Annotated in this window: 107 protein-coding genes (1 of these 107 cut by a window edge); 67 read left to right on the forward strand and 40 right to left on the reverse strand. The window is 62.7% G+C overall.

Going from position 1 to position 114850, the window contains the following annotated elements:
• Positions 1-2: 2 nt before the first annotated feature.
• The 3 genes from P0D80_RS02010 to araD are packed head-to-tail and all read left to right on the forward strand — an operon-like array spanning position 3 to position 3610.
• Complete coding sequence (locus P0D80_RS02010; RefSeq protein ID WP_408280679.1) at positions 3-875, forward strand: ABC transporter permease; 873 nt, start codon at positions 3-5, stop codon at positions 873-875.
• A complete protein-coding gene (locus tag P0D80_RS02015; protein ID WP_408175222.1) occupies positions 875-1813 on the forward strand; it encodes an ABC transporter permease in 939 nt (312 codons plus the stop codon). The genes P0D80_RS02010 and P0D80_RS02015 overlap by 1 nt, the downstream gene beginning before the upstream one ends.
• 45 nt (positions 1814-1858) lie before the next feature.
• On the forward strand, positions 1859-3610 hold the full coding sequence (gene araD / locus P0D80_RS02020) for an L-arabinonate dehydratase (protein ID WP_408280684.1): 1752 nt from the start codon (positions 1859-1861) through the stop codon (positions 3608-3610).
• A 101-nt stretch (positions 3611-3711) separates the two neighbouring features.
• Here the strand turns inward: araD and P0D80_RS02025 are convergent, their stop codons facing one another.
• Together P0D80_RS02025 and P0D80_RS02030 are read right to left on the reverse strand one after the other, a co-directional pair.
• Positions 3712-4317 carry a short chain dehydrogenase gene (locus P0D80_RS02025; RefSeq protein ID WP_132378251.1) on the reverse strand — a complete coding sequence of 202 codons (606 nt, stop codon included), beginning with the start codon at positions 4315-4317 and terminating at the stop codon, positions 3712-3714.
• A gap of 215 nt (positions 4318-4532) precedes the next feature.
• Positions 4533-4985, reverse strand: a complete 453-nt coding sequence (locus tag P0D80_RS02030) for a DUF3005 domain-containing protein (protein ID WP_408175379.1) — start codon at positions 4983-4985, stop codon at positions 4533-4535.
• A 333-nt stretch (positions 4986-5318) separates the two neighbouring features.
• Between P0D80_RS02030 and P0D80_RS02035 the strand changes: the two genes are divergently transcribed.
• The 3 genes from P0D80_RS02035 to P0D80_RS02045 all read left to right on the forward strand — a co-directional run bounded on the left by P0D80_RS02035 (position 5319) and on the right by P0D80_RS02045 (position 7498).
• Complete coding sequence (locus P0D80_RS02035) at positions 5319-5552, forward strand: hypothetical protein (RefSeq protein WP_132378249.1); 234 nt, start codon at positions 5319-5321, stop codon at positions 5550-5552.
• Positions 5553-5678: 126 nt separating this feature from the next.
• Entirely contained in the window at positions 5679-6605 is a 927-nt protein-coding gene (gene epsC, locus P0D80_RS02040; RefSeq protein ID WP_132378247.1) for a serine O-acetyltransferase EpsC, read from the forward strand.
• Positions 6606-6676: 71 nt separating this feature from the next.
• The gene (locus P0D80_RS02045) at positions 6677-7498 is read left to right on the forward strand and encodes an AraC family transcriptional regulator (protein ID WP_408280688.1); all 822 of its coding nucleotides are present in this window, start codon (positions 6677-6679) and stop codon (positions 7496-7498) included.
• A gap of 3 nt (positions 7499-7501) precedes the next feature.
• On the opposite strand, the gene P0D80_RS02050 is transcribed toward P0D80_RS02045, so the two are convergent.
• From P0D80_RS02050 to P0D80_RS02060, 3 genes are all read right to left on the reverse strand, one after another.
• Positions 7502-8017 carry a metal-dependent hydrolase gene (locus tag P0D80_RS02050; protein WP_408280690.1) on the reverse strand — a complete coding sequence of 172 codons (516 nt, stop codon included), beginning with the start codon at positions 8015-8017 and terminating at the stop codon, positions 7502-7504.
• 139 nt (positions 8018-8156) lie between these two features.
• Positions 8157-8627, reverse strand: a complete 471-nt coding sequence (locus P0D80_RS02055) for a hypothetical protein (protein WP_408280693.1) — start codon at positions 8625-8627, stop codon at positions 8157-8159.
• A 191-nt stretch (positions 8628-8818) separates the two neighbouring features.
• Positions 8819-9970, reverse strand: a complete 1152-nt coding sequence (locus tag P0D80_RS02060; RefSeq protein ID WP_408280695.1) for a porin — start codon at positions 9968-9970, stop codon at positions 8819-8821.
• A 628-nt stretch (positions 9971-10598) separates the two neighbouring features.
• On the opposite strand from P0D80_RS02060, the gene P0D80_RS02065 reads away from it, so the two are divergent.
• Together P0D80_RS02065 and P0D80_RS02070 are read left to right on the forward strand one after the other, a co-directional pair.
• Positions 10599-11135: a hypothetical protein gene (locus P0D80_RS02065; protein ID WP_408280698.1), complete on the forward strand. Its 537-nt coding sequence runs from the start codon at positions 10599-10601 to the stop codon at positions 11133-11135.
• A gap of 221 nt (positions 11136-11356) precedes the next feature.
• Positions 11357-13309, forward strand: a complete 1953-nt coding sequence (locus P0D80_RS02070; RefSeq protein WP_408280701.1) for a PhoX family protein — start codon at positions 11357-11359, stop codon at positions 13307-13309.
• A 132-nt stretch (positions 13310-13441) separates the two neighbouring features.
• Here the strand turns inward: P0D80_RS02070 and P0D80_RS02075 are convergent, their stop codons facing one another.
• The gene (locus P0D80_RS02075; RefSeq protein ID WP_408175213.1) at positions 13442-13876 is read right to left on the reverse strand and encodes a hypothetical protein; all 435 of its coding nucleotides are present in this window, start codon (positions 13874-13876) and stop codon (positions 13442-13444) included.
• 241 nt (positions 13877-14117) lie between these two features.
• Between P0D80_RS02075 and P0D80_RS02080 the strand changes: the two genes are divergently transcribed.
• From P0D80_RS02080 to ggt, 6 genes are all read left to right on the forward strand, one after another.
• Positions 14118-14819, forward strand: a complete 702-nt coding sequence (locus P0D80_RS02080; protein WP_408175211.1) for a CDP-alcohol phosphatidyltransferase family protein — start codon at positions 14118-14120, stop codon at positions 14817-14819.
• Positions 14816-15628, forward strand: a complete 813-nt coding sequence (locus P0D80_RS02085; RefSeq protein ID WP_408280704.1) for a HalD/BesD family halogenase — start codon at positions 14816-14818, stop codon at positions 15626-15628. Before P0D80_RS02080 ends, P0D80_RS02085 begins: the two co-directional genes overlap by 4 nt.
• The gene (locus P0D80_RS02090) at positions 15625-16644 is read left to right on the forward strand and encodes a lysylphosphatidylglycerol synthase domain-containing protein (protein ID WP_132378230.1); all 1020 of its coding nucleotides are present in this window, start codon (positions 15625-15627) and stop codon (positions 16642-16644) included. Before P0D80_RS02085 ends, P0D80_RS02090 begins: the two co-directional genes overlap by 4 nt.
• Positions 16645-16671: 27 nt before the next feature.
• Positions 16672-17436: a phosphocholine cytidylyltransferase family protein gene (locus P0D80_RS02095; protein WP_408175208.1), complete on the forward strand. Its 765-nt coding sequence runs from the start codon at positions 16672-16674 to the stop codon at positions 17434-17436.
• Between the two features lie 220 nt (positions 17437-17656).
• A complete protein-coding gene (locus P0D80_RS02100; protein WP_408280706.1) occupies positions 17657-19060 on the forward strand; it encodes an MFS transporter in 1404 nt (467 codons plus the stop codon).
• A gap of 218 nt (positions 19061-19278) precedes the next feature.
• A complete protein-coding gene (gene ggt / locus P0D80_RS02105) occupies positions 19279-21012 on the forward strand; it encodes a gamma-glutamyltransferase (protein WP_408280709.1) in 1734 nt (577 codons plus the stop codon).
• A 127-nt stretch (positions 21013-21139) separates the two neighbouring features.
• Here ggt and P0D80_RS02110 read toward each other — a convergent pair whose 3' ends face one another.
• Positions 21140-22183: a S1C family serine protease gene (locus P0D80_RS02110; RefSeq protein WP_408280714.1), complete on the reverse strand. Its 1044-nt coding sequence runs from the start codon at positions 22181-22183 to the stop codon at positions 21140-21142.
• Between the two features lie 197 nt (positions 22184-22380).
• Between P0D80_RS02110 and P0D80_RS02115 the strand changes: the two genes are divergently transcribed.
• On the forward strand, positions 22381-22782 hold the full coding sequence (locus P0D80_RS02115) for a VOC family protein (RefSeq protein WP_408280718.1): 402 nt from the start codon (positions 22381-22383) through the stop codon (positions 22780-22782).
• Between the two features lie 163 nt (positions 22783-22945).
• Positions 22946-23872, forward strand: coding sequence for a polyphosphate kinase 2 (ppk2, locus tag P0D80_RS02120; protein WP_408175202.1), 927 nt, complete (start codon positions 22946-22948; stop codon positions 23870-23872).
• 109 nt (positions 23873-23981) lie between these two features.
• Here the strand turns inward: ppk2 and P0D80_RS02125 are convergent, their stop codons facing one another.
• A complete protein-coding gene (locus tag P0D80_RS02125; protein WP_408175201.1) occupies positions 23982-25568 on the reverse strand; it encodes an inorganic phosphate transporter in 1587 nt (528 codons plus the stop codon).
• 195 nt (positions 25569-25763) lie between these two features.
• A complete protein-coding gene (locus P0D80_RS02130) occupies positions 25764-26357 on the reverse strand; it encodes a short chain dehydrogenase (RefSeq protein WP_408280720.1) in 594 nt (197 codons plus the stop codon).
• Positions 26358-26628: 271 nt separating this feature from the next.
• On the opposite strand from P0D80_RS02130, the gene P0D80_RS02135 reads away from it, so the two are divergent.
• Entirely contained in the window at positions 26629-27510 is an 882-nt protein-coding gene (locus P0D80_RS02135; protein WP_408280723.1) for a CHAD domain-containing protein, read from the forward strand.
• Positions 27511-27635: 125 nt separating this feature from the next.
• On the forward strand, positions 27636-29210 hold the full coding sequence (locus P0D80_RS02140; RefSeq protein WP_408280726.1) for a sensor domain-containing diguanylate cyclase: 1575 nt from the start codon (positions 27636-27638) through the stop codon (positions 29208-29210).
• Positions 29211-29243: 33 nt separating this feature from the next.
• On the opposite strand, the gene P0D80_RS02145 is transcribed toward P0D80_RS02140, so the two are convergent.
• Positions 29244-30278: a VTT domain-containing protein gene (locus P0D80_RS02145; protein WP_408280728.1), complete on the reverse strand. Its 1035-nt coding sequence runs from the start codon at positions 30276-30278 to the stop codon at positions 29244-29246.
• Between the two features lie 282 nt (positions 30279-30560).
• On the opposite strand from P0D80_RS02145, the gene P0D80_RS02150 reads away from it, so the two are divergent.
• The gene (locus P0D80_RS02150) at positions 30561-31466 is read left to right on the forward strand and encodes a DMT family transporter (protein WP_408280731.1); all 906 of its coding nucleotides are present in this window, start codon (positions 30561-30563) and stop codon (positions 31464-31466) included.
• A 33-nt stretch (positions 31467-31499) separates the two neighbouring features.
• Here the strand turns inward: P0D80_RS02150 and folE are convergent, their stop codons facing one another.
• Both folE and P0D80_RS02160 read right to left on the reverse strand, forming a co-directional pair.
• Positions 31500-32138 (reverse strand): GTP cyclohydrolase I FolE, encoded by a 639-nt coding sequence (gene folE, locus P0D80_RS02155; protein WP_132378204.1) that lies wholly within the window; start codon positions 32136-32138, stop codon positions 31500-31502.
• Between the two features lie 136 nt (positions 32139-32274).
• The gene (locus tag P0D80_RS02160) at positions 32275-33204 is read right to left on the reverse strand and encodes a LysR family transcriptional regulator (protein WP_408175188.1); all 930 of its coding nucleotides are present in this window, start codon (positions 33202-33204) and stop codon (positions 32275-32277) included.
• 383 nt (positions 33205-33587) lie between these two features.
• On the opposite strand from P0D80_RS02160, the gene P0D80_RS02165 reads away from it, so the two are divergent.
• The 10 genes from P0D80_RS02165 to wecB all read left to right on the forward strand — a co-directional run bounded on the left by P0D80_RS02165 (position 33588) and on the right by wecB (position 45614).
• Positions 33588-34295 carry a 3-oxoacid CoA-transferase subunit A gene (locus P0D80_RS02165; protein WP_132378200.1) on the forward strand — a complete coding sequence of 236 codons (708 nt, stop codon included), beginning with the start codon at positions 33588-33590 and terminating at the stop codon, positions 34293-34295.
• A 13-nt stretch (positions 34296-34308) separates the two neighbouring features.
• On the forward strand, positions 34309-34968 hold the full coding sequence (locus P0D80_RS02170) for a 3-oxoacid CoA-transferase subunit B (RefSeq protein ID WP_408175187.1): 660 nt from the start codon (positions 34309-34311) through the stop codon (positions 34966-34968).
• A 111-nt stretch (positions 34969-35079) separates the two neighbouring features.
• Entirely contained in the window at positions 35080-36459 is a 1380-nt protein-coding gene (locus P0D80_RS02175) for a 3-carboxy-cis,cis-muconate cycloisomerase (RefSeq protein ID WP_408280736.1), read from the forward strand.
• A 5-nt stretch (positions 36460-36464) separates the two neighbouring features.
• Positions 36465-37256, forward strand: coding sequence for a 3-oxoadipate enol-lactonase (pcaD, locus tag P0D80_RS02180; protein WP_132378194.1), 792 nt, complete (start codon positions 36465-36467; stop codon positions 37254-37256).
• On the forward strand, positions 37253-37648 hold the full coding sequence (pcaC, locus tag P0D80_RS02185; protein ID WP_132378192.1) for a 4-carboxymuconolactone decarboxylase: 396 nt from the start codon (positions 37253-37255) through the stop codon (positions 37646-37648). Before pcaD ends, pcaC begins: the two co-directional genes overlap by 4 nt.
• A 553-nt stretch (positions 37649-38201) precedes the next feature.
• Positions 38202-39050 carry an ABC transporter permease gene (locus P0D80_RS02190; RefSeq protein ID WP_408280740.1) on the forward strand — a complete coding sequence of 283 codons (849 nt, stop codon included), beginning with the start codon at positions 38202-38204 and terminating at the stop codon, positions 39048-39050.
• Positions 39051-40421 carry an ABC transporter ATP-binding protein gene (locus P0D80_RS02195; protein ID WP_408280743.1) on the forward strand — a complete coding sequence of 457 codons (1371 nt, stop codon included), beginning with the start codon at positions 39051-39053 and terminating at the stop codon, positions 40419-40421.
• Positions 40422-40489: 68 nt separating this feature from the next.
• On the forward strand, positions 40490-43192 hold the full coding sequence (locus P0D80_RS02200) for a glycosyltransferase (RefSeq protein ID WP_408280746.1): 2703 nt from the start codon (positions 40490-40492) through the stop codon (positions 43190-43192).
• A gap of 66 nt (positions 43193-43258) precedes the next feature.
• Positions 43259-44455, forward strand: a complete 1197-nt coding sequence (locus P0D80_RS02205) for a methyltransferase domain-containing protein (RefSeq protein WP_408280749.1) — start codon at positions 43259-43261, stop codon at positions 44453-44455.
• Positions 44456-44510: 55 nt separating this feature from the next.
• Entirely contained in the window at positions 44511-45614 is a 1104-nt protein-coding gene (gene wecB, locus P0D80_RS02210; RefSeq protein ID WP_408280752.1) for a non-hydrolyzing UDP-N-acetylglucosamine 2-epimerase, read from the forward strand.
• A gap of 20 nt (positions 45615-45634) precedes the next feature.
• Here the strand turns inward: wecB and P0D80_RS02215 are convergent, their stop codons facing one another.
• Complete coding sequence (locus tag P0D80_RS02215) at positions 45635-46357, reverse strand: TetR/AcrR family transcriptional regulator (protein ID WP_408280754.1); 723 nt, start codon at positions 46355-46357, stop codon at positions 45635-45637.
• 374 nt (positions 46358-46731) lie between these two features.
• On the opposite strand from P0D80_RS02215, the gene P0D80_RS02220 reads away from it, so the two are divergent.
• The 11 genes from P0D80_RS02220 to P0D80_RS02270 all read left to right on the forward strand — a co-directional run bounded on the left by P0D80_RS02220 (position 46732) and on the right by P0D80_RS02270 (position 60881).
• Complete coding sequence (locus tag P0D80_RS02220) at positions 46732-48324, forward strand: 6-hydroxynicotinate reductase (protein ID WP_408280756.1); 1593 nt, start codon at positions 46732-46734, stop codon at positions 48322-48324.
• A gap of 47 nt (positions 48325-48371) precedes the next feature.
• A complete protein-coding gene (locus P0D80_RS02225; protein WP_408280759.1) occupies positions 48372-49310 on the forward strand; it encodes a UPF0280 family protein in 939 nt (312 codons plus the stop codon).
• Entirely contained in the window at positions 49286-49876 is a 591-nt protein-coding gene (locus P0D80_RS02230) for an amino acid synthesis family protein (RefSeq protein ID WP_012426218.1), read from the forward strand. The genes P0D80_RS02225 and P0D80_RS02230 overlap by 25 nt, the downstream gene beginning before the upstream one ends.
• Before the next feature lie 60 nt (positions 49877-49936).
• Entirely contained in the window at positions 49937-50521 is a 585-nt protein-coding gene (locus P0D80_RS02235; protein WP_408280762.1) for an amino acid synthesis family protein, read from the forward strand.
• Between the two features lie 181 nt (positions 50522-50702).
• Positions 50703-52643 (forward strand): ABC transporter permease, encoded by a 1941-nt coding sequence (locus P0D80_RS02240; protein WP_408281448.1) that lies wholly within the window; start codon positions 50703-50705, stop codon positions 52641-52643.
• Positions 52640-53449, forward strand: coding sequence for an ABC transporter ATP-binding protein (locus P0D80_RS02245; protein WP_408280765.1), 810 nt, complete (start codon positions 52640-52642; stop codon positions 53447-53449). The genes P0D80_RS02240 and P0D80_RS02245 overlap by 4 nt, the downstream gene beginning before the upstream one ends.
• On the forward strand, positions 53446-54159 hold the full coding sequence (locus P0D80_RS02250; protein WP_310817780.1) for an ABC transporter ATP-binding protein: 714 nt from the start codon (positions 53446-53448) through the stop codon (positions 54157-54159). The genes P0D80_RS02245 and P0D80_RS02250 overlap by 4 nt, the downstream gene beginning before the upstream one ends.
• Before the next feature lie 88 nt (positions 54160-54247).
• The gene (locus tag P0D80_RS02255; protein WP_408280768.1) at positions 54248-55447 is read left to right on the forward strand and encodes an amidohydrolase family protein; all 1200 of its coding nucleotides are present in this window, start codon (positions 54248-54250) and stop codon (positions 55445-55447) included.
• A gap of 31 nt (positions 55448-55478) precedes the next feature.
• A complete protein-coding gene (locus P0D80_RS02260) occupies positions 55479-55997 on the forward strand; it encodes a (2Fe-2S)-binding protein (protein WP_408175168.1) in 519 nt (172 codons plus the stop codon).
• Positions 55994-59602 (forward strand): molybdopterin cofactor-binding domain-containing protein, encoded by a 3609-nt coding sequence (locus P0D80_RS02265; RefSeq protein WP_408280772.1) that lies wholly within the window; start codon positions 55994-55996, stop codon positions 59600-59602. Before P0D80_RS02260 ends, P0D80_RS02265 begins: the two co-directional genes overlap by 4 nt.
• Positions 59603-59672: 70 nt before the next feature.
• Positions 59673-60881, forward strand: coding sequence for an ABC transporter substrate-binding protein (locus P0D80_RS02270; protein WP_408280775.1), 1209 nt, complete (start codon positions 59673-59675; stop codon positions 60879-60881).
• A gap of 91 nt (positions 60882-60972) precedes the next feature.
• Here P0D80_RS02270 and P0D80_RS02275 read toward each other — a convergent pair whose 3' ends face one another.
• Positions 60973-61224 carry a hypothetical protein gene (locus tag P0D80_RS02275; RefSeq protein ID WP_007178046.1) on the reverse strand — a complete coding sequence of 84 codons (252 nt, stop codon included), beginning with the start codon at positions 61222-61224 and terminating at the stop codon, positions 60973-60975.
• A 151-nt stretch (positions 61225-61375) separates the two neighbouring features.
• On the opposite strand from P0D80_RS02275, the gene P0D80_RS02280 reads away from it, so the two are divergent.
• The 5 genes from P0D80_RS02280 to P0D80_RS02300 all read left to right on the forward strand — a co-directional run bounded on the left by P0D80_RS02280 (position 61376) and on the right by P0D80_RS02300 (position 64160).
• Complete coding sequence (locus tag P0D80_RS02280) at positions 61376-61957, forward strand: RNA polymerase sigma factor (RefSeq protein WP_408280778.1); 582 nt, start codon at positions 61376-61378, stop codon at positions 61955-61957.
• Between the two features lie 12 nt (positions 61958-61969).
• Positions 61970-62278, forward strand: coding sequence for a hypothetical protein (locus P0D80_RS02285; RefSeq protein ID WP_132378165.1), 309 nt, complete (start codon positions 61970-61972; stop codon positions 62276-62278).
• A 2-nt stretch (positions 62279-62280) separates the two neighbouring features.
• The gene (locus tag P0D80_RS02290; protein WP_132378163.1) at positions 62281-62577 is read left to right on the forward strand and encodes a 4Fe-4S dicluster domain-containing protein; all 297 of its coding nucleotides are present in this window, start codon (positions 62281-62283) and stop codon (positions 62575-62577) included.
• 102 nt (positions 62578-62679) lie between these two features.
• Positions 62680-63396, forward strand: a complete 717-nt coding sequence (locus P0D80_RS02295) for an O-methyltransferase (protein ID WP_408280781.1) — start codon at positions 62680-62682, stop codon at positions 63394-63396.
• Between the two features lie 245 nt (positions 63397-63641).
• Entirely contained in the window at positions 63642-64160 is a 519-nt protein-coding gene (locus tag P0D80_RS02300) for a DUF6496 domain-containing protein (protein ID WP_408280784.1), read from the forward strand.
• 210 nt (positions 64161-64370) lie between these two features.
• Here P0D80_RS02300 and aptA read toward each other — a convergent pair whose 3' ends face one another.
• Entirely contained in the window at positions 64371-65699 is a 1329-nt protein-coding gene (gene aptA / locus P0D80_RS02305; protein ID WP_408175160.1) for an omega-aminotransferase AptA, read from the reverse strand.
• 235 nt (positions 65700-65934) lie between these two features.
• Here aptA and P0D80_RS02310 point away from each other — a divergent pair, with 235 nt between their 5' ends.
• Positions 65935-67350: an aminotransferase-like domain-containing protein gene (locus P0D80_RS02310; protein WP_408280787.1), complete on the forward strand. Its 1416-nt coding sequence runs from the start codon at positions 65935-65937 to the stop codon at positions 67348-67350.
• A gap of 9 nt (positions 67351-67359) precedes the next feature.
• Here the strand turns inward: P0D80_RS02310 and P0D80_RS02315 are convergent, their stop codons facing one another.
• The 7 genes from P0D80_RS02315 to P0D80_RS02345 all read right to left on the reverse strand — a co-directional run bounded on the left by P0D80_RS02315 (position 67360) and on the right by P0D80_RS02345 (position 74472).
• On the reverse strand, positions 67360-67983 hold the full coding sequence (locus tag P0D80_RS02315; protein ID WP_132378153.1) for a LysE family translocator: 624 nt from the start codon (positions 67981-67983) through the stop codon (positions 67360-67362).
• A gap of 267 nt (positions 67984-68250) precedes the next feature.
• Positions 68251-68934 carry a 4-carboxy-4-hydroxy-2-oxoadipate aldolase/oxaloacetate decarboxylase gene (ligK, locus tag P0D80_RS02320; RefSeq protein ID WP_408175157.1) on the reverse strand — a complete coding sequence of 228 codons (684 nt, stop codon included), beginning with the start codon at positions 68932-68934 and terminating at the stop codon, positions 68251-68253.
• A gap of 2 nt (positions 68935-68936) precedes the next feature.
• Positions 68937-69962 carry an amidohydrolase family protein gene (locus tag P0D80_RS02325; RefSeq protein WP_408280792.1) on the reverse strand — a complete coding sequence of 342 codons (1026 nt, stop codon included), beginning with the start codon at positions 69960-69962 and terminating at the stop codon, positions 68937-68939.
• Positions 69963-70026: 64 nt separating this feature from the next.
• On the reverse strand, positions 70027-71067 hold the full coding sequence (locus P0D80_RS02330; protein ID WP_408175153.1) for a porin: 1041 nt from the start codon (positions 71065-71067) through the stop codon (positions 70027-70029).
• A 167-nt stretch (positions 71068-71234) separates the two neighbouring features.
• On the reverse strand, positions 71235-72593 hold the full coding sequence (dctA, locus tag P0D80_RS02335; protein WP_408175152.1) for a C4-dicarboxylate transporter DctA: 1359 nt from the start codon (positions 72591-72593) through the stop codon (positions 71235-71237).
• 68 nt (positions 72594-72661) lie between these two features.
• Entirely contained in the window at positions 72662-73585 is a 924-nt protein-coding gene (locus tag P0D80_RS02340) for a substrate-binding domain-containing protein (RefSeq protein ID WP_408175150.1), read from the reverse strand.
• Between the two features lie 35 nt (positions 73586-73620).
• Positions 73621-74472 (reverse strand): amidohydrolase family protein, encoded by an 852-nt coding sequence (locus P0D80_RS02345; protein WP_408280797.1) that lies wholly within the window; start codon positions 74470-74472, stop codon positions 73621-73623.
• Between the two features lie 143 nt (positions 74473-74615).
• On the opposite strand from P0D80_RS02345, the gene P0D80_RS02350 reads away from it, so the two are divergent.
• The 7 genes from P0D80_RS02350 to P0D80_RS02380 all read left to right on the forward strand — a co-directional run bounded on the left by P0D80_RS02350 (position 74616) and on the right by P0D80_RS02380 (position 80441).
• Positions 74616-75854 carry a LysR family transcriptional regulator gene (locus P0D80_RS02350; RefSeq protein ID WP_408175147.1) on the forward strand — a complete coding sequence of 413 codons (1239 nt, stop codon included), beginning with the start codon at positions 74616-74618 and terminating at the stop codon, positions 75852-75854.
• A gap of 154 nt (positions 75855-76008) precedes the next feature.
• The gene (locus tag P0D80_RS02355; protein WP_408280801.1) at positions 76009-76806 is read left to right on the forward strand and encodes a transporter substrate-binding domain-containing protein; all 798 of its coding nucleotides are present in this window, start codon (positions 76009-76011) and stop codon (positions 76804-76806) included.
• A gap of 13 nt (positions 76807-76819) precedes the next feature.
• A complete protein-coding gene (locus tag P0D80_RS02360; protein WP_408280804.1) occupies positions 76820-77497 on the forward strand; it encodes an ABC transporter permease in 678 nt (225 codons plus the stop codon).
• A 3-nt stretch (positions 77498-77500) separates the two neighbouring features.
• The gene (locus P0D80_RS02365; protein WP_408280807.1) at positions 77501-78268 is read left to right on the forward strand and encodes an ABC transporter permease; all 768 of its coding nucleotides are present in this window, start codon (positions 77501-77503) and stop codon (positions 78266-78268) included.
• Positions 78269-78328: 60 nt separating this feature from the next.
• A complete protein-coding gene (locus tag P0D80_RS02370; protein ID WP_408280810.1) occupies positions 78329-78949 on the forward strand; it encodes a type 2 periplasmic-binding domain-containing protein in 621 nt (206 codons plus the stop codon).
• 29 nt (positions 78950-78978) lie between these two features.
• Positions 78979-79734: an amino acid ABC transporter ATP-binding protein gene (locus tag P0D80_RS02375; protein ID WP_408280813.1), complete on the forward strand. Its 756-nt coding sequence runs from the start codon at positions 78979-78981 to the stop codon at positions 79732-79734.
• A 101-nt stretch (positions 79735-79835) separates the two neighbouring features.
• Complete coding sequence (locus P0D80_RS02380) at positions 79836-80441, forward strand: hypothetical protein (RefSeq protein ID WP_408280816.1); 606 nt, start codon at positions 79836-79838, stop codon at positions 80439-80441.
• A gap of 48 nt (positions 80442-80489) precedes the next feature.
• Here the strand turns inward: P0D80_RS02380 and P0D80_RS02385 are convergent, their stop codons facing one another.
• Positions 80490-81170: a helix-turn-helix domain-containing protein gene (locus P0D80_RS02385; protein WP_408280819.1), complete on the reverse strand. Its 681-nt coding sequence runs from the start codon at positions 81168-81170 to the stop codon at positions 80490-80492.
• A gap of 102 nt (positions 81171-81272) precedes the next feature.
• Between P0D80_RS02385 and P0D80_RS02390 the strand changes: the two genes are divergently transcribed.
• Together P0D80_RS02390 and P0D80_RS02395 are read left to right on the forward strand one after the other, a co-directional pair.
• Positions 81273-81719: a GNAT family N-acetyltransferase gene (locus P0D80_RS02390; RefSeq protein WP_408281450.1), complete on the forward strand. Its 447-nt coding sequence runs from the start codon at positions 81273-81275 to the stop codon at positions 81717-81719.
• Positions 81720-82019: 300 nt separating this feature from the next.
• Positions 82020-83630, forward strand: coding sequence for a Na+/H+ antiporter (locus P0D80_RS02395; RefSeq protein WP_408280821.1), 1611 nt, complete (start codon positions 82020-82022; stop codon positions 83628-83630).
• Between the two features lie 45 nt (positions 83631-83675).
• Here the strand turns inward: P0D80_RS02395 and P0D80_RS02400 are convergent, their stop codons facing one another.
• Together P0D80_RS02400 and P0D80_RS02405 are read right to left on the reverse strand one after the other, a co-directional pair.
• The gene (locus P0D80_RS02400) at positions 83676-84089 is read right to left on the reverse strand and encodes a DoxX family protein (RefSeq protein ID WP_408280824.1); all 414 of its coding nucleotides are present in this window, start codon (positions 84087-84089) and stop codon (positions 83676-83678) included.
• Between the two features lie 169 nt (positions 84090-84258).
• On the reverse strand, positions 84259-85173 hold the full coding sequence (locus tag P0D80_RS02405) for a LysR family transcriptional regulator (RefSeq protein ID WP_408280827.1): 915 nt from the start codon (positions 85171-85173) through the stop codon (positions 84259-84261).
• A gap of 221 nt (positions 85174-85394) precedes the next feature.
• Between P0D80_RS02405 and P0D80_RS02410 the strand changes: the two genes are divergently transcribed.
• The 4 genes from P0D80_RS02410 to P0D80_RS02425 all read left to right on the forward strand — a co-directional run bounded on the left by P0D80_RS02410 (position 85395) and on the right by P0D80_RS02425 (position 89131).
• Entirely contained in the window at positions 85395-85736 is a 342-nt protein-coding gene (locus P0D80_RS02410) for a DUF4148 domain-containing protein (protein ID WP_408280830.1), read from the forward strand.
• Positions 85737-85786: 50 nt separating this feature from the next.
• Complete coding sequence (locus P0D80_RS02415) at positions 85787-87100, forward strand: serine hydrolase domain-containing protein (RefSeq protein WP_408280833.1); 1314 nt, start codon at positions 85787-85789, stop codon at positions 87098-87100.
• A 49-nt stretch (positions 87101-87149) separates the two neighbouring features.
• Positions 87150-88016 (forward strand): NmrA family NAD(P)-binding protein, encoded by an 867-nt coding sequence (locus P0D80_RS02420; protein WP_408280835.1) that lies wholly within the window; start codon positions 87150-87152, stop codon positions 88014-88016.
• Between the two features lie 92 nt (positions 88017-88108).
• Positions 88109-89131 (forward strand): aldo/keto reductase, encoded by a 1023-nt coding sequence (locus tag P0D80_RS02425; protein ID WP_408280838.1) that lies wholly within the window; start codon positions 88109-88111, stop codon positions 89129-89131.
• Positions 89132-89255: 124 nt separating this feature from the next.
• Here P0D80_RS02425 and P0D80_RS02430 read toward each other — a convergent pair whose 3' ends face one another.
• Positions 89256-89681 carry an organic hydroperoxide resistance protein gene (locus P0D80_RS02430; protein ID WP_132378002.1) on the reverse strand — a complete coding sequence of 142 codons (426 nt, stop codon included), beginning with the start codon at positions 89679-89681 and terminating at the stop codon, positions 89256-89258.
• Between the two features lie 454 nt (positions 89682-90135).
• Between P0D80_RS02430 and P0D80_RS02435 the strand changes: the two genes are divergently transcribed.
• Positions 90136-90540 (forward strand): VOC family protein, encoded by a 405-nt coding sequence (locus P0D80_RS02435; protein ID WP_408280843.1) that lies wholly within the window; start codon positions 90136-90138, stop codon positions 90538-90540.
• A 59-nt stretch (positions 90541-90599) separates the two neighbouring features.
• Here the strand turns inward: P0D80_RS02435 and P0D80_RS02440 are convergent, their stop codons facing one another.
• A complete protein-coding gene (locus P0D80_RS02440; protein WP_408280846.1) occupies positions 90600-91451 on the reverse strand; it encodes an alpha/beta fold hydrolase in 852 nt (283 codons plus the stop codon).
• A 126-nt stretch (positions 91452-91577) separates the two neighbouring features.
• On the opposite strand from P0D80_RS02440, the gene P0D80_RS02445 reads away from it, so the two are divergent.
• Positions 91578-92399, forward strand: a complete 822-nt coding sequence (locus P0D80_RS02445) for a LysR substrate-binding domain-containing protein (protein ID WP_408205121.1) — start codon at positions 91578-91580, stop codon at positions 92397-92399.
• A gap of 30 nt (positions 92400-92429) precedes the next feature.
• Here the strand turns inward: P0D80_RS02445 and P0D80_RS02450 are convergent, their stop codons facing one another.
• From P0D80_RS02450 to P0D80_RS02465, 4 genes are read right to left on the reverse strand one after another with little or no spacing between them, the layout of a single operon-like run.
• Positions 92430-93359, reverse strand: coding sequence for a CobW family GTP-binding protein (locus tag P0D80_RS02450; RefSeq protein WP_408280849.1), 930 nt, complete (start codon positions 93357-93359; stop codon positions 92430-92432).
• On the reverse strand, positions 93356-95014 hold the full coding sequence (locus P0D80_RS02455) for an amidohydrolase (RefSeq protein WP_408280854.1): 1659 nt from the start codon (positions 95012-95014) through the stop codon (positions 93356-93358). The genes P0D80_RS02450 and P0D80_RS02455 overlap by 4 nt, the downstream gene beginning before the upstream one ends.
• A gap of 32 nt (positions 95015-95046) precedes the next feature.
• Positions 95047-96432: a sodium:solute symporter family protein gene (locus P0D80_RS02460; protein WP_408249119.1), complete on the reverse strand. Its 1386-nt coding sequence runs from the start codon at positions 96430-96432 to the stop codon at positions 95047-95049.
• Positions 96433-96444: 12 nt separating this feature from the next.
• On the reverse strand, positions 96445-96654 hold the full coding sequence (locus tag P0D80_RS02465) for a DUF3311 domain-containing protein (RefSeq protein ID WP_408280858.1): 210 nt from the start codon (positions 96652-96654) through the stop codon (positions 96445-96447).
• A 343-nt stretch (positions 96655-96997) separates the two neighbouring features.
• Here P0D80_RS02465 and P0D80_RS02470 point away from each other — a divergent pair, with 343 nt between their 5' ends.
• From P0D80_RS02470 to P0D80_RS02490, 5 genes are all read left to right on the forward strand, one after another.
• Positions 96998-97408: a nuclear transport factor 2 family protein gene (locus P0D80_RS02470; RefSeq protein WP_408280861.1), complete on the forward strand. Its 411-nt coding sequence runs from the start codon at positions 96998-97000 to the stop codon at positions 97406-97408.
• A 13-nt stretch (positions 97409-97421) separates the two neighbouring features.
• Positions 97422-98837: an NAD(P)/FAD-dependent oxidoreductase gene (locus tag P0D80_RS02475; RefSeq protein WP_207915704.1), complete on the forward strand. Its 1416-nt coding sequence runs from the start codon at positions 97422-97424 to the stop codon at positions 98835-98837.
• Positions 98838-99066: 229 nt separating this feature from the next.
• Positions 99067-100497: an amino acid permease gene (locus tag P0D80_RS02480; RefSeq protein WP_408280864.1), complete on the forward strand. Its 1431-nt coding sequence runs from the start codon at positions 99067-99069 to the stop codon at positions 100495-100497.
• A 140-nt stretch (positions 100498-100637) separates the two neighbouring features.
• On the forward strand, positions 100638-101627 hold the full coding sequence (locus tag P0D80_RS02485) for an AAA family ATPase (protein WP_408249125.1): 990 nt from the start codon (positions 100638-100640) through the stop codon (positions 101625-101627).
• Positions 101624-103348, forward strand: a complete 1725-nt coding sequence (locus P0D80_RS02490; RefSeq protein WP_408280866.1) for a cobaltochelatase CobT-related protein — start codon at positions 101624-101626, stop codon at positions 103346-103348. Before P0D80_RS02485 ends, P0D80_RS02490 begins: the two co-directional genes overlap by 4 nt.
• Positions 103349-103373: 25 nt before the next feature.
• On the opposite strand, the gene P0D80_RS02495 is transcribed toward P0D80_RS02490, so the two are convergent.
• From P0D80_RS02495 to tauA, 7 genes are all read right to left on the reverse strand, one after another.
• On the reverse strand, positions 103374-104135 hold the full coding sequence (locus tag P0D80_RS02495; RefSeq protein WP_408175116.1) for a sulfite exporter TauE/SafE family protein: 762 nt from the start codon (positions 104133-104135) through the stop codon (positions 103374-103376).
• A complete protein-coding gene (gene pta / locus P0D80_RS02500; protein ID WP_408175114.1) occupies positions 104132-105169 on the reverse strand; it encodes a phosphate acetyltransferase in 1038 nt (345 codons plus the stop codon). Before pta ends, P0D80_RS02495 begins: the two co-directional genes overlap by 4 nt.
• 142 nt (positions 105170-105311) lie before the next feature.
• Positions 105312-107144 carry a sulfoacetaldehyde acetyltransferase gene (xsc, locus tag P0D80_RS02505; protein WP_207915703.1) on the reverse strand — a complete coding sequence of 611 codons (1833 nt, stop codon included), beginning with the start codon at positions 107142-107144 and terminating at the stop codon, positions 105312-105314.
• Between the two features lie 168 nt (positions 107145-107312).
• The gene (phnY, locus tag P0D80_RS02510; RefSeq protein ID WP_408281453.1) at positions 107313-108746 is read right to left on the reverse strand and encodes a phosphonoacetaldehyde dehydrogenase; all 1434 of its coding nucleotides are present in this window, start codon (positions 108744-108746) and stop codon (positions 107313-107315) included.
• A 216-nt stretch (positions 108747-108962) separates the two neighbouring features.
• On the reverse strand, positions 108963-109883 hold the full coding sequence (locus tag P0D80_RS02515; protein WP_408175113.1) for an ABC transporter permease subunit: 921 nt from the start codon (positions 109881-109883) through the stop codon (positions 108963-108965).
• Positions 109876-110691 (reverse strand): taurine ABC transporter ATP-binding protein, encoded by an 816-nt coding sequence (locus P0D80_RS02520; protein WP_408175111.1) that lies wholly within the window; start codon positions 110689-110691, stop codon positions 109876-109878. The genes P0D80_RS02515 and P0D80_RS02520 overlap by 8 nt, the downstream gene beginning before the upstream one ends.
• Before the next feature lie 32 nt (positions 110692-110723).
• Positions 110724-111782 carry a taurine ABC transporter substrate-binding protein gene (gene tauA, locus P0D80_RS02525; RefSeq protein WP_408175110.1) on the reverse strand — a complete coding sequence of 353 codons (1059 nt, stop codon included), beginning with the start codon at positions 111780-111782 and terminating at the stop codon, positions 110724-110726.
• Between the two features lie 275 nt (positions 111783-112057).
• Between tauA and pdxR the strand changes: the two genes are divergently transcribed.
• Entirely contained in the window at positions 112058-113590 is a 1533-nt protein-coding gene (gene pdxR / locus P0D80_RS02530) for a MocR-like pyridoxine biosynthesis transcription factor PdxR (RefSeq protein ID WP_408280875.1), read from the forward strand.
• A 26-nt stretch (positions 113591-113616) separates the two neighbouring features.
• On the opposite strand, the gene P0D80_RS02535 is transcribed toward pdxR, so the two are convergent.
• A complete protein-coding gene (locus P0D80_RS02535; RefSeq protein ID WP_408281456.1) occupies positions 113617-114369 on the reverse strand; it encodes an IclR family transcriptional regulator in 753 nt (250 codons plus the stop codon).
• A gap of 118 nt (positions 114370-114487) precedes the next feature.
• Positions 114488-114850: the 3' end of an IclR family transcriptional regulator gene (locus tag P0D80_RS02540; protein WP_132377972.1), read on the reverse strand. The gene runs 474 nt beyond the window's last position; 363 of the gene's 837 nt are visible here — the last part of the coding sequence; its start codon lies beyond the right edge, outside the window; the stop codon is at positions 114488-114490.

Genomic DNA, 114850 nt, shown 5'->3' on the forward strand with positions numbered 1-114850 from the left:
GCATGCCCACGCTGTCGCCGCCGCTCGTTCCGCGTGACGCCAAGGCGTGGCTCGTCGCGCCGGCTTTGCTCTTCATCGTCGCGTTGTTCATCTATCCGTTTGCGTACGGTCTGGTGCTGTCGTTCCGGCCGATGAACGGCGGCGGCCTCTGGGCCAACTATCTGACGTTCTTCACCGACACGTCGATGTGGCCGACGATTCTCGTCACGCTCAAGCTCGCGGTGCCCGCCACGCTGATCAACGTGGGCGTCTCGGTGCCGGTGGCGTTCGCATTGCGCCGGTACTCGCGCTATCAGAAGTTCGTCACGACGCTGCTGGTGATTCCCGTGACGCTCGGCACCGTGTTGATCGCCGACGGCATGCTCACGTACTTCGGCCCGAACGGCTGGTTTCCGCAAGCGCTGCACGGTCTGCATCTCTATGCGCGCGAAGTGCGTTTTACGCATAACTTCTGGGGCGTGCTGATCTCGCTGATAGTGTCGGGTTTTCCGTTTGCGTTTCTGTTGACGCTGTCGTATGTGACCGGCATCGACCCGACGCTCGCGGCCGCGGCGGCGACGCTCGGCGCGAGTCCGTGGCAGCAGTTTCGCCGCATCTATCTGCCGCTGCTGGTGCCGGGCTTGACGATGGCGGCGTGTCTGTCGTTCGTGCAGGCGTTTTCGGTGTTTCCGTCGGCAGTGTTGCTCGGCGCGCCCGCCGGGCCGACACGTGTGATGTCGATTGCCGCCGCCGAAGCCGCATTCGAGAGCTACGACTACTCGCTGGCGTCCGCAATCGCGATGGTGATGGGCTTCGTGCAGTTGCTAGTGGTCGCCGCGCTGCTCGGCGCGCGCCGCTTCTTCTACAGCGGTCCGGCAACCGGAGGCAAAGGCTGATGACGACCGATCATCGCGCGGCGCAGCCTTCGTGGTCGGCGTCGACATCAAAGGATCACGATGACGGCGCGCGCGAGCCGGATAAGCGCGCGGGCCAAACCCGGCAACGCACCAGCGTGCCGGGCCGCATCTGGCGCGTGCTGGTGTGGGGCGCCATGGTGTTCTTCCTCGTCAACGTGGTGCTGCTGATCGCGACCGTCGCAGTCAATTCGGTGGCGACGCGCTGGTTCGGCACCTTGTTGCCGCAAGGCTTCACGCTGCATTGGTATGCGCAGGCATGGAGCGACTTCCAGTTGGCGAGCGTGTTGTGGGTGACCGTCGAAGTGGTCGGCGCAGTCGTGCTGCTGTCGGTCCTGCTCGGCGTGCCGGCGGCGTATGCGCTCGCCCGAGTGCAATTTCCAGGCAAGCGCGTCGCCATGCTGATCTTCCTGTTGCCGCTGATGGTGCCGCCCGTCACCTACGGCATTCCCATGGCGACGGTCATGTACAAGGTCGGCCTCGCCGGCACGCTGAGCGGCGTGATCCTGGCCAATCTCGTGCCGGCACTGCCATTCGTGATTCTCGTGATGACGCCGTTCATCGAACAGATCGATCCGAATCTCGAAGCGGCGGCGCGCATTTTCGGCGCCAACACGTTCCGCTATTTCCGCTACGTGCTGCTGCCGCTGCTCGTGCCCGGCATGCTGGCGGCGGGCTTGCTGGTGCTCGTGCGCACCATCGGCATGTTCGAGCTGACTTTTTTTACCGCGGGCCCGGCGACGCAAACGCTCGTGGTCGCCCTGTACTACGCTGTATTTTCAACCGGCGTGCGCGCGCCGCAATCGATCGATGCGATGGCGATGATCTATATGGCGATCACGCTGATCTGGGTGTTGATTGCACTGCAATTCGTGAGCCCGACGCAGATCGTGTCGCGAGTGAAGGAGCAGAAGCGCTGAAGGAAGCCCTTGCGGGGTACGGCGAAAGACATCGTGGAGCAGACGTTGACGAAGAGAAAGAAACCCGAGGAATTGCGTAGCCACCGCTGGTACGGCGTGAACGATCTGCGTTCGTTCGGCCATCGCTCGCGCACCGCGCAAATGGGCTATGACCGCGAGGAATACGCCGGCAAGCCGGTCATCGCGATTCTCAACACATGGAGTGAGATCAACGCGTGTCACACGCACTTCAAGCAGCGCGTCGAGGAAGTGAAGCGCGGCATCTGGCAGGCCGGCGGCTTTCCGGTCGAACTGCCGGTGCAGACGCTCTCCGAGCCGTTCCAGAAGCCCACCACGATGCTTTACCGCAACTTCCTCGCCATGGAAGCCGAAGAAACGCTGCGCTCCTATCCGGCCGACGGTGTCGTGCTGATGGGCGGTTGCGATAAGACCACGCCGGCTTTGCTGATGGGCGCGATCTCGATGGATTTGCCGGCGATCTTTCTGCCCGCCGGCCCGATGCTGCGCGGAAACTGGAACGGCGTGACGCTCGGTTCCGGTTCCGACGCCTGGAAGTACTGGGCGGAGCTGCGCGCGGGCACGATCACGCAAGACGACTGGCAAGGCATCGAAGGCGGCATTGCGCGCTCGCCGGGGCACTGCATGACCATGGGCACCGCGTCGACCATGACGAGCGCGGCCGAAGCGCTCGGCTTCACGCTGCCCGGTTTCGCGTCGATTCCCGCAGCGGATTCGCGTCATGCGCAAATGGCGGCGAAAACCGGCATGCGTATCGTCGAGATGGTGTGGGAGGATCTCAAGCCCTCCGATCTGCTCACCGCCGGTTCCGTCGACAACGCCGTGACCACCTGCCTCGCGCTGTCCGGTTCGACCAACGCGATCGTGCACATGATCGCGCTCGCGCGCCGCGCCGGCATCGAACTGACGCTCGATCGCTACGACGACATCTCGCGCCACACGCCGGTGCTGGCGAACGTTCGCCCGACCGGCGCGTATCTGATGGAGGACTTTTTCTATGCGGGCGGTTTGCGCGCCTTGCTCGCTGAACTCGGCGAGTTGATCGACCGTTCGCAGAAAACCGTCAACGGCCGCACGCTTGGTGAGAATCTCGAAGGCGCGGAGATTTTCAATGACGACGTGATCCGCCGGCGTGACAGGCCGCTGTTGCCCAATAGCGGCCTCGCGGTGCTACGCGGCAATATCGCGCCGGACGGTGCCGTGATCAAACCCGGCGCCGCTGAGCCGCACCTGCTCGTGCATACGGGTCGCGCAGTGGTGTTCAAGGATTACAACGACATGGCCGCGCGCATCGACGACGAAGCGCTCGACATCGACGAAAACTGTGTGATCGTGCTTCAGCATGCCGGGCCGGTCGGCGCTCCGGGTATGCCTGAATGGGGCCAATTACCCATACCGCGGAAGTTGCTGCAAAAAGGGGTGCGCGACATGGTGCGCATATCGGATGCGCGGATGAGCGGGACGAGCTACGGCGCGTGCGTGTTGCATGTCGCGCCCGAGTCGTTCATCGGCGGACCGTTTGCGCTGGTCGAAAGCGGCGACATGATCGAGCTCGACGTGCCGCGACGCAAACTCAACCTGCTGGTGAGGGACGAGGAACTCGCGCGCCGCAAGGAAACGTGGGTCAAGCCGGCGCCGCGTTTCACGCGCGGCTACGGCGCGATGCATCAGGTGCACGTGATGCAAGCGAATCAAGGTTGCGATTTCGATTTCCTGCAACGCGGCGGCGCGCATGCGGCCCCGGATGCGGACGCCACGGGCGAGCCGGAGATTCACTGAGTCAACGAGGGACGTCGAGAGCGTGACGCAGCCGCCGCAGAGTGGCGAAACACTGGGAGAGGGCGCGATGCGGCTCGACCGCATCGCGTGAATCCTTCACTTCAATATCCTACGCGATACACGCGGCCGGTCTGCGCGCCTTCCACGCTGCGCAGATAGGCCATCGCCGCGCGCTGCCCCGTCACCGGCTCGAAGCCGCGGAAGTAGGGCGCATAAGCGTCCATTGCTTCGGTGAGCACGGTCGGGCTCACCACGTTGATGCGAATGCCGCGCGGCAACTCGATCGCCGCGCCGCGCACGAAACCTTCGAGTGCCAGATTGACGGTGGTCGCGCTCGCGCCTTGCAGGATCGGCTCGTCGCCGATGATGCCGCTCGTCAGCGTGAACGAGCCGCCGTCGTTCACGTATTGCTGAGCCGCGAGCACCACGTTGATCTGGCCCATCAGCTTGTCGCGCAGGCCGACCCAGAACTGCTCGATGCTCATGTCGGGCAGCGGACCGAAATGCACCTTGCCGGTCGTGGTGACGACGCCGTCCACTTTGCCGATCTCGCGAAAGAGCCGCTCGACGCTCGCCGGGTCGGTGCTGTCGACGTGGTACTGCCCACGCGTCGCGCCCACTTCGATCACTTCATGGCGCGCCTTCAGTTCCGCGCTCACCGCCTGGCCCAGCGTGCCGGTGGCGCCGATCACGACGATCTTTTTCATCTACTGCTCCGTTGAGGGTTGATGTGCAGTCGATTCTGCCCGTGTTCGTCAGAAGGAAACAGTCTGCGCGACGCGTAGGTCCTGCAACCCTGAGTTTCTAATCGAAGAAAAAGCGCGCACCGCGAATCAAACGGTGCGCGCTTCGCAATACACTGATTAATCGGGGCCTGCGTCTGAATTCAAACACGGACCAAATCAGGACGCAGCGCAAATGTTTATTTCACCCGATGTAATTCGATCAGCCGGGTCGGGCGTAAATGATTAAGGGCGTAATGGATACGGCCGCGCTCCTGACGGCTGCCAACCGGTCGCGGATCGTCGTATAGATGATCCGCCGAATATGCGCCCTGCGGCGCGACCATGCCTTTGTCGATCACCGTGCAGCCCGGCTCGAGCGCCAGCAGCAGATGATTGCCGCCAACCCGGCTGTCGAAGCCGGCCATGCCGTCGTGCGCCTCGGGCACGCTGTTCGTGAGGGTCGCATTGCTCGTGGTGATCTCGTCTGGCGAGATCGGGCTGTGGCCCGCTATGCGCGCGGCTTCGAGATTCTTGCCGTCGGTGTCGACGGTGCTGTCGTGGGTGCGGTCGTTGTGCAGTTCCGTCGAACTCGGGCCGTGAGTGGCCGCCGGCTGGTTCGCGTCTGCTGGCTTGTTGATATCGCTGTTCATCATGCGTTCTCCTTGAAGAGGACATGGTGTGACATGCAGCAAAACCCGTTCCGCCTCGCACAAACCCTGATTCACCTGTTTTCACTGCGCTTTGTCCGCAGTTGCATGCGTAGTTGTATGCGCAGTTGCAAGTGAGGTATTCGGCTGGCGATTGCGTCCGGGATTCTTTTCGTTTTTTTTAATGGACGCGTATTTTCTACAGAGTATGATCTTACTCCGACGAGCGAAGCGCGGTTAAATTGAAGACATTCGGTCCGGCTATTTCTTCATGGCCGGCAGCACCGTCTGCGCGCCACTCAAAACATTTTACGGGGCCGTCAGGGCGGGTGACACATGCACTTCGATGCTGCATTCACACATCGCGGCTATTTGTTAAATTGCGCGCCGGCACGCGCGGTCGATGGCACTTGGCAACCTTACGTAGTCATCTCCCGCTCGAGCGACGGCGAACTGGTCGCCAACCGTTTTTTCCCCACCGACTTGCGCTTTCGTGACGAAGCGGCCGCCATTGCTCATGCGCGCGATTGGGCCGTGCGCTGGATCGATGCGAGCAGCGTGACCATCTGAGCGCCTCCGGCGTGCCATGCCGCGTATGGCACGCCGTCGCGCGGTGCTGCGCGAGCCTCGGCAAAACGCGGTAATCTCTCGGCATAATCACTTCGAAGCCTGCTCATCGCACGGCGCTGTCCTTTTATGCCTAACGTGCCTTCCCATAACTGGGGCCTCGAACAGATCGTCGCCGACTTGCGCGCGTCGCGTGAAGAATTGCATCGCACGCGGCATCCGCTCGGCATTCGCGAACTGCCGTCGCGCGAAGCGGTGATCAACATCGTCGCCGGCCTGCGCGCGGCGCTGTTTCCCACGCACTACGGCGCGCCCGATCTGACTGACGAAACCGTCGACTATTACGTCGGCCATACGCTTGAAAGTACGTTGCGGCTGCTGGCGGAACAGATTCGCCGCGCCCTGCGTTTTTTGCCGGAGTTCGGTGAAACACCCGATGCGGATTTGCAAGCGCGCGCGTTCGACGTCGCGCGTGAATTCGGCACGCAATTGCCGGGCATTCGCGCGCTGCTGGTCAGCGACATTCAGGCGGCTTTCACCGGTGATCCGGCTGCGCAGCACATCACCGAAATTCTGCTTTGCTATCCGGGCGTATGGGCGATGACGCATCATCGGCTCGCGCACGCGCTGCATCGCCTGGGCGTGCCGTTGCTGGCGCGTTTCATCAACGAAATCGCGCACTCGGCAACCGGCATCGACATTCACCCCGGCGCGACGATTGGGCCGAGCTTCTTTATCGACCACGGCACGGGTGTCGTGATCGGCGAGACCGCGATCATCGGCGAGCGCGTGCGCGTGTATCAGGCCGTGACGCTCGGCGCGAAGAGTTTCGCCGCGGATCTCGACGGTACGCTCGTCAAAGGCAACGCACGCCATCCGATCGTCGAGGACGACGTCGTGATCTATGCCGGCGCGACGATTCTCGGGCGCGTGACGATCGGTCGCGGCTCGGTGATCGGCGGCAACGTGTGGCTCACGCACAGCGTGCCGCCGGGCAGCAGCGTGTCGCAAGGCAAGATCCGCGAAGGCGAGCGGTCCGACGAGGGGCGGCAGTGATGCGCGGCTTCGTTCGCGCGTGCTCGCGTGTTTCGATGCGCAAACCTCCTATCAGCTGCTGAGCGATAACCATGCCGCGCGGCCGCGTTCACATGCCTCGCTGCGCGATTGCCGGCGTCGAAGCGACGGTGGCCGAAACTGCGCATGCGTTTCCGCGCCATTCGCACGACCGCTTCGGCATCGGTGTGATCCTCAGCGGCGGGCACCGGTCGGCGAGCGGACGCGGACTCGTCGAAGCGCGCGCCAACGACGCGATCATGGTCAATCCCGGCGAAGTCCACGACGGCAGTCCGCTCGATGAGCGCGGGCGCACGTGGCGCATGTTGTATTTCGAACCGTCGATGTTCGTCACCGCCGCGAGTGAACTGACCGGCGCGGCGGCGCGCGAGCTCGAACTCACGCAGCCGGTGGCGCACGATCCTTTGCTGAAGCGTTTGTTCGAGCGGCTCTTCAGCGTCGCGGTGGAAGTGCCTTTCGTGCCGGACGATCTGGCGCGCGAGGAGGCGTTGCTCGAACTGCTCGGGCATCTTGTGCGCGTGCATGCGACGCGGCCGATACGCTCATCGTCGACTGATGCGTTGGGTCCGATTGCGCAAGCGAAAGCACGCATCGACGACGATCCTTCCTCTGCGCTCACACTGGCGGATCTCGCCGCCGATGCCGGCATGAGCCGTTTTCAGTTGCTGCGTGGCTTCGCGCATGAAATGGGTCTGCCGCCGCACGCGTACAGAATGCAGCGTCGCGTGGTGCTCGCGAGGCAATGGATCGCGCGGGGCGCGACGCTTGCCGATGCAGCCGCCGCAGCGGGCTTTGCCGATCAGAGTCACATGACGCGCGCGTTCGTGCGCTTACTCGGTGTGACGCCGGCGAACTACGCGGCCGCGCTGCGGTGATGTTTATCCGATTCGCAAATGCTGCAGCAAAGCTGTGCCATGCACGCCGTGCAACCAGACGTGTTGCCCGATAAACCACGCCGCCGCCCACGAAGCCGCCACGACGATCAGATCGCAGTGCCCGCTATTCCAGAGATTCAACGAATGCCGGCCGGCAATCCACGGTACGCCTAATGGATTCGGCCAGTCAGCGAACAGATGCATCAGACCGCCGCAGGCAAATCCGAACGCCGGCGCGGCATACACGGAATGCCCGAGCCAGTGGTACGACACCGCGAGCAACGCGAGCCATCCCACGCCCCAATGCGTGAGCGTGCGATGCGTGATCCACAGACGCCGCGCGCGCGACCACCACGCGACTTCGAGCCAGTCCGGCGCCGTGCTGCCAATCACACCCGTGATGAAACTCAACACCACGCCGAGATGAAACGAACCGCCGCCGCCGATGCGCGCGACGATCGCCGCCGCGATGACGCCGGCTGCAAAACCGGTAGCGTGATGTGCTTTGCTGGATGCCATCGAAACTCGCGGCAGAGCGCCGCATCAAGAACAAAGGGCGGCCATGTTCGCAGATGAGCGGATAAAAAAATAGCCGACACGCGAGTTAAAAAAATCGCGCGTCGGCGTAGCCTTCAAAACGCAAGCGTGCGACCGAAGCTCAGGTCGCGCAGCGTGCAATATCGAAGCGCATTTCCGGTTCCGGCGGATCGTCTGGCGCGTTCGCGGGATGCATCACCTTGATGACCGAGCCGGTGTTCGACGGCGTCAGCGTCACGAAATACGAGTTGTTCGAATCCGAGCCGACGGCGATCTCCGTCGCGCCGCCGACGCGCGACATACGCACGCGTGACAACCGGCTTTCGAGGCAATCGGCGATATAGGCAGGCGCGCGTTGCGACGACACGTACATCATCGGCAGGGACGCGTCGCGCGCTGGGCCGCTGGAAGAACCGCAACCGGCAAGCGCGGCGAGCGCGGCAGCAGCGGGGGCAAGCAGGAGAAGTCTTTTCATGGTCTGGTCGTCGGCGTCCCCGGTCGTACGCGGGAACTTGGGGCGCGGGCGAAGCGCAACGCGATAGAGCGCAACGTCATGCTTCGCGACGAAGCCGCCGTTCAACCGCAAGGACATCGCAACGTTGCGGCAAGGAAGGCAACTGCGTTCAGTATACCCACCGGGTGTGCGCGTCGTCACTATCCACAGCCGTCGGCATTGTGTCCAAACGTAAGGGCTATAAAAAACCCGCGGCGTGATCGTGTCACGCGCGGGTTGTCCGCGAAGCGAATCGATACATTCGCTGCGCACGTACCACCTGAAAATACTTAGAAGCGATGACGCAGGCCGACTGCCGCTGCGAGCTGATTGCCGTTCGACGACGGTGCGAGGGTGTTGATCGCCGCGACGTTCGAGCCGAAGTTGCCGAGCTCGCCCGACGCATGCTGATACACGCCTTCCACGTACACGTCGGTACGCTTGCTCAGCGAGTAGTCGCCTTGCAGCGACACCGTGTGCCACTTCGGATCGCCCGAACCGTTCGAGCCGGACATCTTGCCGTCCGTGAACGTGTACGACGCCGCGAGGCTCAGTGCCGGCGTCAGTGCATAGCGGCCGTTCACTTCGTAGTTGTCCAGGTGCAGGTTGGTGCCGGCGACACCGGGCAGCGTCGTGCCGCCGACGTCGACGCCGGTAATGCCGTCGAGTTGTGTGTGCGTATAGACGAAGCCGACCGTTGCCGGGCCATACGTGTAGTTGATGCCCGCGCCATACGTGCGCTGCAGATCGGCTGCGACCGCCGCGGTGCCGTCGCCTTGCGACACGGCGCCGCTCAGGTTCGAGCTGCCCGACTTGTTCAGTTGCAGGTAAGCGGCGGCAACGCTCAACGGACCGTTGTCATACGAAGCGCCGACGCTCCATGCACGGTTGTTGGAGAAATCACCGGCCGAATTGCTGAAGCCATACAGGCCGCCGAACTTCAGGCCCGCGTAGTTCGCGCTCGTGTACTTGACGGCGTTCTTGATCGAGAACGAGTTATCGAGGTTGTCGTTGTCGAACGGGTGAGCCGCGAGGTTGTTGCCGTAGCCCGCGCCGGCTTCGGACAGCGGCGCCAGGTAGTCGACCACGGAATCGTATTGACGGCCGAGCGTCAGCGCACCGTACTGATCGCTCTTCAGACCGACGAAAGCCTGACGGTTGAACATCGTGTTGCTTTCCGTGTCCTGACCGTTATTCAGGTTGAAGCCGTTCTCCAACGTGAAGATCGCATGCAGGCCGCCGCCGAGGTCTTCACTGCCGCGCAGGCCGAAGTAGGTGTTCGACACCGAGCCGCTGCCTTGTTGCCAGTTGCTATGGCCGCCCTGGTTGTTCGAGTAGACGAGACCGGCGTCCAGCGTGCCGTACAAGGTCACGCTGCTCTGTGCATGGGCGCTGATGGCAACCGCGCCCAGGAGGCCTGCTGCGATGAGGGTTTTTTTCATGGTTAGATAACTCCGAAACAGTGCATGGGGAATCGCATTCCAGTGCTCACCGCCGATTGCGCCGGCGGGCTGACGATCCGCTGCGAAGTGTATTCCTGCTATTCCTATCTTTAATCGCATATGACACAACAATGAATTCTCGAATCCGTAATGGTGAATACGGAATTGTCTAAGTGCGGGTAAATAAAGAAAAAATCTGTTCGGCTATGAATTCATGGATGCCGTGTCAATGGCGTGTTGTTGCCTGATCGCGACGAATCGCCACAAGCCATGAGCAGTAAGGATTAGCGTCTATTTCGAGATATTTCGTCGATTTATTCTATTTCCTGCAATGCACTCTTCCAATTCGCGGGATCTATTACGATGAATTACGGTTCTACAATTCGTCTTGCCCCTTGACCAAGGGTGTATTTTTCATCTTTATACGCGGCCTTCGGGCCGCTTTTTTTATGATTTTTTATAATCGGTTTATAAGTTCCCGCGAATAAGGAAATAGATTATTTCGATTGGCGATGCGCTCGCCGTGGCTTGTCCGTTCGTCAGAGGGCCCGTATCCGCCGAGTGCGAGGCGGGTAGAATTGCGCGCTTGAGATGTGTTTCCGCCCCCGCGAACGTGAGTGAACCTGTAATGACCGATACACCCCTTCCATCGTCCGACACCGCTGAAGATCTCACGACGGAAGGCTCGTCCGAACTGGGCGAGACCGTGCACGAAGCACGCCTGTGGCGCGACGACGGCTGGACCGCGCGCGTCATCAAGAATGAAGACGACGAAGGCTGGGCCGTCGAAATGATCAAGGACGGCGAAGCGGAACCCGCGCTCGTCGGTCCGTGGACGATGGGCCGCAACAAGAAGGATCCGAAGCCGCTGGACACCTCGGCGTTCAACACGCTGGTGAAGACCGCGTCTGAAGTGCTGCGGCGCCACGAGCAGCAACTGCGCGCGCAACTCCATAAGGAAGTGCGAGTGGCGAGCGCGGACGGCAACGACGAACTCGACATCACGCTCGACATCGTTCCCGACGAAGACGAACCGTATGCGTTGTTGACCGCGCTCGACACGTTCGGCGAGCAGCTCGCGCAAGTGCAGGTCGCGCCCAACTTCAAGCTCAGCAAGGCGAGCGCCGCGGCGTGGGTCGAGAACGAGTTTCGCCGTCCAGGTTAAAGATCGGTTCCGCTCGCGGCCTGCGACAGGCTCCGGGGCTGGCCAGGCTGTCTCCCCAACGGCCTGAACAAAATATTACTAAAACCTGTCAATATGCTTTCACATTCGCTTCATAGAATCCTCGCGTCATAGCGGCGCGAGCGTGAACCATGTGGTTTTGGGTCTGAGTGCGTGCCGGCTGTGCATCCGCCCACGCTACCCAAACACTGGATCACGACAACATGGCAGAGCCGCTCGACCTTTCCCGCCGCAAGGCCCTGAAACTCCTCGTGGGCGCGCCGATGCTGCCGCTCGGCGGGCTCGCCACGGCTTCGATGCTGACCGCTTGCGGGGGCAGCGACGAACTGGCGACGCCGGTCAAACCGGTCGCGAACTTCGTCTCCGCGGCATTCGCGAGCATGGCCGCGCCGACGCTGGCCGACCCCGCCGCCATGGCGAAGACCACGGTCGCCTCGACTTTGACCGTGCAACTGAGCGACGGCAGCAGCCGCGCGTTCAAGCTGGCGTATCAGCCGTTCTTCGTCACCGGCGACAGCGTGCCGAACGTGAAGGGCGGCACGATCCTCGCGGGCGGCTATTTCGACATCAACAATCAGCCGATCGTCGATAAATCGGTGGCGGGCAAAGAGCGCCAGTTCTACTCGGATTGCCCGGACGGCAGCTCGCTGATCCGCCTCGACAATCCGGCGGTGAAGGGCCTCAAGGGCAACGCCGTGTTCGCCGTCGTGCAGTTTGAATACGCGACCCGCGATCAGAGTCTGGTGTCGATGTACGGCCAACTGCCGTCGCCGATCGCCGTGCTCACGCTCGATCAGGATCCGGCCACCGGCAAGCTCACGCTGGCGGGGTATTCGAACGTCGATACATCGAAGGCGCACGGTTTGTGGATCACCTGCGGCGCGAGCCTGTCGCCGTGGAATACGCATCTGTCGAGCGAGGAGTATGAGCCGGACGCCACCACGATTGCCGGCAACAGCCAGTTCAAGGGCTTCAGCCGTAGCCTGTATGGCGATGAAACCACCGCGAACCCGTATCACTACGGGCATCTGCCGGAAGTCACCGTCAATCCGGATGGCACAGGCACGATCAAAAAGCACTACTGCCTCGGCCGCATTTCGCACGAGCTGATTCAGGTGATGCCGGACAAGCGCACCGTGCTGATGGGCGACGACGCGACCAACGGCGGCCTGTTCATGTTCATCGCGGATCGCGAAGCCGATCTGTCGGCGGGCACGCTGTACGTCGCGAAGTGGACGCAAGTGTCCGCGAGCGGCGCGGGCGCGGCGACGCTGTCGTGGATCAACCTGGGCCACGCGACCAGCGACGAAATCGAGGCGCTCGCCAACCAGTTGCGCGCGAGCGACATCATGGACGTCGCGACCAAAGACCCGCTCGATCCGGCCTACACGAAGATCAACTACAACGGCACCTTCAACTGGGTGCGCATCAAGCCCGGCATGATCCAGGCGGCGACGTTCCTCGAGACGCATCGCTACGCGGCGCTGGCCGGCGGCAGCATGGGCTTCACGAAACTCGAAGGCACGACGGTCAATATCAAGGACAAGGTGCTGTATTCGGCGATGTCGCGCATCGAGAAGTCGATGGTGCGCGGCAATGCGGCATCCACCGACGTGGCCGTCGACAAGACCATCAACGCCGGCGCGGTCTACGCGCTGAACATGAAGGGCGGCCAGCGCGACCGCAGCGGCACCGCGATCAACAGCGAATGGGTGCCGGTCGACATGGCCGCGCCGGCGGCGCTGGTCGGCGAGGATCTGTCAGCGGCCGATGCGCTCGGCAACACCGCTAACCCCGAGCGGATTGCGAACCCGGACAACCTGAAGTTCTCGGAGAAGCTGCGCACGCTCTTTATCGGCGAAGACAGCGGCATGCACGTGAACAACTTCCTGTGGGCGTACAACGTCGACACGAAGACGCTCGCGCGCGTGCTCTCGTGTCCGGCGGGCGCCGAGTCGACGGGCCTGCACGCCGTCGACGAAATCAATGGCTGGACTTACGTGATGAGCAACTTTCAGCACGTCGGCGATTGGGAAAGTCCGTTGCACGACAAGATCAAATCGACGCTCGATCCGCTCGTGCGGGCGAACTACAAGGACCGGTTCGGGGCGACGGTGGGATATCTGACGGCGGATCCGGCGGGGATCAAGTTGTAAAAAGGGTGTGAGTGGGATCGGCCTGCCGCGCGCGTGATGGCGTGTCGGTCAGGCCGCGCACAGGAACGCCGAAACCCGGCGTCCCTCTCTTCGGCCGGCCCGTTCCCGCAAGCATGGTGACCGCGCGCCGCCTCAACTCCGCTTACAAAAAATCGCCGTAATAAGCGGCGCTACGCGGTGCACGATCGCCGTGCTGCCGGTGCCGGCAATCGCGTTCCGAACCTTGGCTTCGCTGCCGAACACCACGACACCGTAGGCCGAACGTGCGACCGGCTCGCCGTCGCCGACGCGGAACATGGGATCGTCTTTTTCGTAGCCGACCACCGCGAACACGCGAAAGCCGTATGCGGTCAGATCCGCGCCGGAGGTCGGCGAGAAGGCATTGATCGAATTGCTCTCCACGCGCGTGGGCTTCGGGTCGATCATCTGTTGCTCCGCAAGGTCGGCAATGAACTGATGGCCGCTTTCATTGCAGGCGAGCGGCGCGTCGAGCGCGGTGGCGTAACTGGCGAGCGGCAGCGCGGCGGCCACCAGAGCAAGGAGTACAGACGAAAGAAAGCGTTTCATAAGCGTGGACGGCCACCCGATTCGATGTAGTGTGTTCGCAACGGGCGGTGGCGTGATCTCGAGACCCGAAAAGACGTTGCGCATCGACGTGATCCCCTTGAGGGCAGGCGCAACTGGTTTGCACTTTATCGCGATTCGGCAAATCTTGCTTTACAGTCAGCACAGATCGGCAACGCGCGGAGGGTAAAGAAACGTACAGTAAGAAAGCAATCTTTTGCGATCCCGTATATATTTCCGGGTTATGAATTCGCGACCCCAACCTCCAATTAACGTTCCGCCGCCCAGAACATGGGACGCGCGGCTCGCCCGCCGGCTCGTGACTCCGCTCGTGAACACGTGGGTCACGCCGAACCATCTGACCACGCTGCGCCTGCTGATCGGGCTGGCAGGCGCGCTCTGCCTTGCTCACGGCGAATTCGCGTGGGTCAACGCCGGCGCCTTCCTGATCGTGCTGTCGAATTTTGTCGACCATACGGACGGCGAACTCGCGCGAATCGGCGGGAAGTCGAGCCGGATCGGTCATTTTTACGACCTCGCTTGCGATGCCCTTGTCACCGTCATGTTGTTCGTCGGCATGGGCGTGGGAGCGGGCGCCACGCACATCGCCGGATTGAGGGTCGCGCCGGGTGTGCTCGGCGGCGTGGCCGGCGTGGCGATCGCGCTGATTTTCTTCCTGCGCATGCGCATCGAGGAAATGGCCGGCAAGGCGGGCACGAAGCAGGCATCCGTCGGCGGTTTCGAAACTGAGGACGTCTTGTATCTGCTGCCGATCGTCACGTTGACGAGCGTCGTGCTGCCCTTCGTCGTGGTGGCGTCGATCGGCGCGCCGCTTTTCGCTGTTTGGGTGGTGATTGACTACTGGCGCGTTGCGCGCCGTGCCGCTACCCCGGCGGCCGCTGCCGCCGGCAAGACCGAAACTAGTCAAATGTGGGCCAGCGAATGAGTACGCAGGCCGAAAACGACGTGATCGCGTCCGCTCCGGTCGGACGTACGCCGGCTGCCTCGCCCGCACCGAATGCCGACCGCGCGGTCGCGAGCCGCACGCGCGCGTTCGACAACCCGCGTCTGCGCAAGGATTTCGCGGAGCAGGGCGCGTTTCTTTATCTGGAAGACTTTCTCGCGCCCGAAGTCACGGCGCAGCTCGTCCACAGCGCGCGTTCGCTGCTCGACGAGGTGAACCGCAACTATCTGCCGGGTCACAAGCAGGGCGGCAGCGTCAGCCGTCATACGATCGACCGCCTCGCGCCGTTCGTCGCCGAGCTGTACCGCTCGAAGGAATTGATCGGCTGGCTGGAGCAACTGAGCGGCGACAAGCTGCAGCTCTCGCCCGCCGACGATCCGCATGCGTACGCGCTGTATTACTACACGCGGCCGGGCGACCATATCGGCTGGCACTACGATACTTCGTACTATGACGGCCGCCGTTACACGCTGCTGCTCGGCGTGATCGACGAATCGTCTTGCCGGCTCGACTACGAGCTCCACACGCGCAATCCGGATATCGCGGATCAGCCGGGCTCGGTGCAGATTCCGCCGGGCGGCCTCGTGTTTTTCGACGGCGACAAGCTGCGCCATCGCATCACGCCCGCTGGCGCGAACGAAATGCGCGTCTCGCTCACTTTCGAGTACGTGACGGATCCGAACATGCGGCCGTGGCGTCGTTTCATCTCGAACATGAAGGACGCGATTGCGTACTTCGGCTTCCGCCAGGTGTTTCGTCAGATTACCCAACGCGGGAAGGACCGCGCATGAGCCGCGCGGCCCTGATTCTGCTGTCGATCGGGACGGCGCTGTTTGTCGGCCTGCTCGCGTGGCAGGGTTTCGGCACGGTCGCCTCGACGCTGCTCGCGGCCGGCTGGGGACTCGCGCTCGTCGCGGCGTTTCACCTCGTGCCGCTGATTCTCGATGCCGGCGCGATCTCGGTGCTGTTTCATCCTCGTCGTGACGGCGTGCATCATGATCTGACCTTGCGCGACGCGCTGTTCGCGCGTTGGATCGGCGAGTCGGTGAATAGCCTGTTGCCGGCCGGCCAGATCGGCGGCCCGGTCGTGATGGTGCGGCAACTGTCCCAGCGTGGCATGCGCATGCGCGATGCGGCTGCCGCGATCACGGTCAGCACGACCGCGCAGGCGCTCGCGCAAATTCTCTTCGCATTGGGCGGGCTGTTGCTGTTCGGCGCTTATGCCGCGCACGGCGCGCTGCACGATTTGCAGACCGCGACGTTGATCGCCACCGGCGTGCTAGGCGCGATGATCGTCGGGTTCTACTATGCACAGCGGCGCGGTCTGTTCGGCCGCTTGCTCGGTGTGGTCTCGAAGCTTTTCGGCAAGCGCGACTGGTCTTCGTTGATGACGCGTGCCGAAGCCGTCGATGCCGCCGTGCAGGCCATGTACCGCGAGCGCGGCCGCGTGGCGGCGAGCTTCCTGATGAGCCTGCTGGGCTGGATCGTCGGCACGGTGGAGGTGTGGCTCGCGCTGCGCTTTCTCGGTCATCCGGTCGATTGGGTCGACGCCCTGTTGCTCGAAAGCCTGGGGCAAGCGATTCGCGGCGCGGCGTTCATGATTCCCGGTTCGCTCGGCGTGCAGGAAGGCGGCTATCTGCTGCTCGCGCCGCTGGTGGGTTTGCCGCCGGACGCGGCCTTGGCGTTGTCGCTCGCCAAGCGCGCCCGCGAAATCCTGCTAGGCTTGCCGGGTCTGCTGGTTTTGCACTTCAGCGAACGAAGCTGGCAACGGCGCCGCGCGACAGGGCGCGTGCCGGTTGTCGATTAAACTCCGTATTTTTTCAAAGGACCGCGCATGCGTGCCATCATCCTCGCAGCGGGCCTCGGCCTGCGTCTCCAGCAACCGCCGGAAGCTCAGTTCCCGAAGTGTCTGTTGCAATTCGACGGCATGAGCCTGCTCGAACGGCATCTGCAAATGCTCGAAACCGCCGGCGTGACGGAAGTCGTGCTGGCGCTCGGCTTTCAGCCGGAATCGGTGCAGGCGGAACTGGAGCGCATCAACTGGCCGCACAAGGTGGAAACGGTGCTGAACACGCGTTACGACCTGGGCAGCGTGCTGACGGTGCACACGGTGGCCGAGGCGCTGACGCGCGGCGGCGACGTGCTGTTGATGGACGCCGACGTGCTCTACGACGAGCGCATTCTGGCTGCTCTGGTGGCGGGTGAGACGGTCAACCGCCTGTTGATCGACCGTGATTTCGAAGCCGGCGACGAACCCGTCAAGCTGTGTCTGAAAGACGGCGTGCCGGTCGAGTTGCGCAAGCAGCTCGCCGTCAATCTCGAGTACGACACCATCGGCGAATCGGTCGGGTTCTTCCGCTTCCGTCAGGAAACCGCGCAGCGCTTTGCGCAGATCGTGGCCGGCTACGTGGACAGCGACCGGGCCAACATGCCGCACGAAGAAGCGGTACGCGATCTGCTGCTTGAGCGCAGCCAGGTGTTCGATACCGCCGACGTGACCGGCGCACCCTGGATCGAAATCGACTTCCCGAACGACGTGGCTCGCGCGAGCACCGAGATCCTGCCGCAGTTGCAGCCGCTGGTCAGCGCATCGCGCTAAGCAGTTCGTCTGCCTCTTCGCTGACGTATCGAAGGTTGAGCCGGCTGAATGCCGGCTCAACCTTTTTGTGCTTATCCCTCGAACATTTGCATCGCCCGGTGCTTCGTTGCACGCTCAACCATCGCGCGTGCGAAAAGACCTCGCGCAACAACATCTGTTGCCGATGCGATGCCATAATCGACGCTTTACACCGACGGCCTTGCAACCCGTCGCCTTGCCAATGCCTCTCGCTTTAGGCACTTTCATTGTTCCGCTGATCGTCGCGTGTGCGATGTTCATGGAAAACGTGGACGGCACGGTCATCGTGACGTCGCTGCCGGTTCTGGCGCGCGATCTCGGCCAGGATCCCATCACCCTCAAGCTCGCCGTGACGGCGTATGTCATCGGCCTCGGCGTCTTCATTCCTATCTGCGGTTGGGTCGCTGACCGCTTCGGCTCGCGCACGGTATTTCGCACGGCCATCGGCGTCTTCATGGCCGGCTCGCTGATGTGCGCGGCTTCCACGTCGCTCGGCACGTTCGTGGTTGCGCGCTTCGTGCAAGGCCTCGGCGGCGCGATGATGGTGCCGGTGGGCCGCATCATCATTTTCCGTTCGGTGCCGAAGTCCGACTTCATTCGCGCGGTCAACTATCTGACGGTGCCGGCTTTGCTTGGACCGGTGGTCGGGCCGCCGCTGGGCGGCTTCATCACGACCTATCTGCATTGGCGTCTGATCTTTTTCATCAACATTCCAATTGGCCTGCTCGGCATCTGGCTCGCGAACAAACACATTGCCAACGTGCGCGAAGCGCATCCGGGCCGGCTCGACTGGACTGGTTTCTTTTTGTCCGCGAGCGGAGCGTCGCTGTTCATGCTGGGGCTTTCGCTGGTGGGCGGCGAGTTGGTGTCGAACACGGTGTCGGTCGGCATGTGCGTGATCGGCGTGGTGTTGCTGACGTTGTACATGCTGTACGCGAGTCGCGTCGAACTGCCTGTGCTCGATCTGCGACTGCTGCGCATCCCGAGTTTTCACGCGAGCGTGGTGGGCGGCTCGCTGTTTCGTGTCGGTCTCGGCGCCGTGCCGTTTTTGTTGCCGCTCGCATTGCAGGAAGGGCTCGGCATGACGGCGTTCAAGTCGGGGTCGATCACGTGCGCGTCCGCGTTCGGCTCGATCTTCATGAAGGCGGCCGCGTCGCGCATTCTCGAGCGCTTCGGTTTCCGCACCGTGCTGATGTTCAACGCGGGCTGTGCGGGCCTCGCCATCGCGGTCTACGGTCTGTTCTTTCCCGGCACGCCGCATTGGCTGATCTGGTGTGTCGTGCTGTTCGGCGGCTTCTTTCCGTCGCTGCAGTTCACCTCGTTGAATACCTTGGCATACGCGGATATTCCGAGCCGCGACGTGGGCCGCGCGACGAGCGTCGCGAGCGTGATCCAGCAGATTTCGTTGGGGCTCGGTGTGACGATCGCGGGTATCGTGCTGCAGATTTCGCACAACGTGCAGGGTCATTCGACCATTGTGTTCTCCGATTTCTGGCCGGCTTTTCTCGTGGTCGGTCTGTTCTCGTTCATGTCGATTCCCATCACCGCGCGACTGCCGCACGGCGCCGGCGATGAGATTGCGCGCGGCAGTCGCGGGCGGGCGTAAGCGCAATACGTGGTGCGCCATGGTCTGCGGCATGTGGCTAAATGCCTCTGTCTCGGGCGTTTTTGACAAGCGTTTTTGCATGCCGTCGAACCGGTGTTTTTGTGTGCCGCAACATAGACCCTACGACATCTAGCGGCTTCGCAAGCGAGCAGTTCACATGTTATAAACCTCCAAGACATCTGTATTCATCGGATAAAAGTCGTCTTGGGGGATAGGCAATGAAGTTGTTCCGCAACGTTAAATCGTCGGCAAGCGGATTCGCGCTGGTCGCACTCGTCTCTGTCTCAACCGGGTTTCTCGAGGCCACGCCCGCACTCGCGAAACCGCCCGCGAAAGCTCAACCAGCCGTACTCACCGCGTCCGCGATCGCGGTCGCGGACAAGTTCAGCGCCGACGCCGCCGAGCAGATCTTCAAGGAAGGCGGCAACGCGGTCGACGCGGCCGTAGCGATCGCCTTCACGCTTGCCGTGACGTATCCGGAAGCGGGCAACATCGGCGGCGGCGGTTTCATGACGCTCTATGTCGACGGCAAGCCGTACTTTCTCGACTACCGCGAGCGCGCTCCGCTGGCCGCGACCAAGAACATGTATCTCGACGACAAGGGCGAGGTCATCAAAGGCATGAGCCTGTTCGGCTACCGTGCAGTGGGCGTGCCGGGCACCGTCGACGGCATGTGGCAGGCGCAGCGCCGCTTCGGCAAGCTCAAGTGGAAGCAGGTGCTCGCACCGGCCATCCACTATGCGCGCGATGGTTTCGAGGTCAGCCAGCAATTGCAGGAACGCCGTGACGATGCCGCGAAAGACTTCGCCGGCAAGACCAACTTTGATACCTACTTCGGCAATCTGAAGCAGGGCGTCAACTTCAAGCAGCCGGATCTGGCTGCTGTGTTGCAGCGCATTTCGGATCAAGGCGCCAAAGATTTCTATCAGGGCAAGACGGCTGACCTGATCGCGGCGTCCATGCGCGGTCACGGCCTGATCACCAAGGCCGATCTGCAACAGTACAAAGCAGTGTGGCGTCAGCCGATCCAGGCCGACTGGAACGGCTATCGCGTCTACACCGCGCCGCCTCCGAGCTCGGGCGGTATCGGTCTCGTGCAACTGCTGAAAATGAAGGCCGACATTGCGCCCGACTTCAAGGACGTCACGCTCAATTCCGCGCAATACGTGCATCTGATCGCGGAAATCGAAAAGCGCGTATTCGCCGACCGCGCGCAGTACCTCGGCGATCCTGACTTCTACAAGGTGCCGGTCGCTCAATTGACCGACGACGCGTATATCGCCAAGCGCGCCGCCGAAGTGAATCCGAACACGCCGTCGGACACGAAGAGCATTCAGGCCGGCCTCGGCACGTCGATGCCGGAGAAAGCGGAAACCACGCACTTCTCGGTGATCGACAAGTGGGGTAACGCCGTGTCGAACACGTACACCATCAACGGCTATTTCGGTTCGGGCGTGGTGGCGGATCGCACGGGCATCGTGCTGAACGACGAGATGGACGACTTCTCCGCGAAGCCGGGCGTCGCGAACATGTTCGGCGTGGTGGGCAGCGACGCGAACTCGATCGAACCGAAGAAGCGGCCGCTCTCCTCGATGAGCCCGACGATCCTCACGAAGGACGGCAAGGTGTCGCTCGTGATCGGCACGCCGGGCGGCTCGCGCATCTTCACGTCGATCTTCCAGGTGATCAACAACGTCTACGACTACAACATGCCGCTGCAGCAGGCTGTCGCCGAGATGCGCTTCCATCATCAGCTGTTGCCGCCGAACACGATCTTTTGGGAGCCGTACAAGCCGATCGAGGGTGAACTCGCCAAGCAGATCGAAGCCAAGGGCTACACGCTGAAGGGGCAGGATTTCAGCGGCGATATCCAGGCGATCAAGGTCAACGGCGATACACCGGAAGCCGCGGCCGATCCGCGCGGCCGTGGTGTGACGCGCGTGATCCAGTAAGCGTTTTTGCAGGGAATTGGGCGGCGCGTCTTGAAATGAGATGCGCCGCTGGTTAATAAAAAGCCTCGCGTTTGACTGAACGCGAGGCTTTTTATTTGTGGGCGAGGGCGTGCTGGCTAACGTTGCTTCAGCTAGCCTGCTCGACCGGCGTCAACGTCAATTCGAGCCGCTGCGCGCCGCGCAACACCGTCACGTTGACGGGTCTGTCGATCCGCGATGCGTCGAGCGTGCGCTGCAAACTGTCCACGTCCTGCACGGCCTGCGTATCGATCGCGATGATCGTATCGTCGGTGCGCAGACCGCCGAGCGCGGCCGGGCTGCCTTTGACGATCTCCATGACATGCACGCCGCTTTCCGAGTTCAAGCGGAAGTAGCGCTGCACACGGCGCGACAGCGGCCTGGTGGTGCCCGCCACGCCGATATACGCGCGCCGCACGCGGCCATGCGCGAAGATCTGCATGATGACCCACTTGGCGGTGTCGATGGCCGTGGCAAAGCAGATGGCCTGCGCGCCGGGAATGATCGCGGTATTCACGCCGATCACCTGGCCCGCCGAATTGATCAGCGGACCACCCGAATTGCCGGGATTGAGTGCGGCGTCGGTCTGGATCACGTCGTAGATCATGCGGCCCGAGTTCGAGCGCAGCGAGCGGCCGAGCGCCGACACCACGCCCGTCGTGACGGTTTGCGCGAGGCCGAGCGGATTGCCGACCGCGATCGCAATCTGCCCGACGCGCAGCTTCGACGACTCGCCGAGTTCGACATGCGGCAAGGGCTCCGGCGAGCCGATCCGCAAAACGGCCAGATCGCTGCCGGGATCGTCGCCGACCAGATCGGCGTCGAATTTCGCGCCGTCGGCGAGCGTCACGGTGATATGGGTGGCGCCGTGCACGACATGGCTATTGGTGAGCAGATAACCGTCGGGCGTGAACAGAAAGCCCGAGCCGGTGCCGCCGCGCGAGCCGCGTGCGCGGCCGGACGGCTCGCCGGGCAGGCGGCGTTCGACGGCAATGAAAGCGACGGCTTGCTGAACGCGTTCCAGCGCGCCGATCACGGTGCGGGAGTAGGCGTCGAGCAGGGCGTCGTCGGATAAAGGATTGAGTGTCTCGGGCCCGGGGGCGTCGGATGCGGCGCGCGACAGGTCATCGACGAAGCGTGGGCGGCTTCCCATGGCGATGCTCCGGATAAACGGAATGGCAGATGCGGGGCGTCGCGTAGGTTTTCAAGTGCCTGCGAGGCGCGCCGCGGCGGCGCGGCCTGTGAGACACTTTCCGGATTAAGCCAGCGCATGCGAGCACCGCGGCCAACGGCACGGCATGCACCGTGCTGGGCACGTGAGACTCGCGCCATGCCAAGGAGACAGCCGCCATGAACTCACCCGCCACGTCAGCCTCGCCGACCGGGGCCGCCGAACCGCAAATCGAATCGATCAGCGCCATCACACTGGCCACCCGCGATATGCCGCGCGCCGTGCTGTTTTATGAAGCTCTCGGCTTTCCGATGAAATTCGGCGGTCCGCAGGAGGCATTTACATCGTTTGCGTTCGGCGGTTCGTATCTGAACCTGATCGTCGATACGCGCGCGCCGGTCGCCTGGTGGGGCCGCGTGATCATCTATGTGTCCGACGTCGACGCGATCTACCGCAAAGCGCTGGCGGCGGGGCTGAAGCCGTCGCTCGAGCCGTCCGATGCGCCGTGGGGCGAGCGCTATTTCCACATCACCGATCCTGACGGCCACGAAATCAGCTTCGCGAAACCGCTGAACTCGTGACGTCAGCGCCGGGCGGCCCGACAAAACTCGCTATCATGGACATCGACCGGGCGCGCGCGCCGCACTGGTAACACGGCTGACACCTGCCGCTTCGATAATCGAACGCGTCCGCGTCGCGTTTGCCGCCGCGCGCCTAACCATTTCCGTTGCCAGGAGAGCCGCAATGAAAGAGCTGGATCCGAGACCCGAGGCCGAATTGATGGCCGAGCGGCAGCGCCGTTTCGAAGAGGACCTGATCGACGCGTACGACGAGGAACTCGAGATGGAGGTCGACGACCGCATCATCGACGGCGCGGACGGCTTCACGCCCGAGCATCGCGAGGCGCGCAAGATGTACTTCCGCGAGCTGTTCCGGTTGCAGGGCGAACTCGTCAAATTGCAGGACTGGATCGTGCAGACCGGCCATCGCCTCGTGGTGATTTTCGAAGGGCGCGATGCGGCCGGCAAGGGTGGCGCGATCAAACGCATCACGCAGCGGCTCAATCCGCGCGTGTGCCGCGTGGCGGCGCTGCCGGCGCCGAATAACCGCGAACGCACGCAATGGTATTTCCAGCGCTACGTGTCGCATCTGCCGGCCGGCGGCGAAATGGTGCTGTTCGATCGCAGCTGGTACAACCGCGCGGGCGTCGAGCGCGTGATGAATTTTTGCAGCGACGAAGAATACGAAGAGTTCTTCCGTTCGGTGCCGGAATTCGAAAAGATGCTGGCGCGCAGCGGCGTGCAGATTCTCAAGTACTGGTTTTCGATTACCGACGAAGAACAGGAAATCCGCTTTCAGAACCGCATTCACGACCCGCTTAAGCAGTGGAAGCTGAGTCCCATGGACCTCGAAAGCCGCCGCCGCTGGGAAGCCTATACGCAGGCCAAGGAAGTGATGCTGCAGCGCTCGCACATTCCTGAAGCGCCGTGGTGGGTCGTGCAGGCGGTCGACAAGAAGCGCGCGCGCCTGAACTGCATTCACCATTTGCTGAGCCAGGTGCCGTATCACGAGATCGAGCATTCGACTATCGAATTGCCCGCGCGTGTCTATCACGACGAATACAGCCGCCAGCCGGTGCCGGCGTCGATGATCGTGCCTGAGCTGTATTGATCGATCAGCGTACCGGTCGATGAAATAAAAAAAGCGCGGCCGCGAGCCGCGCTTTTTTATGCCGTTCCCGGAGGCGGCGACCGGTTGAGGAACTGGCCGCCGCGGAGGCTTAAAACACCGCCCGGAACACCCAGTACAAGCCAGCCGCCAGCGCGATGGAAACCGGTAGCGTCAGCACCCAGGCGAGAATCAGGCTGCGCACCGTGCCCCATTGCAGGCCGGAACCGTTAGCCGCCATCGTGCCCGCCACGCCCGAAGAGAGCACGTGCGTCGTGGAAACCGGCAGGCCGTACATGTCGGCTGCGCCGATCGTCAGCATCGCCACCAGTTCAGCCGACGCACCTTGTCCGTACGTCAAATGCTGTTTGCCGATCTTCTCGCCGACCGTCACGACGATGCGCTTCCATCCCACCATCGTGCCGAGACCGAGGGCGATCGCCACCGCGACCTTGACCCAAGTCGGAATGAACTTGGTGGCGTGATCGGTTTGCGCCTTGAAGTTGCCGATCGCCTTGGCGTCCTCCGGCGAGAAGGCCGGCTGCTTGTTTTTGGCCATCAGGCGGATCGCTTCCGAGACCACGTACATGTTGTTGCGCACGTTGTCGACGATATTTTGCGGCACCGCAGCCATCGAGCCCGACGAGCTGACCTGGCCGGCAATGATGTCGGTCAGTTGTTGCAGCGCCGGCAACGTGGCGGGCGTCAATTGATGCGTGCGCACGTAGGCTTCGACATCGGCGCGCGGATTGGCCGAAGGCGTGGCGCCCTGGGTGTATTTGGCGAGCGTCGCCGAGGTTTCATGCGCGACGGCGAGGAAGGTTTGCGTTTCTGCCGGCGTTACCGCCTTGTTCAGTGCGTACGCCGTCGGCACCGTGCCGATCAGGATCAGCATGATGAGGCCCATGCCTTTCTGGCCGTCGTTCGAGCCGTGCGCGAACGAGACGCCCGTGCAGGTCAGGATCAGCAGGCTGCGGATCCAGAACGGCGGCGGCTCCTTGCCCTTCGGTTCGGCATACAGCGCGGGAATGCGCACCACGGCTTTCAGGATCAGCAGCAGCAAACCTGCCGCGAGAAAGCCGACCAGCGGCGAGAACAGCAAGGACTTGCCGACGCCGAGCGCCTGATTCCAGTCCACGCCGCTCGTGCCGTCGGTGCCGTGCATCAGTTGGTTCATCAGGCCGACGCCGATGATCGAGCCGATCAGCGTATGCGAGCTCGACGACGGCAGTCCGAACCACCACGTGCCGAGATTCCAGATGATCGCGGCGATCAGCAAGGCGAAGACCATCGCGAAACCGGCGCTGCTGCCGACCTGCAAGATCAGTTCGACGGGCAGCAGTTGCAGAATGCCGAAGGCGACCGCGCCGCTCGACGTCAGCACGCCGAGAAAATTCCAGCCGCCTGACCACACCACAGCCAGGTTCGGCGCGAGCGAATGCGTGTAGATCACGGTTGCAACCGCGTTCGCCGTGTCGTGAAAGCCGTTGACAAACTCAAAACCCAGCGCGATCAGAAGCGCAATGCCGAGCAGCAGGTAAGGCATTACCGAGCTTTCGCGAACGGGTTGCAGATCGTCCATTAAGTGCACGGCGCAATAAACCGCACCGACCAGTATCACGGCAAGGAAAATGATGAGGCTGATGTTGCGCCCCTTTCCGCTAGCAGTGCCTGGCTGTGGATACGAAAGTTCCGGCATGACGTGAGCCCCAAAAGTTTGTCGCGGAGTTTCCGATCCTGCGGGGCGTGTGTGTCGTAATGATGACAGTTGCGTGACGCACATGCGGGATGCGGCGGCGCGCGGCCACTGGCTGCGCGCCGCTTCGATGTACGGTTTCCTGGTGTCGGATCCTGATGCTCAGATGTCCGAAAAGAACTCAGGCGAGCTGTCCAGCTAAGAAGCGGAGAACACTTCGCCGCTTGCGCTGCCGCCCAGACTGCGCTTGTAGGCTTGCGCGACCACGGCGGCCGGCACGCCTTGCGACGGATCGCGGCCCATCGACTGGAGCGTCTCGGCGACCCAGCCGGGGCTGACCACATTCACGCGGGCTTTGCCATGCAACTCGAGCGCCGCCGAGCGCACGAACGCTTCCACGCCGGCATTCACAATGCTGACGGCCGCGCTGCCTTCCATCGGCTGCTGCGCGAGGACGCCGCTCGTCAGCGTGAAGCACGCGCCTTGCGACACATGCGCCGCGCCACACCGCACCAGGTTGACCTGACCCATCAATTTGTTGGCAAGACTGAACGAGAAATCCTCGTCGGAGAGCGAGGCGAGTGGAGCGAACTTCGCTGCGCCGGCGGTGCAGATGACCGCGTCGAGTGTGCCGGCTTGCTGATACATCGACTCGATGCTGGGTTTGTTCGACAGGTCCACGTGCAGATCGGAACCCTTGCGACTCGCGGTGACGACGTCGTGTTCGGCACCGAGCAGCTTGACCACTTCGCCGCCGATCAGACCCGTTGCACCGACAATCAGTATTCGCATAGAACCTCCTAAGAGTAGGCCACGCGTGTCGACTGCATTCATATGGACCGCGGCGCCAGTTCGCCGCTGAGCGCCATCGCGTCTGTTAAAGATAGTCGCTCCAGGGCGCCCTGCCGTCGAAGGGAGAAAAAGGAACAAGCCTGCCGTGAGGTGCATGACTCGCGCATCGGATCGTGCGTGCGCGCTATGGATCGCGACGAAATAAACACGCAAATATCCGCCAGGACCTTTTTTTGCTAGTCTGTGGATAGGGTGTTCCCAAGGGGCTTCAATGACGCGCGACAGCCTGAAAGTCGATAAACGACCCGCTGACAGTGATCCAGCCGCCGGTGCGCACTCTGCGCAAGAGGCCTTCGCGTCGTACGCGGCGCCTCTCGTCGATCATGCGATCGAATACGCCAATGCGGTGCGCGAAGACGCGTCGCCGGAAGCGCTGCACAAATTGCGTGTCTCGCTGCGCCGTTTGCGCTCCTTATGGTGGGCCTTCGAGCCGTTGCTCGAAAAAGGCGAGAACACGCGGCAACGTGCGCTATATAAGTTTCTGGCCACGGCTGCCGGCAAAACGCGCGACTGGGACATTCTGATTGAATTGCTGATACACGACGACAACGGTGCACGCAGCGGCACGAGCGAAATCGCGCCCAAACTCCAGGACGCTCGTGGCGCCGCGTTGTCGACAAGCCGCGAAACGCTCTCGAACGCCGACGTCAAGCATCTGCTGCGCGAAGCCTTGTCCAGCGCGTCCAAAGAATTGAATACCGCGCATGAACGCATGCCGCTGCGGAAATTCGCCAGGCAACGTGTGGCCGCTTCAGAGCGTTCGTTAAACAAACGGATGAAACGCGCGCGTCGGGCGAAACGCTCCAACTACATCGCCTTTCACAATGTGAGGAAGGCGGGAAAGAAGCTGCGCTATCTGCTGGAGTTTTTCGAACCCGTCCTGAGCGGTGGCCGCAAACGTACCCTCAAACGTTTGAAGCAGATCCAGAAACGTTTCGGTACGCTGAACGATGTGGTCGCGAGCGAGATGTTGCTGCGCGATAATGCTGCTCTGCTCGCGGGCTCCGGCGATACGGATGCGGCGCTCCACTGGCTCGGCAAGGAGCGCAAACGCCGGATGCGTTCGGCGGCCGGACTGCTGCGCAAACTATGATGCTGTGCGCATCGTAGCGCGCGGCCGCGAACGAAACGGCACGAATCGCATCCGAATAACAACATTGGCTGCGCGTCCGCATGGGTTGCGCCATGCGGATCGTCTGCGAAGGAGGTGATGCGCACGTGGCACGTCAAACGCTTTCGCTGCGTCGGCGCTGGCGCAAGAGGTTTCGCGCCTATGGCACGGGCGTATCGCGATACGTGGGTAATCACCCGTTTTTTGCGGGGATGGCCGGTACGCTGGTGGCCGTGTCCATGGCGGGCTTGACGCTGCTGACGCTCAGCACCGGCCGCGCCGATGCGCTCGATCACGCGCGCGACACTTCACAAAATCTCGTCGCGATCATTTCCACCGACCTCGAACGCAACGTCGAAATCTATGATCTGTCATTGCAGGCGATGGTGGACGGGGCGCGCAACCAGGCCGCCTGGACGCTGCCCGCCGGCGTACAGCGCGCGGTGATGTTCGACCGGGCGACGACCGCGGCCTACCTGGGCGGCGCCTACGTGATCGGCCGGGACGGGCAGGTGATCGCCTCGCAAAGCGGCGAGGTCAACGCCGCGGTGCGCCTCGCCGACCGCGACTATTTTCTGGCCCATCAACGCAGCCCCGCCGTGGGCCTGTATTTCTCACACCCGTTCCGCTCCCGGCTGCGCGACGGCAAACTCTCCATCGGTCTCACGCGGCGCATCGACCGGACCGATGGCACGTTCGCCGGCGTCGCGCTGCTGGCCATTCGCATCGAATATTTTCAACACCTGCTGGACCGGATCGATACCGGCCGGCTGGGTTCGGTATTCGTCGTGATGGACGACGGCACCTTGCTCGCGCGCAAGCCGCTCTCGTCGCGCGATATCGGCTCGAGCATCGCGAAGTCGCCGACGTTCCAGGTGATGGCCGCGCATAACGCGGGCACGTATGCGGCGATTTCGGCCGTGGACGGCGTGCGGCGTATGTACACGTACGCGCGCGTGCCCGGCACGCCGCTGATCGCGGTGGTCGCGCCCGCCGTGGACGAAGTGCTGGCGCCGTGGTGGCGTCGCAGCCGGATCGTCGGTGGGCTGACGCTCACGTTCGGTGTGGTCTTCGTGATGGTCTCGTGGCTGCTGTCGTTCGCGTTGCGCGACAAGCTGCGCGCGCAGGCGGCGCTGGTTCGTCTTGCCGCAACCGATCCGCTCACCGGACTGAGCAACCGCCGCGTGCTCGATAACCGGCTCGACGAAGAATGGCGGCGCGCGCGGCGCACGGGCCAACCGCTCTCGGCGCTGTTCATCGACATCGATCACTTCAAGCAATTTAACGACACCTACGGCCATGCGAGCGGCGACGAGGCTTTGAGCGCGGTGGCCGAATGCATCGCGGCGACGGTGCGTCGCGCGGTCGACGTGGTGGCGCGGTACGGCGGCGAGGAGTTCGCCGTGATCTTGCCGGACACGCCGGCCGAGGGCGCGCTCAATGTGGCGGAGAAGATTCGTCGCAAGGTGCAGAGCCAGGATGTGATCCGCAGCGACGGTGCAATCGTCGCGGTCACGGTGAGCGTGGGTTGCGCGACCTGTGTGCCGGCCGAGGGCGCCCATGCACTCGATCTGCTGGCCGCCGCCGACCGGCAGCTTTATGCCGCCAAGGCGGCCGGCCGCAATCGCGTCAGTTCGGCCACGTGGGCTGAACGTCCAATGACCCAGCATTCCTCGATGTAAGCGGCGCCAAGGCTGAACCGCGACCGGCGCGGCTCAGGTGCCTTGCGTGCTGCGCGGGGCGAAGCCGCGCAACGTGATCGCCCCGCGCGCCTCGGGTGCTCGGTTGCCGGTGGTCAGCTCGCCGGCCGGTGCAAGCGGTTCGACAGGAAAGCCGCGCCGCTGCCAGGCATCGAGGCCGCCCCGCAGTGCGCGAATCCGCGTGTAGCCGTTGTGACGCATGCGTTGCGTGATCTCGAAGGCGGTCGCGCTGTCCGGGCAAATGCAGTAGATCACCATGTCGTACGTCCGCAGTGCGCCGTCGATCTGCTCCTGCGAATGCGGATCGAGCGCGAGCGCGCCGGGAATGCGGCACGGCGCTTCGAGCGAGGGCGCTTGCGGGCGGGCGTCGAGCACCTTGGGCGGCGCGATGCGGCGCCAGCCGCCGGCGGCTGCCCGTTCCGCCGTAGCCGAGGCGGCATCGGCGAAACGGCGGCGTGCGCGGCGTCGTTGCTGCAGCCGGAAGGCGAGAAACACGAGAGCCGTGGCCAGCAAAACGTCGATGACGGTGCCGCCGCGGGCTTTGACGAAGTCGAGCAGCATATGCAGCTGCCGTTCCGCGGCGGCGCCGCCGACCAGCCAGAAGGCGGCCCACGCGAGGGCGCCGGCGAAATCGTAGGCCGCATAGATGCGGGCGTCGACGGCGGTCGTGCCCATCAGCGGCGGGGTGATGAGCGCGAGTCCGGGGACGAACTTCGAGATCGAGACGAGCGGCACACCGAAGCGCTCGAACAGCGCGCGCGCCTGGTCCACCTTGGAATCGACGGCAGGCGAGATCCGGCCGAGCGCGGCAATCAGCTTGCGGCCATACAGGCGGCCCGCCGTGAACCATGCGCCGTCACCCATTAGCGCGCCGAGCACGGCCGCGCCGAGGACCGGCCAGAAGGACAGGGTGCCGGCGGCGATCGCGGAGCCCGCGAAGAGAAGCACGGGCACCGCGGGGATCGGCACGCCGAGGCGCGTCAACAGGACGTTGAGGAACACGACCGCGCCACCCCAGGTTGACACCGCCGAAGACGGAAATTCTACCAATTGAGGCGCTCCTGTTTTTTGCGGTTGAGCCGACGTCCTTCGGGGGCTTTTTCACGCGGTTGCAAAGCGTGTACCCGGGCGGCCTACTGGTCGGCTTTCATTCGAGCGGGGTTCCGTTCGCTCAGGATACTCGATGGATTTGGCGCCGGGTGAGCATTGACGGCGTCATCGCGATCCGGCTGACCTGGTTCATTGACTCGCTTTGTCTCTGCAATTTCGTTCAAGACCGCCGCTTGGCATGCCTCTACTCTGCGTGCTCGATCCAACGAAGAGGACAGCACCATGAACTCGCGGTATGCCGGATATCTGTTTTGCGCGCTGGCGATGCTCGGCGTCGGCAGCACGGTGGTGGTCAGCAAAGCGATCGCGGCCGGACTGCCGCCGTTCAGCGCGACCGCGCTGCGCTTCTCGATTGCCTTTCCGTTGTTCGTGCTGGTGATGCGTTGGCGAGGCGTGCGCTGGCCGCGTCTGGACCGGCGCGATACCTTGCTCGTCATCGCCCAGGCGGGCGCGGGCAGTGTCGGCTATACGGTGTTACTGATCAGCGGGATGAAGCTCGCGTCGGCTGCCGATGCCGGCGTGATTGCCGGCACCTTGCCCGCCGTATCGGCCGGCGTCGCCATGCTCGCGCTCGGCGAGCGCCCCGCGCCCGCGTTGATCGGCGCGATCCTGCTGGCGACGGCGGGCGTGCTGGTGTGCACCGTGCATCCCGGCGAGTTCACCGCGCCGCATGCGGCAAGTTCGCTGGCGGGCAACGCGCTCGTGTTCCTCGCGATCGTCTGCGAGGCGCTGTTCATTCTGCTCAATCGCAAGCTGCGCACCGCGGTGGCGCCGTTGCCGCTGTCGGCGTTGATGTGCGGCATCGGCTTCGCGGTGGCGATCGTGCCGGCCTGCTTCGAGAAACCATGGACCTTGCCGGTCGATGCGAGCGCACTTGGCGGCGTGCTGTATTACGCGCTGGTGCCGACCGTGGCGGGCTTCGTGCTCTGGTATGCGGGGGCCGCGCGAATCAGCGGTGCGGAGGCGGGATTGATGACCGCGCTCGTACCGGTGAGCGCGGTGGCGTTGGCCGCGCTGGCGTTGGGCGAACCCGTCAGCGCGGCGCAACTGGCCGGCGTCGCGTGCGTGCTGGGCGCGGTATTGCTGGCCACCTTTGGGCAGATGCGCACGAGGCGCAGCGCGGCATGAGGCGCTGATGTCGCGCTGCGACTGCGCCTAAGCCTAAGTATTGGCGACCGCCACCACGCCCGGATTGCCGACGATCGACAGAAACTCGCGGCGTGTCGACGGGTCAGTGCGGAACGTGCCGATCATGCGCGAGGTGACCATCGTCACGCCGGCCTTGTGCACGCCGCGTGTCGACATGCATTGATGCGCGGCTTCGAGAATCACGCCGACGCCCGCTGGTTGCAGCACGTCGTTCAAGGTGTCAGCGATCTGCACTGTCATCTTCTCCTGGATCTGCAGGCGTTTGGCGAACGCATCGACGAGACGCGCCAGCTTGGAGATGCCGACCACGCGATGCTGCGGCAGATACGCCACGTGCGCGCGGCCGATGATCGGCACCATGTGATGTTCGCAATAGCTTTCGAAGCGGATGTCCTTCAGCACGATCATTTCGTCGTAGCCGTCCACTTCGGAGAAGGTGCGGGCAAGGATCTCACGCGGGTCGACCTGGTAGCCCGCGTAAAACTCCTCGTATGAGCGCACCACGCGCGCCGGCGTGTCGATCAGGCCTTCACGCGCCGGATCGTCGCCGGCCCAGCGCAGCAGCACACGAACCGCTGCTTCAGCTTCCTCGCGGCTCGGGCGCTCAGTGGCGGCTATGGGTTTGGTTTTCTTCGCCTTGCTGCTGGTCATCCGTCGCTCCTCCGGGATCGCGCGTCGGCGCTGTACGGAGCGCGCGGGTTCAATGAGTGCGGCCATTGTTCCATGTTTTGTGCCGCGTCGTGCCGATGTCCCTTTTCGCTGTCAGGGCGCGCCGCTCGGCCGCCGCTCATTTCGGCCATTCGTCCATTGCGTCGTTGAACAGTTCGGCAACCACGCCGCGCAGCCAACTGCCACGCGGATCGTTATGAAACTTGCGATGCCAATGCTGCCGCAGATCGAAATGCGGCAACGGCAGCGGCGGCTCGACCAGCGTGATCGACGCATGCTCCGACACGTACGCGAAGCCGATCGCGTGCGGCACGGTCGCGAGCAGATCGGTGCGCGCGAGGATGAACGGCAGGCTCATGAAGTGGGGCGTTTCGAGCACGGCTCGGCGTTTGATGCGCTTCTTTTCCAGGTATTGCTCGAGGACTTCCTGGCTGCGTCCTTCGGCGCGCACGACGGCATGACCCGACGCCACAAACTGCGCCAGCGTGAGCGGCGCCTTCGCCAGTGGATGGTCGGTGCGCATCAGGCAGATGAAGCGATGCGTGAAGAGCCGTTGCTGGAAAAAGTTATTGCCCGCCAGATCGGGGAAATAGCCGATGGCCAGATCGACGTCGCCCGATTCGAGCCCGCGTTCCACCTGCGACGGCGAGACCGACACCGAGCGCAGATTCGCGAACGGCGCACGTTCAGCGAAGAGTTGCAGAAGCCGCGGCAGAAACACGATCTCGCCGACGTCGGAGAGCGCGATCGAGAAAGTGTGAGTGCTGGTGGCCGGGTCGAATTCCTGCACATCGAGCATGCCTTTCTCGATACGCAAGAGCGCGTCGCGCGCGGCGGGCAGGATGGCGAGCGCGCGCGGCGTGGGCTCCATGCCTTTGGACGTGCGCACGAAGAGCGGATCGTCGAAGTACTCCCGCAATTTTCCCAGCGCGGTGCTCACGCGTGGCTGGCTCACGCCGAGCTGCTCGGCGGCGCGGCTGACATTGCGCGTGTCTTCCATCGCAACCAGGTAGGGGATGAGGTTCAGATCCAGGTTTGTTTCGGACATGCTCGGTAACCTGCGGCGCGGGCCGCGTATTTGATATGTAGATAAAGGTTAGCCCAATAATCTCCCGTTAGGATAGTGCGATTCTCCGCTTTGGCCGGCCAACCCGAACAACTAACCGGCATGGCAAGCAGCGAGAACCTATGATTAGGGGGAATTCCCTGCCTTGACAACGCGCACGAAGGACAACCATAATCGCCTCAGCGTTCGCTAAACGAATCCATGTTCATGTAACGAACAAATTTGAAGCGAGCAAACTAACGGCGCCAGCTTCGCATCGCACTTGGCGAGCCGCCGCCGGCATTGGCCCGGAGACCGTCCCGCTCGAACCCTGCCCGCAAGGCAGCCAGCCTGGCGGCACGCAGCGCCCCAAAAGGAAATTCGACATGATCAACAAGATTTTCGAGTCACTTCAATCGGCGGTCGCCGATGTCAACGACGGCGCGACCGTCATGATCGGCGGCTTCGGCACGGCCGGCATGCCGTCGGAGTTGATCGACGCGCTCATCGAACAGGGCGCGCGCGAGCTCACCATCGTCAACAACAATGCCGGTAACGGCGACATTGGCCTCGCTGCGCTGCTCAAAGCCAAGCGCGTGCGCAAGATCATCTGCTCGTTCCCGCGCCAAACCGATTCGTATGTGTTCGACGCGTTGTATCGCGCCGGAGAGATCGAACTCGAACTGGTGCCGCAGGGCAATCTGGCGGAGCGCATTCGCGCGGCGGGCGCGGGTATCGGCGGCTTCTTCACGCCGACCGGCTACGGCACGAGGCTCGCCGAAGGCAAGGAAACCCGTTTGATCGACGGCCGGCATTACGTGCTGGAGGCGCCGCTGCACGCGGACTTCGCGCTGATCAAGGCGTACAAGGGCGATCGCTGGGGCAATCTCACCTATCGCAAGACGGCGCGCAATTTTGGACCGATCATGGCAAGTGCGGCGAAAACCGCGATCGTGCAGGTGTCGCAAGTCGTGCCGCTCGGCGCGCTCGATCCGGAAAACATCGTGACGCCCGGCATTTTCGTGCAGCGCGTGATCGAAGTGCCGCAAGCGGCCCACGCCCCAATGCCCAATCCTCACGACGCTGCCGCCTGATTCGGAGACCGACATGAAAAAACTGACCCGCGATGAAATGGCCAAGCGCGTTGCGCAGGACATCCCCGAAGGCGCCTACGTGAACCTCGGCATCGGCGTGCCGACACTGGTGGCGAACCACCTCGCCGCTGACAAGGAAATCTTCCTGCACAGCGAAAACGGCCTGCTCGGCATGGGCCCCGCGCCCGCCAAAGGCGAAGAAGACGACGAGCTGATCAACGCCGGCAAGCAGCACGTCACGCTGCTCACGGGCGGCGCGTACTTCCACCACGCGGATTCGTTCGCGATGATGCGCGGCGGCCATCTGGACTTCTGCGTGCTCGGCGCCTTCCAGGTGTCGGCCAAGGGCGATCTGGCAAACTGGCACACCGGCGCGCCCGATGCGATTCCGGCAGTGGGCGGTGCGATGGATCTGGCGATCGGCGCGAAGCAGGTCTATGTGATGATGGAACATCTGACCAAGCAGGGCGAAAGCAAGATCGCCGCCGAATGCACGTACCCGGTGACGGGCGTAGGTTGCGTCGACCGCATCTATACGGATCTGGCGATGATCGATGTGACCGGCCAGGGCCTCGTGGTGCGCGAGATTTTCTCGGACATCGATTTCGACGCATTGCACAAGCTGACCGGCGTGCCGCTGATCGACGGCACGCAAGCGGCGCGCGCGGCTTAACCAGGCTGAGCGAGACCGAGAGCCCGCGAGACGCGGCGAAGGCGCCGGCTAGCGTGCCGGCGCCGCGCGGCGCACACTTCACTTCCGATATCCTCGATCATCGACGTCATCATGCTCGAATCCAGCGCCCGTCTGACCGGCCTTCTTTGCGGCACGCAGCCGATGAACGACATCTGGGCGCCGCGTGCCACGCTGCAACGGATGCTCGATGTGGAAGCGGCGCTCGCGCGCGCTTCGGCCGCACATAGCGTGATTCCGCAGACGGCGGTGGCCGCGATCGAAGCCGCCTGTCAGGCCGACCAACTCGACGCCGACGCGCTCGCACGCGACGCCGCGCTCGGCGGCAACCTGGCGATTCCGCTCGTCAAGCAACTCACCGCGCGCGTCAAGGCAGCCGACGCCGAAGCGTCGAAATACGTGCATTGGGGCGCCACGAGCCAGGACATCATCGACACGGCGACGGTGCTGCAACTGCGCGACACCTTCGATCTGCTCGACAGCGGCCTCCAATCCACCTGCGACGCCGTGGCGAAACTCGCGGCCACGCATCGCGCCACGCCGATGATCGGCCGCACCTGGTTGCAGCAGGCGCTGCCCATCACGCTCGGCCTGAAATTCGCGCAATGGCTCGACGCGCTGCTGCGTCATCGCGAGCGGCTCGATGCGTTGCGCGCTCGCGTGCTGGTGCTGCAATTCGGCGGCGCGGCGGGCACGCTGGCGAGTCTGCGCGATGCCGCGCCGCACGTCACCCAGTCGCTCGCAAAAGAACTCGGCCTCGCCGTGCCGACGCTGCCGTGGCATACGCAGCGCGATCGCATTGCCGAAACGGCGTCGCTGTTCGGCATGCTGATCGGCACGCTCGGCAAGATCGCGCGCGACATCTCGCTGCAGATGCAAACCGAAATCGACGAACTCGCCGAACCGGCAGCGGCCGGCAAGGGCGGTTCGTCGACGATGCCGCACAAGCGCAATCCGGTGGGCTGCGCGGCTGTGCTGACGGCCGCCGTGCGTGCACCGGGGCTGGTCGCCACGGTGTTCGCCGGCATGGTGCAGGAACACGAACGCGCGCTCGGCGGCTGGCAAGCCGAGTGGGATGCGCTGCCGGACCTCGCGCGCCTCGCGGGCGGCGCGCTTGCCAACATCGAACAGATCGCCGCCGGCTTGAACGTGAACGTGCCGCGTCTCGCCGCCAATCTCGACGTCACGCATGGCCTGATTCTCGGCGAAGCGGTGATGCTCGCGCTCGGCGACAGCATCGGCCGGCTCGACGCGCATCATCTGGTGGAGCGCGCATCGAAAGCCGCGATCCGCGACGGCCAGACGCTGTTCGACGTGCTCGTCGCGGACCCGGCCGTCACCGCACATCTTCCGCTCGAGCGCCTGAAGCAACTGCTCGATCCCGCTCAATACGTCGGCCAGGCGCACGCTTATGTGGACGCCGCGCTGGCCCTTCACACCACGCGCTCGCAGCGCGACCATTCAAGGGAGTAACCGGTATGCCTTACGCCGCAGTCAACGGCACCGAGCTTCACTATCGAATCGACGGCGACCGTCACGGCAACGCGCCGTGGATCGTCTTGTCGAATTCGCTCGGCACTGATCTGTCCATGTGGGCGCCGCAAGTCGCGGCGCTGTCGAAACACTTTCGCGTGCTGCGCTACGACACGCGCGGCCACGGCCATTCGGAAGCGCCGAAAGGCCCGTACACGATCGAACAACTGACCGGCGACGTGATCGGCCTGATGGATACGCTGAAGATCGCCCGCGCGCATTTCTGCGGACTGTCGATGGGCGGCCTGACCGGCGTCGGATTGGCGGCGCGCCACGGCAACCGTTTCGAACGCGTCGTGCTGTGCAATACGGCGGCGCGCATCGGTTCGCCGGAAGTATGGGTGCCGCGCGCCGCGAAAGCGCGCAGCGAAGGCATGCTCGCGCTGGCCAGTGCCGTCCTGCCGCGTTGGTTCACGGCTGACTATATCGAGCGTGAGCCGGTGGTGCTGGCCATGATTCGCGACGTGTTCGTGCATACCGACAAGGAAGGCTACGCCTCGAATTGCGATGCCATCGACGCCACCGATCTGCGTCCTGAAGCGCCCGGCATCAAGCTGCCGGCGCTGGTAATCAGCGGCACGCACGATCTGGCCGCGACACCGGCGCAAGGCCGCGAACTGGCGCAGTCGATTGCGGGCGCGCGTTACGTGGAACTGGACGCCTCGCACATTTCCAACATCGAGAAAGCCGACGCTTTCACGAAGACTGTGATCGATTTCCTGACGGAGCAGAAATGAACGACGAAGATCGCTATGAAGCCGGACTCGATGTGCGACGCGCGGTGCTGGGCAGTGCGCACGTCGACCGGTCGCTTGCGAACCGTACCGAGTTGACGGAAGAGTTTCAGAATTTCATCACCCGTTATGCGTGGGGCGAAATCTGGACGCGTGATGGCTTGCCGCGCCACACGCGCAGCCTGCTGACCATCGCAATGATGGTCGCGCTCAATCGCAGCGAAGAACTCGCACTGCATCTGCGCGCCGCGAAGAACAATGGCGTGACGCGCGAGCAGATCAAGGAAGTGCTGTTGCAAACCGCGATCTATTGCGGCGTGCCGGCGGCAAATTCGGCGTTTCACCTCGCGGATAAGCTGTTCCGCGAAGATGACGCGGCGGCAGCGCAGCCGTAAGCAATGCCATAGAGACGACGTGCCAGGCAGCGTGCGAATGCGCGCTGCCTTTCAGCATTGACGATGTTTAGTTTCCATCCAGCCTGCAACGGGCTGTGATACGGATACCTGGTATCCGGCGGCGTTCGACCTGGACGCTGCGCACTGCGTGACTCACCCGCGAATTCCACTCTTCTCGTTTTTGCAGAAAATTCCTATATTGAAGCTGAATTTTCTTGCAGACATTTCAGCCTTTCTTGTTTGTATATCAGCATTTTCCAGAATTTTGCCGACCAAATTCGATAATAATATGAATGTTGGTCAATTCGAGGTTATTAATCTTTTGCATATTTTAGATGTGGATTTAATCACTTTAAGATAGTGATATTCGTTCGCGCGGGTTTGGCTGGTCCGTAGGACTTATCAAGAGCAATGGGGCAGGCTCCGGCGGGCGACTGGCGGAATCCTGTTGGGTTCCATTTGACGCCGCATGTTTCGCCGCTTCGTTGACCGCTTCGTTGACCGCTTCGTTGACCCTTAATCCAGCCGGCGCTGTTCAAGGCGATCTGCCAATATGAGCTTTACCTATAAACATGATGGCCGCGAGGAATCCCATCCTCGTGCCCATTTTAGTTCTCTCTTTTTACTTCCCTGGCAGCAACGCCATCTGATTGTCGCGCTGACCAAACGGGACATACTGAGCCGATATCGCGGGTCGGTGATGGGACTGACGTGGTCCATTGCTCAGCCGTTAATCATGCTCGCAATGTATACGGTTGTTTTCGGCACACTTTTGAAATCGCGCTGGCCTGGAACCGACAACAGTTTTCAGTTCGCCGTGATCCTGTTCGCAGGGCTCATTCTTTTCAATTTCTTCGCTGAGTGCCTGAATAGAGCGCCGAACATTATCACGACCCATGCCAACTACGTGACGAAGGTCGTCTTTCCGCTCGAGATCCTGCCGTGGATTGCGGTGGCCTCGGCGGCGTTTCACTTCCTGACGAGTTTTGCCGTTTGGATTGTCTTCGCACTGTGCGTCTACGGAAAGCTTCAGTGGACGATCGTGTTTTTACCGGCCCTCTTCATTCCACTCGCTTTAGTCGGCGTGGGGGTGGGTTGGCTGTTCGCCGCCACCGGCGTCTACGTGCGTGACCTGACGTATGTCACGGCGCTGCTTTCATCCATGTTGATGTTCCTGTCGCCGGTTTTTTACGCCCTCAATACTTTGACGCCGACTTTCAGGGCGCTCATTCTGGCCAACCCATTGACTTTCATCATCGAGCAGGCACGGGCGGTCATGATCGCGGGCCAGTTGCCCGACTTCGCCGGGATAGCGGTCTATCTGCTATGCAGCATCGGTTTCGCGTGGATCTGTCTGGCCTGGTTCCAGAAGACACGCGAAGGATTCGCGGACGTTCTGTAAATGCCGGTGCTTATGGACTTGAATCAAGTTAGCGAACCTGAAACCACGATTCAGGTGACACATGCCTCGAAGCGCTTCGACATATACGACACGCCGCTCGACCGTCTCAAGCATATCGTCTTCCCCAAACGCACCAGGTATTCCAGGGAATTCTGGGCGCTTCGGGACGTATCGCTTTCGGTGACTCGTGGCGAGACGGTCGGCATCATCGGGCGCAATGGCTCCGGCAAATCCACACTTTTGCAAATCATTTGCGGAACATTGCGTCCCACCGCGGGCGATATCGCGATCAACGGCCGCGTGGCCGCATTGCTCGAATTGGGAGCCGGTTTCAACCTGGAGTTTTCCGGTCGGGAAAACGTCTATCTGAACGCCGCCATGCTGGGAATGACGGCGGACCAGATCGAACGAAAATTCGCGAGCATCGAGCAGTTCGCGGAAATCGGCGATTTCATCGATCAGCCGGTCAAAACCTATTCGAGCGGCATGTATGTGCGGCTCGCGTTTGCCGTGGCCATTCACGTCGACCCCGCGGTCTTGATCATCGACGAAGCCCTTGCCGTGGGCGACGCGCGCTTCCAGGCCAAATGCTTCAACAAGATCGGGGAACTCAAGGAATCGGGCGTCACGATTCTTTTCGTGTCGCATGACGTCGGCTCGGTGCGAACCTTGTGTGAACGCGCCGTCTGGCTCGACGGCGGACGGGTTCGGATGGAGGGCAACGCGTTCGCCGTTACCGCGCAATACACGCAGTTCATGTCCGAAGGACTCGGCGAAAGCGAGCCGATTGGAATTTCCAGTCAGTCGGCAGACAGCGCGGCCGGCCATGATGAAGAAGCGAAGCAAAGCGATCAGATCACGGAAAGCGCGAGGCCGCTCGCCTCGAGCGCCAATGAGGAACCCATCAATCACTGGGGGACGCATATCGGATCGATCGTGTCGACCCAGATCCTGGACGCGGCCTGCCGTCGCCAGAGCGTGTTCACGGCATTCGAGCCGATGATCGTCCGTTTGGCGATCCAGCTCCCCGAAGGCGTCGATCGACGTGCTCTGAGCGTGGCCTTCTCCATCAAGGATACAAAAGGCACGGATCTGATCGTCCGAACCACCCACGACGAGAAAGGCGTTGACTTCGATTTCGACGGCAGCGAGTTCGAAATCGAGTTTTACCTGAGAAACCAGCTCAACACCGGCCGATATCTGCTCGTGGCGGCCCTTGAAGACCGGTCTGCGGCCGTGCCGCAGTACTACGAGTACATCGAGGGCGCCTGTTATTTCTCTTCCTATGTTGAAAGCGATCGATACGGGCTGTTCCTGCCGGACATCACAGAAAAAATACGCATGGAAGAAATGCCTCTAGACAGGCAATGACGGCATCGGAAAAGAGAAATTGGCAATAACGGCGACTCGAGAGGTTGGCCATGGACGGACAAGAAACAATGCTAGACGTAGTGCGCAGACAAACCCACGCATCGGTCGCAAAGCTGAGCGCTTCGATCTCCGACGCGGATGCTCTCATCAGGCAACACAATCAGATTGCCGAGGAGCAGCGTCTCGCGCGCAGAGATCGCTACACGCTTGCGAAGCGGTTGTCGGACGCGTTGTCGGAAATCCATAATCTCAAGCGCTCGCTGAACGAGGTGTCGAGCGAACTGTTCCTCGAGGTTCGAGAGCGCGAGCGGGTACAGGGCAGCCTCAGCGAAGTCTTCGAAAGCAGTTCGTGGAAGCTGACCGCGCCAATGCGACGGATCGCGAACGCGGCTTACGCGTTGGCGGCGCGCCGCAAGATGCCGACCGGTGCTGGCGTTCCCATGCAACAGATTGCCACGACGGACGTTGTGCCCATAACCAGCGGAGGCTACGAAGCTCACACGCGCGCCCAGGCGGCGTACTTTGGGAACTACGCCAAGGACCCGTCGAAACAAAGAAGGCACCAGATCAGCCGCCTGCTCGCGACCCATCCCGACCGTCGGGGCGTCGTACTGTGCCCGGTCGCCTATGATCTTTCGCTCAAACAGCGTCCCGACCACATCATGGCCGAGTTCGCAAAAGCGGGCTACCTGTGCGTGATGCTGGAGTTCGGCGGCCTATATCCCGTTATCCAGCCCAAGGCAAAAAACCTGTACGTTTCCAATATGGTCGAGGATTTCCTCGGCTATTTCCAGGACGAACCGGTCACGCTCTATCTCCATTGGCCGGGCTTCAAGTACGTCGCTGATATTTGCCGCTCTGCATTGACGATCTACGATGTTCTCGATGACCTGACCGTCTTCGCGAACTATTCCGACGTCATGCGCTGCGATCATGAGGTCTTGCTGCAGATTGCGAATGTCTGCCTGTTCTCGTCGAATCCACTGTACGAAGCGAACCGCGCGAAGGTCACGAATGCGCTGCTGCTGGAAAACGGCGTCTATCCCGAAGACTTCATTCACGGCGAGCGCGAGCGATGCGACGTGCCGGCGAAGCTGTACGAGATGGCGGCGAACCGGTGGGTTGTCGGCTACCACGGCGCAATTTCCGAACTGCTCGATTTCGATTTGCTCGACGAAATCGTGCGACTCAACGATATCGTGCTGCTGTTCGTCGGTCCCGTCGTCGCTTTCGAACCGCAATATGGCGACGAGGTTCAGGAGCGCATGGCGCGTCTGAAGACGTTCGACAATTTCATTCACCTCGGCCCGAAACCGTATGCCGAACTGAAGCACTATCTCGCCTGGATCGATGTCGGCATCGTGCCGTTCATAGTCAGCGAGAAAACGGACCCCGTTTCACCGCTTAAGCTGTTCGAGTATCTGGCCGCGGGGAAGCCGGTGATCGGTACGCCGACCCGGACCATCCGGGAATACGAACACGCCATCATTGTCGCCTCGGGAATCGACTTCGTGGATGCGGTCGCCAGCGGGCAGTGGTCGACCGCGTATACCGAGACGTCCGCGGAGGTCGCGCGTGCGCACGCCTGGCCGGTGCTTCACGCGCCGTTGCTCAGACAGGTCAACGCCAGGAACGTTGCGAAGCTGATGGCCACGTCCGCGCAGCGCACAGTGAAAGTAGACATCGTCAATGTCAACTTCTTCGACTGGAACGGCGAAACCGTCTATAAAGGCGGGGCGGAACGCTACGTCTACGACCTCGCAGTCGTGCTCCGTGGCATGGGCTGCGAGGTTCGCCTCCTGCAAAATGCGCTGGTGCCTTTCGAGCGCGAATTTCGGGGCGTCAAGGTCGTGGGGATTCACGCCGTGGACAACTTTGATTTCGACATGATGTCGAGCAAATACGCTGAGTTCTGCGCGGACGTCGATCTCATTATCGCGTCGCCGACCGAACTTGCCGCGTCGCTTGGAAAAAACAAGCGCGTCATCTCGATCAACCACGGCATCCATTGGGACGCAGCGTCCAATAACCTGGCGACGTTTGACCGGGGACGCTATGAAACGCTGTTCCGCGCACTTCGCAACAGTGACCAATGCGTCTGCGTCGATACGAACTTTATCAACTGGCTGCGAACCTATGACTGGGCTCTCGCCAATACGCTGACGTACGTCCCGAACTACGTCGATCTCGAGTGTTTCAGGAGCAATCCGAAGAACTTCGAAACAGGGGAGTTATGCGTTCTCCTGCCGCGCCGGCTTTATGAAGCGCGAGGTCTGTATCTGACCATCAACGCGTTCGATGTTTTGTTTTCGCGGCGCTCGGATATCCGCCTGGTCCTGTGCGGTCAGGCAATCGACCGCGATGCGGAAGCGGTGAAAGCGTTCATGGCGCGTCATCCAGACAAAGTGACGTGGATCGAATATGACATGGAGGACATGTACAAAGCCTATGTCGATAGCCATATCGTGCTGGTGCCAACCATGTATTCGGAAGGAACATCGCTCTCCTGCATCGAGGCTCTGGCGACCAATAACGCAGTCATCGCGACCAACGTCGGCGGACTGCCGAATCTGATCGTCGACGGCTATAACGGCAAGCTTATCCGTGCGGACTATATCGAGCTTGCTGCCGCTATCGAAGAACTGGCCGATGATCGAACCAGGCTCGCCAGACTTGCTGCGCACGGACTCGAGTCCTCGGCCGCGTTTGCGAAGAAGGAATGGGAAAACCGCTGGCGCGAAGTCATCGAAAGCACGCTCACTGTCGACTAGGTATCTATGGTGCCTATCGCGAACGCTCACGCATTCGATGGAATGGACAGACCGACAAGCCTTCTTATGACAGACATCAACTCAAAGCAATACTGGGACCATCGTTTCTCGACTGACTGGGTCTCTGCCGGCGGACACGGGCAAACGCGATTCTTCGCGACGGTTGCGGCCAAGCTGATGCCGGACTGGTTCAAGTACCTGGTGTTGCGGGAGCAATGGACTATCTGCGACTGGGGTTGCGCGGAAGGGCAGGGGGTCGATGAACTGAGCAAATGGCTCGGCGTGAACTCCATCAGCGGAGTCGATATTTCGGAAGTGGCGATCGAGAAGGCTCAAGCCTCGTTTCCGCATGGGCGTTTCAAAGCACAGTCGCTCGACGAGCTGGACGACTACGACGTTATTTTTTCGTCGAACACGCTGGAACATTTCGATAACCCGTTCGAAGTCGTCGCACGCCTCGCGGAGCATACGAAGCGCTTTCTGGTTCTGCTTCTGCCGTTTCAGGAATATGACCGGATTCCCGAGCATTTCTTCACGTTTGACCTGGACAACATTCCCGTCTGCCCGGTGCCCGGTTTCGCTGCCGTTGCCTGCCGCGTCGTCGATGCGGCGAGAATCAATATCAACTATTGGAATGGGAAGCAGATATTGGTCGTCTACGCGCGGCTCTCGGCGCTCGGAGACACCCAGCCCGATCTGCGCAATTTCTTTATAGGCGACGACACCTACGAAGCGTTCGCGCAAGAGCGTAGTCAAAGTATTGCCCAACAGCACGCCTCGGACAGGCAGCAGTTTGCGTCGCAGCTCGCTCAAACTCATAGCGAACAAGCTGCGACAAACGCGCTTCTCCAGTCGACAGAAAGGGCGCTGCAGGATGTATGCGCGGAACGCGATGCAGAGAAAGAAAAACTGACGTGCTCGCAAGAGACACTCGCCGAGCGGGATCAAGCGCTCTCCGAATTGAATCAGGCAATCACCGAGCGGGACCAGACAGTCGGCGAATTGGCGCAGGCAATCACCGAGCGCGAGCACACAATCGAGGCAGTGAAGCAGGAATGTGGCGCCCTGTCTGTAGAGACTGATTCGCTTCATGCGCGCATCGAAAGGTTGCAGATTGAAGGCGAGCGTTACGCGAGGCTCCTGGCCGAAGTCCGCGCACGCGCGGACGACGTCGAGCGGCAAATGGACGCGATGCTGCGCTCGAAGACGTGGCGGTTCACAAGCGCGATCCACCGGTTCCTCGGTAGGACACGGCCGCGTTAAGGCCCGATAGAACGCGGTTGCCTACCCTTTACCAAGTCCAATATCGGAACACGCTGTGAAAAAACGTAAGATCATCGTCACTATCGGAACCCGTCCTGAAGCGGTGAAAATGGCGCCGCTCGTCAAACAGTTGCAGCGCGAGGAATGGGCGGACTGCCGCGTTCTCGCAACGGCGCAGCATCGCGGCATGCTCGATCAGGTGTTGCGTCTGTTCGAGATCAAAGCCGATATCGACCTCGACATCATGCAGCCCAACCAGTCTCTACCCGTGCTGACTTCGCGGCTCATGGTTCGGCTGGATGAAGTGCTTGCCGCCGAACAGCCCGATGTGCTGCTCGCGCAGGGCGACACGACTACCGTACTGACGGCGGCGCTCGCCTCCTTTTACCGGCGCGTGCCGGTCGGACATGTCGAAGCCGGGCTGAGAACGGGCGATCTTTCAAATCCGTTTCCGGAAGAAATGAATCGTGTGGTTGCAAGCCGGCTCGCGCGCTGGCATTTCGCACCGACGGAGACCGCGAAACAGAACCTTCTCGCAGAGGGCATTGATGCGGCGAGCGTGTTCGTCACCGGCAACACGGTCATTGACGCCTTGCTGGATGTGGCCGGTCGGTGCGACGGCGCGGCGCCGTTCAAGGGGGACAGCAGGCTGATTCTGGTGACGTCGCACCGTCGCGAGAATTTCGGCGCGGCGTTTCAGAACATCCTGCGAGCGATCAAAACGATCGCCGACGACAATCCCGACGTCCATATCCTCTATCCCGTTCATCCGAATCCGAACGTACGTGAGACGGCATACGCCCATCTCGACGACCATCCGCGAGTCACGCTCTGCGAACCTCTGGATTATTTGCCGTTCGTCGCCGCAATGAAGCGGGCCTATCTGATCCTGACCGACTCCGGCGGCGTGCAGGAAGAGGCGCCCGCGCTCGGCAAACCGGTGCTCGTCCTGCGGCGCGAGACAGAGCGTCCTGAAGCGGTGGCGCATGATGTCGTGAAGCTCGTAGGCACCGACTACGCCGACATTGTCTCGAACACGCAACGGCTGCTCGATGACCCGTCCGAATACAAGCGTATGGCGCGCGGTGTGTCGCCTTACGGTGACGGCCTGGCGTCCGGGCGAATCGTAAGCGTGTTGAGAGACCATTTTCGGGTGTAACGCCGTCTTGCGGTGACGCGCTACGCCTCGCTATTCTGGCTCGCCTCATTCACCGCAAGCGCCGCCGCTTCCGCCGCCACCGGGAAACTCGACCGCACCGCACGCAACACCGTATCCTTGATGACCTCGCGCCAATGCGCGAGCGCCGCCTTGTCCATCATCGGCTCGCCGAGAAACGCGCCCAACGTGTACTGATTGGCGTTATAGAAATAGCCGAGCGACGCGATCATCAGATAGACATCGCGCGCTTTGACATCCGCACGAAAGACGTGCTGCGCCTGACCCGCGTCCAGTAACTTTTGCACCACCGAAATCGCGTAGCCGGAAATCTCCTTCAGCTTCAATGATTTCTTCGCGTGCTTGCCCTGGTGCAGATTCTCGCTGGAGAGCAGCGTGACGAATTCCGGATGATCGAGGTAATACTGCCAGACAAATTCGACCATCTGTTCGAGCCCATGCACGGGATCAGCCAGATCGAGATCGAGCTTGCTTTCCGCTTCGTTGAATTGCGTATAGATGGTTTCGAGAACTTCGACGAAGAGTTGCTCCTTACTGCCGAAGTAGTAGTAAATCATGCGATCGTGCGAGCGCGCCGCCTTCGAAATACTTTCCACGCGTCCGCTCGCATAACCCTGCTTGGCAAAGACCTTGATGGCCGCTTTCAGAATCTTGGCGCGCGTGTCCTGCGCCTGTTTCGCACGGATGCCGGTAGCGCCCGGCTTGCGGGCGGCGGTGGGACTCATGGCGGTCTCGAATCTCTTGTTAGCGTCAGGTTGAACGGCATGCGCCGCAGCGGCCAAGGCACGGACGCGCCTTCATCATACAGCCCGCATGGACTGCTGCGGCATGCGCAGCGCGATCATTCACTTCGGCGTAGATTGAAGCGTGACCCACACGGCAATGTGGCATTGCACCAATCACGCGCACGCCGGTAAATACGTTGCGCAGACTAAATTGATCGAGTAGATTTCTAACGGGTTTGGTGTAGCGGATACTACACGAACGGTGAGTGACCGCAACATGGAAGTCGGCGGATCACGCGAAAGTGCCGGTAAACAGGCACTATTCGTCAGCCGGAGCGGGACCGATTGTAATGTCGCCGTATGGGAACCCCACCATGACAGAACATACGAAGGTCGATTTCGGTGCGGACAGCGTCGACGGCGAAACCGCCTCGACGCCGGGTCCGACCGTGCTCGAGAAGGCGGCGCCGCGCAGTGAGCGGATGGCGTCGAACAAGATCGAATGCAATGCCTGCCCGGTGCTGTGCCAGATATCCGAAGGGCGCACCGGAGCGTGCGATCGTTATGCGAACGCGGATGGGCGGTTGATTCGTGTCGACCCGGTGGTGTTTCTGTCGCGCGCGCCGTCAACGTCCGAAGCGAACGCCGCGATCGAATTCGGCGCCTCTTCCGAAGTGCATGACCCCGCGGCCGAACAGGCGTTGTTCGTGACCGGCGTCGGCGCTTCCTCCACCTATCCCGACTACAAGCCCGCGCCTTTTATCGTCGCCTCGAAGCTCGACGACGTCGACATGATCACGGTCGTCACGGAAGGCATCTTCAGCTATTGCAGTTTCAAGGTGAAGATCGACACCGACCGCTTCCTCGGGCCGGAACAATCGAACGTGCGTTGTCACGGCGAAATCGTCGGCCATGTGACGACGGCGGAATATGGCTCGCAGATGTTGAGTCTCGGTGGCGTGCATCATCTGACCGGCGGCAGCAAGAAAGAAGGCCGCGTGACGTGCGACATGATGCTCGCGCTCGGCAACAAGGAAGCGGTGGAGTTGAGCATCGACGGCGGCGCGAGTCTCGTGATTCGCGCGGGCGCGGCGCCGATCGTCGACGGCGTCGAGGAACAGCGCATGCGCGTGGGCTGCGGGTCGGCCACCATCGGCATCTTCGCGAAGCAATGGTTCGGTCACGCCGACGAAGTGGTGGTCGTCGACGATCACATTACCGGTGTGCTCACCGAACATCAGGCCGGACGTTGTCTCGGCATGGTGCGCTCAGGTGTGAAGATTCGCGGACGCAAGTCGACGCCGGGCCGTTATTTCCAGGTGGCGAATCCGGGCACCGGCTGGGGCGGCACCGACATTCAGGATCCGCTCGCGATCGTCGAAGGCTTCGATCCCGCGGTCGCCAAACCCGGCATGCGCCTCCTGATGGTGTCGACCACCGGCGAACACGCGCAGTGGTACGAACTGGATCAGGATCTCGTGCCGCGCATCACGGCGATGCCGGACGCGGTGCGCCACACCGTCGAGCGGATCGGCGAGAACTGCGAGCCTTCGCTCGCCACGGTGCTGTTTCTCGGCGGCGCGGGCGGCAGTCTGCGCGCGGGCGCCACGGAGAATCCGGTGCTGCTCACGCGCGCGATCAAACAGAAGCTGGTCAACGTGACTTGCGGCGGCGCGCCGGCTTATGTGTGGCCGGGCGGCGGGATCACCGTGATGGTCGATGTCTCGCGCATGCCCGACCGTTCGTTCGGCACGGTGCCGACGCCCGCGATCGTCGCGCCGATCGAGTTCACCATGACGTACGACGCCTATCGCGATCTCGGCGGTCATCTCGACGCCGTGCGGTCATTGGAGAGCGTGCTCGCGAACGGACCGGAACATACGGAGGGCGCGCCGCTCGCGCGACGTACGCTGGCGCGCAATCCCGACAACCCGTGGCCGCCCGCCATGCCGCCGATGCCTGGCTGACCGCGCCGACCGCTAATGTAACGACCGCAACGAACGCGACCGAAACAATGAACCCCACTCGCACCCGACTCGATGCGACCCGCTGGCATTGGCAGCATGGGCCGATCGATCTGATCCTCAGCGCGGACGGCACGCCCCAGGCGGTGCAGGCCGCGTATGAGGCCTGCTGGGCGCGCTTTGTCGACGTGTTGCCGGAGCTGGTCGGTGAACTGAAGCGCCTGCGTCAACCTGTACCGGCCGAAGCCGCATTCGACGACAGTGAATTGCACGGCGCGATTGCCCGCCGTATGTGGTCGGCCTGCCATCCTCACCGCGCGCGATACATCACGCCGATGGCTGCGGTCGCGGGCAGCGTTGCCGATGAACTGATCACGGCGTTCGCACGCGAAGGCATCTCGCGCGCCTTCATCAACAACGGCGGCGACATTGCGCTCTATCTGACGGAAGGGCAGCAATACCGCGTCGGCGTGTTCGCGGACCTCGCGTCGTTTTCACCCGTGCGGCTGTCGCGTGATCAGGCGCTCGACGCCAATCTGACGCTCGACGCCAGCCTGCCCATTCGCGGCATTGCGACGAGCGGCTGGCGCGGCCGCAGCTTCAGCCTCGGCATCGCCGACAGCGTCACCGTGCTCGCGCGCAACGCCGCCGCCGCCGACGCCGCCGCGACCATGATCGCCAACGCCGTCGATCTGGAACATGCCGGTATTCTGCGGCGTCCGGCTTCGTCGTTGAAAGACGATAGCGACCTTGGCGATATGCTCGTCACCGTCGACGTGCCGTCCTTGCCGCAGCCGCTGATCGACTTCGCGTTGGCGCGCGGTGTCGAAGGGGCGCAGCGTCTGCTCGAACGAGGCTTGATCGAAGGCGCCGCGCTATTCCTGCAAGGGCGGGTGCGCGTGGCCGGTATTCACGACACAGGCGGGCTGCACACGCAGCGCGCGCAGATCACAACGGAGGCTCCGTGTTCGAAATACGCCGCGTGCTGACGCACGTCGAAGATATCTTCCACGAGTTCGGCCCCGCGCCCGCACAGCCGCTCAGACGCGGCGCGATTGCCGCGGTGATGACGAACCCGTTCGCCGGCCGCTACGAAGCGAAAATCGAGCACGCGATGGAAGCGCTCAAGCCGATCGGCTTCGATATGGCGCAACGGTTGCTGGCGGCGATGGCGGTGCCGCATGCGTCGATCGAGAGTTACGGCAAGGGCGCGATTGTCGGCGCGCGCGGCGAACTTGAACATGGTGCGTTGTGGCATGTTCCCGGCGGCTACGCGATGCGTGAGTTGCTGGAGAAGAATGGCGTGCCCACCAACGCCATCGTGCCGTCCACCAAGAAGGTCGGCGCGCCGTCCACCGCGCTCGACGTGCCGCTCACGCACGTCAACGCGAGCTACGTGCGCAGCCATTTCGACGCGATCGAAGTACGCGTGCCCGGCGCGCCCGCCGCCGATGAACTGGTGTATATCCTCGTGATGAGCACCGGGCAGCGCGTGCATGCGCGCGTCGGCGGCCTCGCGAAAGAGGCGATCGTGGGCAAGGACGGATTGCGCTGAGCGGCGCCTGGTTGGCGCAGTGAGATCACGCAGAGCAGGCATCGAAACTCGGAGAGCGAAATGGCAATCAAGCTTCGCAAGCTGGTCGTGCAAGTGGATGAAACACGCATTGAAATGGGCCAGTCCGTCGAGCCGCCGGCGCGCCGCGCGGTCGCGATCGCGGTGATCGACAATCCTTATGCCGGCCGTTACGAGGCCAAACTCGACGCGCTGATCGAAGCGGGCGAAGAGTTGGGCGCACTGCTCGGCAACAAGTGTGTTCAAGCGCTGGGCATCGCGCCGGGCGAGGCGCACAGCTACGGCAAGGCCGCCATCGTCGGCGAGGCGGGCGAACTGGAACATGCCGCGGCGATCCTGCATCCCAAGCTCGGCGCGCCGCTGCGGGTGGCGGTTGAGAAGGGCGCGGCGCTGGTCCCGTCGGCGAAGAAGATGGGCACGCTCGGCACCGCGATCGACGTGCCGCTCGGCCATAAAGACGCCGCCTTCGTGCGCAGCCATTTCGATGCGATCGAAGCGCGCGTGTCGGACGCGCCGCGTGCGAACGAAATCGTCGTGGCCGTCGCGGTGACGGCGTCGGGGCGGCCGCTGCCGCGCATCGGCGGCTTGCAGGTGAGCGAGATCAAGGGCGAAGACGGTTTGCGCTGAGTTTGCGTGAGGCGATTTCGCCGGCGCTCCGAATGACCTAAGGGACTTTCTTCGGGGCGTATTGTATTGTCCTGCCGTTGACGCGTGCGCGCATGGTGCCGCACGCGCTGCAATGTCTGCCGATCGCGTTGAAGGCGCCAAAGCCGCGCCTTCACCGTTCAGCAAGCTGCCAAGGGTCGCGATGCTTTCGAATTTGCTGGTACAGCTGGTCAACGGACTCGCCGATGCGTCGACGCTGTTTCTCGTCGCCGCCGGTTTGTCGCTGATCTTCGGCGTGACGCGCATCGTCAACTTTGCGCACGGCTCCTTCTATATGTTCGGCATCTATGTCGCGTACAGCATAGCGAGCCGTTTCGGACATACGGCGGGCGGCTTCTGGTTGTCGGTGCTGGCAGCGGCGCTGGTGGTCGCGGTACTGGGCGCGCTGGTCGAGATGGTCGTCCTGCGGCGCATCTACCAGGCGCCCGAGCTGTTTCATCTGCTCGCCACATTTGCGCTGGTGCTGATCTTTCGCGATGCCGCGCTGTGGCTGTGGGGCCCGGAAGACCTGTTCGGACCGCGTGCGCCGCATCTGGCGGGCGCGGTCGATTTCCTCGGCCATCCGCTGCCCACCTACGACATCGCGTTGATCGTGATCGGGCCGGTGGTGTTGCTGCTGCTCTGGTATGCGCTGACACGCACGCGTTGGGGCACGCTGGTGCGCGCCGCGACGCAGGACCGGGAGATGCTCGGCGCGCTCGGCATCAATCAGGCGTGGCTCTTTACCGGTGTGTTTTTCGTCGGCGCGTTTCTCGCTGGGTTAGGCGGCGCGCTGCAAGGGCCGCGCATGTCGGCGAATCTGTCGCTGGATCTGGAGACGATCGGCAACGCGTTCGTGGTGGTGGTGGTCGGCGGGATGGGCTCGATTCCGGGTGCGTTCATTGCCGCGTTGATCATCGCGGAGATCAAGGCGCTGTGCATCGGCATCGGGCATGTGACGATCTTCGGCGTCGGGTTGTCGCTGAGCCGGTTTACGCTTGTCACCGAGTTTGTCGTGATGGCGGTCGTGCTGGTGGCGCGTCCTTGGGGTTTGCTCGGCCGCGCGAGCGCCGCGGTGCGCGGCATGGCGGCGCCGGAAACGCCTTTGCGGCCGGCGGGCAAACGGCTCAAGTGGCTGGCCGCCATCGCCTTGCTCGTTCTTGTGCTTGCGCCGTTGGCGGCCAACGCGTTTCCGTACATGCCCGTGCTGCTGGTCGAAATCCTGATCGCCGTGCTGTTTGCAACGAGCCTGCATTTCATCATGGGACCGGGCGGCATGCATTCGTTCGGCCACGCCGCGTACTTCGGATTGGGCGCATACGGCGCCGCGCTGTTCCTCAAAGTGCTGAATCTGCCGATGGAAGCCGCCTTGCTGCTCGGACCGCTATTGGCGGTGGCCGGCGCGCTGGTGTTCGGCTGGTTCTGCGTGCGGCTCTCCGGCGTCTATCTCGCGATGCTGACGCTCGCGTTCGCGCAGATCGTCTGGTCGGTCGTGTTCCAGTGGGACGACGTGACGGGCGGCAGCAACGGCATTCTCGGGTTGTGGCCGTCGAACTGGTTGTCCTCGCCGGTGGCCTTCTATTACGTGACGCTCGTCTGCGCCGTGATCGGCGTGTGGTTGTTGCGCAAGATGCTATTTTCGCCGCTCGGCTACGCGATGCGCGCGTCGCGTGACTCCGTGCTGCGCGCCGAAGCGATCGGCATCGACGTGAAGCGCGTGCAATGGGCCGCGTTCGTGATCGCGTCGCTGTTCTGCGGGCTCGCGGGATCGCTGTATGCGTTTTCCAAGGGCACGATTTCGCCGGAAGTGATCAGCGTGAGCCGTTCCGTGGACGGCCTCGTCATGGTGCTGCTCGGCGGCTTGCAGACACTGACCGGGCCGATTGTGGGCGCGGCCGTGTTCACGTGGCTGCAAGACACAGTTGCCCGGCAAACCGATTATTGGCAGGCACTGCTTGGCTTCGCGATTTTGTTGCTGGTGATCGCGTTTCCGCAGGGAATCGTCGGCTTCATTCGCGAGCGTTTCGGCGACGACAGCGCCGATCAGGCGGAACAGAGCGCCGTCTCGTCTCCCCAACGTACGGCGATCAAGGAGGGGCTATGAGCTTGCTGCGCGTTGCCGGTCTCTCCAAATCGTTCGGCGGCCTCAAGGCGGTCGACGATGTCTCGTTCGATCTCGAAGCCGGTCAATTGCTGGCCTTGCTCGGACCGAACGGCGCGGGCAAATCGACCTGTTTCAACATGGTCAACGGGCAGTTGCCGCCTTCGTCCGGATCGATTCGTCTCGACGGTCAAGAGCTGGTCGGCATGCGTCCGCGCGACATCTGGCGGCTGGGCGTGGGCCGCACGTTTCAGATCGCCGCGACCTTCAATTCCATGACCGTGATCGAGAACGTGCAGATGGCGTTGATCTCGCGCGAACGCAAAACCTTCGGTCTATGGCAATCCGCAGGCTCGCGCTATGCCGATGAAGCCCTCGCGCTGCTCGACCAGGTTGGCATGGCCGCGGATGCAAACCGCGCTTGCGGCGTGCTCGCGTACGGCGACGTGAAGCGCGTCGAACTCGCGATCGCGCTCGCCAACCGCCCGAAGCTGCTGCTGATGGATGAACCCACCGCCGGCATGGCGCCGAAGGAGCGCAATGAATTGATGGCGCTGACCAAGCGTCTTGTCACCGAACACAAGATCGGCGTGCTGTTTACCGAGCACAGCATGGACGTCGTATTCGCGTACGCCGATCGCCTGATCGTGCTCGCGCGCGGCAAGCTGATCGCCGAGGGCGACGCCGACACGATCCGCAACGACCCGCGCGTACAGGAAGTCTATTTCGGCACCGGCAAGACGTTCCAGCCGCACGCGCCGCTGCACGAGGCGGCGGGCGGACATCAAGGTCAAGGAGCGCTGCAATGAGCGAGCCGATGCTGAAAGTCTCCGGCCTCAACGCGTTCTACGGCCGCGCGCATATTCTGTTCGACGTCGGCCTCGAAGTGGGGCGAGGCGAAGTCGTGGCGTTGATGGGCCGCAACGGTGCAGGCAAATCCACCACCATGAAAGCGGTGATGGGTTTGCTGCCGCGCCGTCAGGGCGAAGTGAATTTTCGTGGGCAGAACATTACGGCGTTGCCGCCGTACAAGATCGCACGCATGGGCATGGGTTTCGTGCCCGAAGATCGGCGCGTGTTCGCGGATCTGACTGTGATGGAAAATCTCGACACGGGCCGCCAGCCGCCGCGCGACGGCGCGCCGCAATGGACGCCGGAAAAACTGTTTCGCCTCTTTCCCAATCTCGGCGAAATGCCGCAACGTCCGGGCGGCCAGATGAGCGGCGGCGAGCAGCAGATGCTCACCGTGTCGCGCACGCTGATGGGCAATCCGTATCTGGTGCTGCTCGACGAACCGTCCGAAGGCGTGGCGCCGGTGATCGTCGAACAGATGGCGAACATGATTCTCGAACTGAAGCGCGAAGGGCTGTCGATCCTGTTGTCCGAACAGAACCTGCACTTCGCCGAGCTGGTCAGCGACCGCGCGTATGTGCTCGAAAAAGGGCAGATCCGCTTTAGCGGCACGATCGGCGAACTCGCACAGAACGAAACAGTGAGGCGCGCTTATCTGAGCGTGTGATTCCACCGGACAGCGCAGCGCGCACTGAATGGCGCGCTTCGCGGCGCCGGGTAGTCGTTCCAAACTCGCGTTGCGAAAGGAGAGGCAGATGGCAGCAGAGACGTTGACAGGCTTGTCGGGCAAGGTCGCAATAACGAACATCGGGCTGCTGTTATCGGGCGATATCGATCAGCCGATTCTCGACGCGAACACGCTTGTGATCGACGACGGCGTGATCGTCGCGGTCGGCCGCGAAAAGGACTGCGACCTCGAAGGCGCGCGCACGACGGTCGATTGCAAAGGCACGACGGTCGCGCCCGGTTTGATCGACTCGCATGTGCATCCCGTGTTCGGCGACTGGACGCCGCGCCAGAATCAGATGGGCTGGATCGAATCGAATCTGAACGGCGGCGTCACCACGATGATTTCCGCCGGCGAAGTGCATTTGCCCGGCCGCCCGAAAGACGTGCTCGGCGTGAAAGCGCTGGCGATTACCGCGCAACGTTCGTTCGAAGGGATGCGCGGCGCGGGTGTCGGCGGCGGCGTCAAGGTGATGGCGGGCGCGCCGGTGATCGAAAAGGGCATGGTCGAAGAGGACTTCAAGGAACTCTCGGAGGCGGGCGTGAAACTGCTCGGCGAAGTCGGCCTCGGCAGCGTGAAGGGCGGCGAGGAAGCGGCGCAGATGGTCGCGTGGGCGCGCAAATACGGCATTCAAAGCACGATTCACACGGGCGGTCCGTCGATTCCCGGCTCGGGCCTGATCGATCGCGACGTGGTGCTCGCCGCTGACGCCGACGTGATCGGCCACATCAACGGCGGGCACACGTCGCTCTCCTACCGGCATGTTTGCGACCTGTGCGAGCAGTCGAGCCGCGCGCTGGAAATCGTCCACAACGGCAACGAACGAATCGCCTTGCTGACCGCGCGTCACGCGATCGAATTGAAGTGTCCGCACCGGATCATTCTCGGCACCGATAGTCCTGCGGGATCCGGAGTGCAACCGCTCGGCATCTTGCGGATGATCGCGCTGATTTCGAGTCTCGCCGACGTGCCCGCGGAAATCGCTTTCTGTTTCGCGACCGGCAACACCGCGCGTCAGCGCAATCTGCGCCAGGGGCTGATCGAAGTGGGCCGTCCCGCCGACCTCGTGTTCATGGATCGCGCGCAGCACACGGCGGCCGATACGCTGCTCGAAAGCGTGCAGCTCGGCGATATTCCGGGCGTGGGCATGGTGATGATCGACGGCTTGATCCGCTGCCGGCGCAGCCGCAATACGCCACCGGCCACGGAAGTGCCGGTGGTGCTGTGAACACGTATCGCACAGCGAGGCCGGCACGAACATGAACCGCCCGGCGCCTCTTACGCTGAACGTGAACGGCGCGACGCACCTCGTCAGCGCCGCCGCCGACACACCCTTGCTCTACCTGCTGCGCAACGACCTCGCGCTGAACGGTCCGAAGTTCGGCTGCGGCCTCGGCGAATGCGGCGCGTGCACGGTGTTGCTCGACGGCATGCCGACGCGCGCGTGCGTCACCACCGCGAAGGTCGCGTTGGGCCGCGAGATCACCACACTCGAAGGACTGGGCACGCGCGCCGCGTTGCATCCGGTGCAGCAGGCGTTCATCGAAGAACAGGCCGCGCAATGCGGCTATTGCCTGAATGGCATGATCATGACAGCCAAGGCGCTGCTCGATCGCGATCCGCATCCGAGCGTCGAGACGATCCGGCGCGAGCTGTCGCGCAATCTGTGCCGCTGCGGCACGCATGTCGAGATCGTGCGGGCGGTGCAGCGCGCCGCTGAATTGCTCGCCGCTCAAGCGGCGGCGCAATCAGCCGTGCACGATGGAGTGCGCGCATGACCGGACCGGATTTCAGCGTCGATCGACGCAACGCGCCGCCGTCGCGTCAGCAACTCTACGACGCGCAGAGCGTGCTGATCGTCACGCGGCCGCCGCAAGCGCCGGTGAAGCCGGCAATCGGTCAGCCGGGCTCGCGTTCATCGTTTGTGCCGACCGAAGCGGACATGTTCCTCGTGGTGCGCGACGACGGCAGCGTGGTCGCGTTCAATGGTCACGTCGACCTCGGCACCGGCATCGGCACGGCGCTCGCGCAGATCGTCGCGGAAGAACTGGATGTGCCGTTGACGCGCGTGTCGATCGTCCTCGGCCATACGCGTGAAGCGCCGAATCAGGGGCCGACGATCGCTAGCGCGACGATTCAGATATCGGCGGTGCCATTAAGGCACGCTGCGGCGCAGGCGCGGCAGTTTCTGCTAAAGGAAGCGGCGGCGCGATTCAATGTGAGCATCGAGCAACTCGACGTGCGTGATGGTGTCGTCTATCAAAGCGACAGCAGCACGGCGACGAAAGGCATTGGCTACGGCGAGCTGATCAGCGGAAAACGTGTCGAATTGCAGCTCGCCACGGACGCGCCTTTGAAATCGCCCGACGCGTACAAGATCGTCGGCAAGAGCGCGCCGCGCGTCGATATTCCCGCGAAGGCCACCGGCGAATTGAGTTTCGTACACGACGTGCGCGTGCCGGGCATGTTGCATGGCCGCGTGGTGCGGCCGCCGTACGCCGGCGTTGCGCAGGGCGACTTCATGGGCAACAGTCTGCTGCGGGTGGATGAAGACTCCGTCAGCGATTTGCCCGGCATCGTCAAGGTGGTGGTGATTCGCGATTTCGTCGGCCTCGTGGCGGAACGTGAGGAAGTCGCGCAGCAGGCCGTGAAGCGGCTTCGCGTGCAATGGAAAACGGTCGACGGTTTGCCGTCGCTCGAAACCAGCGAAGAAGTGGAAGCTGCTCTGCGCGCGAATCCTGCGAAGCGGCGCGATCTGGTGATCGACGGCGATGTGGATGCAGCACTGGCGCAAGATCCCGCTCGCACATTGGAACGCACCTACGTATGGCCGTTTCAGATGCATGCGTCGATTGGACCGTCGTGCGCGGTGGCCGATTATCGCGAGGGCGCATTGAAGGTCTGGTCGGGCACGCAGAATCCGCATTCGCTGCGCGCCGATCTCGCGCTGCTGATGGGCATGGACGAAGCGCACATCGACATCGTGCGGATGGAAGCGGCGGGTTGCTACGGCCGCAATTGCGCGGACGATGTCGCCGCCGACGCCGCGCTGCTCTCGCGCGCCGCCGGCAGTCCGGTGCGTGTGCAACTCTCGCGCGAGGACGAGCACGCGTGGGAGCCGAAAGGCGCCGCGCAATTGATGGACGTGCGCGGCGCGTTGAATGCCGAGGGCGAACTGGCCGCGTACGACTTTGCGACGCGCTATCCGTCGAACGACGCGCCGACGCTGGCGCTGCTCCTGACCGGCACGATCTCCGCGCAGCCACAAGTGTTCGAAATGGGCGACCGCACGGCCGTGCCGCCGTACGACTACCGCACCATGCGCATCGTCTGCGACGACACGCCGCCGATCGTACGGGCGTCGTGGCTGCGCGGGGTGTCCGCGTTGCCGAACACGTTCGCGCACGAGTCCTTCATCGACGAACTCGCGGCGGAAGCGGGCGTCGATCCGGTCGAGTTTCGGCTGAAGCATTTGACCGATCCACGCGCGATCGAACTCGTGAAAGCGGTGGCGGAAAAGGCCGGTTGGGAACCGCGCAACGCCGAGCGTAAAGATGATGAAGGCGACATCGCACGCGGGCGCGGCATCGCATATGCCCGCTACGTGCATAGCAAATTCCCCGGCTTCGGCGCGGCATGGTCCGCGTGGGTGGCCGATGTCGAAGTCAACCGCAGGAGCGGCGAACTCGCGGTGACGCGCGTGGTGGTCGGCCAGGATACGGGCACGATGGTGAATCCCGACGGCGTGCGTCATCAGATTCACGGCAACGTGATCCAGACGACCAGCCGTGCGCTGAAAGAGCGCGTGACGTTCGGCGAGAACGCGGTGACGAGCCAGGAGTGGGGCGCGTATCCGATCCTGACCTTCCGTGAAGTGCCGGTGATCGACGTGGTGATGATGCCGCGCCACGGCGAGCCGCCGATGGGCGCGGGCGAATCCGCGTCGCTGCCCGGCGCGGCGGCGATTGCCAATGCGCTCTTCGATGCCACGGGCGTGCGGTTTCGGCGGCCGCCGTTCACGCCGGAAACGATCCGCGCCGCGCTTGCCGATGCTCAAGCCGAAGAGGCGGCGGCTCGCAAGAAAAAGCGCTGGCGGATTGGTTTTCTCGGCGTTTTGGCAGCGGGCGCGGCGGGTTGGCTCGGCGCGTTGTCGCTCGCGCCTCACGCTATCGCACCGATCACGCCGCCGCTCGCGAGCGCGTTTGCGCCGGATCTCGTGGCGCGCGGCAAATTGCTGGCGTCGCTCGGCAATTGCGCGGTTTGCCATACCGCGCACAATGGCGTGCCGAACGCCGGCGGCAAACCGCTCGACACGCCTTTCGGCACCGTGTACAGCACCAACATCACGCCGGACGGCCAGACCGGCATCGGCAGCTGGTCGCTCGAAGCCTTCGTGCGGGCGATGCGGCAAGGCATCAGCCGCGATGGCCATCGTCTCTATCCGGCCTTTCCGTACACATCGTTTCAGAACACCTCCGACGACGATCTGAAGGCGCTCTACGCCTACCTGATGGCGCAAACGCCGGTGCGCGCGCGTCCGCCGGAAACGAAGCTGGCCTATCCGTTCAGCGTGCGTCCGTTGATGTTTGCCTGGAACGCTTTGTTTCTCGGACGCACAACCTTCACTGCCAGCGCGACGCAAAGCGCGCAATGGAATCGCGGCGCGTACCTGGTGAACGGACTCGGCCACTGCAGCGCGTGCCACACGCCGCGCAACGCCTTCGGCGCCGAGAAAACCGGCGCGGCGTTCATGGGCGGCGGCACGGCGGACGGCTGGGAAGCGCCCGCGTTGTCGACACTCTCGAACGCGCCCGTGCCCTGGAGCGAGGACGAGCTCTTCAGCTATCTGCGCAACGGCCACGCGCCGCTGCACGGCGTCGCGGCGGGGCCGATGGCGCCGGTAGTCGGCGATCTGGCGGCGCTGCCCGACAGCGATATTCGGGCGATGGCCACGTATCTCGCGTCGCTCAATCCGTTGGAGCCGAACGCCGATCCGGCAGCGGTGGCGCGCCAGTACGAACAGGCCAGCGCGATCTCGGGCGCGCCTGCCGGGCTCGGCGCGCGGCTTTTCGACGGCGCGTGCGCTGCTTGTCATCACACGGGCAGCGGGCCGCAATTGTTCGGCGCACATCCTTCGCTGGCGCTTAACACGAATCTGCACAGCGCGACGCCCGATAACCTGATTCGAGTGATTCTCGACGGCATCGGCTCGCCTGCGCGGCCCGAACTCGGTACGATGCCGGCTTACCGCGACAGTTTCAACGACGCTCAGGTCGCCGAACTCGTGTCGTACCTGCGTCAGCAATTCGCCGGTGGCAAGCCGGCATGGCAGGACGTCACGGCGAGCGTCGCGCGGATTCGCGCAACGCCGCGAGCCGACTGAATCGCGAGCCGCTCGAACGCTCGATAACAATGACCGCATTCCCGCAATCCTTTTGATAACGGAGAAACGCATGACCACGCGCGCAGGATGGATCTCTCGCCTCATGGTGCCGACGCTGTTCTCGCTCGCCGCCTTGAGCGCGAGCGCACAGCAGACCATCAAGATTGGCGAGATCAACAGCTACAAGGCGCAGCCCGCCTTTCTCGGGCCTTACAAGAACGGCTGGAATCTCGCGCTCGAGCAGGTGAACGCCGCCGGCGGCGTGCTCGGCAAACAGCTCGAAGTGGTGTCGCGCGACGACAACGGCAATCCTGGCGACACGATCCGCGTCGCGCAGGAACTGATTGCGCGCGAACAGGTGCAGTTGCTGTTCGGCGGCTTCCTCTCGAACACCGGTCTTGCGCTGACCGACTTCGCGAAGCAGAAGAAGATTTTCTTCCTCGCCGCTGAACCGCTGACCGACAAGATCGTGTGGGCCGATGGCAACAAATACACGTACCGTCTGCGGCCTTCCACGTATATGCAGGTGGCGATGCTGGTGCCGGAAGCGGCCAAGCTGCATAAGAAGCGCTGGGCGCTGGTGTATCCGAACTACGAGTACGGACAATCGGCCGTGGCGACCTTCAAGAAGCTGCTGACGGCGGCGCAGCCCGACGTGCAGTTCGTCGCCGAGCAGGCCACACCGCTCGGCAACGTCGATGCAGGCGCCGTGACGCAGGCAATCGCCGACGCCAAGCCGGATGCGATCTTCAACGTGCTGTTCGGCGCGGACCTCGGCAAGTTCGTGCGTGAGGGTAATACGCGCGGGCTCTTCAAGGATCGCAGCGTGGTGTCGTTGCTGACGGGCGAGCCGGATTATCTCGACCCGCTGGGCGCTGAAGCGCCGACCGGCTGGATCGTGACGGGCTATCCGTGGTATTCGATCGATACGGCGGCCAACAAGAAGTTCGTCGATGCGTATCAGGCCAAGTATCACGACTATCCGCGGCTCGGCTCGGTGGTGGGCTATTCGGCGTTGATGTCGATTGCCGCCGGCATCAAGAAGGCCGGGTCGGTCGATCCGGACAAGCTCGCCGCCGCGTTCAAGGGCCTTGGTGTGGATACACCGTTTGGGCCGATCAGCTATCGCGCGCAGGACAATCAGTCGACCATGGGCGCATATGTCGGCGTGACGGGTTTGAAGGACGGCAAGGGCGTGATGACGTCGTACCGGTATATCGATGGCGCGAGTGTTCAGCCGTCGGATGCCGAGGTCAAGAAGCTGCGGCCTGCCGAGTAAGGTCTTGACGCCTGCGGCGCGCGCCGCCGCAGGCATGTGGAGAGCAACATACGCCGCCGCTGCACGGCAACGCACGGCGATAGGCGGAGAATTACTCCTCCGCGTCGTGCTCGATCACGAATCGTTTCAGATAAGCCAGCACGGCGGCTTCGACCGCGCGATGATCCGCGGTGCTTTTGGAGCCCGCATTCTCCTCGTCGCCGAACAGAGTGGACGGTGCGTTGTGCACATCCACTTCCTGGCCTTCGCGAAAGACGCGAATCTCATGAACGTCTTCGGCGTACTCGGCGATCCAGTGCACGCCTTCGATATGCGCGCCGGCACGTACGGTAGGTATCTTCATGGACGTCTCCCGTCGGGCCGGACCACACGCCAACCCTTACCAATACCATACGCCGTCCAGATGTGCGGCGCGAGTCCTGTTGCACAGTTGCTCGAGGAAAGATTTTTCGCGCGCGCCACAATATTCACGCGCCTGAAACGTCTTCAGGCGCATGGAACCGCCACTCACTTCGCACACGATGACCGAACGAGACACCGACATCACCGCGACCGTGGTGCGTGAGCGCACGAGGCTCGTCAATTTTATCCGGCGTCGAATACGCGACCCGGACGATGCCGAGGACATCCTGCAGGATGTGTTCCACGAATTCGTGCAGGCTTACCGGCTTCCCGCTCCGATCGAACAAGCGAGCGCGTGGCTGTTCCGTGCCGCGCGCAATCGCATCGTCGATCGTTTCCGCAAGAAGAAAGAGCAGCCGCTGGCAGATCTGTCCGCGGCTGGCGACGACGCCGACAGTGAGTATCGCCTCGACCTCGACCTGCCGGCGCACGATGCGGGTCCCGAAGCCCTCTACGCGCGCGCTCTATTGCTCAAGGCCTTGCAGGATGCGCTCGATGAGCTGCCGGCGAATCAACGTGAGGTATTTATCGCACACGAACTGGAGGGCCGGTCCTTCAAGGACATGGTGGCGGAAAGCGGTGTCACGCTCAATACGTTGCTCGCGCGCAAACGCTACGCGGTCTTGCATCTGCGCGCCCGGCTGCAGGCCATTTATGACGAACTGGGTATCTAGAGGAGTCGAAGGATGAATTTTCGAATCAGATGTGCGGGTAAGGCACTGCTTGTGGTGGTCGCTATCGGCGTGCTCGGCTGGGTGGTCATGACTCTATGGAATTGGGTGATTCCGGCGCTATTCGTCGGCGCCCGTGCGATCGACTTCGCGCATGCGTTGGGCTTGCTGGTTTTGAGCCGCATCCTGTTTGGCGGATTCCGCGGACACGGCGGCTGGCGCGAACGGCGTCGCTGGCGCAAATGGGAAGCGATGACGCCCGAAGAACGCGAGCATTTCCAGACGGCGTGGCGATCGGGTCGCGCTCGGCGCACGGGAGATTGAACATGCGCGAGACATCACCGGCCGAGTGCAAACAGAAGCCGGGCGTGATTGCGCCCGTGGTCGACCTGACACGTTGCGAGGGAAAAGGCGATTGCCTCGAGGTCTGCCCAGAGAAGGTGTTTGAGATCCGGCGCATCGATGAGGTCGACTATCGCAGCCTCGATTTGATGCATCGCCTCAAGCTGCGCGTGCATGGAATGAAAGTCGCCTACACGCCCAACGCGCACGCCTGCCGGTCATGCGGTCTGTGCGTGACGGCGTGCCCGGAACGCGCGATCAAGCTGGCCAGGACGGCATAGCGCCACACGTTTTAGCTGATGGCGGAACGACCGTGCCTGCCTGAGGCAGTGGTCTGTCGTTTGATACGTCAACAGCATTTTCGGTCTCGTCAAGGAGCGCACATGGCTTCATCAACCACAGGTCTTCTGCAACGGCTTCATGAACAGAGCCAGACAGAAGTCATAGCCCGCGCACGGGCGCAGTTCCAAGGATCGAGCCAGGAGTTTCAGGATCTTGCAGAGGAATACGACATGCTCGCGCCACGTCTGCGTGGACGGTTTCTCGAAACGCTCGGGCTATCTAGCGAAGACTTCGAATCCTCGCAAGGCACACCGCTATCGTTAGCCGTGTCGGCGGAGACGGGAAGGTTTTTGAGCAATATGGTGCTCTCGCACAAACCGGCCCGAATCCTCGAACTCGGCAGTTCCTGCGGCGTGTCCACGCTGTATTTCGCCGAGGCCCTTCGCACGCTAGGCAGTGGCATGGTTGTAGCGACCGAACTCGACGCTGTTAAATGCGCACATCTTCGGGCCCACGTCAGAACGGCGGGCGTGCAAGCGTATGTCGACCTGCGGGAGGGTGATGTATTCCAGACCATTTCCGAACTGGACGGCACTTTCGACATGGTCTTTATCGACGTATGGGCCAGCACCTATCTCAATCTATTCAAGCAAATTGAACGGCTGCTACGTCCCGGATCTATCGTTCTCGCCGACAACATGTACACAGCCGAGGACGCCGTCCGGCCATACAAGCACTACCTTGCCGGCAATCCGCGCTTCTCGACAACGACGCTGGACTTTGAATCGGGGCTCGAATTTACGGTTGTCGTCTCGTAAGCTAACGAAGAGCGGTGCCGCCGTACTGGCGAAGAGCCGTCAGGACAGGCACTTCCATCACATGAGTAGGGGAGAATGAGCAGCCCCCCACCGGGACTGCGGGCGGCGAACTTGACGAAACGCCACGGGCAATTGTCGAAGTCGGCTGGCTTCAGACGGCGTTTTTCAGCGCGATTCGCCTGCCAGACGCCGCGCGGCACACGCGTTGCTGCATGACACAGGCCACATCCAACTGGAGAACTGTCATGCCTGAAAAGAAAACGATCGAGCGTGCTAAGACCGACAAACGCGCCGGCAAAGCATCGAGCACCCAAGCAGGTGAATTCGTCAAGGAACAGGTCGATAAGGTGCGTGCCGGCAAGCACGGCGTCAGGTCGGCCAAGCAGGCGATTGCGATCGGCCTCTCGGAAGCGCGCCGCGCGGGCGTCGCCGTAAAGTCGCCGAAGAAGGGCACGGCAAGCGAGGCCACCCGCAAGAAGGCCGCTACGGATAACGCCGCTGGCCAGCACAAGAGCACCACGAAGAAGAGCACCGAGTCGACTGCGAAGCGCTCGCGCGCCGCCACTAATGCGTTGAAGCGCGAGGGCAGCGCGGGCGCATCGCCGGCAGCGCTGTCGAAGCAGACGAAGACGGCGGCAGCCAAACGCCCCGCCGCCAGCCGTTCCGCAGCGGCGAAGAAGGCTGCTGCGACTAAGGGTGCTGCTGGCCGTTCGGCGGCTGCGAAGAAAGCCGCTCATACGCGGGCTTCGCGTACGCACCGTTGAGCTTCGCGGCAGTCGCGCGGCGCGACGGTCAGCTGAGCTGAGCCGGGCCGGCGGCTCGCCGCTCACCGCGCCCGGCGGCGGTCGCGCCGCGTTGCGCGATGCCGCCATCCTCGGCGTGCGTTGCTTGAGCGTGTGACGCACATAGCGCATTCGAAAAAAAGGCGGCGCAAATAACGCGCCGCCTGCTTTCTGCTGCCTGTCGCGAGCTGATTACTGCACCGTAGCCAGCACGTCGCCCACGGTCTTGAAGATGTGCGCGATCTGCTCTTCGTTGATGATGAGCGGCGGCGAGAACGCGAGAATATCGCCCGTGAAGCGCACCAGCACGCCCGCTTCGAAGCACTTGACGAACGCTTCGTAAGCCCGCGCGCCCGGCGCGCCGTCGCGCGATTCGAGTTCCACGCCGGCGATCATGCCGAGGTTGCGCACGTCCTTCACGTGCTTCGCGCCACGCAGCGAGTGAGCCGCCGCTTCGAACGTCGGCGCAAGCGTCGCGGCCCGTTCGAACAGACCTTCGCGCTTATACAGATCGAGCGTGGCGACTGCGGCTGCCGTCGCGACCGGGTGGGCCGAATACGTGTAGCCGTGGAACAGCTCGATCGCGCCTTGCGCGCCGCTGTTCACGATCGTGTCGTGGATCGTGCGGCTCGCGGCCACCGCGCCCATCGGAATCGCGGCATTGTTGATCGCCTTCGCCATCGTGATCAGGTCCGGCGTCACGCCGAAGTATTCGCTCGCCGTGGCCTTGCCGACGCGGCCGAAAGCGGTGATCACTTCGTCGAAAATCAGCAGGATGCCGTGCTTCGTGCAGATCTCGCGCAGCTTTTGCAGATAGCCTTGCGGCGGAATCAGCACGCCCGTCGAGCCGGCCACCGGTTCGACGATCACCGCGGCGATGGTCGACGCATCGTGCAGCGTGACGATGCGTTCCAGTTCCTCGGCGAGGTGCGCGCCCCAGGCCGGCTGGCCTTTCGAGAACGCGTTGTGTTCGAGGTTATGCGTGTGCGGCAGATGATCGACCGCCGGCAGCAGCGCGCCCGAGAAGGTCTTGCGGTTCGGCGCGATGCCGCCGACCGAGATGCCGCCGAAGCCCACGCCGTGATAGCCGCGCTCGCGCCCGATCAGGCGTGTGCGTTGGCCTTCGCCGCGCGAACGGTGGTACGCGAGCGCGATTTTCAGCGCGGTGTCGACCGATTCCGAACCCGAGTTCGTGAAGAAGATGCGGTCGAGGCCTTCCGGCATCAGTTCGGCGACCTTGGTGGCCGCTTCGAACGCGAGCGGGTGGCCCATCTGGAAGGTCGGCGCGAAGTCGAGCTTCGAGAGTTGCTGGGTGATCGCCGCGACGATTTCTTCGCGGCCGTGACCGGCGTTCACGCACCAGAGACCCGCGCAACCGTCGAGCACTTCACGCCCGTCCGTGCTGCGGTAGTACATGCCCTTGGCCGATTCCAGCAGGCGCGGCGCGGCCTTGAACTGGCGGTTGGCGGTAAAGGGCATCCAGAAAGACGACAGATCGTCGATGACGGGGCGCGAAGTCATGGGTATCTCCTCGAAGTGGTCGCCCAAGGGTTTCCATTGGGGCATGGCGAAACTGTAGCGTTCGCGGTTTAATGGCGGCATAAACAGTTGACGCAGTGTGGCGCTAACTGTGTTGGTGGATTCGCAGCAACTGTGTCGATGCTTGCCGTGGCAGGCCGACAAGCTCGCCGGCGCCACATTTCGAACGTACTCATATGCTCAGCCGCCTTGCGCGGCCCGCTTTTTCGTCCTGATCATGATCGAACTACAACTCGAGCGCGACCGGCGCGCCGCTCCCACGCTCGTCGAGCAGGTGGTGCAAGGCTTTGCGCGCGCCATCGAAGGGCAATCGCTGCGCGCGGGCGCGCTGTTGCCGTCGGTGCGGCAACTGGCGCAAAGCCACGACCTGAGCACCTTCACGGTCACGGAGGCGTACAACCGGCTGGTGTCGATGGGCCTCGTGGTCGCGCGGCGCGGTTCCGGCTATCGCGTGGCGGCGCGCTCGCAGTCCGCGCGGGTCGCCGCCACCGACTGGCAGCCGCCGAGCCTCACCGCGACCTGGCTCCTGTCCGACGTGTTCGCCGATCATTCGGTGCCGATCAAGGCGGGCGGCGGCTGGCTGCCGAACGAGTGGATCAACGAGACGGGTTTGCAACATGCGCTGCGCGCCATGAGCCGGGTGCCGGCGGCGCGCCTCGGCGACTACGGGCATCCGTATGGATTCGCGCCGCTGCGCGAGCGAATCGCCGAGCAACTCGACCGGCGCGGCCTGCCGGTGGATGTCTCCAACATCCTGCTCACGCAAGGCGCGACGCAAGGGCTGGATCTGATCGTGCGCACGCTGCTGCGCGCGGGCGACGCCGTGATCGTCGAAGATCCCGGGTATTGCAATCTGCTGCAGATTCTCAAGCTGGCCGGACTGGTGGTGCATGGCGTGCCGCGCACGCCCGCGGGCGTCGATACGGACGTGCTCGAAGCGCTGGTCGCCGAGCACAAGCCGAAGGCGATCTTCGTCAACACGACGCTGCAGAATCCGACCGGCGCGACCTTCGGCATGTCGGCGGCGTTCCGCTTGCTGCAGATCGCCGAGCGTCAGCGCATGTGGGTGATCGAAGACGATGTGAGCCGCGAACTCGCGCCGTCCGGCGCGCCGCTCTTCGCGGCGATGGAAGGCTTGCAGCGCGTGCTGTACGTCGGCGGTTTTTCGAAGACGGTGACGCCGGGGCTGCGTTGCGGCTACGTGGTCGCCGAGCGCGCGGTGCTGCGCGAATTGGCGCGCACGAAGATGGCGGTGGGGTTGACGTCGTCGGAGGCGATCGAGCGGATCGTCGACAAGGTGCTGCTGGAGGGGCGCTATGCGCGTCACGTGGAAGCCGTCAACGAACGTCTCAAGCTCGCGCACGCGACCGTCGAAGAGCGGCTCGATTCGCTCGGCCTCGAGCTGTTTCACCGGCCGCGCGCCGGGTTGTTCCTGTGGGCGCGCTTGCCGATCGAAGCAGAGCGGGCCGGCGAAGTGGCGACGGCCGCCCTCACTCACGGTATCTGGCTCGCGCCGGGCTCCTACTTCCGTCCCGACGATGCCCCGAGCGCCTGGTTCCGCTTCAACGCACCGTATTCGACGGACGATGCGTTGTGGCGGTTTATCGAGCGAGTCGGGCAGGGCGCGTTATAGCGGCCGGGTTCAGGCCGACTGTCCGATCAGCTTCAGGGCGATCGGATACAGCGACAGCACCAGCAGCAGCGCCATCGCCACATTGAAAACGCGCAACCGCTTCGGGTCCGACAACACCTGCCGCATGGCGGTGCCGAAACCCGCCCACAGGCAGATGCACGGAAAGCCGATCACGTAGAAGATCACCGCCATCGCAATGGCGTTCATGCTGTAGCTCTCGCTGAGGTGGATCGTCGTGGCGGCGGTCAGCACCATCATCCATGCCTTCGGATTGACCCACTGGAAGGCGATCGCTTCGTAGAACTTCATGGGCCGGCGCTCGCCTTTTTTTACCTTCAACTCGCCCGAAGTGCCGATCTTCCACGCGAGATACAGCAGATACGCGACGCTCGCGACCTCGAGCACCGTGTAGAGCACGGGGAAATGCACGAAGGCTTCGCCCAGACCGATCCCGACCGACAGCATCAATAGCACGACGCCGGCGCTAATGCCGGACAGATGCGGCAACGTGCGGCGGAACCCGAAATTGACGCCCGAGGCCAGCAGCATCGTGTTGTTCGGACCGGGCGTGATGGTGGTGACGAGCGCGAACAGGATGCCGGCGGGCAGCGCGCTGAGACTGAGAAATGACATGGCAAGCTCCGGTGTCGGGCGGAAGAACATTGGAGCATTCTAGCGAGCGTTGCCGGTACAGTACCGGTACGGTTTGTGAGATGGTGTCCGGTACGGGTGGCGGTGGATTGCCTGCGTGCGGCGGTCCGCGGATCGATATAAGACGACCGTAGTACTGAGATTGATATCGCAGCGGAAGGTGTCGCCGGAGAACTGGCCAATCGTTCCAAAAGACCGGCGGCGCAGCGTGCGCTGCGCCACCCACGCTGCGTCCAACACCGACGCCTGTCAGTCGATATAACGCAGCCCCAGCTTCGCGAGCGGCTCACGCATCTGGTACATGTCGAGCCCCAACACGCCCGAGGCGAGTTTCGCGCGCTTCTGCGCTTCGTTCGCCTCGCGTGCGCTCGCGTTCTCGAGCGTTCGCGCCGCCATTGCTTGCGGTACGACGACCACGCCATCCTGATCCGCGACGATGACGTCGCCCGGCGTGACGAGCGCGCCCGCGCATACCACCGGCACGTTGACCGAGCCTAAGGTCGCCTTGATCGTGCCTTTCGACGAGATCGCCTTGCTCCACACGGGGAAGTTCATTTCGGCGAGCACGCTGACGTCGCGTACGCCCGCATCGATGACCAGTCCGCGCGCGCCGCGCGCCTTGAAACTGGTGGCGAGCAGATCGCCGAAATAGCCATCCGTGCAATCGGCGGTGATGGCGGCAACCACCAGGTCGCCGGGTTGAATCTGTTCGGCGGCCACGTGCAGCATCCAGTTGTCGCCGGGATGCAATAGCACGGTGACGGCGGTGCCCGATGCATTCGCACCGGCATAGATCGGGCGCATATACGGCTTGAGCAGACCGGTGCGGCCCATTGCTTCATGCACGGTAGCGCTGCCGAGGACGCCGAGTGCGTCCGCGACGCCGCTGTCCGCGCGCGTGATGTTGCGATAAACGACTCCGAGTTCGTACATGATCAACGTCCTTGCGCGGCGAGGGCGGCATCCAGACGCGGATAGACGCGGCGTGCATTACCTTCGTAAATCTTGAAGCGCTGTTCGGGGTGCATGTCGGCGGCCTCGATGTAGCGTTTCGTATCGTCGAAATAGTGCTGCGTGTACGGATCGATACCGCGCACCGCGCCGATCATCTCGCTCGCGAACAGAATGTTGTCGACGGGAATCACTTCGGTCAGCAGATTGATGCCGGGCTGGTGATACACGCAGGTGTCGAAGAAGATGTTGTGGAGCAGGTGCTCTTCCAGTGGCGGCTTTTTCATCTCCTGCGCGAGACCGCGGAAACGGCCCCAGTGATACGGCACCGCGCCGCCGCCATGCGGAATCACGAAACGCAGCGTGGGGAAATCATGGAACAGGTCCGACGTCAGGCACTGCATGAAGGCAGTCGTATCCGCGTTCAGGTAGTGCGCGCCGGTCGTATGGACACACGCGTTGCAGCTCGTGCTCACGTGAATCATTGCCGGAATGTCGTACTCGACCATCTTTTCGTAGATGGGATACCAGTAGCGGTCGGAGAGCGGCGGGCTCGTCCAGTGGCCGCCGGACGGATCGGGATTCAGATTGATCGCGACGTTGCCGTACTCTTCGACGCATTTCACCAGTTCGGGAATGCAGCTCGCCGTATCGACGCCCGGACTCTGCGGCAGCATCGCCGCGGGAATGAAATGCTGCGGAAACAACTGGCTCACGCGGTAGCACAACTCGTTGCAAATCGCCGCCCAGGTGCTCGACACCTCGAAGTCGCCGATGTGATGCGCCATGAAGCTCGCACGTGGACTGAACACGGTGAGATCGAGCCCGCGTTCGCGCATCAGTCGCAACTGGTTGGTCTCGATCGAGTCGCGCAGTTCGTCGTCGCTGATGTTCAGTTCGGACGGCTTGGGGCGGCTCGCCGGCTGGCCGATTGCCGCGATCTGGCGGTTGCGCCAGGTCTCCAGCGCTTTGGGCGCGGTCGTGTAGTGCCCGTGGATGTCGATGATCATGGTTGGCTCCTGGGAAATTCGGCGCGTGCATCGATCACGCGCATCGGGATGTGAGTTCGACGTACTAGAACAGCACGTCGATGCCGACGGTGACGGCCGTCTGACTCGACGCGCCGGCTGGGTTCAGCGTGCTGACCACCGCGTGCTTGTACGAGGTGTAATCGACTTCGCCGTAGAGCGTGGTGCGCTTGGACAGCAGATAGGCGAGCGAAACGATCGACAGGCCGCGGCGGCTGGCCTTGTCGTTCGACACGGTGGTCTGGTAGTAGCCGCCGTCGAAAATCATGTCCGGCCTGATGGTCCATGAAATGCCGCCGAAGGCGTTGTTGGTCACCTGGTGCGGTGCGGCCGGATTCTGCAGGTCTTCGGACATGAAGCCGCCCGACACCCGCACCGGGCCGATTTTGTAGGCGGCACCGGCCATGTAATAGCTGTCGCCGATGTAGGTCGTCCCAGTCAGTATGTTGCGATGCCCGTACACGCCGCCGAGGCTCGCCGGACCGGCGCTATAGCTCATGCCGACTGAACGCGTCGCTCCACTGCTGAAATTTCCCGGCACACCGCCGAACGAGTTGTCCACTTCGAACAGCAATGGCCCGAAAACATTCTTGTACTTGACGGCGTTGTTGTTGCGCGTGCCGTCCGAGGCCGTGGTCAACGGCAGGATCGGCGTGAAGTGAAAACCGAACGGATCGTAGATACTGATGATGTCGTGCGAAATCGTGTATTGGCGGCCGAGGTCGATCGACCCGTACTTCGAATTGCCAATGCCGACGAATGCCTGCCGGTTGAACTCGACGCCGGTGGTATTGTCGAACTGCCCGTTGCCGAGATTGAAGCCGTTCTCCAACTGGAAGTGCGCGTTCCAGCCGTCACCCAGGTCTTCCTTTCCCAGGAAGCCGAGTTTGTTCGAACTGTAGTAGCCGTTCGAATTCATGGTCACCACCGTGCCGCCGCCTTTTGCCGCGTTCGTCTGGTAACGCACGCCACCGTCTACCGTGCCGTATAGCTGGACGCTCGATTGCGCGTGTGCGGACATTGCGCCCAGCGTGCCGGCCGCTGCCGACAGTCCAACCCCAATGGTTCTCCAAACCTTTGTTTTCATAGTACGTCTCCGATCTAATGTCGTTGTGTGGAACCGCTGGCAATGGCAGGGCCGCGCCATACGATTCGTATGACTAAATAAAAGCTATGCTTTCAGATCCGATTTTCAATTTCATCGGGCCGGCGGAGCTCACTCATCGGTGCCACCGGCCTTGCGGACATTCGTGGCTAGTTGCCTGCCCGACCGCTGCTCGTCTGATTGAGGCGCCCCGGCGAAGGCGGAACCGGCTTGAAGCCGGTTTTCAGTTCACGGCGCAGCGCGCCGCGGTCGAGTGCCTTCTCCCAGTTCGCCACCACGATGGTCGCCACGCTATTGCCGACGATGTTGGTGAACACGAATCCGCTGGACATGGCCTTGTGAATGCCGAGAATCAGGGCGATCGATTCGACCGGAATCGTGTTCGATGCGGCGAGGGTCGCTGCCAGCACGGCAATCGCCGCACCGGATACGCCTGCCGCGCCCTTCGACGTGAGCAGCAAGACGGCGAGCAGTACCAGTTGATCGTGCCAATTCATTGGCGTGTTGGTAGCTTGGGCGAGAAACACGGCCGCTGCGGCGAAATACAGGCACGTGCCGTCGTGATTGAACGAGTACGCCGTCGGCAGGACCAGACCGACCACCGATTTTTCGCAGCCGAGCCGTTCGAGTTTGTCGATCAATTGCGGGAAGACCGTCTCCGACGAACTCGTACCGATCACCAGCAGCAACTCCGCGCCGATATAGCGCATCAAACGCAGCAGGCTGAAGCCGTTGACTTTCGCGATCGGCCAGAGAATCAGCAAGAAGAACAGCGCGCAGGTCAGATAGAACTCGAGCACGAGTTTGCCGAGCGAGATCAGCGTGCCGAAGCCGAATTTGCTGACCGTGAAGGCGATCGCGCCGAACGCGGCGAGCGGCGCGATTTTCATCGTCAAGCCGATGATCCAGAAGAGCGAGCCCGACACCGAGTCGATCAGATTCAACGCCGGCTGCGCACGCTCGCCGATTGCGGCGAGGCCGAATGCGAACAGTACCGAGAAGAACAGCACCTGCAGCACGTCGCCGCCGGCGAACGCGCTGATCGCCGTGTGCGGAATCACGTTCAGCAGGAATTCGCTCGTCGTGACGACGTGATGGGCGTTGGCGACGTATGTATCGACGGCGGCGGAGTGCACGCTATGCATGTCCACGTTCATGCCGACACCAGGCTTGAGCACATTGATGACCACGAGGCCCAGCACCAGGGCGAGCGAGGTCACCACTTCAAAGTAGAAGAGCGCCTTGATCGCCACGCGGCCAACTTTCTTGAAGTCGTTGACGCCCGCGATGCCGCTGCATACGGTGCAGAAAATGATCGGACCGATCAGCATCTGGATGATGCGGATAAAGGCGTCGCCCACGGGTTGCAGATCGATGCCGAACTTCGGAAAGAAGTAACCCGTGGCGATACCTAGCGCCATGCCGGCCAACACCTGGAACGACAGGTCGAGATAGAACGGCTGACGTTCCCTGGGTTTCGCGGCGGTGGACTTGCCGGGCAAGCTCATGGTGTCTCCTTAACAAACTGCGGCGAACTTGGGTTCGCTCAAAAATCGTGAAACGGACGAATGCTGTGTCAGCGTGCGGCGTCGCCCAGAATGTCGAGGCTGTCGGCGAAGATCTCGTCGACGGTCAGCTTGCGTGGCAACAGCTGTTGCTGCTCGCAGAACGCAAGGGTTTCTTCAAGCGGCCCGCGCAGTGCGTCGTAGCCGAATAGCAGCTTGTCCGGCTTGTTGGCGTTTTCCGCGGCGTTCTCTGCGGCGGCCAATGCCTTGCCGCGGCTCAGCAGGTCGTACACGGCACGCACGGCTTGCGGATTCGAATCGGCCAGCGCTTGCGTCACCACCACGACGTGATTGATCGGCACGTAACGATGAAGCGTGTACCACTCGCGGTCGGCGGCGGCCGCATTGTCGATCAGCGGTTTGAATTCAGGCTCGTCCGGCAGATCGTTGCCGAGAATGGCGGCGTCGATCTCGCCCGCGCGAAGCATCGGCAGCAGTTGCTTGCCGGGGGCGGCGCGCTGCACGAAAACAGGGTCGGCATACTCTTCCAGATGCGCGCCTTCGATTGTCACCCATTCGATCTGTTCGAGCGGCACGCCATAGGTTTGCCCGAGAATGGCGCGTACCCACATGCCGGTGGTCTGCGAGTAGGCGCGCACGCCCACCTTCTTGCCTGCGAGACTGCCGACATCGAGTTTGCCCCGCTCCGCATTATAAATAATGCAGCCTTGCTGAAAGCGCGCGGCCACGACAGTGGGCAAGAGCACCACCGGCTTGCCATAGGCCTTCGCCTGCAGATACGTGACGATCGCCAGTTCGCTGACGTCGTACGCCTGACGGCGCGCCATCGGCGCGAACGCGCGATGAATCGGCTCGACGTCCTCGAACAGCAACTCGACGGCCGGGTCAGTCAGCTCGCCGGCTTTCAGCGCCCGCGTGTGCGGATAGGTTTTCAGCGCGGTCTTCAGGCGCAGCGGTTGTGTGGAGGTGCTCACAATCGGGTTTTCCTGTTTCGTTCGAGGTGAAGATATCAAGCGGCGAGTGCCGGATAAACCGCACGCGCGGTGCCGCCGAAAATCGCTTCGCGCGCGTCGGCGGGCAGCATCGACAGACTCTCGCGGGCTTCGGCGAGCAACTGCGGCAGCGCGCCTTCGGCAGCGGGAAAGTTCGAGCCCCACGCAATGCGATTAGCACCGAATGCATCGAGCACGCGCGGGAAGAATGCGGCGGGCGTCGACGCGCCACGCGAGGCTTCGACGATCGTGCGATTCGTGAGCTTCAGGAACACACCCTGATGCGACGCGAGGCTGAAGAGCGGTGCCGCTGCTTCGTACGGCGGGCCGCCAGCGAGTTCGGGACGTGCGAGGTGATCGAGCAGGACCCGGATGTCCGGAAAGCGCGAGAGCATGTTCACGAGCGCGGGAATGCCTTGCGCGGTCATCTGCAGGCAGATCGACACGTTGTGGCGCTGCGCGTAGTCCCATACCAGGAACGAGCGTTCGTCGTCGAGCCAGCCCGCCTGGCCTGGCATCGTGCTGCCGGTGGTGAAAAGACGCAGGCCCGAGAGGCCCGCGTCGAGCCAGCGCTGCATTTGCGTGACGGCGTCGCTTGCCAGCACGTCGATCGAAAATACGCCCGCGAAACGATCCGCATGGCTGCGCACCGCTTCGACCACATAACTATTGTCGTTGCCGTATACCGTCGAAGCTTGCACCACCACCGCGCGGTCGATGCCGGCTTCGTCCATCGAGGCGAGCAGACCTTCGAAACTGACCGGACGTTTCGCCGACCACTCCGATTGATGGCCGCCGACCGGCGCGAGTGGATAACGTTGTTTATCCGGGGAAATTGCGTGAGTGTGCGTGTCGATGACGACGGACATGAAGGCGCTCCTGACTGAAAACTTTCTAATGGAATGAGCGTTACTGTAAGCGCGATGTGGCCGGAGTCCTCAATATGAAGTGAGGCCCAGCCCATAGATTTACGTTAAGCTAAGGGTTTTCACATAGCCGGTTTGGAGGGTCGATGGAGGCTGTCGAACATGCATCGGCGGACGACGATCTGGCGCGATTGAGGCGTCTCTTCCTGTTCGACGCGGTGTGCGAAGCCGGTGGAATCGGGCAGGCGGCGGTCCGCGCGGGGCGCACGCAGCCGGCTGTGAGTGTCGCCATTAGCAAGCTGGAAGCGAGCTTTGGCGGCCAACTGTTCGAGCGCGGTTTCGGCGGCAGCGAATTGACGGGCGAGGGCGCGATCCTGCAGCGGCGCGTGCGCCGCATGCTCGATCAGATGGAGCGTGCCGTGACGAGCCTGAGCGGCCAATCGGCGGCAAACGCGGCCAAGATTTGCCGCCGTCTGACCGACGCGCAGGTGCGCTGTCATATCGCCATCGCCAACGCGGGGTCCGCGGCGGAGGCCGCGTTGTCGTTGGGCATTTCACAGCCGGCGGTGCATCGGGCCGCGCGGCAAATCGAGCAGAACGTCGGCGTGTCGCTTTACCGGCGGCGCGTGCACAGCGTGTCGGCGAACGCCGCGGGGATCGAATTCGCGCGCTGTCTGAGTCTCGCGCTCTACGAGATCGCGCAGGCAGGGGAGGATCTGGCATACGCCCGCGGGCAGCTCACCGGGAAGGTGGCGATCGGCGTCTTGCCGTTGCTGCCGTCGCGGCTCGTCGCGCGCGCCATTCAACGGCTGCGCGAGCGCTATCCCGCCGCGCGCGTCACGGTCGAAGAGGGTTCCCATGCGCTTTTGCTGCACGAATTGCGCAGCGGCATGATCGACATCATTGTCGGTGGTTTGCGCGAGCCTCGCCTCACGGGCTCCGTGCAGGAAACCGAACTGTTTGCCGATCCTTACGTCGTGGCTGTGCGCAAGGGGCATCGACTGGCCAAACGGAAAACCGTCGGGCTTCTCGATCTCGCCGACTACGACTGGGTCATGCCTCAGCGCAACGTGCCGCGACGCGCGGTGATCGATTCGATTTTCGGGCAGTTGCCCGTCAAGCCGCCTCTGGTGCTCGAGACCAGTTCGCTCGCGATGATGCTCGCGATGCTGATGGAGAGCGATTGCATCACGCTGCTATCCCGTGCGCAGATCCGCGACGCCTATCCGGGACGCGAGCTGGTGGCGCTGGAACTGGAGACGCCCGAGGCAAGCCGGGCGGTCGGCTATACCGTGCGCACCGACTGGCTGGGCACGGCGGTGCAGCAGGCCTTCGTTGAGGTTTTGCGCGGAGAATGCGCGGCCGAATCCAACTACGAGCCGTGACGGCCGGTGCGCTACCCGAACGGCGATTTGCGGGTAAACCCGATTAGGTAATTTGCATAAAAGTAAAATATTGACGTTAAATTAACGACCGACTACCTTTACCTCTAATGCGACGGACTACCCGGGGCGCAGCAATCGCGACGAGAGAGTTGCCATGTCACACACCCTGTTTCGACGTTTTCGAGGATTGGTCGTCAGCGCCCTGATGGGCGCAGCAGTGCTCATGTCAGCGCCGGCCTTTTCGGCCGGCGACACGTTGAGAGTTGCAACCGAGGGCACCTATCCGCCGTGGAGCTTCAAAGACGCCTCCGGCCAGCTTCAGGGCTTCGACGTGGACATTGCGAATGCCCTTTGCGCACAGATGAAGCTGAAATGCCAGATCGTTGCGCAAGCGTGGGACGGCATCATTCCTGGTCTTCAGGCCAATCGATATGACGCCATCGTCGCGTCGATGTCGACGACGCCTGCGCGACGCAAACAGGTTCTGTTCACCAACAAGTACAAGGACACGACGTCGAGCTTTATCGCGGCAAAAGACAGCGGCATCAAGGACGTCTCGCCCGCGGCACTGAAGGGCAAGCGCATCGGCGTTCAACGCGGCTCGTCGCAGCACCAGTGGCTCGTCGCCAACGGTTACGACAAGACGGCGTCACTCGTGCTGTATGACGATACCCGTCAGCCGGAACTGGATCTCGTAGCAGGTCGCGTGGACCTCATCATCGGCAACAAGGCGACCTTCTATTCCGACTTCTTCAAGCGACCAGACGCGAAGGACTTCGCGTTCATCGGACCTGAATTCAAAGGCGGTGTACTCGGGGACGGGAACGCAATTGCGGTTCGCCTCGACGACACGGAACTCTGCAATCGTATTAACGCAGCGTTGGCCGCGATCATGGCGAACGGCACCTACGACCAGATCAGAAAGAAGTATTTCCCTTTCGCTCTGATGTAATGCGGGAGCCAGCATGCTCAGCTTCACTCTGAACGGTTATGGCGGACTCATTCTGCTTGGGGCCCTGACGACTCTGCTGGTCGCACTCGCGGCCGCAGCGATCGGCTCGGTAATCGGAATACTAATGGCGGCTGCCAAGCTGTCTCCGTTGCGGCTTCTCAGGCAGTTCGCCGGGGCCTACACGACCACCATACGAGGTGTGCCGGACCTGCTGGTCATTTTCCTTGTGTATTACGGCGGCAGCGCAACCCTTTCTCATGTCCTGGGCCGGCCCATTGAAATCAATGCGTTCGGGGCGGGTGCCGTGTCGCTGGGACTGGTGTTCGGCGCCTATGCGACGGAAATCTTCCGGGGCGCAATTCTGGAAGTTCCGCGCGGCCAGTTTGAAGCCTCCGCAGCGCTGGGATTGACGGGCGCAGGGGGCTTTGTGCACGTCATTGCACCACAGGCGTGGCGCCTCGCCGTACCTGCTTTCGGGAATCAGTTGACCGTATTGCTGAAAGAAACTGCGCTTGTCTCGCTGGTCGGTCTGGAAGACCTGATGCGAAGAACAGGCTTTGCCGTCGAAGCGACAAATCGCCCGTTCTTCTTCTACCTGATTGCCGGCGTGCTGTACTTCGTTCTCAGCTTCGCTTTGACAAACGTTTTTAGCACGGTTCGTCGCAAGACATCGACCGCATTGGCGAGGTGACGCATGTTCGACTTCTCATTGCTCATTTCGAGCTTTCCGCGTCTGCTCGCTGCCTTGCCCATCACGCTCGAATTGTTTGTCGCCATCGTGGTCGTCGGCATCATTGTGGGCGTGCCCACGGCGCTTGTTGGATTGAGCTCGTCCAGGGTTCTGAGCGGTAGCGTTAAGTTTTACATCGGCGCATTCCGTGGCACGCCGGCGCTCGTGCAATTGTTCTTTCTCTACTACGGATTCGGACAGTTCTCTTTTATTCGACACTCCGTGGTCTGGCCGCTCTTGCGTGACCCATTCACCTGTGCAGTCATTGCCTTGGGCCTGAATTCGGGTGCGTACACGGCGCGCATTCTGATGGGGGCGCTGTCTGCCGTGCCGAAAGGCATTGTCGAAGCTGCCGAGGCACTCGGGTTAAGTCGAGCCTCCATACTCACTCGCATCAAAGCACCGATCGCTATTCGGATTGCAATCCCCGCCTATGCGAACGAAACGATTCTGAACCTGAAGGCGACGTCGCTGGCATCGACGGTGACCATCATGGAATTGACGGGAACGTCGAAGTTGCTGGTTAGTGAAACTTACGCGCCCTATGAGATTTTCGTCGCCGCTGGATTGATTTATCTCGCGATGACGTTTTTTCTCTCGCACGCGTTCCGGATTCTCGAACTGAACATTGCACGCAGAACAGGGAAGGACGTCAACGTCGTCAACGCTCGAAAGCCCAAGCAAGCCGCGATGCTGAAGTCTTCAGATTCTGGTGACGCTCACGCGACCTAGTCGTCATATGGCGCATCTTGATAGGCGGACTCATGCCTCCGAGTCCCTTACGAAAAGTTAATGGAGAAACGCAAATTGCTTCGGTTTCTGACACTTGGACCAAGTGGCAGCAATCACGAGTTCGTGACTGCCCGATACATTCAACATCACGGTCTGGAAGGACGGGCGTCGATGGCGCTGGTATTGAGCTTTGACGAGGCCGCACGACTGGTGATCGACGGCGAGGCCGACTATATCGTGCAGGTTGCAGTCCATCCTTCGACGGCTGACATCGTTGCGAAGTACCGCAAACAACTTTTCGTCATCGATGCATTCGTCTCTTCCAGCAAAGACATGGCCGTAGTGACCCGCGTCGACGTCGAGATACCGCGCACGCTCGCACTTCAGCCCGCCACGCGCGACTATGTCAACACAGATGGACTGACGCTCATTCCGGAGACATCGACAGCCTCGGTTGCGAATGGACTCCTCTCGGGCAAATACGAAAGCGGTCTGACCTACTCGTCCCTTGCTACCGAGAATCCCACCCGCTTCAGAATCGACGAGCGGATCGGAACTGTCGACGACCCCTGGATTGTCTACGGCCGTGAGCGGCTGTCCGACGGCCAGGTTGTCGCCTGGAAGGAGAGTCCGGCGGCTCAGGCATTCCACGCTCAGACAATCACGCGGCTTGACACCTGAGTCGCACGACAATGCACAGGACTTTCGCTATGAATACGATCCCCAATAATGAATTCGCGATATCTATCAACGGACTCTCAAAGAGTTTCGGCGAGTTCAATGTACTCAATTCTATTTCGCTGAATGTCCGGCGAGGTGAAAAGATTGTTCTGTGCGGACCGTCCGGCTCCGGAAAATCGACACTGATTCGCTGCGTGAATCGACTGGAGAGGCATGATTCGGGAGATGTTCGCGTCGACGGAATCGAGCTCAATGACAATGTGAAACACGTACGCATGATACGTGCCGATGTCGGCATGGTGTTTCAGCATTTCAATCTGTTCCCTCACATGACGGTGCTGGCAAACTGCACCTTGGCTCCCATGCGTGTTCGTGGTTTGAAGCGGAAGGAGGCCGAAGCACGGGCGCTTGAAATGCTCGAACGCGTTCGCGTGGCGAGTCACGCCGGGAAATACCCTTCCCAGCTTTCCGGCGGTCAACAGCAGCGGGTGGCTATCGCAAGAGCGCTCTGCATGTCGCCGACCATCATGCTGCTCGACGAACCGACGTCCGCGCTCGACCCGGAGATGGTCAGGGAGGTGCTCGACACGCTGACGCTGCTCGCGCAAGACGGCATGACCATGCTTTGCGTCACCCACGAAATGGGATTCGCGAGGGCGGTGGCCGACCGCATTCTGTTCATGGACCAGGGTGAGATCGTAGAAGACAACGAGCCTGGCCACTTCTTTGATGCGCCGAGGACTGAGCGAGCGAGGCGATTCCTCAGTCAGATGATTCACAAATGAATATGTCATGTTAGGCATGCGCGAGAACTCGAACTTTTCAAAGAGGTCGAGACGCTTCGCCCACAATAAAACGGTATCCCGCAGATCTTCAGGAGTAAAGCATGGCCACAATCAGATTTGGCACCCTTGGCCCATCCGGAACGAACCACGAGTATGTGACGCGTCGTTACATTGAATTCCACGGCCTCGAGGCGGAAGTCAAACTCTTTGATAATTTCGACGACGCGCTAGCTGCGTTTGACGCCGACGAAATCGACTATCTCATTCAGTGCGCGGTTCATCCGGATACCCCGCGTGTGATGGGCAGTAATTTCCGTGAGCGGTTCGTTGTCGACACGTTCATCTCGCCGAGTCAGACATTGGCGATTCTCACGCGTAACGACGTGGACAAGCCGGAAACCATCTCGCTCGTTTCTCCCGCAACCGATGACTACGTCGACCTCGGCGCGTATTCCAGGCGGATTCCTGCAGTCTCGATTCCGGTGGCTTTCGAGCGACTGATGAAGGGAGAATGCGATTCCGCGCTGGTCTATCGATACTATTTCGACTCGCAACCGGAGACGCTGCGAGTGGATGCCACGATCGGTTCGCCCGATGACGCCTGGATCGTGTACGGCCGAGAGCGCGTTGGAGCGGGAGAGATTGTCGCCAGTCGAGAAAGCGCGGTGGCAAAGCAATTCGCAGAACTGCAGCGGTCGCAACGATAAACCGGTGCGTGCGATAGGGTGGTTGCGAGAGGCTACGGCCTCTATTTTCTAGCTGTATTCGCGGATGTTGAAGAACACTGCGAGAAATTTGACCGGCACGCTTTCGATTTCTTCCGGACCATGCGCCGCATTCGGGTCGAACAGCAGGCTGTCGCCGGGTTTCAGGTCGTAGAGCCGATTGGCGTAACGGTATTTCATCTTGCCTTCGAGTACGTGAAGGAACTGAATACCCGTTGTCTGGTGGGTTGACCACGGCTGGGACTTTTCGTCGAGCGTAACGACATACGGCTCCACGGAGAGATTCCCTGACAATACGTGGCCAACGAGCCGATAGATGTGGCCATACGACGAACCTTCCCTGTCGACAGTCACGCCTTGTCCCGCGGGTACGAACGAGCAGTCGTGGCGCTCGCTCTGATCGACGAAAAAGCGCGATACAGGTTTGCCCAACGCATTGGCCAGCCGCGTAAGCGTTTCTATCGACGGAGTGGCCGTTCCTTTTTCGATTCTTGAGAGCATCGAATGGGAAATGCCGGCCATTTTCGCGAGGGTGCCCGAAGCGATTCCTGCTGAGGTTCGGAAAGCATGAATCTGTGCAGCCAGAGCACGGGACACTTTCTCCACTGCAGGGTCCGTCTGCTTCTCTGCTACCTCGATGTCCGGAGATTCTTCAGCGGGTGGCTGACTCTGAGTTTTTGGCATGGTGCCTTCAATGAAGAAGCAGTTCAAAGATGACTACTTGTTGCCATTATATGAGGCATTGCCACGCATGAGTGGCAAGTCAACGGCTTTTTGGCAGTGCCGCGCGAGATAGCAAAGGAGACTGCGTTGATGCATATTCGCCCTATTGCACCGACAGATGCACGTTCCGTTGCGCACCTCGTGGATGCGCTTCTTGTGGAGCTTCACAATGGCGAACTTGAACACGCGGATCGAGTGTCTATCGCTGAAGCCGTTCTGACCCAAGCGAGTCGCTGCTTCGGATATCTGGCGCTCGAAGGGGATAGTCCCGTAGGCGTACTTCTAATGACAGAAGGAATGGCAATATACGCGGGAGGGGCCTTCGGACAGATTACCGAGCTATATGTCCGACCCGAATGCCGGTCTGGTGGATTGGCCGCGGCGCTGGTCTGCGAAGCCGCGAGGTTCGGCAAGGAGCGCGGATGGAAACGACTCGACGTGGGCGCTCCCGGTCAGCCCCGTTGGAGCCGGACGCTTGCGTTCTATCTGTCCGTGGGTTTTGTCGAGGTTGGACCACGGTTGCGTCTTGACTTGTGAAGATTGAGCGCCTGCGATTACCCGAAAGCGACCTCGTCGAACTAGATTCGTATCACGTGGACATCGCGTCACAACCCGGTGATTTCAGAGCCGTGAAGGAGCGTTATATTCGTTCCGACTTTCCTGCATGGACGATTATGGTTGCGGCGCTGAGGGAATAACGCCGAAGTCTCGCGGCGTATTTTTGCCGGGTTGCAAAGGCGGGCTTCATGGGCGGCTGAAAATGTTTGTACATTACGATATGCAAGCATAACGGTTTCGGCAACGGCCGGCCGCCACCGCACCCTTGAGCGCCCACTGATGAACCACATCGTATTCTTCGAAGGCCTGCTTCTCGTACTGCTCGGCGCGTGCGTGCTATCGCTCATTGCCAGCCGTTTCAATCTGCCGTCGGCTGCCGTATTGCTGGTCGGCGGTGCGGCGATCGGCTTCGCGACCGATGCGCCCGTCGTTGCGTTCGACCCCGACGTCATCATGGTCGTGCTGATTCCGCCGCTGCTGATGTCCAGTGCGTTCTATACCGCCTGGCGAGAGTTTCGCCGCGAGACAGCGCCAATCGCGTCGCTGGCGCTCGGGTCGGTGATTTTCACGACTGCGTGCGTCGGGTGCGCCGTCCATTGGGTCGATCCACAGTTGCCGTGGGCCGCGTGCGTCGCCCTCGGCGCGATCGTGTCGCCGCCCGATGCGGTGGCGGCCAAAGCCCTGCTCGGCGAGTTGCCGTTGCCGGAGCGGCTGGTCACCGTGCTCGAGGGCGAAAGCCTCGTCAACGACGCGTCAGGGCTCGTGATCTATCGCTTCGCGCTGGTTGCGCTGGCGGCGGGCACCTTCAGCGCGAGCGACGCCGTCCTCACCTTTTCGACGCTTTCGCTCGTCGGCATCGCAACGGGCGCGCTCATCGGCTGGGCAACGATCAAGCTGCTCGGCTGGCTTGAAGACGCGCATCTGGCCGTCGTGCTGACCTTCCTCGCTGCGTGGGCCGCGTATCTGCTCGGTGAACGCCTGCATGGCTCCGGTGTGCTGTCGGTGGTGGTGTGCGGCCTGATCGTTGGACTGTGCCAGCACATGACACTCGACGCGACCACGCGGCTGAAAACCACGGGCACGTGGGACGTCGTCGTCTTTGTGCTGGAAGCGCTCGTGTTCATCCTGATCGGCGTGTCGCTGCCCGGTACGCTGGCAAAGCTCGATGCGGGACACACGTTCTCGTGGTGGCTGCCCGAGCGTGTGTGGGTGGTGGCCGGCGTCACGGTCGCGGTTGTGATCGTCGCGCGGTTCGTCTGGGTGATGGCGGCGATCGCGTTGCCCGAATATCTCCTCTCGCGCGCGCGTGACACCCAGCCCAGAACGGACCTCAAGCAGGCGACGATTCTCGGTTGGGCCGGAATGCGCGGCGTTGTGAGTCTCGCCGCTGCACTGGCGCTGCCCGAGTCGCTAGCCGATCGCGATCTGCTGATTTTCTCGACATTCGCGGTGATCTTCGTGACGGTCCTCGTGCAAGGTTTGACGCTGGCGCCGCTCGCGCGCCTGGTCGGTTTCAACGATGCTCACGCGTCCGCCGAATCGAAATATCTCACGCAATATCAGGCTCGATCCCTCACGTTTCAGGCGTCGCTGGACGCGCTGAAGCAGATCGACCTCGCGCAATGCAAAGGCAACGAAGACGTGGTGCTGCGGCTGATCGACGAATACAGCTATCGTATCGACAGCAACGTGCGTGCGCACACGGGCGGCGAAACGCTCGTGCACTTGCGGCTGACGCGGCTGAACCTCGGGCTGCGAGCGGTCCAGGCGGGCCGCGCGGCGCTGCTTCAGTTGCACGACGAGAACCGGATCAAGGACAAGACCCTGCACCGGATCGAATCGGAACTCGATTTCGAAGAGGCACGGCTGAAAAAACTGTTGGGGCCGTGAGGCGGCGATGCGCGAGGAAAACGGCACAAGTGGAAAACGCGATGCTTACTGCCGGGCTGTTCCGTCGCGCTGCTCCGCTCGGCCGCCAAAACGGATCTCGCCGGGCCCGGCAAGCGCGATCGTGCCGAACAGAATCAGCAGCATCCACGCGAACTGTCCTTCCGCCAGCGACCAGTCGCGATGGACGAAGGCCAGCGCGACCACCGTGACGATGAGGATCGGCAACGCAGCGAGTCGCGTCGCGATCCCGAGGATCATCAGCGGCGGACAGATGACTTCCGCGAAAATCGCGAATGTAATCGACACGGTTCGACCCAGGTGAAACGGATCTTCGATCGCCGCTGCCTGGCTCGCGTAGTGCATGGCTTTCGGCAAGCCGTGAACCACGAGGACGAGCAGGCTCGCGGTCACTCGTAAATACAGCAGTCCAAAATCCGCGGTCGTTGCCCTTAATTTCACACGCGCCTCTTTGTTCTCGCCTGGATTGAGCGATCATAGGCTAGCGCGGACTGAACGTCCTTCCAGATTCCTTAAGTGTTCTTAAGCGTGAGGTAAAAGGTATTCGCTTTGACCGCTAACCTCGAGCGTCGGTTGAAAAAATCTGAACGACCGGGGCTATTTCGACTTGCTAGCTCGTACTCGTCAAAGCGACGATAAAGTCAAGAAATACCCTTGCCTTGGCCGGCATGTGGTGCCGCGACGGATGGTACGCATAGAGCGGGAAGCGCTCATCCGGCCAGTCTGGAAACAGGATGACGAGCCGGCCCTCCCGGATCAGGGGCTCGGCTCCAAGCAGCAGCATCTGCGCGACGCCGGCGCCAGCCAGACACGCGTTGAGGAGTGCGCTCGGATCATTCACCGTAAGCCGACCATTCGTTTCGACAACGAGCTTTTTGCGCTTGCGATGAAACTCCCACGGATACGGCTTTCCGGTATCCGGGTTCCGGAATTCCAAACACCTGTGCTCCCCGCGACTCAGCTCTTGAGGCTCCGCCGGCCGCCCCCGGCGAGCGAGGTACGAGGGAGATGCGACGGTGACAACCGCGGTGTCGAGGAGCTTTCGCGCGATCAGGCTGGATGAGCGAGGTTCGCCGAAGCGCAAGGCCAGATCGAAGCCGTCCATGACGAGGTCGCCGAGTTGATCTCTCGCAATGAACTCGAGTTCGAGTTCAGGATGCGCATCCATGAATTCGTCGAGCTTCGGACCCAGAATGATCCGCGAAAAGACCGGGTCAAGATTGATTCGCAGCTTCCCGCGCACGGTCGCGGCGCCTCCTGCCGCGGCTGCGGCGGCTTCCTCCATGCCCCTCAAGTGCGGCATGACCTGCTCGTAGAACCGCCGGCCCGCTTCGGTCAGGGACACGGCGCGGGTCGTCCGATTGAAGAGCCGTGTTTTCAACCGCCTTTCGAGTCGAGCGATTGCCCGGCTAACCCCGGGCGGCGACATACCCATCAATTCGGACGCGGCTGCGAACGTTCCCGCATCGACGACGGCGGCAAATACGCTGATACCGCTAGAGAGATTCTCGCTGGACGATCTCATGGGCGCTGCATCCTGGTCATTTAATGGTCGGAAGACGTTCAGTCGAATGCCAAGCCGCTATCGGCTGGCCCTGCACCGTGCGTCAAAAACCGCACTATGACTCATTAGTAACCAGCAGTCACTTCACAAGTGTCATTCGTGTCATTTAGTTTCTCATCGCGTTTGCCCACAATGCATCCCAACAGGTCGTTTCAACCTCAGCGATTCAAAGGAGCATTGCCATGAGTACCCGTCATCTCGCACTTGCCATCGCGGCCGCCATCGCCTTCCCTGTCGCTGGATACGCGCAGGAATCCAGCTCGACTGTCACTCGTGCGCAGGTGCGCGCAGAGCTTGTGCAACTGGAAAGCGTGGGCTACCGGCCCGGCCGCGCCAATGATCCGCATTACCCCGCCGACATTCAGGCTGCCGAAGCGGCTGTGGCGTCGCAGAAGGGCGCCGAGTTGATCATCGGCAGCAGTGTGGGCGGTGTGCGCAGCGGCTCGTCCGCGTCGGGCAACCGCGTCACCGCAGCGGCGGCCCCCGCGAATGCACCGTTCGATTCGCTTTACGCACATCGCTGATCGGCACGTCACACCCATCATTGTTCATTCCAATTTCCAGGGAGTAGGAGATGACCGTTCAACTCACCCGCCGCGATCTGTTGAAGCGAGCATCCGGCCTGCTGGCCGTCGCCGCAGTGGGCGGATTGACCAGCATCGAGACCGAGGCCGCGCAGGTGCATCAGGCGCGTAATCGCATTCTGGTGCGCAACCCTGCCTTTGCCTCGATCGACCTTTCCTTGCGGGAGGCTGTCGACAATGGCACCGTAGCCGGTGTGGTGGCGATGGGCGCCACGCAGCGCGGCCTCGTCTACGAAGGCGCATCAGGCCATGCCAATCCCCAGGCCGGTACGGCAATGACGCCCGACACGGTGTTCTGGCTGCTATCGATGACCAAGGCGATCACCGCCACGGCCTGCATGCAACTCATCGAGCAGGGCCGGCTTCGGCTCGACCAGCCCGCAGACGAGATCCTTCCGGAACTGAAGTCGCCGCAGGTGCTGGACGGCTTCGATGCATCGGGACAGCCGAAACTGCGTCCTGCACGAAACGCGATAACCGTGCGTCATCTGCTGACTCACACGTCCGGCTTCACGTACAGCATCTGGAGCGAAAACATCAGCCGGTACGAAAAGGCGACCGGCATGCCGGATATCGGCTACTCGATGAACGGCGCGTTCAAGGCACCGCTGGAGTTCGAACCCGGCGAACGCTGGCAGTACGGCATCGGCATGGACTGGGTGGGCAAGCTGGTCGAGGCAGTGACGGATCAGTCGCTGGAGGTCTACTTCCGGGAGCACATTTTCGCGCCGCTCGGCATGAGCAATTCGGGATTTCTAATCAGCGGCGCGCAGAAGCAGCGCGTCGCGACAATGCACAACCGGCAACCCGACGGATCGCTCAAGCCCGCGCCGTTCGAGATCAACCAGCGGCCCGAGTTCTTCATGGGCGGCGGCGGTGCATTCAGCACGCCGCGCGATTACATGGCGCTTCTCCAGATGCTGATGAACGGTGGGACGTACCGTGGCGAGCGAATCCTGCGCGCCGACACCGTGGCGACGATGTTCCAGAATCAGATCGGAGATCTTCAGGTAACCGAAATGAAAACGGCGCAGCCGGCGTGGTCTAACAGCTTCGATCAGTTTCCCGGGACGCCTCACAAGTGGGGGCTCTCCTTCGACATCAACACACAGCCCGGTCCGCATGGCCGTAGCGCGGGCAGCATCAGCTGGGCGGGGCTGCTCAACAGCTATTTCTGGGTCGATCCGGTCAGGAAGGTGGCCGGCACGCTGTTCACGCAGATTCTGCCGTTCTACGACCCTCGTGTGGTGGATCTGTACGGACAGTTCGAGCAGGGGCTGTATCACGGTTTGCAACATGCGTAAGCCCCGCTCACGGAGCGGCACACATCTATCTATGCAAGGAGAAGCTGCAATGTATGCAATCACAGGGATAACAGGCAAGGTCGGCGGCGCGGTGGCGCGCACGTTGCTCGCCGCGGGCCAGCCGGTACGCGCGGTGGTACGCGATGCCGCCCGGGCACGTTCGTGGGCTGAGCGCGGGTGTGAAGTGGTGACAGCCGAGATGGACGACGCGGCGTCCCTTACCGCCGCTTTCGAGGGCACGCAAGGCGTGTTCATTCTGCCGCCGTCCGAGTTCGATCCGTTGCCGGGCTTTCCGGAGGCACGTGCTGTCATTGACGCCGTGAGCGAAGCGCTTCAGTCGGCGGCACCGGGCAAGGTGGTCTGCCTGTCGACGATCGGCGCGCAGGCCACCGAGACCAATCTGCTTACGCAACGTACGCTGATGGAGCAGGCGCTGCGCGATTTACCGATGCCCGTGACATTCCTGCGTCCCGGCTGGTTCATGGAAAACGCCGCGTGGGACGTCGCGCCGGCCCGCGACAACGGGATCATCTCCAGCTTTTTGCAACCGCTCGACAAGGCCGTGCCGATGGTCGCGACCGCGGACGTTGGTCGCGTTGCCGCGCAACTGCTTCAGCAAACGTGGCGCGGCGCGCGTGTCGTCGAATTGGAAGGGCCGCAGCGTGTGAGCCCGAACGATCTGGCCGAGGCGTTTGCCCGGGGGCTGGGTCGTCCGGTTCGGGCGGAGGTGGTGCCGCGCGAGACATGGGGCGAGCTGTTCCGCTCCCAAGGTACGAAGGACCCGTTGCCGCGTATGCGCATGCTCGACGGGTTCAATGAAGGCTGGATCGCCTTCGAAGGCGATCCAGCCGACGTCGTCAAGGGCGAGGTGGAACTGGAAACCGTTCTGCGCGACCTCGTCTCGCAGGCGGGCTAACGCGGGCGCATCCGGTGACGCGTGCAGGATGCCGCGTCGCCGGGTGCTCCGCGCTCATCGTTCATCGATGGATTCATATCAAGGGATTCGCTATGGAATACAGCACACTCGGCAGGTCTGGGCTGCGCATTTCGCGTCTTTGTCTTGGCGCCATGACCTTTGGCGCCGGTACCGGCATCTGGGGCGAAATTGCCGGCCTCGACCGTGCCCAGGCCACGCGGCTTGTCGCGATGGCCGTCGAGCGCGGTATCAATCTGATCGATACCGCTGACGCCTATTCGCAAGGGCAATCTGAAGCGGTCGTCGGTCAGGCGCTGGCCGATCTTGGACTCGACGAATCGCGCATGCTGGTCGCGACCAAAGTCCGGCTGCGCACAGGAGCCGGCCACAACGACGTCGGGCTCGGCCGCTCGCACATCATGCGGTCGGTGGAAACGAGTCTTCGGCGTATCGGCCGGGATCATATCGACCTGTTTCAGTTGCACGACCGCGATGAACTCGTTCCGCTGGAAGAAACGCTGCGAGCTCTCGACGACCTGGTGAGGCAGGGCAAGGTGCGCCACCTCGGGGTCTGCAACTTCAGCGCGGGCGACCTGGAGCGTGCACAGGGCATTACCGCGCGCACGCACTGGGCCCGCATTGTCAGCAATCAGGTTCACTATGCGCTGACGAGCCGCGACGTCGAGCATGAGATCGCGCCCGTGGCAAAGGCGAACGATGTTGCGCTTATGGTGTGGAGTCCGCTCGCGGGCGGATACCTGAGCGGTAAGTACACGCAGGGAAGCAGCGGCGAAACCGGGCGTCGGACCAGGCTGAATTTTCCGCCGATCGATCCCGCAAAGGCGGATCCTATCGTTCGCGTAGTGTGCGACATTGCTGCGGAGTTGAACAGGTCGCCCGCTCAGGTGGCATTGGCGTGGATTCTGGCACGCCGTGAAGTCTGTTCTGTCATTGTGGGCGCGCGCACGCCAGAGCAACTGACCGCTAACCTCGACGCTCAGCAGATCGCGTTGAACGCAGCGCAGACCGAACGTCTGAATCAGGTTTCGCAGCCGCACCTGCCTTATCCTTACTGGATGCAGCAGTTCCACGACAAGGATCGGGTGGTGGTCTGATTGCTTGGCAAGTGACAATTCTGTCACCCGATCGAGGGCGACGAAAGAATGCAGCGGATGCCGTGCCGCTCTACGCGACACGGCATCCGCTGCTTGCACAAAAAAGCGCGTGTTGACGTGCGGCTTAGACCAGCGTCAGCTTGACGTCGATGTTGTTGCGCGTCGCATTCGAATAAGGACAGACCACATGCGCCTTGTCGATCAGCGCTTGCGCCTCTGCGCGGTCCATGCCCGGCAGCGAGATTTTCAGTTCGACTTCGATGCCGAAGCCATTGGGAATCTGTCCGATGCCGACGCTGCCGTCAATGGCGACGTCCTTTGGCAACGTGATCTTCTCGCGCGCGCTGACCGCCCTCAACGCGCCGATGAAGCACGCGCTATATCCCGCCGCGAAGAGTTGCTCGGGGTTGGTTCCGTCGCCGCCTCCGCCGCCGAGCTCCTTCGGCGTGGTCAGCTTGAGATCGAGGTTGCTCTCGGGAACCGTCGCACGCCCGTCGCGCCCGCCGGTGACGTGCGCATGAGCACGGTACAAGACTTTTTCAATCGACATTCGAGACTCCTTTACGTGTCAGGGTGGTCGAAGACTTCCCGGTGCGTCAGCAAGTTGAAGGCCGCGCCGTGAAGCGTCATGCACAAGCATACTCAAAGCGACGCGAACGCGCTCGGTGCGAGCCGGGCCGCTCGATCAAGCGACGTGTGCATGCGTGATCAAGACGATAGTACCAACGCAACAGTCGTGTCGACCGGACAATCACGAAGCAAACCCAACCGGTTGTCTAGCCCGACAGCGCAAGCATCTCCTGGGAAGCGAGGTAGTCGCAGTAACCGGCACGAAACGCGAGCAAGCCGCGCACACGCTAGCATCGCACAGCCGGAAACGCCCGTGGCGCGGGCCTGCGCGACCCATGGCACGAGCACGGTGATGCGAGTATTGAATGTGAGCTTTTACTCGTAATATCCTCCGTACGGAACGCAACGAGCGATCCGATTCAACGGAGATCGACATGACCGATATCACGACCGCCATGAAGCTCAATCACGTGAGCTTCCCTTCATCCGATGTGCGTGCCACCGCCACCTTCTTCGAGGACCATCTAGGCTGTACGGTTGCCGCGCGAGGGACGAGCTGGTTTCTGAAACGCCCCGGATTCGACATCGTGATCGATGATGCCGCCGACCATCCGGTGCAATGGCCTCACAACTTTCACATCGGCTTCGAACTGGCGTCGCTCGGTGAGGTTCGCGGGCTTTACGAGCGGATGGCCGCCGCGGGTGTCGTGATGAAAACCGGCGTCTTCAAGCATGAACGCGGCTCGCGATTTTTCTGCGAGGTACCCGGCGGCGTGCTCGTCGAAATCAATACGCGTTCGGATGCCGACGACCAATATCGCGGCACCTTCGACCTCTGACCTTCTCGGCGATCTTGCCGCGAATGCTGAATGCCGAATGCTGAACCGAAACGCCGGAATCAGAAGCTGACGAATGCCTGCACGAGCCGGTTAAAAGCGCCGGCGTTCGACACATTCATGCCGTGCGACGCGCCGGCGATGGTTTGCCGCTCCGCATAGTCGATCCATTCCGCGAGCTTTTCGACGTTGTTGCGGAACATGCGCGGGCTGCGCTGCCCGTCGATCAGCAGCGTCCTGCACTTCACGCCGCGCGCGGTTTCGCGGGAATAGGCGGGCAATGGATCGCGGAGCTGCTTGGGCAGCGTGCCCGCGTTGTCGATCGCCATGGTGCGGAATGCAACCGGGCTCTTGCGCCACGATCCGGGCACGCTCACCGAATCGACGAAAAGCTCCAGACCCGCATCGATCTGCTGGCTCTCGATGAGTTCGGCGACGCGCGCACGCAGCACATTGGTCGTGGCCGGCAGCATCGCGTCCGGCATGCCGTCGATCTGCAGCGGACCGCCCGGGTCCGCGAGCGTCAGCGTCTTCACGAGCCGCGGATAGTCGCGCGCGACATGAAACGCCACGCAGCCGCCGCGCGAATGGCCGACCAGATGGACGGGCCCGAGGTCGATCGCCTCGATGAACTCGGCCAGCTCGGCGACGTGCGTCTGCCAGCCGAACTCGCCCTGGATGCACGCCTCGCTCGCCGGCCAGTAGTGGCTCAGGCTCACCGAGATGCAACGGAAATGCTGCGAGAGCGCTGCGGTCTGGGCATTCCAGTAGCGATAGTCGCACAGCGAGCCGTGCACGAACACGAGCGGCTCGCCTTCTCCGCACTCGACGTACGGCACGCAGATGCCCGATGTGATGGTCGCAAACGACAGTTCGGGTACGGCAAGCACTGAGAGGTCGGTACGGGCGTTCATGGACTGGCTCCTTTGCGGCCACTATGCCCCATGTCGCTACTTTAGAAAATCGCGTAATATTGATCGAATCTATCTACTTTTCTGATACCAGACCCATTGAAAGCCCTCGACCTGGACGTGATGACCATGATCGTCGCCGTCGCCGACACCGGCAACATCAGCCGGGCGGCGGAAGTCGTGCATCGTTCGCAATCGGCGGTGAGCATGCAGATCAAGACGCTCGAGACCGCGCTGGGCAAGCCGCTGTTCGTGCGCAAGCCGAGAAACGTGGTCCCGACGCAGGACGGCGAAGTGCTGCTGACGTACGCTCGCCGCATGCTCGCATTGCGCGACGAGGCGTGGGCGGCGGTGGTCCGGCCGGACGTGACCGGGCGCGTGAGCATCGGTGTGCCGGACGACTACGCGTCGTCGCTGCTGCCGCCGATCCTCAAGAAGTTTTCCGCGACCTATCCGAAGGTGGAGATTCAGGTCGTCGGTTTGCCGAGCGTCGCACTCGCGCCGATGGTGAAAGACGGCTCGGTCGATCTCGTGTGCGCGACGCGAGTCAAGGGCTTGTCAGGCGAATTCATCCGGCTTGAGCCGATGGAATGGGCGGCGGCGCCGAGTGCCGATGAAATATGGCGCGAGCGGCCATTGCCGATCGCCGTGTTCCTGCCGGGCAGCGTCGCACGCGAGAACGCAATTCGCAGCCTGGAGCGGGCGAAGATTCCCTACCGCACCTCGTATGAAAGTCCGAGTCTGCTGGGCCTGCTGTCGATGGCCGAAGCGGGGTTGGCGATTGTTCCGCTCGCGCGATGCGCGGTGCCGGCACACTTCACGCTGCTTGGACGCGCGCACGGATTGCCCGAGATCCCCGCGCTGGAAATGGTGCTGGCGCGCAGCACGGCTTCGAATCGTCCGCCGTGCGATTTTCTGGCGGAGAAGATTGTTTCGGAGTTGCGGCGCTAGCTTTCCGGCATTCGGGTCAGCGGCCCGAGATCATTGCCCGATTTCAGCGGCCTTGAGCGCCGCTTGCGCGTGCAACTCGTCTTGGCGATCGAACATGCCGATCAGAACGATCTGCGATTCCGCGCAAGTGCGGGCCGACGACGCGCTGAGCACGACGCGATTGCCGACCACATGCAACTCATGCAACGCGCCGTCGCTTTCCAGGCGCACGAAGCCTTTCGCGCGCAGCAGCTTCGCCGAAAAACTCCGCAGCGCTTCCTTCAGCTTCTTGCGGCTCAGGCACGCGTTGGTGGTAAACGAAAAGCTGCACAAATCGCGCGGCGTGGGAGAGGCGGAGAGCGGCAGTGCGCCGGTGTTGCGCGCGGGCAGCACATGCCGGTCGAAGATCAGACCGAGCGGCACGGCTGCGTGCGTCGCTTGCACGATGACACGGCTATTCGCAAGCGCTTCGACGCGCGCTTTGACAACTTCGCGCGAAGGCTCGCTGAGCAGATCCATCTTGTTCAGCACGATGGCCGTGGCACCCGCAATCTGCCGCTGCGCGATGTCGCCGACATAAGGATCGGCCAGCGTTTCTTCGACGCGTTCCGCGTCCACCAGCACGACGATGCCGTCCAGACGAAACGCGCGATCGAGCAAGCCGATCTGCGCGATACGCACCGGGTCGGACACGCCGCTCGCCTCGATGATCAGCAGATCCGGCGCGTCGCTGCGCGAACTCACGGCAAGCAGCGCTTCGACCAGCCGGCCGCCGATCGAGCAGCACACGCAGCCATTCTCAAGATTGATCACGTCGTCGGTGCGCTGGCGAATCAGCGAAGCATCGATATTGATCGAACCGAAGTCGTTGACGAGCACGGTGATGCGCCGCGATCCGGCGTTGCTCAGAATATGGTTGAGCAGTGTCGTCTTTCCCGCGCCGAGATAGCCGCCGATGACGACGAGCGGAATCGCACTCATCCCGCCGGCGCCTGGAAGATGCGCCCGCCGAGTACCGTGCCCCACACTTCCAGATCCTTGAGACGCTGCGGCGCGACCTCGGCCGGGTCTTCGGCGAGCACCGCGAAGTCCGCGAATTTGCCGACTTCGATACTGCCCACCAGATGGTCCAGCTTGAGCGTGTAGGCTGCGCCGAGCGTGATCGCGCGCAACGCGTCGGCAACCGGCACGCGTTCATTGGCGCCGAGCACGCGGCCCGACGCGGTTTCGCGCTGCGACGCGCACCATGCGGTGAAGAGTGGATTGAGCGGCGTGATGGGCGCATCGGAATGAAAGGCGAACGGAATGCCCAGGCGGCGCGCCGACTCCGCCGCGTTCATGCGATTCGCGCGATCCGCGCCCATGGTTTGCGTATAGTGCGCGTCGCCCCAGTAGTAGATGTGGTTCGAGAAGAAATTGATGCACAGCCCGAGGCTCGCCGCCCGCGCGAGCTGGCTGGCGTCCGCCATCTGGCAGTGCTGCAGCGTATGCCGATGATCGCGTCGCGGATGGAGCGTGAGAAGCCGCTCGAAGGCATCGAGCACGAGTTCGGTCGCCTCGTTGCCGTTGGTGTGCACGTGCAGTTGCAGGCCGGCTTCGTGAAACGGCGTGAACACTTCGACGAACTGGCTCGGTGGAATCAGCCACAAGCCATTGGGCTTGCCGTTCAGATAGCCGGGCCATTTCAGGCGCGCGGTGAAGCCCTGAATCGATCCGTCGACGATGAACTTGACGGGCCCGAAGTGCAGCTTCGGCGTCGCGGTTTCCATCGCGGAGAGCACTTGTTGCGCGCCGCCTTCGGGACTGCGTTGCGGTGCGAAGGCGGGCACGATGCGCACCGGAAAATCCTCGTTGGCGGTGACTTCGCGCAGGTTGCGGTTGCCCAGTTCGGAGAAGTCATTGACCAGGTCGGTCGCGGTCGTCACGCCGGCGAGTTGCGCGACCCGGCCGAAATTCCAGATGGCCTTCGTGCTTTCGCTCGCGGCGATCGAGAGGCCGGCGCCGATCACGCGGTAGACCGGGAACATCGCGGCGAACTCCTGCAACTCGCCGGTCGGCTGTCCGCTCTCGTCCTTGTCGATGCCGTCGATATCCGTTTCCTCGTCGATGCCCGCAAGAGACAGCATCGCCGAATTGACGTTCATCAGGTGCACGCTCGCATGCAGGATCACGATGGGCCGCTTGGCCGACACCGTGTCGAGTTCGCGCACGCTCAGGCGTTGGGTGCCGAAGAAGATCGGATCGAAGCCCCACGCGAGCAACGGAGCATCGGCCGAGGTCATCTCCGCCTGGGCCGCCTTCAGACGCTCGATCACGGCGTCCAGCGTCGTCAGGCCGGGCCAGCGCCGGCCGTCGGGGCCGCGGCGGTCGTAGTAGCCGACATAGACGGCGTCCCACATCGCGCCTTCCATCAGATGGCAATGGCCTTCGACAAACCCCGGCATCAGCACTTTGTCGCTGAACGTATCGACGATTTCCGCGTCGCCCCATTGCTTCACGTCGTCAGCGCCGCCTACCGAGAGGATCTTGCCGTCGCGAATCGCGACGTGCGTCGCATAGGGTTGCATGGGATTCATCGTCACGATCTTCTTCGCAACGAAGACTTGTGTCGGGTGCTGCTCTTCTCGTCGAGTCATAGTGCAGTGATTGAAGTTCGTTCAGCTCGGTTTCAACCGAGCGCGTGCGCGCGGCTCGGTTTCGCGGTGAGGTTCACCGCCGTCAGCACCAGCAGATTCACGCCGAGGCATACCAGTCCCAGATTGAATCCGCCGAGGTCGATCTGCAATACGTACAGGATGATCGCGAGAACCTGCCCGGTCAACATGCCGGACGCGATGGCGGACGGCCGCACGCGCAATCCGAACAGCACGACCATCACGCCGGGGAAGAACTGCGTCACGCCGTAATACGTGGTGTTGATCAGCGTGAGCATCAGATTCGGCGTGAGCAGCGTCATCACGATCGACACCAGCAGGTACAGCACGATCACCACTTTTGCGCTCGTCTTCTGGCGGGCTTCCGGCATGCCCGGCAGGAGATTGCGTGTGACGATCGGGCCGATTGCGAGACAGATGCCGGCCAGCACGAGCAAGCCGGAGAGCGACGCGCCGGCGGCGACGAGTCCGAGCAGCCAGCCCGGCAACAGCCGGATCGCGGCAGCGAAGAATGCTTCATTGGGCGACGCGAGATGCAGGTTCTGACTGATCGCATAGTACGACGCGACCACGAGAAACGGATACATCAGCATGTAAAGCGGCATGGCGACCTGCGTGCGGCGAATGGTGTTCGCGCTTTTCGCGGTAAAGAAGTTCTGCACCGCGAACGGCATGACGTAGAAGCCGAGCGACTGGAACAGCATGGTGCTCATCGAGAAGGTCAACTGGTGCGAATTCATCCGGTTGCTCACATGCAGGCTGGCCGCATGAAACACTTCGGTCACGCCGACTTCCATCGAGACAGCGACACCGGTGACGACGATCGCGACGACCATCAGGATATCCTTCAGCACGGCGATATACGCCGATGCGCGCACGCCGGCGATCGCGATATAGGTGAACGCGAGCAACGCCGCAAACAGGATCAGATACAGCGGTTTGAAGTTCCAGCCGAGACCGTTCAATGCGGCCACTAGCCCGGTGAACTGCAACTGCCCCCACGGAAGCAGAAAGACGATCGCCGAGCCCGCGACGATCAGTTCGAGCGAGCGGCTTTGAAAATGTCCCTTGAACAGATCGGGCAGGGTGATCGCGTTATAGCGCTTGCCGGCTTGCCAGATCTTCGGACCGATGAAATAGCCGACGGGATAGGCCAGCAGAATGTAGCCGAGAAACCAGACGCCGTAGGTCGGTCCTTTGGCATAGATGCCGCCCGGAAAGCCGACCATCGTGCCGATGCTGTAGATCTCGCCGGCCGCGAGGAAGAACACGAGGTAGGCGCCGAATTGCCGCGACGCCACGAAGAAGTCATGCACGCTTTGCGGACCACGTCCCTTGTTCGAACGGATCGCCAGGTAGAGCGAGAAAGCGAGAAAGCCGAGAAAGACTGCGGTGGCCATCCGGACACTCCTTTAGCGGTTTTGCGGGTGAGACTCGTCGTGGCGGCAGTCGAACACGCGCCAGCAGATCATCAGGCACCCGGAGGCGAGGATGAACCACGCGAAGATCCAGGCGTAGATGAACGGCACGCCCAATACGAAGCGGTCGACGGACGCCACCCACGGCAGCAGGCCGACCACGCCCAGATAGGGAATGCCGAGTCCGATAAACAGTTTGAGCACCTTAACTCCTCGCAGCGTGAAGTCGTGGACAGGCGCGGCCAACAGCTCTGGCAGTCGCGCAAGGACAGGCAATCGGTGAAGATAACGGCCAGTACCCTCAGTGTTGCCGAACAAAAAAATAGAACCATAGAGCCAGTTGCCGGGAGTCTATGAGTCCAATTCAGCAAATGCCGTGGATACGGCGAAACCCGCGCCCGTATTCGCTGCACCAGGCGAAAGCACCGCACTGGACCTACCCGTCGGACAGACCCCCTGCCTACAATTTCCTCACGGATCGCCAGCCGCCGGCTGCGTCTCATGCCTTATCGAAACGAAAGCGAAAGTCATCCAGGAGGAGAAAGCAATGGCTCAAACACAGACCCCGCTGCAGCACGTCACGGCCGAGACGCTGGCCGCGTTTTCCGATGCGTTCAATCGTCATGACGCGGATGCGTTGATGACCTTCATGACCGACGATTGCGTGTTCGATGCAGCAGGCGGTCCGGAAGTCTTCGGCACGCGCTTCGTGGGCCGCGACGCGACTCGCGCGGCGTTTGAAGCGGTCTTCAAGACCTTTCCCGACGCGCATTGGGGCAAGGGCCGCCACTACGTGAGCGGCGAACACGGCGTGTCCGAGTGGGTGTTCACCGGAACGCACGCGGAAGGCTGGCGTATCGAGGCGGAAGGTTGTGACCTGTTCGAGTTCCGCGACGGCCTCATCGCGGTCAAGCGGGCCTTCCGCAAGGAACGTCCGAAGCAGAACCTCGCACGCTGATCGGGAGCTTCACATGGAGCACAGTGAAATCGAACGCGTCGCGCAAGGCATGCCGTCCGGCCGCGAAGACGATACGCGCTACGATCCGGCGTACGACCCGCTGGTGTCGCCGGGACCGGGCTGGGGCAAGCAATACGCGCCGACCTACTGGGTCGCGACCGCGGGCACACCGCCCGAAGACGATGGTCCGATCACGGCGGATGTCGACGTGGATGTGGCGATCATCGGCGGCGGCTATACCGGGCTCGCCACGGCGCTTTGTCTCGCGCGGGAGCACGGCATCAAGGCGGTCGTGCTGGAAGCCAACAAGACGAGCTGGGGCTGCAGCAGCCGCAACGGCGGGCAAGGTCAGAATGCCTCGGGCCGGTTGTCGCGTTCCCAATGGATCGAACGTTGGGGTAAAGACGTCGCGTTGAAAATGCACGACGAGATTCAGGAAGGTTTCGATAACTTCAAGTCGCTGATCGCGGAGATCGATTGCGATCCGCAACCCGGCGGCCACTTTCTGATCGCGCACCGTCCGCGCATCATGCAGAAGCTGGCGGCCGAGGCCAAGGTCTGGAAAGACGTGTTCGGCTATCCGTCCGAGCTGATCGACAAGCAGACCTTCCAGCGCGAGTACGTCAACGATCACGAAGCGGCCGGCGCGCTGCACGAGCCGGAAGGCATCGGCATTCATGCATTGAAGCTCGCCTTCGGCTATCTGCGGCTGGCCCGCGAAGCGGGCGCCAAGGTGCATCCGGCGAGCCCCGTGCTCGGCTGGGAAACGATCAACGGCGTGCATCATTTGCGCACACCTGGCGGTATCGTGCGGGCGCGCGCGGTCGGCATTGCAACGGGCGCGTATACGGCGCAAACGCTGCACAATTCGCTGCGCAGCCGCATCATGCCGATCCTGTCGAATTCAATGGTCACGCGACCGCTCACGAAGCAGGAAATCGACGCGTGCAACTTTCGCACGACCCAGGTGCTCACCGATACACGCACGCTGCGCTTCTACTATCGCTTCCTGCCTGACAACCGCTTGCAGATCGGCAGCCGTTCCGCGATCACCGGCGCTGACGCGCCCAATTCGCGCCACTACGATCTGCTGGTGGAAGGCATGTTGCGCAAATTTCCGGCCTTGCGCGGCGTCGCGATCGATTATTCATGGTGGGGCTGGGTGGACGTCAGCCACGACATGATGCCGCGCGTGTATCAACCGGATCCGATGCAGACGGTGTACTACGCGCTCGGCTACGGCGGCAACGGCGTGTCGTATTCGCAGCAGGCCGGGCGGCGGCTCGCCGAACGCATCGCGGGAAAGGGCGCGAAACAGACGCTGCCGATCTTCACGTCGCCCTTGCCGGGGCACCCGTTTGCGCCATTCCGGCGAATCGGCCAGCGGATGCTGTATCAGCTTTATTTCCGCCGCGACGAAAAGCCCTGATGCCGCGGGCGGAGATTCACCCGCGCGCATGCGGCGCTGAACTCGCAGCTTGCCGCGCGCACGACGCACACTTGCACCATGCGCCCTGGCTGCGCGGTGCTTCATAAAAAATCATAGGGCGAGACGCATGGGCGTCCTCGCCTCATCCAGTCTTGAAGACGGCAGGACCTGGGCGGCTGCATGGCAGACCGGCCCGGTCCGCGATCGGATAACGGAACGTGGAGGTGACATGCAGCGATCTACAGATACAACGGAATTGAAGGCGGGCCTCAAACAGCGCCACATGACGATGATCGCGCTCGGCGGCGTGATCGGCGCGGGGCTCTTCGTCGGCAGCGGCGTGGTCGTGCAACAGGCCGGCCCCGCGGCGGTGCTGTCGTTTCTGATCACCGGCGCGCTGGTCGTGCTGGTCATGCGGATGCTCGGCGAAATGGCCTGCGCGATGCCGGCCGTCGGCTCGTTCTATGAATACGCGCGGCTGGCGTTCGGCGGCAAGCGCGCCTCCGGCAATCTCGCGGGCTTTCTGACCGGCTGGATGTACTGGTATTTCTGGGTCATCGTCGTCGCGGTGGAGGCCGTGGCGGGCGCGAAGCTCGTGCAGTTCTGGTTGCCGGATGTCCCCGCGTGGGCGATCAGTCTCGTATTGCTGGTGACGCTCACGGCGACCAACCTGGTCTCGGTCGGCAGTTACGGCGAATTCGAGTTCTGGTTCGCGTCGATCAAGGTCGCGGCGATCATGGTGTTTCTGTTTCTCGGCGGCATGTACGTGCTGGGACTGTGGCCCGCGGCGAAGCACGTCACCGCCGTGCTGCCGACGCTGCTCTCGCACGGCGGCTTGATGCCGAAGGGCATCGGACCCGTGCTGAGCGGCGCGGTCGCCGCCACGGGCTTTTACTTCGGCGCGGAGATCGTCACGATCGCGGCGGCTGAAGCGCAGGAGCCGGCCAAGGCCGTCGCCAAAGCGACGAACTCGGTGATCACGCGCGTGCTGGTTTTTTATGTCGGCTCGATCCTGCTCGTCGTCGCGCTGGTACCGTGGAACTCTCCGAAGATGGCGACGCCGTACGTCAGCGCGCTCGATGCCATGGGTATTCCGGCCGCCGCCAGCGTCATGAACGCGATCGTGCTTACCGCGGTGTTGTCGGCGCTCAATTCGGGGCTCTACGCCGCGTCGCGGATGATCTTCGCGCTGACGCGCCATGGCGACGCGCCTGCCGCGCTCGCCAAGGTCAATCGCCGCGGCGTGCCGGTGCGCGCGATTCTGATTGGCACCGTGTTCGGCTACGCGTCGGTGGTGATGTCGTATGTGTCGCCGGATACGGTGTTCGCCTTCCTCGTGAATTCGTACGGCACGGTGGCGATTTTCGTCTACGTCCTGATCGCGATATCGCAACTGAAACTGCGCGCTCGCATCGAGCGGGATACGCCAGAGAAACTGCGCGTCAGGATGTGGTGCTACCCGTATCTCACGTGGGTCGCGATCATCGGCATGGTCGGCATTCTGGTGGCGATGGCGTTCATTCCCGAGCAGCGTCAGCCGTTGTGGTTCGGGGTCGCGAGCCTCGGCGTGCTGCTTCTCGCTTATCTGCTGCGCGTCCGCAAGACGGGCGCCGGGTTCAGCGAACCGGACACGCTGGAATACCGGCACCACCATCACTGATACGAGAATGGCGTGTCGGTTGTAAAAAACGAGATGATTTGTATCGAAAAAAGAAAGTGCGTATGATGGACCGGCGAGGCCGCGCCAGCCTGTTTGCTGGGCGCCGGCCGCCGTCGTGACGAAGTGCGGAGGAGATCGTAGTGACCGATATCGTGACAGGCAAGCCGGACCGGATGGTCTCGGTGCGCACGTTGTTTGGCATCGACTCAGGCTTGATGGTGCCGGCCTTCAGCGAACGCGACGACCACGTTCCGGAAATCGACGAGGTGTACCGCTTCAATCCTGAAGTGACGCTGGCGATTCTCGCCGGCTTCATGCGCGAGCGCCGCGTGATGGTGCAGGGCTTGCACGGCACGGGCAAATCCACGCACATCGAGCAGGTTGCGGCGCGCCTGAACTGGCCCTGCGTGCGCGTGAATCTCGACGGGCATATCAGCCGTCTCGATCTGGTGGGCAAAGACGCGATCATCGTGCGCGACGACGTGCAGGTCACCGAATTCCAGGAAGGCATCGTGCCGTGGGCGCTGCAACGGCCCATGGCGTTGATCTTCGACGAATACGACGCCGGCCGTCCCGACGTGATGTTCGTGATCCAGCGCATTCTCGAGCGCGACGGCAAATTCACGCTGCTCGATCAGAACCGCGTGATTCATCCGCATCCGTACTTCCGGTTGTTCGCCACGACCAATACGGTCGGCCTCGGCAATCTGAACGGCCTTTACCACGGCACGCAGTTGTTGAATCACGCGCAGATGGACCGGTGGAACGTGGTGGCCACGCTCAACTATCTCCCGCGCGCCGAAGAGGCCAGCATCGTGCTGGCGCGCGTGCCGGAACTCGCCGACGAGACCGGCCGCGCGCTGATCGAGTCGATGATCAGCGTGGCGGAATTGACGCGCAAAGGCTTCGCCACCGGCGATCTCTCCACGCTGATGTCGCCGCGCACGGTGATCGACTGGGCGGAGAATTGCCAGATCTTCCGCGATCCGGCGATGGCGTTTCGCCTGACCTTCGTCAACAAGTGCGACGAGGCGGAACGGCCCATCGTGGCCGAGTATTTCCAACGCTGCTTCGATAGGGAGCTGGAAAGCGCGGCGGAGCGCGAGGCGCGCTCGACGGTGCCGCAATGACGCCTGCCGAGCGGCAAGCGACACGCCGCGCCGAACAGCGTCAGAACCTGTGCGCGGCGGCGGTGCGCGCATTGACCGGGGACGCCGGGCTGCATTACCGCGCCGGCCGTCTGTACCGTGGCCTGCGCGCGCTGCCCCTGCACGCGCCGCATCTGCGCACGGACCCGCAGGTCGACGATCTGATGTCCCTGCGCGGTGCCGCGGACGGCGCTGCATTACGCCTGACGCATTCCGATGCTCAGCTCCACGCGAGGCTGTGTCCCGCCGAGCCGATCGAGCGGCTCCTGTTCGAACTGTTCGAACAGTTGCGCTGCGAAGCGCTCGCACCGGCCAGCATGCCGGGGCTCGCGCAGAATCTGCGCCATCGCTTCGAGACATGGTCGCGCGCTTTCTATCGCACTGGACTGATCGACGGGCACCTGGGCATTCTGCTGTACACCGTGGCCCAGATCGTCTGGTCGCGTCTGTCGGGCTGGCCCGTACTGGAAGAGACCGAAGGTCTGATCGAAGCCACGCGTGCCGCGATCACGCCGACCTTGGGCGTGCCGCTCGCGGCACTGCGGCGGCATCGAATGGAGCAGGGCGAGTTCGCGATTCATGCGCTCGAGTTCGCCCGTCTCGTTGGCGTGATGATGCGTGAAGCGCGCGCGCAATCCCTCGAAGAAGACGAGCAGGTACCGGAAGACGACGAAGCCGTGCGCGCCATGTTCACGCTCTGGTTCGACACCGACGAAGGCGAGCAGGTCGACATGGGCCTCGCCGCCACCGGCGACAGCCGCGTTCTCAGAGACGCCGGGCATCGCTACCTGGCGTACACCACGCGCTACGACCGCGAGTTCGTGCCGGGCTCGCGCATACGCAGCGAGTTACTGGCGGAATACCGCGACCAGCTCGACAAGCGCATCGCCGCGCAACGCATCAACGTGCCGCGGCTCGCGTATGCGCTCAAGGCCGCGCTCGCGGTGCCGCAACGCGACGGTTGGTCGTTCGGTGAAGAGCACGGCCGCATCGATGGCCGGCGTCTCGCGCAACTGGTCAGCTCGCCGGCCGAGCGGCGTTTGTTTCTGCTTGAACGGCACAAGCCGATCGCCGATTGCGTGGTGAGTTTTCTGATCGATTGTTCGGGGTCCATGCGAACCTATATCGAGCCGGTGGCGCTGCTGGTGGACGTGCTCACGCGCGCGCTCGATCAGGCCGGTGTCGCCAGCGAGGTCTTGGGTTTCTCGACCGGCGCCTGGAACGGCGGCCGCGCGCGGCTCGACTGGCTGGCCGGCGGCCGGCCGCATCATCCGGGGCGGCTCAATGAGCTCGCCCACCTCGTCTTCAAGGATGCCGCGACGAGTTGGCGGCGCGCTCGCGCCGACATCGCCGCGTTGTTCAAGGCCGATCTGTTCCGCGAAGGCGTGGACGGCGAGGCGGTCGACTGGGCCTGCACGCGGCTGCGCGCGCGTGCCGAGGCGCGGCGGATTCTCGTCGTGATCTCGGACGGCAGTCCGATGGACAGCGCCACCGCTCAGGTCAACGACACCTACTACCTGGACAATCACCTGAAGCAAGTAGTCGCACGCAACGAAGCCGCGCATGACGTCGAATTGCTGGGCCTTGGCGTCGGACTCGATCTCAGTCCGTATTACCGCCGTTGTTTTGCGGTCGATCTGTCCACACCGCCGGATATGTCGCTGTTCGCCGAACTCGTCGGATGGATCGGCGCACGGCGGTAGGTGGACCGTGGCGTTATCAGGCGCCTTAGCGGATCAACTGCTGCAACGCATGCAGAATCAGCGAGCCGCCAATCACCACCAGAATCGCATACGCGATACGGCGCGTCATCACACCCGACAGAGGCGGCGGATACTGCCGCGCCACGATCGTCATCAGCGCGACGACCGGGACCGCGAACGCGGCCTGCATCCAGAGATCGGCGTCGAGTTGACCCTCGTACGCGCTAAACAGCGTGCGAGTGATCGACGTCACCGTAAAGATCAGAATCAACGCGTAGCGGATCTGCACGAGCGAGAGCGGCTGGCGATAGAACTGAAAAATCAACGGCGGCCCGGATACACCGAACATGCCGCTCAGCAGCCCACCGAACACCCCGCTGACGAAGAAACTCCGATTGCCTGAGCGGCAAGCGAGCGGAGCCGGCCGCAGCGCCGCGCTCAGGCCGCCATACAGCACCACGGCGCCCAGCAGCAGTTGCAACACGCCGGAAGCCGCATTGCTCAACAGATCCAGCACCAGCACGCCGGCGACCACCGACGGCAGAATGCCCAGCGTAGCGGCGCCCACCGCGCGCCAGTCGATGTGATGAAGTTTGCCGGGCAGGGCGGTCGCGCTGTTGGCGAGGGTCACGAGGCTGAGCAAAGCGGCGAGACTCGTGACCGGCGCCAGGTCGAGGCCGCTGGCGGCGCCGATGACGATCATGCTCAGACCGAAGCCGGTAATGGTTTGAAAATAGCTCGCGACGCCCATCAGTGCGAGGAGCGGCAGCAACTTCTGAACGATCATGAATGAGACGGTGTGAGGAGGGCGTCGGGATGCGTGAGCGCGGCTTGAGCCTGAACCGCGGTGACGGCGGTGACGTAGTAGATGTCGTCCGCGCTGCAGCCGCGCGACAGGTCATTGGCGGGCTTGCGCAGGCCTTGCAGCAAGGGGCCGATCGCCTTCGCGCCGCCGATCCGCTCGGCCAGCTTGTAGCCGATGTTGCCCGCCTCGAGACTCGGAAACACCAGCACGTTGGCGTGGCCCTCCACCTGCGAGTGCTTGACCTTGCGCAGCGCGATTTCGGAGACGATAGCCGCGTCGAGTTGCACGTCGCCGTCGATCGCGAGATGCGGGCGGCGTTCCTGCACGATGTGGGTGGCGTTGACCACTTTGTCGACGGCCGCATGATGAGCGCTGCCGCTCGTCGAAAACGACAGCATCGCCACGCGCGGCTCGTCCATCAGCAGGCTTTTTGCGCTGTCCGCCGCGGCCATCGCGATCTCGGCGAGTTGGGCGGCATCGGGTTCCACCACGAGCGCGCAGTCGGAAAAGATCAGGCCGCCCTTGAGCGTGTGGAACGGCTCGCACAGCATCATCAGGAAGAAGCTCGACACGAGCCTGAATGAAGGCGCGATACCGATGATCTGGATAGCGTTACGCACCACGTCGGCGGTGGTGTTGACCGCGCCGGACACGGAACCGTCGGCGTGGCCGAGGCGCACCATCAGGTTCGCGAAGCATAGCGGGTTGAGGATTTCGCTCTGCGCTTGTTGGAGCGTCATGCCTTTCTTGCTGCGCAGAGCGAACAGTTCGTCGGCATATAACGGTGCTAGCGCCGAAGTGGCGGGGTCCACCAGTTCCATACCGTTTAGATCGACGTCGAAGCGAGCGGCGGCTTCTCGGATGCGCGTGGCGTCACCGACCAGCAGAATGCGCGCAATGCCTTCGCTGCTCGCGCGCTGCGCCGCCTGCAACACGCGCGGATCCTCGGCCTCGCTCAGCACGATGCGCATCGGCGAATGGCGCGCTTGTTCAATGATGCGGTTGATGGCTTTCATAGGAGTGGCCGTTTGGAAAGGCAGCGAGACGTACAACGAAGAAGCCGGAGACAGAGCGCCCGCGCGGGCGCAACTGTTTCCGGCCTGTGAGCGCAGCGGGCTCCGTCCGTCTGAGCACGAAGCCCGCCGGCGCCCAAAACGCTCAGACGTAGTCCTTATACTTGTCGAGCATGCGCACCGGCTTGGAGAGCGCGTCGCGGCGGAACGGATCACCCAGTTCACGGGTACACATGATCTCGATGATGGTGGTCTTGCCGTGGTTCATCTGCGCGTCGATCGCGCGCTTGAGCGCCGGGCCGACATCTTCGAGACGGTCCACCACGATGCCCTCGGCGCCCATCGCGCGGGCAATGGCGGCGAAGCTCTGGTTGTCGAGTTCACCCGCCACGAAGCGGCGATTGTAGAAGTCCACCTGGTTCTTCTTCTCGGCGCCCCACTGACGGTTATGGAACACCACCGCCGTCACCGGAATGTTGTGGCGCACGCAGGTCATGGTCTCCATCAGGCTCATGCCCCATGCGCCATCGCCCGCATACGAAACGGCCGGGCGATGCGGCGCGGCGACCTTGGCGCCGATGATGGTCGGAAACGCGTAGCCGCAATTGCCCCAGCTCATCGCCGCGAAGAAGCTGCGCGGCTTGTTAAAGCGTAGATAACTGTTGGCCACCGAGTTGATGTTGCCGATGTCGGTCGAGACCATCACGTCCTCGGGCATGGCCTTTTCCAACTCGCGCAGCACCTGGCGCGGATGCAGATAGGTGCCGCCGCCGGGCGTGCGTTCCTGCTTCTGCTCCTCGATCATGTCGAGGCTGTAGGCGTCGCGTTCGTGCGTCCAGTCGTCGAGCTCTTTCTCCCACGCCGCTTTCTCCGATGCGATCTGGCCGCCGCGTTCCTCGCGCGTGGCGTCGCAGGCAATCTTGCGTCCGGCAAGGCGCTCGGTCAGCGCGACGGCAGCGGCTTTCGCGTCGCCGCAGATGCCCACTGAGATCTTCTTCACCAGGCCGAGCATCTTGTGGTCGGCATCGATCTGGATGATCTTGGCGTTGGTCGGCCAGTAGTCCATGCCGTGCTGCGGCAGCGTGCCGAACGGTCCGAGGCGCGAGCCGAGCGCGATCACGACGTCGGCGCGCGACAGCAGCTTCATCGCCGCCTTCGAGCCCTGATAGCCGAGCGGACCGCACCACAGCGGATGGTTGGCGGGGAAGGAGTCGTTGTGCAGATAGCTGTTGACCACCGGTGCGTTGAGGCGCTCGGCGAGCGCCTTGCACTCTTCGATCGCATCGGCCATCACCACGCCGCCGCCGGAAATGATCACCGGAAATTTGGCTTGCGCGAGCAGTTCGGCCGCTTCGTTCAGGCTTTGCTCACCACCCGCGCCGCGGTCAAGACGCTGCGGCTGGGGGATCTCCACCTTGACCTGACCGTAGAAGTAATCGCGCGGGATATTCAACTGCGTCGGCCCCATCTCCGCCATCGCGCGGTCGAAGCAGCGGCCCGTGAATTCCGCCATGCGCGCCGGATGGGTGACGTGGCCTTGATACTTGGTGAACTCCTGGAACATGGGCAGTTGTTTGGCTTCCTGGAAGCCACCCAGACCGATGCCCATGGTGCCGGCCTCCGGCGTGACGATCACGACCGGGCTGTGCGCCCAGTAGGCCGCCGCAATGGCGGTGACGCAGTTGCTGATGCCCGGGCCGTTCTGGCCGATCACCACGCCGTGACGTCCCGAGACGCGCGAATAACCGTCGGCCATGTGGCCGGCGCCTTGCTCGTGCACCACCGGAATCAGGCGGATGCCGGCGGGCGCGAAGATATCCATGGCGTCCATGAAGGCGGAGCCCATGATGCCGAACATATCGGTCACGCCGTTGGCCGCCAGGGTTTCGACAAACGCTTCCGACGGCGTCATGGCCTGCGGGCCGCTGGCACGGTTGTCGGCGGTAGCGTCACGCGGGGAAGGATTCTGCTCGCTCATGGGGTGTCTCCAGCTCTTTGAGATAAGTGGAACAAAAAATACCGAAAAATACGTGGTGTCTGAAATGTAGGTCAGCGGTTCCTGTGCGTCAACCTAAATTCAAATAAATGGAACGTTGTGTATCAAAAAAAGTATGTGTGCCATGGCGACGAAAGGCGTCACTATCCCTCACTGCCATGGCAACGAGTACGTCTTCACGTTGGTAAAGCTCTTGATCGCTTCCTGAACGCCTTCCTTGTAGCCGAGCCCCGAATCCTTGATGCCGCCGAACGGCGTCAGTTCGAGCCGGTAGCCCGGCACCTCGCGCACGTTCACGCTGCCCACTTCCAGCTCCGCGATAAACCGCGTGATGTAGCCGAGCCGGTTGGTGCAGACGGAAGAGGACAGGCCGTAATCGGTGGAGTTGGAAATACGGATCGCTTCGTCGATATCGCGGAAGCGGATGACCGGCGAAACTGGCCCGAAGGTTTCATAGCGGACGAGCGGCATATCCGGCGTGACGCGATCGACTACGGTCGGCGAATAGAGCGCGCCGCGGCGCACGTTGCCGACCAGCAGCTTCGCGCCGCGGCTCACGGCGTCGTTGACTTGCGCTTCGAAGAACTTCGCGGCGTCCTCGTCGATCACCGTCCCCATGTCGGTTGCAGGGTCGGCCGGGTCGCCGTAGCGTATCGCGCGGGTTTTCTCCACCAGCAATTCGACGAAGCGGTCCGCCACCGCTTCATGCACGAGCATCCGCTTGATGGCGGTGCAGCGCTGCCCCGAGTTTTTGTACGAGCCGGAAACGGCCAGCGTGCTCGCTTCGTCGAGGTCCGCGTCTTCCATCACGATGATCGGATCGTTGCCGCCCAGTTCCAAAACTGCTCGGCGGTAACCCATCTTGCTCGCGATGTATTTGCCGATGGCCACCCCGCCCGTGAACGTGATCAGATCGACGTGCCGGTTCGTAATGAGTTCGTCGGCGATGTCTTTCGGGTCGCCCGTCACCACCTGGAGCATTTGTGGCGGCAGGCCGGCGCTGTAGAGAATGTCGGCAAGCAGACACGTGGACAGCGGCACCTTTTCGGACGGCTTGACGACGATCCGGTTGTTGGTGGCGATGGACGGCACGATCTTGTGCGCCACCTGGTTCATCGGATGATTGAACGGCGTGATCGCGCAGATCACGCCGAGCAGCGGCTCGCGCTGCGTGTAGACGCGGCGCTGTTTGCCGTGCGGCGTCAGATCGCAGGAGAAGACCTGGCCGTCGTCCTTCAGCGCTTCATTGGCGCCGAAGACCAATACGTCGCTGACGCGGCCGGCTTCGTATAGCGAATCCTTTTTACAGAGCCCCGATTCCGCTGTAATCAGATCGGCGATTTCGGCGGTCCGCTCGCGCACGATATCCGCCGCGCGCCGCAGGATCTGCGCGCGCTCATAGCGCGTGAGCCGCGCGCGATAGGCGTGCGCATACTCGAAGGCGTGCCGCACGTCGTCCACGGTGGCTTTCGGAACGGCGCCGACCAGTTCGCGCGTATAGGGGTTGAACACCTCGATGATTTCGGTGCGCGTGATCTTTTCACCGCCGATACGCATGGCCTCGTGCCGAACTGCACAAGGCATCCTGGGTTTGACGATGGCGTTCAAGCGGCCCCCTCACTGGATTGACGATCGCGGAAGATAAATGTCTTACCGTTGAGGTTGATATTGCCGTTGGGCACGGCAACGGGGTAGAGCCAGCTTGGGGGAGTCGCTGAGTCCAGCGCCGGGTCCCTACGTGACGCAAAAAAGAAAGGGCCCGAAGAAGGGCCCATGTCAGCGAAGTACCGCGACGCTTTCTCAGACTTTGCCTTTCCAGGGCACCAGCACGCGCTCGATATAGCGCATCAGCAAATCGAAGCAGAGCGCAAAGAAGCCGATCACGATGATCCCCATGATCACCACGTCGCTCGCGAGGAATTCCGCCGCGTTGAGCACCATGAAGCCGAGGCCGCTGGTCGAGGCGACCATTTCGGCGGCCACCAGCGTGGTCCAGCCCACGCCGATGCCGATTCGCATGCCGGTAAAGATCTCCGGCATCGCCGACTTCAGGATCACGTACAGCACCACTTGCGTACGCGAGGCGCCCATCGAATACGCGGCGTGAATCTGTTCGATCGACACCGACCGCACGCCGGCACGCGCGGCAATGGCGAGCGGCGCGAAGATCGCCAGGTAGATCAACAGCACCTTCGAGAATTCGCCGATGCCGAACCAGATGATGATGAGCGGCAGATAGGCGAGCGGCGGCAACGGCCGGTAGAACTCGATGGGCGGATCGAATGCGCCGCGCGCGAAGCGCGACACGCCCATCATCACGCCGACGGGTATCGCCGTCAGACAGGCGAGCGCGAATGCGCCGAACACCCGCAGCAGGCTGATGCCGGTGTGCTGCGCGAGTGTCGAGTTGGCAAAGCCTTCCGTCGCGACAAAGATGAACTTCGCGTAGACGGCCTGTGGCGACGGCAGGAACAGCGGCTTGATCCAGTGCAGATTGGTCGCCGCGAACCAGAGTGCGATGAACGCGGCGACGGTGATGAGGCTGGTGGCGACACTGCTGCCTTGCCCCGGCACGCCGAACGTGTCGCCAGGCCGGGCGGGTTTCTTCGCGAGCATACGAGGTCCGCGCCCCGGTCGGCGGGGCGGGCGGACCGGCGTGTTCGTCTCCATGGGCGCGGCCTCGCCGTGCAACACGGCATGAGCGGATTTAGAACTAAACATGAGCGACTCCGGCCTCGGCGCCGTGCAGCTTCTCGTCGCCGTAAATGATGTTGAGGACACGCTCGCGCATTTCGATGAAATCGGGACTCGATTTGATCGCCCGTGCGTCGCGCGTTTCGAGAAAACGGCGATTGAAGTCCAGTTCGTAGGTATGCGTAATGCGGCCGGGACGCGGCGACATCACGATCAGCCGGCTCGCGAGGAACAGTGCTTCCTCCACGCTGTGCGTGATGAAGAAGAACATCTTGTTGGTCTTCTTCCAGACGTCGAGCAGCAGCTCCTGAATAGTTTCGCGAGTGAGCGCGTCGAGCGCGGCCATCGGCTCGTCCATCAGCAGCATGGCGGGATCGCAGGTGAGCGCGCGGGCAATGCCGACGCGCTGCTGCATGCCGCCGGAGAGCTGATAGATCATGTGCTTGTGGAAATCCTGCAAGCCGACCAGCGCGAGGTTGCGCACGGCGATTTCGCGCCGCTGCGCGCGCGGCACGCCTTGCAGCTTGAGGCCGAATTCCGCGTTGTCGATCACGTTGAGCCACGGCAAGAGCGCGTGCTTCTGGAACACCACGCCGCGGTCCGCGCCCGGCCCCGCAATGGGTTCGCCACCGAGCAGCAACTCGCCCCGGCTCGGCGCGATGAAGCCGGCCATCAGCGATAACAGCGTAGTCTTGCCGCAGCCGGACGCACCCAGCGCGACCACGAAGTCACCCGAGCGGATAGTCAGGTTGATATCGTCGAGCGCCTGCACGGTCTGACCGGGACGCCGCCCCGGAAACACCACGCTCACGTTCTTGACAGTCATGTTTTCCATGTTGCCTCCCGATCCCAAGGATCACGGTTACGTCATTTGAGCTTCGCAGCGGCGTCGGCATAAGCCGGCGTCACGAATTTCGAGTAGTCGGGCAGGACGGCGCTGATCTGCTTCTGGCTCTTCAGGAATTCCGAGGTGTCTTTCAGCGCGAGCGCGGCGCGGCTCGTCGTGCCGCCGCCCAGCCATTGCGCGGAGGCCTGCTCGCCGAGCGTGGGGAACGCGTAGAGCGACAGCGATGCCGGCACGTCCGCCGGCGAGCCGCCGATCATCTTCGCGATGGCCGCGGCTTGCGGCGAGCCCGCATTCCATTGCGACGGATTGCTGCGGTATTGCTGGTCCGCGTCGGCGATTGCCTTGACGAGTTTCGCCATGAAGTCCTTGTGTTCCTCGCCCCATTTGCGATCGACCGCAATGCCGTCGAAGGTCGGCTTGCCGAGCTTCGAGAGGTCGCCGGACGTGATCAGCACCTTGCCGCTCTTCTTCAGCTCGGCGAGCGCGGGATCCCACACGTAGGCGGCGTCGATGTCGCCGCGCGACCAGGCGGCGACGATCTGATTGGGCTGCATGTTGAGAATCTTCAGGTCAGACGGATTGATGCCCCAGTGCTGCAGCGCGAACATGGTGTGATAGTGGGTCGTCGAAACGAACGGCACGCCGATGGTCTTGCCCTTCAGGTCCGCCGGCTTCGTGATGCCGGAGCCGTTGCGCACCACCATCGCTTCGGCCTGGTTGATGTTGTCGAGAATCCAGAAGAGTTGCAGATCGAGACCCTGGCTCACGGCGGCAGCGAGCGGGCTGGAGCCGATCACGCCGACCTTGACGTCGCCGGATGCCAGCGCGGTCGCGACTTTTGCGCCGGACTCGAACTGCCGCCAGTTGATCTTGTAGCCGGTGGCCTTTTCGATCGACCCGTTCGCGATGCCGACCACCCACGGATCGACGATCTGCTGATAGGCGATCGTGATTTCCTTTTCCTCCGCGTGGCTCGGTGTCGCCGCAAGGCTCGCCGTCGCGGCGAAAACCAGCGACAGGACGCAGCGTGCCGTCCATTGGAACCACGGCTTCGATGTCGGGTTTTTATGGCGTTTCATAATAGGTCTCACAAAGGTCTGAACAGCGGCTGTTTATGGAGCACGGAAGTCGTGTGGCCACGACGGGTGCTTGTCCCAATCGCCTTGGACGGGGTGAGTCGAGTATCGTCAGTAAAAAATAGAGCAAGTTAGTGCCAGACGGCGCCGATCGTTGAGTCCACATCGGCGCGCCGAAGCGCTCTGGCCGGCCCGCGCCCAACACCGCCAAGGCGGCAGCGGCTGTCACGCGCAGCATCGTCGTGACTGGCGCGGCTCTTTCACTTTCAGGAGGAAGCATGTCCAGCCGTACAGCGACGGCCCTTTGGACGCAGCGTTTTCAGCGTCCGGGCGACTCGAACATGAGCCTGCAGGGGCAGATCCGCCAGATGCTGGTGGCCGCGATTCTGGACGGCCAGCTGCCGCCGCAGACCGCGTTGCCGTCCAGCCGGGAACTGGCCGATCAACTGAGCGTCGCGAGAAATACGGTCGTGCTGGCGTACCAGCAGCTCGTGGAGGAGGGCTATCTGATTTCGCGCGAGCGCAGCGGGCACTTCGTCAATCCGGCGATGCTGGAGGGACGCCACGGCTTCAAGACGCCCGCGCAGACGGTCCCCACCAGCAGCGAGCACGACCAGGCGCCCGCGCGGCCCGATTGGGGCCAGCGTGTGCAACGCCGGCCGTCCGCGCAGCGCAATATCGTCAAACCGGGCAACTGGCAGGACTACGAATATCCGTTTATCTACGGACAGTTCGACCAATCGCTCTTTCCGACCAACGACTGGCGCGAATGCTGTATGAAGGCGCTTTCGGTGATGGAGATCCGCAACTGGGCGCCCGATCTTATAGGCCGCGACGACGATACGCTGATCCAGCAGATCCGCACGCGCGTGCTGCCGCGGCGCGGCGTGTTTGCGATGCCGGATGAGATCGTCATCACGATCGGCTGTCAGCAGGCGTTATATCTGGTCGCCGATCTGCTCGCGCGCCAGCGCACCACGGTGGGTTTCGAGAACCCCGGCTATCCGGACGCGCGCAATATCTTCGAGAACCGCAATGCGCAACTGGTGCCGCTGCCGGTGGATGAAGGCGGCGTGCGCCCCGTCGAGGATGCGCACCTGTTCGCCCAGTGCGACTACGTCTACGTGACGCCGAGCCATCAATGCCCGACCACGGCCACCATGCCGATCGAACGCCGGCATGCGTTGCTCGAACTCGCGCAGAAGCACGACTTCGTGCTGATCGAAGACGACTACGAAAGCGAGAACAACTTCTCGGGCCTGCCGCATCCGGCGCTCAAGAGTCTGGACAAGGCCGACCGCGTGATCTACATCGGCAGCTTGTCGAAGACGTTCGCGCCCGGCTTGCGTCTCGGGTATGTCGTCGGCCCGCGCGAACTGGTGCACGAATTGCGCGCGCTGCGCCGGCTCATGGTGCGGCATCCGGCGGCGTACATTCAACGTGCGTTCGCGACGTTTCTCGCGCTCGGCCATCACGACGCGTTGCTGCGTAGGCTGGCCCACGCTTATCGCGAGCGCGCGCTGGCGCTGATGGCGGCGCTCGATAAGCACCTACCCGAAGCGCGTCACATCCCGATCACGGGCGGGGCTTCTTGCTGGGTGGAAGGGCCGCCCTGGCTCGATGCCGTGCGTCTTGCCGCCGACGCCGAACAGCACGGCATTCTGATCGAACTGGGCGGCGTGTTCTTCATGGACGGACTGGAGCAGAAGCACTGTTTCCGGATGGGCTTCTCGGCGATCAAGCTCGACAAGATCGACGCCGGCGTACGCCTGCTGGCCGAACTCGTGCGCAAGCAGAAGCCCGCGACGTAACGCTTGCGCCCGTTATGGCGCCCGCGTCAGAAAGTGGCCGCGAGTTCCCTGGCAGCTTCCTGAAGACGCGGCACGAAATCGAGCGCGCGCGACAGCGGCGCACGCGAAACCGGCGCATGCACGGCGATCGCCGCGATGCACGCGCCGGTCTCATCGATAATCGGCGCCGCCACGCACACGATGCCGGCCAGAAACTCCTCGTTATCGATCGCAATGCGCTTGTGCGCGGTCCGGTCGAGTTCCGCTTCGAGCAGTTCCGGATCGGTGATGGTGTTCTGCGTGAAGCGTTCGAGTTTCAGCGCGCGCACGAGTGCCGAGCGCTGTTCGCGCGGCAGCATGGCCAGCAGCAGTTTGCCGCTCGCGCTGCAATACGCGGGAACATGCGAACCGGGTTTGAGATCGAGGCGCAACGGCCACGGCGCTTCCATGCGGTCGAGATACAGCACCTCGGTTTCATGCAGCATGGTGAGATTGCAGGTCTCGCCGAGATCGGCCACCAGACGCGCGAGGATCGCATGACGCAGGCGGCGCGCGCCGGAATGCATCACCACCCCCAACGCGAGTTGCGCGAGCCGCGGGCCGATCACGTACGCGTTCTTCTGGCCCGGCTCGCGGATCACGAGCCCGCCCGCCTCCAGCGAAGCAAGCATGCGATGCAGCGACGCCTTGGGCAACGCGACGTCCTGCGCGATGTCGGCAAGCGACACCGGGCCGTCCGCGTTGACGAGGTGTTCGAGCAGCGCAAATGCGCGCAGCGTCGGAGTATCCGCTTTGGTCATGCCTGCCGTTCCGGAAAATGGATCGGCGTCATTGTACAGCTCCGTTTTACGCCGCCCGCCCTTGGCGCCGCCGGCTGGGGACTCCGCCGTGTCTAACGGATCGCTCATGGGAAAGGCCTCAGCGCTCATGGTACGGATGCTCCGTGGAAGGGCCGGCGGATAACAGCGGAGCCAGCTTCAGCGCCGCGTCCTTGAGTTTCGGCACGGCCTTCAGCAGGTCGTTCAGACTCGCGCGCGCGGTCGGCGCATGAATCGCCAGCGCGGCCAGCACGTGCCCGTCGCTGGCATCGCGCACCGGCACCGCGACCGCCACCATGCCGCGCACCAGCTCCTCGTTGTCGATGCCGATGCCGCGCACGGCGAGCCGATCGAGTTCGGCTTCGAGCAGATTCAGTTCCGTCAGCGTGCCTTGCGTTCTGCGCTCCAGCGTCAGCCGTGCGAGCACGGGACGGCGCTCGGCCGGCGGCATCTGCGACAGGAA

The sequence above is a fragment of the Paraburkholderia sp. RL17-373-BIF-A genome (assembly GCF_046030175.1).
Classification (GTDB): domain Bacteria; phylum Pseudomonadota; class Gammaproteobacteria; order Burkholderiales; family Burkholderiaceae; genus Paraburkholderia.

Coding starts and splice junctions, on each gene's coding strand:
- P0D80_RS02445 (WP_408205121.1), top strand. CDS start 91,578: ATGATCGTCGCCGTCGCCGACACCGGCAACATCAGCCGGGCGGCGGAA.
- P0D80_RS02075 (WP_408175213.1), bottom strand. CDS start 13,876: ATGAAACGCTTTCTTTCGTCTGTACTCCTTGCTCTGGTGGCCGCCGCG.
- P0D80_RS02355 (WP_408280801.1), top strand. CDS start 76,009: ATGTCACACACCCTGTTTCGACGTTTTCGAGGATTGGTCGTCAGCGCC.
- P0D80_RS02010 (WP_408280679.1), top strand. CDS start 3: ATGCCCACGCTGTCGCCGCCGCTCGTTCCGCGTGACGCCAAGGCGTGG.
- P0D80_RS02060 (WP_408280695.1), bottom strand. CDS start 9,970: ATGAAAAAAACCCTCATCGCAGCAGGCCTCCTGGGCGCGGTTGCCATC.
- tauA (WP_408175110.1), bottom strand. CDS start 111,782: ATGAAACGCCATAAAAACCCGACATCGAAGCCGTGGTTCCAATGGACG.
- P0D80_RS02135 (WP_408280723.1), top strand. CDS start 26,629: ATGACGCGCGACAGCCTGAAAGTCGATAAACGACCCGCTGACAGTGAT.
- P0D80_RS02405 (WP_408280827.1), bottom strand. CDS start 85,173: ATGAGATCGTCCAGCGAGAATCTCTCTAGCGGTATCAGCGTATTTGCC.
- P0D80_RS02475 (WP_207915704.1), top strand. CDS start 97,422: ATGGAGCACAGTGAAATCGAACGCGTCGCGCAAGGCATGCCGTCCGGC.
- P0D80_RS02130 (WP_408280720.1), bottom strand. CDS start 26,357: ATGCGAATACTGATTGTCGGTGCAACGGGTCTGATCGGCGGCGAAGTG.
- P0D80_RS02495 (WP_408175116.1), bottom strand. CDS start 104,135: ATGATCGTTCAGAAGTTGCTGCCGCTCCTCGCACTGATGGGCGTCGCG.
- P0D80_RS02035 (WP_132378249.1), top strand. CDS start 5,319: ATGCACTTCGATGCTGCATTCACACATCGCGGCTATTTGTTAAATTGC.
- P0D80_RS02220 (WP_408280756.1), top strand. CDS start 46,732: ATGACAGAACATACGAAGGTCGATTTCGGTGCGGACAGCGTCGACGGC.
- P0D80_RS02450 (WP_408280849.1), bottom strand. CDS start 93,359: ATGAGTGCGATTCCGCTCGTCGTCATCGGCGGCTATCTCGGCGCGGGA.
- P0D80_RS02150 (WP_408280731.1), top strand. CDS start 30,561: ATGAACTCGCGGTATGCCGGATATCTGTTTTGCGCGCTGGCGATGCTC.
- P0D80_RS02360 (WP_408280804.1), top strand. CDS start 76,820: ATGCTCAGCTTCACTCTGAACGGTTATGGCGGACTCATTCTGCTTGGG.
- P0D80_RS02520 (WP_408175111.1), bottom strand. CDS start 110,691: ATGGAAAACATGACTGTCAAGAACGTGAGCGTGGTGTTTCCGGGGCGG.
- P0D80_RS02070 (WP_408280701.1), top strand. CDS start 11,357: ATGGCAGAGCCGCTCGACCTTTCCCGCCGCAAGGCCCTGAAACTCCTC.
- pta (WP_408175114.1), bottom strand. CDS start 105,169: ATGAAAGCCATCAACCGCATCATTGAACAAGCGCGCCATTCGCCGATG.
- P0D80_RS02115 (WP_408280718.1), top strand. CDS start 22,381: ATGAACTCACCCGCCACGTCAGCCTCGCCGACCGGGGCCGCCGAACCG.
- P0D80_RS02345 (WP_408280797.1), bottom strand. CDS start 74,472: ATGTCCGTCGTCATCGACACGCACACTCACGCAATTTCCCCGGATAAA.
- aptA (WP_408175160.1), bottom strand. CDS start 65,699: ATGACTTCGCGCCCCGTCATCGACGATCTGTCGTCTTTCTGGATGCCC.
- P0D80_RS02375 (WP_408280813.1), top strand. CDS start 78,979: ATGAATACGATCCCCAATAATGAATTCGCGATATCTATCAACGGACTC.
- P0D80_RS02275 (WP_007178046.1), bottom strand. CDS start 61,224: ATGAAGATACCTACCGTACGTGCCGGCGCGCATATCGAAGGCGTGCAC.
- P0D80_RS02435 (WP_408280843.1), top strand. CDS start 90,136: ATGACCGATATCACGACCGCCATGAAGCTCAATCACGTGAGCTTCCCT.
- epsC (WP_132378247.1), top strand. CDS start 5,679: ATGCCTAACGTGCCTTCCCATAACTGGGGCCTCGAACAGATCGTCGCC.
- P0D80_RS02310 (WP_408280787.1), top strand. CDS start 65,935: ATGATCGAACTACAACTCGAGCGCGACCGGCGCGCCGCTCCCACGCTC.
- pcaC (WP_132378192.1), top strand. CDS start 37,253: ATGAACGACGAAGATCGCTATGAAGCCGGACTCGATGTGCGACGCGCG.
- P0D80_RS02015 (WP_408175222.1), top strand. CDS start 875: ATGACGACCGATCATCGCGCGGCGCAGCCTTCGTGGTCGGCGTCGACA.
- P0D80_RS02030 (WP_408175379.1), bottom strand. CDS start 4,985: ATGAACAGCGATATCAACAAGCCAGCAGACGCGAACCAGCCGGCGGCC.
- P0D80_RS02440 (WP_408280846.1), bottom strand. CDS start 91,451: ATGAACGCCCGTACCGACCTCTCAGTGCTTGCCGTACCCGAACTGTCG.
- P0D80_RS02195 (WP_408280743.1), top strand. CDS start 39,051: ATGCCGGTGCTTATGGACTTGAATCAAGTTAGCGAACCTGAAACCACG.
- P0D80_RS02085 (WP_408280704.1), top strand. CDS start 14,816: ATGAGTACGCAGGCCGAAAACGACGTGATCGCGTCCGCTCCGGTCGGA.
- P0D80_RS02425 (WP_408280838.1), top strand. CDS start 88,109: ATGGAATACAGCACACTCGGCAGGTCTGGGCTGCGCATTTCGCGTCTT.
- P0D80_RS02395 (WP_408280821.1), top strand. CDS start 82,020: ATGAACCACATCGTATTCTTCGAAGGCCTGCTTCTCGTACTGCTCGGC.
- P0D80_RS02480 (WP_408280864.1), top strand. CDS start 99,067: ATGCAGCGATCTACAGATACAACGGAATTGAAGGCGGGCCTCAAACAG.
- ligK (WP_408175157.1), bottom strand. CDS start 68,934: ATGTACGAACTCGGAGTCGTTTATCGCAACATCACGCGCGCGGACAGC.
- P0D80_RS02200 (WP_408280746.1), top strand. CDS start 40,490: ATGCTAGACGTAGTGCGCAGACAAACCCACGCATCGGTCGCAAAGCTG.
- P0D80_RS02170 (WP_408175187.1), top strand. CDS start 34,309: ATGAAAAAACTGACCCGCGATGAAATGGCCAAGCGCGTTGCGCAGGAC.
- P0D80_RS02380 (WP_408280816.1), top strand. CDS start 79,836: ATGGCCACAATCAGATTTGGCACCCTTGGCCCATCCGGAACGAACCAC.
- P0D80_RS02295 (WP_408280781.1), top strand. CDS start 62,680: ATGGCTTCATCAACCACAGGTCTTCTGCAACGGCTTCATGAACAGAGC.
- P0D80_RS02160 (WP_408175188.1), bottom strand. CDS start 33,204: ATGTCCGAAACAAACCTGGATCTGAACCTCATCCCCTACCTGGTTGCG.
- phnY (WP_408281453.1), bottom strand. CDS start 108,746: ATGCCTTGTGCAGTTCGGCACGAGGCCATGCGTATCGGCGGTGAAAAG.
- P0D80_RS02490 (WP_408280866.1), top strand. CDS start 101,624: ATGACGCCTGCCGAGCGGCAAGCGACACGCCGCGCCGAACAGCGTCAG.
- P0D80_RS02045 (WP_408280688.1), top strand. CDS start 6,677: ATGCCGCGCGGCCGCGTTCACATGCCTCGCTGCGCGATTGCCGGCGTC.
- P0D80_RS02250 (WP_310817780.1), top strand. CDS start 53,446: ATGAGCGAGCCGATGCTGAAAGTCTCCGGCCTCAACGCGTTCTACGGC.
- P0D80_RS02390 (WP_408281450.1), top strand. CDS start 81,273: ATGCATATTCGCCCTATTGCACCGACAGATGCACGTTCCGTTGCGCAC.
- P0D80_RS02125 (WP_408175201.1), bottom strand. CDS start 25,568: ATGCCGGAACTTTCGTATCCACAGCCAGGCACTGCTAGCGGAAAGGGG.
- P0D80_RS02175 (WP_408280736.1), top strand. CDS start 35,080: ATGCTCGAATCCAGCGCCCGTCTGACCGGCCTTCTTTGCGGCACGCAG.
- P0D80_RS02365 (WP_408280807.1), top strand. CDS start 77,501: ATGTTCGACTTCTCATTGCTCATTTCGAGCTTTCCGCGTCTGCTCGCT.
- P0D80_RS02065 (WP_408280698.1), top strand. CDS start 10,599: ATGACCGATACACCCCTTCCATCGTCCGACACCGCTGAAGATCTCACG.
- P0D80_RS02410 (WP_408280830.1), top strand. CDS start 85,395: ATGAGTACCCGTCATCTCGCACTTGCCATCGCGGCCGCCATCGCCTTC.
- P0D80_RS02270 (WP_408280775.1), top strand. CDS start 59,673: ATGACCACGCGCGCAGGATGGATCTCTCGCCTCATGGTGCCGACGCTG.
- P0D80_RS02515 (WP_408175113.1), bottom strand. CDS start 109,883: ATGTTTAGTTCTAAATCCGCTCATGCCGTGTTGCACGGCGAGGCCGCG.
- P0D80_RS02080 (WP_408175211.1), top strand. CDS start 14,118: ATGAATTCGCGACCCCAACCTCCAATTAACGTTCCGCCGCCCAGAACA.
- P0D80_RS02235 (WP_408280762.1), top strand. CDS start 49,937: ATGGCAATCAAGCTTCGCAAGCTGGTCGTGCAAGTGGATGAAACACGC.
- P0D80_RS02055 (WP_408280693.1), bottom strand. CDS start 8,627: ATGTCCTTGCGGTTGAACGGCGGCTTCGTCGCGAAGCATGACGTTGCG.
- P0D80_RS02325 (WP_408280792.1), bottom strand. CDS start 69,962: ATGATCATCGACATCCACGGGCACTACACGACCGCGCCCAAAGCGCTG.
- P0D80_RS02535 (WP_408281456.1), bottom strand. CDS start 114,369: ATGACCAAAGCGGATACTCCGACGCTGCGCGCATTTGCGCTGCTCGAA.
- P0D80_RS02315 (WP_132378153.1), bottom strand. CDS start 67,983: ATGTCATTTCTCAGTCTCAGCGCGCTGCCCGCCGGCATCCTGTTCGCG.
- P0D80_RS02430 (WP_132378002.1), bottom strand. CDS start 89,681: ATGTCGATTGAAAAAGTCTTGTACCGTGCTCATGCGCACGTCACCGGC.
- P0D80_RS02260 (WP_408175168.1), top strand. CDS start 55,479: ATGAACCGCCCGGCGCCTCTTACGCTGAACGTGAACGGCGCGACGCAC.
- P0D80_RS02455 (WP_408280854.1), bottom strand. CDS start 95,014: ATGACTCGACGAGAAGAGCAGCACCCGACACAAGTCTTCGTTGCGAAG.
- dctA (WP_408175152.1), bottom strand. CDS start 72,593: ATGAGCTTGCCCGGCAAGTCCACCGCCGCGAAACCCAGGGAACGTCAG.
- P0D80_RS02285 (WP_132378165.1), top strand. CDS start 61,970: ATGAATTTTCGAATCAGATGTGCGGGTAAGGCACTGCTTGTGGTGGTC.
- P0D80_RS02300 (WP_408280784.1), top strand. CDS start 63,642: ATGCCTGAAAAGAAAACGATCGAGCGTGCTAAGACCGACAAACGCGCC.
- P0D80_RS02165 (WP_132378200.1), top strand. CDS start 33,588: ATGATCAACAAGATTTTCGAGTCACTTCAATCGGCGGTCGCCGATGTC.
- P0D80_RS02245 (WP_408280765.1), top strand. CDS start 52,640: ATGAGCTTGCTGCGCGTTGCCGGTCTCTCCAAATCGTTCGGCGGCCTC.
- P0D80_RS02050 (WP_408280690.1), bottom strand. CDS start 8,017: ATGGCATCCAGCAAAGCACATCACGCTACCGGTTTTGCAGCCGGCGTC.
- P0D80_RS02350 (WP_408175147.1), top strand. CDS start 74,616: ATGGAGGCTGTCGAACATGCATCGGCGGACGACGATCTGGCGCGATTG.
- P0D80_RS02280 (WP_408280778.1), top strand. CDS start 61,376: ATGGAACCGCCACTCACTTCGCACACGATGACCGAACGAGACACCGAC.
- P0D80_RS02205 (WP_408280749.1), top strand. CDS start 43,259: ATGACAGACATCAACTCAAAGCAATACTGGGACCATCGTTTCTCGACT.
- pdxR (WP_408280875.1), top strand. CDS start 112,058: ATGTCCAGCCGTACAGCGACGGCCCTTTGGACGCAGCGTTTTCAGCGT.
- P0D80_RS02290 (WP_132378163.1), top strand. CDS start 62,281: ATGCGCGAGACATCACCGGCCGAGTGCAAACAGAAGCCGGGCGTGATT.
- xsc (WP_207915703.1), bottom strand. CDS start 107,144: ATGAGCGAGCAGAATCCTTCCCCGCGTGACGCTACCGCCGACAACCGT.
- P0D80_RS02460 (WP_408249119.1), bottom strand. CDS start 96,432: ATGGCCACCGCAGTCTTTCTCGGCTTTCTCGCTTTCTCGCTCTACCTG.
- P0D80_RS02095 (WP_408175208.1), top strand. CDS start 16,672: ATGCGTGCCATCATCCTCGCAGCGGGCCTCGGCCTGCGTCTCCAGCAA.
- ppk2 (WP_408175202.1), top strand. CDS start 22,946: ATGAAAGAGCTGGATCCGAGACCCGAGGCCGAATTGATGGCCGAGCGG.
- P0D80_RS02330 (WP_408175153.1), bottom strand. CDS start 71,067: ATGAAAACAAAGGTTTGGAGAACCATTGGGGTTGGACTGTCGGCAGCG.
- P0D80_RS02215 (WP_408280754.1), bottom strand. CDS start 46,357: ATGAGTCCCACCGCCGCCCGCAAGCCGGGCGCTACCGGCATCCGTGCG.
- folE (WP_132378204.1), bottom strand. CDS start 32,138: ATGACCAGCAGCAAGGCGAAGAAAACCAAACCCATAGCCGCCACTGAG.
- P0D80_RS02110 (WP_408280714.1), bottom strand. CDS start 22,183: ATGGGAAGCCGCCCACGCTTCGTCGATGACCTGTCGCGCGCCGCATCC.
- P0D80_RS02470 (WP_408280861.1), top strand. CDS start 96,998: ATGGCTCAAACACAGACCCCGCTGCAGCACGTCACGGCCGAGACGCTG.
- P0D80_RS02090 (WP_132378230.1), top strand. CDS start 15,625: ATGAGCCGCGCGGCCCTGATTCTGCTGTCGATCGGGACGGCGCTGTTT.
- ggt (WP_408280709.1), top strand. CDS start 19,279: ATGAAGTTGTTCCGCAACGTTAAATCGTCGGCAAGCGGATTCGCGCTG.
- P0D80_RS02255 (WP_408280768.1), top strand. CDS start 54,248: ATGGCAGCAGAGACGTTGACAGGCTTGTCGGGCAAGGTCGCAATAACG.
- P0D80_RS02240 (WP_408281448.1), top strand. CDS start 50,703: ATGCTTTCGAATTTGCTGGTACAGCTGGTCAACGGACTCGCCGATGCG.
- P0D80_RS02100 (WP_408280706.1), top strand. CDS start 17,657: ATGCCTCTCGCTTTAGGCACTTTCATTGTTCCGCTGATCGTCGCGTGT.
- P0D80_RS02415 (WP_408280833.1), top strand. CDS start 85,787: ATGACCGTTCAACTCACCCGCCGCGATCTGTTGAAGCGAGCATCCGGC.
- P0D80_RS02190 (WP_408280740.1), top strand. CDS start 38,202: ATGAGCTTTACCTATAAACATGATGGCCGCGAGGAATCCCATCCTCGT.
- P0D80_RS02225 (WP_408280759.1), top strand. CDS start 48,372: ATGAACCCCACTCGCACCCGACTCGATGCGACCCGCTGGCATTGGCAG.
- P0D80_RS02025 (WP_132378251.1), bottom strand. CDS start 4,317: ATGAAAAAGATCGTCGTGATCGGCGCCACCGGCACGCTGGGCCAGGCG.
- pcaD (WP_132378194.1), top strand. CDS start 36,465: ATGCCTTACGCCGCAGTCAACGGCACCGAGCTTCACTATCGAATCGAC.
- P0D80_RS02265 (WP_408280772.1), top strand. CDS start 55,994: ATGACCGGACCGGATTTCAGCGTCGATCGACGCAACGCGCCGCCGTCG.
- P0D80_RS02370 (WP_408280810.1), top strand. CDS start 78,329: ATGGAGAAACGCAAATTGCTTCGGTTTCTGACACTTGGACCAAGTGGC.
- P0D80_RS02420 (WP_408280835.1), top strand. CDS start 87,150: ATGTATGCAATCACAGGGATAACAGGCAAGGTCGGCGGCGCGGTGGCG.